The sequence below is a fragment of the Thermococcus sp. genome, from assembly GCF_015521605.1.
In the GTDB taxonomy this organism is placed as follows: domain Archaea; phylum Methanobacteriota_B; class Thermococci; order Thermococcales; family Thermococcaceae; genus Thermococcus.
Window position 1 is genome coordinate 1 of sequence record NZ_WANV01000041.1, and the last position, 115,343, is coordinate 115,343.

Genomic DNA, 115,343 nt, shown 5'->3' on the forward strand with positions numbered 1-115,343 from the left:
CTCCTGGGACTCTACCTGTTCCCCGAAGGTATCCCGCCCCTAAGACAACAGACGGGTGTGTGGATTCTGTACATTCTCCTCGGAGTACTCCTATATCTAGACATCAGTTCCCCACACGCAGAGTACTCGGATCGGCTTCCGATGGTTCCCTTGAGAGTATTCGCCCTTCTCGGGTTTGTGGTGGCGGTCGTTGCCCCGTTTATTCCCAGGTCAGTGCCTCTGGTTGTCACAACGTGGATACCCGGAGTTGCCCTTGGAATCTTAATCTTCTGCGGTGCCGTTTTCAGGATAGTAAAGAATAAGAGGAAAAGGGAGTGAATTCACTCGATGTCCCACAGTGCCAGCCCGTTCTCCTGCGGTTTCCTCTCAAGGATTTCCCCGAGGAGTTCCTGTATAAAGACCTCGGCCACGAAGACCTCACCCTCGATGAGGTGACCGCCGTAGAGCATGCCGTCGGAGTCCCCAAGGGCAACATGGATATGCGCGAACGGCTCACCGTCCTTTATGCTTATGTTGCCCAAAAGAGAGACCAGCTCATAGGTCCCCCTGAGCGAGATGACCTTGTACTCTCCCGCCTCCTCATCGAAGTAGCCTATCTTTGGATTCCTCAGGGTGCCTATCGCACTAACCGCCCCAATGAGGATGTTGTTTTTCTTTGCAAATCGGTTGATAAATTCAAGGAACTCTTCCCCCTCTGGAATCCGAAAGAGGAAATTCCGTCCCCTTGAAAACCTCACGATGCTCACCTCAAAGCTAATAAGCGCACCTCGATTTAACCGTTTGGGTGAGAGGAATGGACATCAGGGAAGCGATCATGAGCGTGTTCCCGGAGATACCCGAGCTGGAGAACGTTGACTTCTCCCAGTACTCCACGCCCTACGGGACAGTATTGGTTGCCTTTGGAGAGAGCGGGAGGGGCGGCCTCAGGGAGTTCGAGGAGTTCGTCGAGGCCAGCGGTGGAACGAAGGCAGACGTTGGAAAGTTCCTCATCTCGGTCTTCCAGTACCTGCTCATCAGGTACCGCCGCTTCAACGACGAGAGCGTTGAGGTTCCAACCTTCAAGCTGTTCCTGACGCTGAAAGGATGGCTCAACGAGAACGGCTTTGGAAACGACTACCTCAGGATTCTCCACTCCTTCGTCGGCTACCTTGTGAGCATAGCGGAGAGAATAGCCGAGAAGAGCGACTGCGAGATGGGAGCAGCCTACATGAAAACTGCATACTTCTTGGCCCTCGAGGCTGAGGAGACGTTCGAGGAGGAGTATTTCAAGGAACTCAAGAAAAAGACGGAGGAAATGCTGAAATCGCTCTACGAAAGGTGCGGCGTTGAGGGAGAGATACCTGAAAAGAGGGATAGAGGCTGCTAAGCCTTCCCCTTCTCGATCTGCTTCTTGAAGTACGCGTACATCGCATCGTACAGTAGAACTCACGCGGTCAACGTGGACGTGCTCACGGGTATCCACTTTATAACATCGCCTCAAGAGAAGTTGAGGATCATACTATTTTACGGGTTTTGACAGAAAGATTTAAGGAAAATTAGGAAGGCCTCTATCAAGGGTTACCTCTGGAGCGTTACCTCGGCGTAGCTCCTCGGGTCTTCCCATATCCTGACCCGGATTTTCTTCACATTGTTCCCTGCCTTTTCCGCTATCCTCTCTGCGAACCACTCCGCTATGTACTCAGCCGTAACGTTGGGCTTATCCAAGACTACGGCCTCACCAGCAGGCAGTTCCAGATGTTTTCCGTTCTTTTCAATAACAATAAGGCCTTCCCTCCTCTCCACAACCCACTTCTCACTCACGAGGATCCTGTGGTCGAGGAGCTTTATGAGCCTGCTGAGATGGTTGAAGTCGAATATCATGCCGTTCTCATTAACGTCGCCCCATATCTCGACGTCAACGTTGTACGTGTGGCCATGTATGCGGAGGCACTTGCTCTCGTAGGGGAGTGCAAGAAAGTGTGAGCTGTCAAAGTCCTTGTGCCAGCCTATCTTCCTCTCGGTCACATGAAAGCCCATGTCTCTCACCACTCAGGAGTCGGCGGGATGAGTTATAATCCTTACTGGACAGAAAGCCTATAAACCCCAAACATCAATGGATTTTGATAACCATGCCAATGGGTGCTCGTGGTCGGGGCCGCGGAAGGGGAAGACGAAGGAAGATGAGGATGATCGGGTTCGTTCCTGAGGTTAGGCATTTCTATCCCGCGTTGCCCCCGATAGGTCAGCCAAAACCACCGATTTTCATGACCTACGAGGAATTTGAGGCCCTTAGGCTGGTGGATCATGAGGGCCTGACCCAGGAGGAGGCTGGAAAGAGAATGGGGGTCTCTCGGGGCACCGTGTGGAGGGCGCTAAGCTCGGCCAGAAAAAAGGTTGCCCAGATGCTGGTCGAGGGGAGGGAGCTTATCATCCTGCCCCAGGGCAACGAGGTTCCCAAAGGGATGACAGAAGAAGAGGGATAATTGAGCCCTAATAGCTGGACCATACTCTGGCCGTGCTTCTTCACGTGATTAAAGCTGTTACAACACTCCGCTATTTTTAGGTCCCCCTAATTTTTGTGCAGGTTTCTGTCTCTCAAATTTTTGGGTGAATTGTGACTATTGACGGGCGATATTAGAATAATAAAAGTAAGAGTTAAAATAGCAACTTTAATAAAAAGTTAAAACTTGAATATTTTAGTTGTTATGTAAATATAACATTTAAATTCAAAACAAAAATACTGTCTAAAAAGGTAAAAAATTCAAAAAATTTACTATCGCAGAAAATTAATCATGCCAAAAAGCACCCAAAAGGCACACGGCTGGTGCTTGGAGTATGACATTATCACGAAAACTTTCATTAAGGCAGAATAATAATCATAGATCTCGACCGAACAGACAAAAGATGGGTTACAATCGAAAGTGGTCATCTGCCGTGAGGGTATAGGCATGCATGCTTACGCTAAAGACATCAGAAAGGCCCAAGAACCGGGGAACACGATTACTGAACCTCTGGACGACAGGGGGTATTTATACCGGTGCCATTCTGTTACACCGTTTGCAAGTCACAGTGGGGACAGGCAACCCACATGCGGCGTTCTAGGGCACTGCTATCCACAAGAAGGCGTGCCGAAATCACAGTTGGGAGAGACGGCCGTTTGAGGAAAGCCACCGTGATCTCTCCCCCAAGGGCAGGCAGCCACAGGGGATGATTACGCATCTTCATATTCGGGAATCCATTCTACCTGCGCGTGCCGTGGACGGCCCTTTAAATGTCCAGCTTGGTGCACCAAAATTAGATATAATGTGCATTATATCTAATTTACGTAGACATAAAAGTGCATTGAAAGGGCGGGCGGTGGGCTGGTGCTTTTGAGTAGATCGCAGAACCTGAGTCCACAACCAGCAGTCTGCAGGCACTATTCACAAGGAGCGGAGGTGGTATGGACCATTCACTGCCGCCGTTATTTAAGACGTACCGTGAATCTAACTGAAATTCAACCCCCGGCACTAGTCCCAGAAGACCTATCTGGGGCCCACTTGTGAGTGTGATATCAGCATACACACATAGCTTTGCCGGGGTAGAACCGTTGGAATTCCCACCGGCACGCGCCAACCCATTATAACCACCTTTAATCGTAATCCAATTTTGTGACATAGATGCCCGCTCTCACAACTCAAAATACCACATTCTGGAAAAGACCCAGTGGAGGCCAGGTGATCTAGGTCACTGCAGCCACAATCCCCCAACAATGTGTGCATTGTGCCATAATTACTGTACAGAATAGTTAAAAATCCAAAAATATTAACATTTTTAACAGTAATTTTAATGTCATCAATTTGCCAACTAATAAAAACGTCTTTAAATTGTGTTATATAAATTTGATAAAATATTTAAAAATTCCATTTTAAAAAATATTTTTGCAAGAACTTTTAAAAGTAAAAAATAACCGAAAAATTTGAGAGTGAATCTGCACATTGGGACAAGATATAAAAACAGGAGGAGACAACCGAGAAAAAGAATCTAAACCCTCAGACGCCTTCTCTCTGCTCTTTCTCCTCTATCCATGCGATTACGTTATCGACTATCCGCGGTGCCATGCCTACGTACTTCTCCGGCTTCAGGCTCTCAAAATCGCCATCACTCAGGAACTTTTTCACGTCTCCGTTTTCTCTGGCAAGGGTCATCAGGTCTCTGTTCTCTCTGAACGCCCGCATAGCAAGCCTCCTGACGAGTTCATGCGCCTCCTGTCTCCCCATTCCCCTTTCCGTCAGCTTCAGCATCAGCGGCTCGGCCATGATGAGGTTGTTGGTCATGTAGAGGTTCCTCTTAATGTTCTCCGGGAAGAACTCCAAACCGGCGAGAACCTTCTTAATGCTCTTGAGCATCTCGTCAAGGAGGACGAAACTCTCCGGAAGGATGACCCTCTCAACGGAGGAGTTTGTGAGGTCTCTCTCGTGCCAGAGGGGGTTGTTCAGCAGCGCGGGGATCACGTTCGAGTAGAGAACCCTCGCCAGACCGCTCACCTTTTCACTCCTGATGGGATTCCTCTTGTGCGGCATGGTCGAAGAGCCGACCTGTCTCCTCCCGAACGGCTCACTAATCTCAAGTATCTCCGTTCTCTGGAGGTTCCTTATCTCGAGAGCGATCTTGTCGAGGGTCGAGGCTATGAGCGCCAAAACCATCATAAGTTCCGCGTAGACGTCGCGCTGGATTATCTGGTTGCTTATCCTGGCAGGTTTCAGCCCGAGATCCTCCATAACGAGGCGCTGTATCTCGATGCCCTTATCGCCAAAGCTCGCCATCGTCCCAACTGCGCCGCTCATCTGACCAACCAGAATCCTTTCCTTCAGCTCCTCTATCCTGTCCAGGTGCCGCTGTATCTCATCGAGCCATATCGCAAACTTCATGCCGTAGGTCGTCGGGACCGCGTGCTGGCCGTGGGTCCTTCCTATACAGACGGTGTACTTGTGCTCTCTGGCGAGGTTCTTGAGGATTGAGCGTATCTCCTTGAGGTCGTCCTCGACTATGGCCAGGCTCTCCTTTATTAGAAGGGCGTTGGTGGTGTCTATTATATCGTTTGAAGTTGCTCCCAGATGGACGTACTTGCCGTGCTCGCCGCATACCTCGCTCAGGGCCTTGACGACCGCCATTATATCGTGGTGTATCTCGGCCTCTATCTCCTTGACGCGCTCCACTTTGACCCACTTAGTGTTGGCCCTCTCAGAGATTACCCTGGCGCTTTCTTCAGGGATGTTGCCGAGCTTTGCGTGTGCCCGGGCCAGGGCCGCCTCAACATCGAGAAGCTTTTGGAGTTTATTCTCCTCGTCCCAGATGCGCCTCATTTCCTCGCTTCCGTAGCGGTAATCAATGGGATGAACGGCCATATTATCACCAGGTCTATGGCAATTTTTAATCCTTAAAACCTTTCGCTTAACACGAATTTGCAGGAGCATGGATGAACATTCGATTAATCCATTAAAGCCACAGGATTGTCCAATAAACAGGGAAAATACCGAAAAGTATTTAACCAAAATCCCACGACAGGTTAACGACAAAATTCCGGAGGTGCCAAAGATGGCAGAGGAGCATGTCGTCTACATCGGAAAGAAGCCGGTTATGAACTACGTCCTCGCCGTGATAACCCAGTTCAACGAGGGCGCTAAGGAGGTCAGCGTTAAGGCTCGCGGTAGGGCTATCAGCAGGGCCGTTGACGTCGCCGAGATCGTCAGGAACAGGTTCCTCCCAGAGGTCAGGGTCAAGGAGATCAAGATCGGCACCGAGGAGCTCCCGACTGCCGACGGCAGGACCGCCAACACCTCGACCATCGAGATCATCCTGGAGAAGCCGTGAATTTAAGCTCCCTTTCCTTTTACTCTCACGCCCCTTCTGATGACTTCAAGCAAGCTTGAAGCTGTGAAAAGCTTTAATACGTCCCCGCCCTATTCTCCCCAGGTGGCACCGCTTGGACTACGAGACCATAGATATCCATGACGAAAGGGCGAAAGAACTTGCCCAGATCCTAATGAACGAAAAAGCGATAGCCATCCTTCACCTTCTGGAAGACCAGGCCCTTTCGATAAGCGAGATATCGCGCGAGCTGAATCTTCCGATTTCCACGGTATCGTATCACATCGACAAGATGCTCAAAGTCGGCCTCATCGAGGTAGCGGGGAAGAAGTACGGGAAGAGACTGCAGGAGGTCAAGCTTTACAGGGCATCCAACCGACCTATTCTCCTGATTCCAAGAAAAAGTGTCGCCAAGGTTAAGAAGAAGGCGGTTCTGGGTTTTGAGAGACTCCATGTCATCAGCCTCTCGATAGCGGGTCTAATCTCCGCCGGGGTGTACGCCGTATCGCGTAGCCTGCTGAGTCCAATGGGCAATACTGGGCCGGGTGTCCCCTACGAGGCAAACAACGTCACTATAATGTCGACGCCAGAGAAGGCCCTTGTGCCGATGGCGACCAACACGAGTACCGAGGCGGCGCTTCAGACGACAACATCTGTAACGTCGTCCACCGCTCCGGCCGCGGGTAGTTCAAGCCTTCCGGTAATCCTCGCCGTTGTGGCATTCGTCTTAACGTTTCTCCTCGCTTCGTACCTTCTGAGGCGCCGTGTTTGAAGAAAGCTTTTTAAGTTTCTCCCCCAACCCCCGTTGGCGAGGTGATAAAATGGCACCTAGGATAGCCGTGGGACAAGTGGTTAAGAGGAAGGCAGTTATCGTCAAGCCGGGCGACACCGTCCACAGAGTCGCCAGAATCCTCTCAAAGAACAAAGTGGGTAGTGCCGTTGTGGTTAAGGGTGACGAGATCGTTGGAATAATAACCGACCGCGATATACTCGACAAGGTCGTCGCGAAGGGGCGCGATCCGAAGACCGTTAAGGTCGAGGAGGTCATGACCAAGAACCCGATAACAATCGAGGACGACTACGAGGTCCAGGATGCCATCGACAAGATGATGGATAAGGGCATCAGAAGGCTCCTCGTTACCAGGCTCGGAAGGCCAATAGGCTTTGTCACCGCGGCGGATCTTCTCGCTGCGCTCAACACGTACAGCAGTGAAGCCGAGGAGGTAAGTGAGGAGACCGAGGTTTACGGCATCTGTGAGCTCTGCGGTCAGTACGGCCCACTCTACAAGGTCTACATCGAGGGCGGCGAGAAGTGGATATGTGAGAGCTGTAAGGACAGCCTCAACCTCTGACTCCCTTCAACTCTTTCATAACTTCATCGAGCACCTCAGCGAAGGTTCTGTTTCTGTTCTCGACGCTCAGCGTATAGAGCTTCCCAAGGGGGCGGAACTTATCGGCCATCCTCCTGTGGACAACTGCCAGAAGGGGCTTTTCTGATTTCAGGACTTTCCCGACTGCCCTTACGAACTCATCGCTCTTGTATTCCATCGGGCCGATTTCGTCTATAACCACAAGGTCTGCTTCAACCAGGGCGCGCTTTATCGCCGGAACGGCAACCCTCTCAATCTCATCGACGTGGACGACGTACTTCCCGAAGGGAACACCCGGCAGATGCGACGTTCCCCTGATGCTCGCCAGAGTGCCCTCCTCCCCTGTGTCGAGGGCGGTGATCCTGAACCCCACGCGCCTTCCGCCCCTGCGCACTTCTCTCGTGATCATTCCGCCAACCAGATAGCCCCAGCGGTCGGCCTCTTTAGCAACGCGCTCCACGAGCGTTGTCTTCCCAACTCCCGCAGGGCCGGTAACGAATATCCTCAGCGTCATTTCAACCACCGAAGGAGATTTAAGTTCCTTCCTTAAACCCTTTGGGGTGGTGGCTGTGGAGATAAGGTACAGACCTGAAGAACTCACGAGGCTCCCGAGGAGCGTGACCTATGAAACCGGAAAGGTCATCATGATCGATCAGACGCTCCTTCCGAGGGAGTTCAAAACCATAGAGCTGACGACCGTCGATGAGGTGGCCGAGGCAATAGTCACGATGAAGGTCCGCGGTGCGCCGGCTATCGGTGCCGCCGCCGCCTTCGGTCTCGCGCTCTACGCGGACACGACGAAGGCAAAAACCAAGGACGAGTTCATGGATGGATTTTACAGTGCCTATGACAGGCTGAAGAACACGAGGCCAACCGCTGTGAACCTATTCTGGGCTCTCAACAGGATCAAGAGGCTCGTTGAGGAGAACCTTGAGAGCCCTATGGGTGAGATAAAAAGGCTCATCGTCGCCGAGGCACAGAAGATAGCGGACGAGGACGTCGAAGCCAACCTAAGGATGGGGCACTATGGAGCTGAAGCCCTGCCCGAGGGGAACGTTCTCACTCACTGCAACGCGGGGAGCCTAGCGACCGTCCAGCTCGGAACGGTTGGGGCCGTCCTGAGGGTTATGAACAAGGACGGGACGCTCAAGCTCCTCTGGGTGGACGAGACGAGGCCGGTTCTTCAGGGCGCCAGGCTTTCCGCCTGGGAGTACCACTACGACGGCATTCCGCTCAGGCTCATATCCGACAACATGGCCGGCTTCGTGATGCAGCAGGGAATGGTGGATGCAATAATAGTCGGGGCGGACAGAATAGTGGCCAACGGCGACTTCGCCAACAAGATAGGCACCTATACTCTGGCGGTCCTTGCTAAAGAACACGGGATACCGTTCTTCACGGTGGCACCGCTCTCGACGATAGACATGAGCCTCAAGAGCGGGAAGGAGATACCCATCGAGGAAAGGAAGCCGGAGGAAGTTTTGACCTGCGGTGGTTGCAGGATTGCCCCCGATGTGGACGTTTACAACCCGGCCTTCGACGTTACACCGCACAGGTACCTGACAGGCATAATAACAGATAGGGGCGTCGTTTACCCGCCCTTCGAGAGGAATTTGAAGAGACTGTTCAAAATGGAGTGAGTCTTTCTTCTCTTTTCCTCGATGACCTCCTCGACGAAGACCCCTTTTATCTCCCCGATTTCTTCCTCTATGGCCGGCAGGAGGAGGCCGAGAAGCTCAAGGGGTTCCAGGCAGGAGCAGTCCGTCGAGTACTCAAAGGGCTCACCCGGGAGTTCGACCCTGAGGGAAATACCGTCCCCAGTCTTTAGAATCTCAAAGGGTGCGGTAAAGTTCTCGCCGACGACCTTGCCCCTTACCAGCATCGAATATTGGCTAAAAGGGCGAGAATTAAAGAGTTTCTCTACCGAAAGGTTTCGAACTTGAGGTTAACCCAGCCGAGAACGTTAAAAGCCCTCCCGCCCAACCTTCACCGGTGGTGGGGATGTTCTGGCTGAAGACGAGACTCATCGAGGGCGAGGGCTCCCTCGGAAGGCTCTCCAGGGAAGTAAGGGGGCACGAACGCGTTCTTATCTTAGCTTCCCGCTCGATGAAGAGGCACGGCTTCCTGAGCGAGGCCGAGGACTACGTGAAGGAGGCCGGCGCTGAGGTCTTCTCGATAGCGGGCCTTCCAGCGGAGCCGAGCGTTGAGGTCATAGAGGAGTTTCTGCCCAAGGTGAGGGAGTTCGAGCCCGACCTCCTGGTGGCCATGGGAGGGGGCAGTGTCATCGACACTACCAAGGCGTTGAAGGTCTTCTACGATGCCCCCTGGCTGAACTTTGAGGAGATAGCCTTCATAGACAGGTTTTCGAAGCCGAAGCCAGTTCCAAAGCTGAGGACAAGGCTAATAGCGATACCCTCGACGAGCGGTGCGGGGAGCGAGGTTTCGGGGGCGAGCGTGCTGAAGAAGGGCGGTGTCAAATACAACATAGTCACGCCGGAGATAGCGCCCGACGTGGCCATCCTCGATCCCCGGCTGCCAAGGACGATGCCCGCGGAAGTCGCGAGGAACTCGGGCCTTGACGTCCTGGTTCATGGAATAGAGGCCTACACAACCAAGGTCGCCAGCCCATTCAGCGACGCCATGGCGATTAAGGCGATAAAGACCGTTTACAGGTGGCTCCCGCTCTCGGTCAGGGGCGACGAGGAAGCAAGGGCGAGGGTTCACTACGCGGCGACGATGGCGGGGATAGCGTTCCTCAACGCGCGTCTCGGCCTCTGCCACGCGATGAGCCACAAGGCGGCGTGGATAGGGCCGCATGGACTTCTCAACGCGATATTCCTTCCCCACGTGATGGAGTTCAACGCCGAGAGGAGCGACTACGCGAGGAAGCGCTACGCGGAGATAGCCAGGGAGCTGGGCTTCCAGACGGCGAAGGACCTAATTGAAGTCGTTAAGGAACTCAACGAGATGCTCGGCGTTCCGAGGCTGAGCGAACTGGTCGATGAGGAAACCTTCGTCGAGAGGGTCGAGGAAATGGCCGAGAAGGCCTACCGCGACGGGCTGGTGTTCTTCAACCCCGTCGAACCGAAGCCCGAGGAAATAAGGGGGCTGTACCTGAGGGCATACCGGGGAGAATGAAGATATACAAAAGAGAAGGGTGGAGAATCAACCCACGGTTATTTCCCTTTCTCCCCCGTTCTCGACCTCGTGTATCTTTCCGCCCTTCATGACCTCCACGATGGCCAGGCTTAGCAGGGCGAGGAAGAGGTACACGAGGGCCGAAGTGCCGAAGAGCACCTCGTAGGCCTTCTCCGTCGGTATCTTGATGGGCACCGGAATCTGGGGGATGTGCACGAGTATGTAGTAGGTGCTCATGACGGTTCCCGCTATGGCCGGCCCCCAGGTCGAGCCGAAGTTCCTGAACAGGCTGTTGGCACCGGTCGCCACTCCCATGACCCTCGGCGGAACCGAGAACACCAGCACGTTGATGAAGGAGACGTTCATTAGTGTTATCCCGGCTCCGACGACCGTTATGAGGGCCACGAACTGGGGAAGGGAGAGCTGGGTGGCGTACTGGGAGAGCAGAGCCAGGCCTGCACTTGCTGTCAGTGCACCGGTTATGGCGAGGGGCTTCGCACCTACCCTGGGCATCAGCTTGCCGGCGAGGGGGGCTATGACCAGCATGACACCGGCCATCGGGGTCATGAGCAGGCCGCTTTCAAGTATAGTCTTGCCAAAGCCGTAGGGGGGCTTCATCTGGAAGATGTAGGTGTTTGCCTGGCTCATCATGGATATTCCGAAGGCCGCGAACATTATTCCTAGGTTCACTATGGCCGGGTTTCTGGATGATATTATGCCGAGCGGGATCAGCGGGTTGTCGGCCCTCTTCTCCCAGAGGTAGAGGGCAATGAGTCCAACGACGGAAACGCCAAAGAGAACGAGCGTCTGCTCCGCCCCCCAGCCGACGTTGGGTGCCCTTGTCACGGCGACGAGGGCTGGCACGACCGCCCAGACCAGGAAGAGCGCCCCCGGCCAGTCGAGCTTTCCGGGGTTCACGTAGCGGCTCTCGCGGAGAACCCTCCAGGCAAGGATGAACATGAGAACCGCGAAGGGTGCCGCCGAGTGGTACGTCCATCTCCACCCGTAGTTCTGGGTCACATAAGCCCCAAGGGGAAGCGCGATGACCATACCAACGCCAAACATGGCGCTTATCATTCCCTGAACCTGCGGCACCATCTCGGGCGGGAACTCCTCACGGACGAGGCTGAATGCCAGCGGGAATATCGCCATTCCGAGCCCCTGGATTCCGCGGGAAACGAGAAGCCAGTGAAAGCTCGGGGCAAAGCCGTTGAGGATGACGCCGAGCGTGTAGAAGCCGAGAGCGACCAGAAACATCCTCTTCTTGCCGTACATGTCCCCAAGCTTGCCGAATATGGCGGCGCTTACCGTCCCGACGAGGAGGTAAATCGTGAGAACCCAGCTGACGTCGTTGGGGTCTATTCCAAACTCCTTCTGTATCGTCGGCAGTGCCGGGGTGAGCATCGCCTCCGTGTACATCACGAGGAGCGGTAGGATGACCACTACCAGCATTGCCCTCTTGGCGTAGGCCATGTCGTAGGTTCCATTATCCCTGGCACCGTTCATATTCTATCACCGATGTATCGGACGATATATCGTTTATAAAATTAACGGAGGTTGTGCTTATAAACCACCCCGCTCATTTTTCATCATGCACCCTCTACTGAGAAAGGCCATCAGGGAGCGCTTCGGGAGGCTCAACGAGGTCCAGACGGGCGCGTTCCGCGAGGTTAGTTCGGGAAAGAGCGTCCTCATAATCGCCCCAACCGGCTCTGGAAAGACGGAAGCGGCCGTTCTGCCAGTCTTCAACGAAATCCTTGAGAACGATCTTAAACCCATTTCCGCCCTCTATATCGCCCCGCTCAAGGCCCTTAACAGGGATCTGCTTGAGAGACTGGAGTGGTGGGGTAAAAAACTTGGAATAAGCGTCGAGGTCAGGCACGGAGACACCTCGGCATACAGGAAGGCTAAACAGACGAAGAACCCACCCCAGATGCTCATAATAACCCCGGAAACCCTCGGCGTGATTTTGACGGTTAAATCACTCAGAAGGCACCTCGAAAACGTGAGGTTTGTCATCGTCGATGAGATAGCCGAGCTGGTGGACAACAAGCGCGGGGCGCAGCTTCTCCTTGGCCTTGAACGTTTGGCCGAGATCGCGGACTTCAGGAGGATAGGCATGACCGCTACCGTCGGCAACGAGGATGAAGTGCGGGAGTGGCTGAAGGCCGACGTCACAGTGAAGCCCAGCTGGAGGAAGAGCTACCGCTTCCACGTCCTCTACCCAGCGCCCGGCGAGAAGGACATGGAGCTGGCCAGAGAGCTGAGCCTCTCCCCCGAGATAGCGGCTCGCTTAAGGCTCCTCTGGGAGATAGTTGAAAAGCATGGAAGAGCCCTCATATTCACGAACACGAGACAGTTTGCCGAGATTCTGGCGCACAGGCTGAAGGCCTGGGGCAAGCCGGTCGGGGTCCACCACGGCTCGCTTTCAAGGGAGGCGCGCGTTAGAGCGGAGAGGGCCCTCAAGGAGGGCAAAATCAGGGCTCTAATCTGCACGTCCTCGATGGAGCTGGGCATAGACATAGGCGACGTCGACGTTGTGATTCAGTATATGAGCCCGAGGCAGGTGAACAGGCTCGTCCAGCGCGTTGGTCGGGCCAAGCACCGGATAGGAGAGGTGAGCGAGGGCTACGTCATAACTTCCAACGTCGAGGACTACCTCCAGAGCCTCGTGATAGCGAGACACGCCCTTGAGGGACGTTTCGAGGCGGTTGAACCCATCGGCGGCCTCGATGTTCTTGCGCACTTCATAGTCGGCCTGCTCATTGAGTACAAGAGACTGCCGCGCGAGAGGCCCTACGAGATAGCGAGGAGGGCCTACGTTTACAGAGAGCTGAGCTGGGAGGACTACCTCGACGTTCTTCGTGTCCTTGAAGAGGCCAGGTTAATCGGCTACGACGATGAGAAAAACCTCCTCTACCTGCGGAGGGGGGCGTTCCAGTACTACTACGAGAACCTCTCGACGATTCCGGACGAGGTTTCTTGGAGGGTCTTCGATGCCGGAGGCGGGCACATCATCGGGAGGCTTGACGAGAGGTTCGTGATGGATCTTGAGGAGGGCATGGACTTCGTGATGAACGGGCGGAGCTGGATAGTGCTTGAAATTGATGACGAGGCGAGACTCTTGAAGGTGCGTGAGAGCAGGAGCCTTGAGAGTGCCATTCCAAGCTGGGAGGGCGAGATGATTCCTGTCCCCTTCGGTGTTGCCATCGACGTCGGCAGGCTGAAGAGGGAGCTGGCCTTTGACTTCGAGAAGGCCAAGGGGCTTTTGGAGGGGGTCGTGTTCAGGGAGGATGAGCTGAGAAGAGCCTTCGAGGAGATAAAGAACGAGCCGTTCTCGACCGACAGGGACATTGTCGTCGAGAGCACGCCCAAGGCGCTCGTTATACACGCCGACTTTGGCAACAGGGCCAACGAAGCCATTGGAAGGCTTGTGCATTCGTTTTTAATCCTCCGTTACGGCAGGGTGTTCTCGGTCAGGGCGCAGGCGCATGCCGTTGTGTTTAAAACACCGTTCCAGCTGAACCCGGAGGAGGTAAAGGGCTACATCTACCAGGAGCCTGATAGCCTTGGGTTCATAGTCTCCCGCGCTCTGAGGGATTCACACGCCTACCGCTGGCGCATGCTGAACGTGGCGAAGCGCTTCGGGGCTTTGAGGAGGGACGCGAAGATAAGGCGCGTTGAGAGGCTCTTTGAAGGGACTGTCATTGAAAGGGAAACCCTCAACGAGCTCTACCACGACAAGGTGGACGTTCGCAAGGGGGAGCTGGTGCTGGAGATGCTCAGGAGGGGCACGATGAGGGTGAAGACTGCCCTTAGGAGTGAACCATCGTCGCTGGCAAGGCTCAACATGACGGTAACAGGCGAATTTCTGCTCTCCGGCGTCCTGGAGAGGGACGAGATACTGGAGCTGTTCAGGAACAGGCTTCTGGAGCACGAGGTCGTTTTAGTTTGTACAAACTGCGGCTGGCACTCGAAGACAAGGGTTTCCCGCCTGAGGCGCATCGAGGATAGAGAGTGCCCGCGCTGCGGCTCAAAGATGCTGGCAGTAGCTCATCCAATTGATGCGGAAGAGTTCCTGCCGGTGCTTGAGAAGGTTCGCCACGGAAAGCCGCTGGAGAGAAAGGAGGAGAGAACCTACAGGAAGCTGCTCAAGGCCGCCGATCTGGTTGATTCCTACGGCTTCGAGGCTGTTTTGGCGCTGGCGAGCTACGGAACGGGGCCGGACACGGCCGCGAGGATTCTAAGCCAGTATAAGGGGGAAGCACTCCTGGTGGCGCTCATGGAGCGCGAGAGGCAGTTCATAAGGACGAGAAGGTTTTGGGTGGAGAGGAAGAAGGGCGAGGAAGAAAACTCCGCGGGTAAAAGCACATCATGACTCATGACCATCCCAGAGCAACAATGCTTAAATATGTCGGTACCCCCCATACAGTATGGGGTGTCCTATGCTGTTTGGTAGGATCAAGAAATCAAAGCAGGAAATCTTCGATAGGGACTATGAGTTCAACCAGCTAATTAGAGCCCTAAATGACGGAGTCCCCCTGATCGTCCTCACCGGGATCAGAAGGGTTGGCAAAACCACGTTGGTAAAGGTTCTTCTCAACGAGGTCGATCTCCCCGGAGCCTACATCGATGTGAGAAAGCTGTGGGGTGTCCACAGGACCATATCCCCTGAAGTGCTCAAGAAGGAGATAGTTAGGGGGTTAGCCTCACGGAAAAGCTATGCGCCCGTGATGAAGCTCCTGAAGTCCTTAAAGGGCCTCAGGATAGCTGGGGTAGGGGTGGAGTTCAGGGAGATGGAATACGACCTGATAGACCTCTTGGATGACATAGAAAGCTCTGAGGAAAGGACGATCCTCGTCTTCGATGAGGCCCAGTACCTGAGGTATTCAAACTACGATTACACGGCTCTCCTTGCATCTCTAAATGACGGCTACGAGAACATAACCGTAATTTTAACGGGATCGGAAGTTCAGATACTCGAAGAATTCTTGGGGTTCAACGACAGGCACTCTCCCCTCTACAAAAGGGAGCACGAGATCATACACCTCGAGCGCTTCAGCAGGGGCGAAAGCCTTCTCTACCTGAGGAGAGGTTTTGAAGAGCTCGGGATGGAGGTTCCAGAGCGGGAGCTGGAAAGTGCAGTTGAGACACTTGACGGCATCGTTGGATGGCTTAGAGAATACGGGTGGATGAGGTACAGAGGGAAGGACCACACGACTGCAATTGGAGAGGTCTTCCAGAGGGCAAAAAGGGACATAATAGACGAGCTTTCGCGCTACTCACCAAGGTATCTCCGCATCGTGGCGGCCGTTGCTGAGGGCTACCGCTCATGGAGGGCAATAAAGGAATACATTGAGAGGATAGAGGGCAGGGAGATCAACAAGGGGACTCTCTACACTGAGGTAAAGAATCTCGTCCGCTATGGCTACTTGGAAAAGAGGGGAAACGAGTACCGGATAACAGACCCCGTCATAGAGAAGGCCCTCCGGTCCTGAGGGGCAAACCCCTCACCAGTTACTGGTGGGAGTCCCTCCCGATAAGGCTTCCATCACTCACCCTTCCCATAAATCTCGTTGAGGGCCTTTAGAAACTCGCTCGCGGTAACAACGTCCCTGACATCGATGTGTTCGTTTTTCGTGTGCGAGATGTCGAGGTTGCCGGGTCCGAAGACTATGGTTCTGGTGCCGTTGTACATGAAGTTTATGGCATCAGTCCAGCTCCTCATCCCGCCGAACTCGTCTATATCCGTGACCTCCATCGCCTTTTTGGCAAGCTGGACAATCTCCTCGTCGGGTTCAAGCTCGTAGCCGTCCCATATTTCCGTGTATTCATACCTGATGGTGTACTCCTCAAATATCGGCTCCATGAGGTCAAGTATGTCCTCAACCTCCTGGTCAGGCAGGAGCCTGGCCTCCACACGCCCCTTGCAGAGTGCCGGGATTAGGTAGTATGGGTTTTCACAGACCAGCTCCTGAAGGCCGATGTGGGCGTCGAAGTACTTGCCTTTAGCGTTGAAGGGTTCGAGCTTTTTGAACTCATCCAGCATCTTGAACGTCTGGTCTATCGCGTTTATTCCGCTCTCGGGACAGGCACCGTGGGCCTCTTTGCCGTCAACCTCGAAATAGGCCTCGATGTTGCCGGCGTGGGCGATGTGGACTTCCAAATCTGTTGGCTCCAGAACAACGGCCATCTTGGGCTTGTAGCGCTCCATGAAGAGGGCGCTGCCGTGTCCGCCGTGCTCCTCGTCGCTGACAAAGACTATACCGACGTTGAGGTCTTTTCCCTCCCTGCGCAGGTTCTCAAGCATAAGGAGTATGGCGGCAGCCCCTCCCTTAATGTCGCTCGCACCCGTTCCGTAGACTATGTTCCCCCTCACGAAGGGCTCGGCCCTCACTCCTATAGTGTCGACGTGAACCTCATAGAAAAGATCCGCATCCGGATTGACGACCAGGTCTATTATCTGGCCGTCGCTCTCGATGTGGACATCGTAGTCCAGCTTGTGGAGAAACTCCATGATGTGAAGCATTATCCGGTCTTCCTGGCCGGAAGGGGAGGGTATCTTCAAGAGCTGAAGGAGTATCTCCTTCGCGCGTTCGGTCTTCATTTGGGTCACCTAACTCTACTAAGTAGTGGAGCTTATAAATCCACCCTCTGGGTTTGACTGTTTCAATCAAACCTACCCGGTAAGTATGGGAAGGGCAAAGACCTTTTGGGTGTGGCACAATGGGGTTAGCCCTTATTCCCCCGGGTGCAAACCATTCAACCCGTGAAAGGAGGACACTCAGGGAAATCCGGCGCGAGCTGGTGGAATACATAAACGAGAGAACAGGAATAGACAGGAAGGTCATACTGGAGGTTCTCCTCGCTGAGGAATCCTTCTTTGTGATACAGATCGAGAAGGCCCTCCAGGAAGAAAAGGTCGGGAGGGATAGGAGTTGAGGAGGACACTCTCCATTCTCGTTCTGGCGGTTTTGCTGACCTCCCTAGTGCCCCCCCGGGCGGTGGGAGTTGGCAGAGTCAGTGCCCAGGACGGAGAACCGCCGGATCTCTGGATACATGGAGAAGGGTACGCCGTCTCGGGAGATGAGGTCATTATCAACGCCACACTGGAAAACTTTGGAGGGGCCAGCGGGCCATTCAACGTCACATTCAAGGTTTTCACCCCGATGAGTCCTTCCCCAGTAGTTGAGGTGCCGTTTCAGTGGATAAACACCACCGGGTACCTCGATGATGCGGTGATTGCAGGTTATGGAGACTACATCGAGAACGGGAGCGCGGTTTTAAGCGAGGACGACGGCTATTTCATCTACAGACTTCCATTCACGCTGAACTTCTTTGGGAGGGACATCACGAACATCTCGGTCAGCACAAACGGCTACATCGAGCTGCTCGGCAGGTGGGAAGAGCCAGACCTCGGGAGCACGTACGGCGTCCATATGGACGAGGATTACTCGATGAGCGACATCATATTTGCCCTCGATGATGACCTCGAAACCGAGGACGGCTATCTCCTCGTCGTCGGCTTTCCTGACAAGGTGGTGGTTGAGTGGTTCGGCTCGACCTACGAGGACTGGGACTCCTACTCAAACCCCCTGAACTTTCAGGTGGTCATCTTCGCCAACGGGACGATAAGGTGGAGCTACCGCCTGCTTGAGTATTCCTCATACAGCTACGACCTCTTCACGGGCTACTACTCCAAAGTTGCCGGGAAAACGGTCGGCTTTGAGAAAGCTGGAGGAAAGAGCTTTGAGGTCCAGATCCCCTCGGGTTCTCCGGCGGTGGAGCGCGTTGAGGTCTCGGGCATTCCCGAAGGAGGAAGTACCAACGTCTCGATTACCCTACCCTTGGGCGAATACTACGTGAAGATCATAGCGGACGATGAAGAAAACCTCAACGACCCGTACAGGGGCGACAACGTAGCCGAGCTCGGGGTATGGCCCGGGGATTACTGGATAGAGAGCGCGAGTATAGGAGGGGTTACGCCGGGCGAGAGAGTTGAGATTAACTTCACCGTCGGGAGCACATCGAAGAATCCAAGTGCCGTGGTTGAGCTCCTGAGGAACGGAAAGGTCGAGGGACGGAGGTATCTGTACAGGCGAGACTTCACGAACGGCACGGCATCAGGTAGCTTAAGCTGGCTCGCCCAGGGAGGGAGCTACAACCTTACACTCGTTGTGAAGGCAGATGGGGACATCAACGAAACGAACAACGCCTATCCCCTCGGTGAGTACAACCTCCCGCTGCCCAACTTCAGGATAGTCAACTACACCGTCAGGCTCCCCAGCTGCCTCGGTGAGAGGGCGCTCATTCTGGTCAACGTCACCAACGACGGAGACATCAACTGGAGCGATGTCTGGGTCAGGGGGGTGCTGGTTTACAACGGGAGCACCACAAGCTATTCCAGTTCTGTGGACATAGAGTCCGGAGAGACCGTCGAGGTTGCCTTGAGTCCCTTTGTGATCGCGGGAACCCTCACCGGGGTCAGGATAGAGGTCGATCCCTACGAAAGGGTCGCGGAGTCCAACGAGAGTGACAACTCCCTCACGGTTCCGCTCTCAAGGACGTACGAAAGCCCCGACTTCACGGTCGGCTCGATGGAGGTCCCCGCGAGTGTCTCAACCGGCAACACCTACTACATCAACGCCACCATCGAAAACCTCGGCGGCTGCTATGCCAGAAGCGTGAGGGTAAACCTCTACGAGAACGGCTACTACGAGAGCTACGCGTACACCACCATTAACGGCTCCACCAAGGTTTCTCTTAGGTGGACGCCTTCTGATGTCGGCGAGGTTAACCTAACGGTTGTCGTTGATCCAAGCAACTACATTCCCGAACTGAACGAGAGCAACAACAGGCTGAGCAAGACTGTGTTTGTGACCGGTCCGGACATCGTGATAACGAACGTCACGCTCCTGAGCTTTGATGGGATTACAGGAAGCGAAGCAACCTTCAACGTCACCCTCAAAAACCTCGGCGAGGCCTTCACGAGGAGCTTCACGATAAAGCTTGAGGGCGCTCTAGGCTACTCCTCAGCCTATGTGAGCGGGGGTATGGGCCCAGGGGAGGATAAATGGGTCACAATCTCGGCCCCGTTGAACGGTGGAAACTCGACGTTACGTTTCATAGCGGATTACTACGATTCCATAGTCGAGACTAACGAGAGCAACAACGTCTTCACCTACAGGGTGAGCGTTCCGCTACCCAACTTCATAGTGGACTCGATCGAGATGCCTGACAACACCGTTGGCCACGTTCCGGTTAACATCACGATAAAGAACATCGGGGCCCCGTACAACGGCACGGGCTACCCAATCAGGGGTAGGGTGTACGTTGAGAACTTCAACTCCTCACCAAGCTACGGACACTTCGTAATCGATGCGTTCCTTCCCTCAAACGGCACCTACACCTACCACCTCGATTACCTCCTTATCCAGGCCCCCGGCGGGCTTATCAACGTGACCGTTAACTACCCTGCCGAGGTCAACGAGAGCAGCCTGGAGGACAACTCGCTGGTAACGAACTACGCGACGGGCTATCCTGACCTCACGGTTCACCTTGCCCTGCCTTCCGAGATCAAGGCCGGTCAGGACGTCCAGGTAAACCTCACGGTTCTGAACACCGGGAACGCAACGCTGAGGGTCGAGAACCTCTACTGGTGGAGTAATGAGCTCGGGCTGAAGGTGAACCTGACGGACGAGAACGGAAAGTCGATAATCAGAACCTATGAGCTCGCCCCCGTAACCCTCCCTCCGGGCGGGAGCGTCACGGAAACCGCCGATATACCCTTCAACGGCGGGCTGAGCACCCTCAGGGCCATAGCCGACTACGAAGGGGACTGGATCGAGTCAAATGAAAGCAACAACGTCGCAGAGGTTACCGTCAGTGTCGAGGAGCCCGATCCCTTCATAGCCAGCTACTCCGTCCCGGAGGAAGTTCTCAACGGTTCTGCCAGCCTCTACCAGGAGTATCCGATAAGGGTTAACGTGAGCAACGCCGGGGGAGACCTTGAGGGAGGCTTCTACGTTACGCTCCTTGACAACGGGAGCTATGCTTACTCCTACTGGATAAGCTCACTCGCCTCGGGTGAGGTGAGGGAGGTTACACTCTACTACACGCCCAAGCCTGGAGAGCACAACGTCACGATAGCGGTGGACTACTACGACTACTGGATCGAGGCGAACGAGAGCAACAACAACGCAACCTTCAGGGTGAGCTTCGGAAGGCCTGACTTCGCGGTGGTGAACTTCTCGGTTCCGGAGGAACTGTTGAACGGGAGCGCCTACTTGTACAAGGGCTACCCGGTGAGGGTGAACGTTACCAACCTCGGGGCCAACTTTGGGAGCTCCCTTTACGTCCGCCTCTACGATAACGGAAGTGGAAGGGGTAGCGCCTACCTCGACGGCCTGAAAGCTGGCGAGGTGAAGGAAGTTACACTCTACTACTATCCAGAACCGGGTGAGCACAACCTCACCGTACGGCTCGACCCCTACGACAGTTATCCCGAGGAGAACGAGAACAACAACGAGGTATTCCTTGGAAATGTCAGCTTCGGGAAGCCCGAGCTGGTCCCGGTCGGCATCACATGGGAGCCCTACAACTTCACCTCTGGTCAGATCGTGACCTTCAAGGTCTACGTTACGAACCTCGGGCAGGCCTTCTACGAGGGCTTCTACACGAGGGTCGAGATATGGAACGGGAGTTCGAGGCTGAGCTATGGCACAGTGTATTCACCCGACCCGAATTTCGGAACCAATGAGACGAAGGAGATAACGTGGCGCTGGTACAACGCGAAACCGGGCAACCTGACTGTTAAAGTCATCGTGGACTACTACGACTACATTCCCGAACTGAACGAGAGCAACAACGAGTACACCGCCTATCTGGGCGAGGTTGGAACGCCGGACTTTGTCCTTGAGAACCTGAGCGTTGGAGAGCTCGCCTACGGAAAATGGGTCGACGTAAACGTCACCCTGAGGAACCTTGGCGAAGCAATCTACAGGCCCTTCAGCGTCCTCTTCAACATCAGCGGGGAGCTCTACTACAGGACTGTCTACGGTATTGGCTCAAACGAGTCGGTAAGGCTGAACTTCAGGTGGTACGCCGATAAAGTTGGAGACATAGCGATTACCATAAAGGCCGATCCGGGCGACCAGATAATCGAGTCTGACGAGAGCAACAACGAGGTCTCGGGGAGTTACTACATCGAAGCCCCCGACCTTACGATAAGCTCCTACGAGTGGGTTGGCGAAGACATTGCGAGGGGATACCTCACCTATCGCGTGAACGTCACGAACCTCGGCGGGGACACATACAGGGGCTTCTACATTGCCATGTACGTTGATGGCTCACTCAAGGCCCAGGCCTGGGTTGGCTCCCTCATGGGCGGTGAGACCGTTGAAAAGACCATCTCCTGGCGCTTCAACGTCGGCGGAACCCACGAGGTGAAGCTCGTCGTTGACCCCGGCGATCAAATTCCAGAGGTTAACGAGAGCAACAACGAGGTGAAGACAAGCGTTACTATAGACCTGCCCGACATAGTGGTTACCTCACTCAGCGCCCCGGAGATGCACGCGAATGCTTTCTTCCCGGTGAACGTGACTGTCAGAAACGCCGGAAGCCAGGACATCGAGAGGAGCTTCCCGGTTGTCATCTACCAGGACGGCAAATACCTTGGAGGGGCCTGGGTAAGTTCACTCCCTGCCGGAGGCGAGGCCAACGTTACCGTCTGGATAAGGCCATATCCGGGCGATTCAACGATAAAGGCCGTCGCAGACTCGGGGAACTACGTTACCGAGGTCAACGGGACCAACAACGAACGCTCGATTTCAGTCCACGTTAAAGCACCCGACATAAAGGTCGTCTCGCTCTCGCCGGGGAGCTTCACCTACTCGGGCGAGACCGCCAACGCGACCGTCACCGTCAGGAACATTGGCGACTACGAGACCGGGGCTTTCCTCATCGTCGTCCGCAACGGAGCAAAGACCCTCGGAAGGGCCTACGCGCCCAGTTTAGCCCCCGGTGAGGAGATGAACGTCACGGTGGCATGGACAACCGACCCCGGAAGCTACAATCTCACAGCGGTGGCCGATCCCGGAAACGCAATCCGCGAGTGGGACGAGGATAACAACGAGGTTGCTGTTCAGGTCAATGTTCCCGCTCCTGACCTTGTGGTCACTTCATTCGCCTACTCCGGAAGAGAGGTCGTCGGGGCTTACTTCAACTTCACCGTCACCGTTGAGAACGCAGGAAACACCACAATGCTGCCCTTCCACGTCGGGATATACGCGAACAGCACCCTCGTCGCTGTAAAGTTTATTCGCGGTCTGGGAGGAGGGGAAAGGGTAACCCTCAGCTTCACCAACGCCTGGAGGGCTCGCTATGGCGCCTATACCCTAAGGGCAGTTGCCGACCCCTTCAACGAGCTCGGCGAACTGGACGAGAGCAACAACGAGGAGAACCTCTCCGTCTTAATAGCTGACGAGAAAGCTCCATATCCGGCCCAGCTTTACCCCGCCAACGGGAGCTTCACAAACGAGCCTATCGTTGGGGTTCTCCTTAGAGATGAAGGCTCCGGAGTTGACCTGCTCAAGAGCGAGCTTAGGCTCTATCTCAACGGGAACCCGGTTGACGGCTCTTCAATCTTTACCTACGGCTGGCTGCTCTTCCAGAACTCGACGCCTCTCCCGGACGGCAACTACACTGCAATGGCTGTAGCCTACGATAAAGCCGGGAACTCCAGAACTTACACCTGGAGCTTCGTCCTCGACAGGGAGCCACCGGAGATAAGGACGAACGTCACCGACGGGGCTCTCTACAACGGTAGCGTCCTTCCGGCGGTGGAGGTTAGGGACGAGAACCTCCGGGACTACACGGTAACCGTCAACGGCAGGCCGTTCAGCGGGAGGGCGATAAGGACCGACGGAACCTACACGCTGGAGGTTGAAGCGGTGGATAAAGCCGGCAACAGGGCGGAGCTGAAGGTTACCTTCAGCGTCAACGGCATTCCTCACCCGCCGAGCGGTTTGACGGTCAACCTCAACGGCTCCTACGTCGAGCTGAACTGGCTACCCAGCGGGGATTCCGACATAGCGGGCTATTACGTCTACCGCGATGGAATCAGGTTAAACGACGAGCCGGTTGAAGTTACCCACTTCCGCGACATCTATGCTGGAAGCCTCAACTACAGCGTTACCGCCGTTGACTTCGCCGGCTTTGAGAGCGACCCGGCCCACCTCTTCCCCGCGAGGCTTCATATAAGCCCTGAAAGGCTTGCAACCGGCTATCCGGCACTTATCAACGTTACGATTGAGAACTTCGATGGCGTTGCCAATGGAACGCTAACCCTTGAGCTGATAGACGTTTTCGGAGACGTAATCGGGAGGCTTGAAAGGGAGGTTGAACTCTCACCTGGTAACATCACCGAGACCTTCGTCGCGACCGTTCCAGAGGGCCTCGGCTCGCTGAGGGCTTCGCTCACCGTCCACGGCTCTTCGACCGAGGTGCTCCTGCCAGTGAAACCGACCGAGGCCGGGGCCCCAGAGATCACCGTATACAGCCCGAGAACCGGCCTCCCGACACTGGTCGAGGTAAAGCTGACCAACCACGGCTCTGCACCGCTCGATACCTCAACTGCCCTCTTGAAGCTCGGGAATGCTACCGGGGAGCCTCTCTCACCGTTGCTGGTTCTAATGCCCGGCGGGAGCGCAACCCTGAGCTACCGCGTCGTCCCGGAGGAGAGGGGAACCTACAACCTGACCTTCAGGCTCGTCGGAATAGTGGCCATTAAAGAGGTCGAGGTCAGAGACCCGGTGACGAACCCCGTGCTCGTCTCAACCGAGGGCTTTGTCAGGGGAGGAAGGGCGAGAATTTACGTAACCTTCAGGAACACGGGAAGTGCCCCGCTCATGGTCAGGGGCGTCAGCGTTCTCGGAATGCAGAGGAGCCTATCCGTTACAGTCCCGCCGAACCTCTCCTTTACGACCTCCTTCAACTATATCGTCCCGGCCGATGCGCCGGACGAGATGACCATCAACGCAACGGTGAGGACTGACGTCGGGGACTTCACGAGAGTAATCACAGTCCCGACGGAAGAACCTCCCTACAACGCCAACGTTACCGTGGGGAGTGTCTTCGAGGTCGGGGAAGATGTCACCATTGAGGGATTCGCCTACAACGCCAGCGGACTGCTCCCGAACGTTACCGTTAGGGTTGCCATAGCAAGGGGCGACTTCGTGAGGGAGTACGCGGTGATGACCGACGAAACCGGCCACTTCACCCTGACCTTCAGGCTGTATCCAAGGGAGGCAGGCCACTTTATTGTGAGCGCAACCCACCCGAGCGTCCTAACCCTTGAGAGAGATGGGGAGTTCGACATCGTGGGAATAACCGTAAGGCCCGACGTCTACGCCCTCAAGGTCACGAAGGAGTTCAGCGGGAAGATCGAGGTAACGCTGGTAAACCACTGGGAAGAGTCCAACGTCTCGGTCTCGGTGAATGCCCCGGCATGGCTCAACGTCACGGTCCCATCGAGAATAACACTGAGGCCTGGCGTTAACAGGGTTGAGATTGCCCTCTCAAGCGATAACGCAGTGAACGGAACGGCGACGATAACCTTCAGAACGACCCAGCTCGGCCTTGAGATAGAGAAGAACCTCACAATAAACCTTACAGTCCTTCCGCCGGAACCGATAATCGTCGCTGAGCCGAGAGCCCTTGAGGTTGGAGTACTTACCAACGAGACCGCGAGCAGGAGCATAACCATAAAGAACGTCGGCTTTGAGATGCTGAGGAACGTTACCGTCACGAGCTCCCTCGACTGGGTTAAGGTGACCAGCAACTTCACCCAGCTGGCCCCGAAGGAAGCCGAGAGCATAGCCCTCTACATAGCGCCGCCCTCTAACCTAACGGGAACCTTCGAGGGTAGCATAAGGGTGAGCTCCTCCAACCACCGCGACGTCATAATTCCGGTCAGGATTACCGTAACGCCGAACGCCACAGGAGTTATTACCGTCATAGCGATGGACCCGAACGCCACGAGGCTCAGCGGTGCAGAGGTTGTCCTCTACAACGGCTACGCCCACTTCGAGGGGAAAACGGACGAAAACGGCACGATAACCTTCACCGGCGTCCCTGTCGGCGATTACACCCTCTTCGTCTCCGAGGAGAGCCACTACACGGTGAGCAAGACGGTAACTGTCGAGGCCGGGGTGGAAAAGAACGTAACAGCAGTGCTGATGCCCTCAATCCTTCAGGTCGAGTGGGAAGTCGTTCCCGTAACGATACAGGACGTATATATAATCAAGCACGAGATAGGCTACACCACCTACGTCCCGGCGCCGGAGATAAGGAGCTACGGCGGCGACCTTGAGGTCTACGTGGACTATGAGAAGCTCGCAGAAGCAGGCTTTGTAGAGCTCCACGGCCAGCTGATAGTCACCAACACCCATCCCTACGTCTCGGTCTTCAACATTACCTTTGACAGCGGCGGGAGCCACTACATCGACGTGGAGTTCGCAGTGGATAAGATAGACGAGCTCAAGCCCGGGGAGAGCGTAGTCGTCCCCTACGTCGTGAGGATTTACTACCAGCGCTCGCCGCCGATAAACCCCTGCCTCCACGAGACCAAGACCTTCTACCTCAAGGCTGGCGTTGTATGCGTTGAAGAGGCCGGAAAGATAACCCTGAAGGCCCAGAAGGTTCACCAGATAGTCGTTAAGCCCACCTGTGACGGTTGCTGGAAGTCCCTTGCACTGCTGGCGGGAAAAACCGCATTCCTCTTCCTAGGAAAGAAGGTGGGGGACGCCCTCGGCAAGATAGACGACACCAACATCGCCAACACCGTTGCGGGAGAGGCTTTGGGCAACCTTGAGAGCATATACGACGCCTATGCCCAGATGGTCATGAACCCGACGTCCGAGAACATAGAGCACTTCGTCAAGGTCTTCAACGCCGGGAAGGACAACCTTGCGGATATACTATCGGCACCCTTTGCGTCAAACCCGGCCCTCTACTGGGAGATGCGGCATGAGTTAGCCTCATACCAGCTCACGGTCGTTAAGGACTCCAATGGCAGGGTAACGGGCTTTGCAGTCTCGACCACCAACGCCCCGACGTATGTTTACGCCATGGGCGTTGTCTCAACAACCAACGGGCAGGTGAAGGTTGACTGGAAGAAAGCAGCTTCGATAGCTAACAACCTGGCCTCACCAATAGTTTCAAAGCTCGGTGTCGTTGGGGCCGGCCTGACAAATGGCCTCAGTCTGATAACACTCCTGGACAAAATAGCAGAGGAGCTGCCACCTTATTTGATACAGGCCGGAGCGAACTGTCTAGTGTGCGCCCTCCACAACAACTGCACACCACCTCAGACTGAAGAACCCAGCACCTTCCAGCTCATTCGCTACGGCTCTCTCGGCGGCTATGGCGGGGGAATTGCAGGGTTGCCGGCAGTTGGGGATGGCGATGGAGAGACTAGCGTCGGGAGATTTACCTGTGAAGGTCTTCCCAAGCCAGAAGAAAACTCCGCAGAAAGTTCTGATAACAGTTTAGACACTCAGAGCTGTCCCTCCTGTTCCGTCCAGGCCTTCGAGAAGGCCGGAAGCGTGGCCGGGGGGAGGGTATGCAGAACTATCCCTCTGAGCGGAAAAGTCTTAGGTGACAACGGTGGAACTGTGCAGCCCCTACAGGAGGGCGGAGACGACTACCCGGACAATACCCTCCACATGTGCATCGACCTCGTCATAACCATCGAGCAGAGGGTCACCTTCGAGAGACAGGCGTTTAGAGCATCGCTGAAGTTTACAAACACCAACGCTAACTACAGTCTCAGCGATGTCAACGTCAGCGTGCTCTTCTTCGACAGCGAGGGCAATCCGGCGAACGACAAGTTCTTCCTCAGACTCGACGAGAAGAGCGGTTTAACCGGCGACACACTGCCACCGCAGGGACAGGCAAAACTGAGGTGGCTCATAATCCCGAAAGTGGGCGCGGCAGAGAAGTTCAGGACGCGCTACTACGTCATGGCCAACATCACAGCCAGGGTTGGCAACACGACGCTCGTCTATGAGACCTGGCCGGCCCTGATAGAGGTCGAGCCGGTTCCGCAGCTGGAGCTCGACTACGTGATACCTCCTAGGGTCTACGGCGATGACCCCTACACGCCGGAGAAAGAACCGCCGGTTCCCTTCGTCTTCGGCGTTAGGGTGAAGAACGTCGGCTACGGGATCGCTAAGAACCTGCGCATAGCCTCAGCCCAGCCGAAGATTGAGAAGGCCAACTACCCCGGTGTTTACATCGACTTTAGAATCCTCGGAACCATGGTTAACGGCAGAAAGGTTCCCAACAGCCTGACGATTGACTTCGGCGACTTAAATCCGGGTGAGAGCTCCACAGCAGCATGGATAATGATCGCGGAAGTTACTGGAGACTTCGTCTACTACAACGCCACCTTCCGGCACAGCGATGAACTCGGCGGCAACGAGACCTCGCTGATTAAGGAGGTCAGAACTCACTTCCTCCTGAGGGCATTCAACAACACGGCCAGCGACGATGGCATGCTCGACTTCCTAGTCGATGACGACCGTGACGGGATTCCCGAGATGATACTCGACTCCAGTGGAGAGAATTATGCCGTCTTACCGGTTAACTTCACTAACGAGACTGGAAGGGGCTTCGTCAAGGTAATCCCGCTCGTCAGGAGCCCGGACTGGATTTACATGACCGTCCCGGTAACGGGCTATATGAGAGCCGTTAGGAGTGACGGGAAAGAGCCGATAGCCCAGTGGATCGAGAACGGGAAGCTCCACATCCTCGACCTCGGAACGGCCGAATTCTACGTCCTGAAGAGCAACAGGAGGCCCGTGCCGGTGATAAGCTACAACGGGCCTGCCGTGGTAAACAAGACAGTTGCCTTTGACGCCTCGCTGAGCTACGACCCGGACGGGAGGATTGCTAGATATCTCTGGCGCATCGGCAATGAGAGCTTCGAGGGTGCAAGGCTCAACTACACCTTCACTAAGCCGGGTGTCTACAACGTCACCCTAACCGTTTGGGACGACGAAGGTGCCAACGCCTCGATAACGGAAGCCGTTGAGGTCTTCCTTGGACCAAGGTTCTCTGAGAACCTCACCGTTGAGCCGGAGTGGGGAGTGGTTCCCTTCAACGTCTCAGTCTACCTCAACGTCACGAACACCGGCGACGCACCGGGAACCTACAACGCCACCCTCTACCTCGACGGGAGCACCATAGCATGGAACGCCTTAATGATTGAGCCCGGCGAGTGGAGGGTCTTCGCCTTCACGGTGGAGATAAACGAGACCGGGGAGCACCTCATAGAGGTCAACAACCTGAGCGCGGTCGTTACGGGCTACCTTAACGTCAGCCTTGAGAGGAACGAGAGCTACGCCTTCAGCAGAGACTTCAGCCACTACACCGGGTTCTACTGGGAGGGCTTTAGGAAGGACTTCGAGAACTGGACTGCTGAAGTGCTCTCAGAGATAAACGTCTCAACAGAAGGATTTGACGAGGTCTTCAGCGTAACTGCGGGCAACTGGAGCCTTATGAACTGGAACGAGAGCCTTGATTACAGGAACTCCACGGGCTGGATAGACGCGACCTACGAGAGGAACACGACGGTTATCGGAATAGCGGGCTTCAACTACACGACGCTACGCATCAGGCAAGTGGTCAGTCTCTTCGCCAACGCGAGCAAGGAGGTCGATACAGCCCCACCCGTCCTTGAAGTGTCTCCTGGAAGCGGGGTTTACGAGGAGGTGCCGACCTTCAACGTTACCGCCTGCGACGAGACCAACGTCACCGTGTGGGGAAGCGTTGGAAACGAGAGCAGGGACTTCACCAAGCTTTGGGAAGACGGCACATGCTCCCTCTGGAGCGGGAGCTTGCCTTTAAAGGCAGGCAACAACACCGTCGTTATTCACGCCGTTGATGACTTCGGGAACACGGCAAACCTGAGCCTCTGGATCTACCTCAACCCGAGCGCGCCGGTTATCTACATTGAAAGCCCAGAGGAGAAGGTCTACAACTCAAGGAAAGTCTGGCTCAACTACACCGTCATAAACCACGACCTCCTCGGCGTCAGGGCATATCTAGATGGCTCGCTCCTCTCAAGCGAGGCAAACCACTCCCAGCTGGTCACCCTCGACTACGGGTGGCACAACCTCACCGTTTACGCCTGGGACGTGAGCCACAACGTCAGCAAGACCGTTCTCTTCAGGGTGAACGAGCCCCCGGAGGTGGACTTCACCTGGAGCGCCGACTACCTGACGGTTAACTTCACAGCAATCGCAAGCGACCCCGACGGAATCTCAAGATATCTCTGGGACTTCGGCGACGGTTGGACCAGCGAGGAGGCGAACCCGGTTCACGTCTATGCTCAAGGTGGAATTTACAACGTTACATTAACAGTATGGGACGCCTACAACCTGAGCGCGAGCTTTACAAAGAGGGTTGAGGTCATCGCCAACGTGAGCCTTGAGAGGAACGAGAGCTACACCTTCACCCGAGACTTCGGCTTCTACAACACTACCTCCTGGGAAGGCTTTAGGAGGGACTTCGAGAACTGGACTGTCAAAGTGCTCTCGGAGATAAACATCTCCACGGAAGGCTTTGACGAGGTCTTCAGCGTGAGCGCTGGGAGCTGGAGTCTAATAAGCTGGAACGAGAACTTAACGACAGGTTCAGGAAGTGGCTGGATAAACGCGACCTACCTGAGGACGGCAGTGATAAGGGGCCTTATTGACCACAACGAGACGACTTTACTGCTCCTCCAGAGGGTCGGCCTCCTCGGGAACGCCAGCAACGTGAAGGACACTGTTCCTCCCGAGGTGGTGGTGCTCTTCCCAGAGAACGTGACTTATGACTACAACCTGAGCGAGATACGGGCGAATGTGCACGATGAATCGGGGGTAAGCTCTGTAACAGTTGCGCTCGACGGGGTTGAGATTCCGATGGTTCCCTCCAACGGGACGTGGGTGGCCAGCGTGAGCGTCGGAGACGGAAGGCACCGGCTCATTGTTAGGGCATCGGACATCTGGGGCAACGTTGGAACGGCAGAGCTCAACTTCACCGTTAACACCAGTGTCAGGGTGGAGCACATCAACGGGACGGAAATTATCACGATTCCGGGCGAACTTGAGAGCAAGGCATCGGTTTCCAACGACACAATCAGGGTAATGGTATGGGACAGCGACTGGAAGAGAGTCTTCGAGTTCCCGAAGGAAAGGCGGCTCGTTATCGACGAGAGGATCTTCAAAGAGCCGTGGCTCTTGATCAGGAGCTCAGCCTCGCTGAGAGAGACACTCACCGTTATGAAGGAGTTCAGGACGGAAAGGGAGCGCCACCAGAGACTGTGGGTCAGGGCTGTGATAGAAGCCGAGAGGAACGGCTACGCGGTGCTAATGGTACCTCTGGAGAACATGAAGGTCGTGAACGTTACAGTCGAGAAGAACGGGACAACTTACAGGCTTGGGACCGAGCCGCTCGAAGGGGTCGGCTACTACGGCACCGCCGCGGGCTATCTCTACGTGGTCGTCTCCGGTGACCCCGTGGTAGAGCTTGTACTGGAGGAGTACCTTGAGGCAACCGCACCGGGAATGAACTGGATACTCGTCGGGTTCTACTGGCAGATGGGCTACCAGAGGCTCGCCAGGGACTTTGAGGAGTTGCTCCAGAACGTCACCAACCAGAGCGTCATCGACGAGGCAATGGGGCTGCACATAAAGGCGATGGCATATTATGCCATGGGCTGGGAACACTATCCAAACGCCCCACTGTGGTATGTAATCTATATGAGAAAGGCCTATCTGTTGGAGAAGGAGGCCCTTGAGGTTCTCAGAAGGGAGCTCGTCCTAATCTAGCTCCTGTTTCCATTTTCCGCAAGGGATTTATACTTTTTTACCATCTTCTATTATTCGGGGGAACATATGGAGATACGATCCCTGCTCAAGGCCCTTTCCAGCGAGGCTAACCTCCAGATACTTTCCGTACTCAGATCTGGATCTTTCCATCCTAGGGAGCTCGCCCGGCTTCTCCAGAGGGACGAGAGTGACATTTCCAGGCGCCTCAAGAACCTTGAGAGGCTCGGTCTTGTTGAAGGGAGATGGGTTCGAGTAGATGGAAAAAACGTCAGGATATACTCTCTAAAGGTCGGCGAGCTGAGCATAACCTTTGAACCGGGGGAGGTGAGGGTCAAGACGGGTGGAGAAACTTCCTACAAGTTCCCGATAAGGTGGGAGAAGAGGCCCAATGTTGACCTCTTCGTAGGCAGGGAGGAAGAGCTAAAAGTTCTCAGGAACTCCAAGGGAGTTGTCGTTGTTTACGGCATCGCTGGAATTGGAAAGACAACGCTTGTTGCCAGGGCATTTCCTGAGGCCTACTGGTACTCGATGACGGGCATGGAGGACTTCGACTACCTGGCCTGGCAGTTTGGGCTTTTCCTGAACTCCTTCGGCTGGACAAACTTAATAGACTACTTGAGGAGCGGTGGGAGGGAGGAGGGCGAGATTTTAGAGCTCGTTTTGGAGGGACTTGAGAACACCAGAAGCACGGTCGTTATAGATGACCTCCACAAGTGTGAGGACGAGAGGGTTTTTAGGATGCTCTCCTACCTTGCCCCCAAGCTCGAAGAGGGAAGGGTTGTCGTTACAACGAGGGTGAGGCCAAACCTTGGAATAGAGGGTGTTGTCTACATCCACCTCAAGGGCCTTGAGCCGGAGGAAGCCTACCAGCTGGTCCGGCTCAAAGGAAAGGAAATTCCTCCCGAGGAGTTCGCCGGCATTTACGAGCTGACCCTTGGACACCCACTCGCAATAAACCTGGTCATAGAAAGTTCGGGCCTTCAGGAAAAGGGTAGGGAAAATCTCTTTGACTTTCTCTTCAACGAGGTCTATCAGAGGCTCGGAGATGATGAGAGGAGAATGCTCTCGCTCCTCTCCCTTTTCGAAGAGCCCCTCGAATACGAGGCCGTGAGGTTCCTCTACGGGAGCAAGAACTCCTTCCCTGTGCTCTATTCCCTCATAAGGAGGGGGCTCGTTGAAAGGAGAGGCGACTACTACTTCCTCCACGAGATGATAAAGGGCTTCGCCAGGCAGGTCGGGGAGATCGATGAGAGGAGTGCCTACCTCAGATACATAAGATACCTCCTCGAAAGGCCTGCGCCGAGGAGCTTTCTTCTGGCCTTCAAGTACGCGGTGAAGGCAGGTGCGAGGGACATGGTCAGGGATCTCGTCCTCCTCCGCATCAGGAAGTTCCGCCGAATCGTTACGGACTTCTCAAGGGCATACCTCAGGCTACTCTCCGAGGTTGCCGACGACCCACACGCAAAGCTCGAAATGGGCATGGTGCACTTCCAGAACGGGCTGTTCGAGAAGGCCAAGAAACTGTGGCTGGAGGCCGAGCCGGAACTTGAGGGTGTATTTAAAGCCGAGGTGGAGGCCCTGATGGCCGACCTGTCAATAGAACTCACCGACTTCGAGAGTGCCAGGGAATACCTAGAAAAAACGAGAAAGCTGGCAGAAGAGCTGAACGATACATACGTCTGGCTCTCTTACTATATAGAGAGAACCAAGTACGAGTTCTACCAGGGAAACCTTGAAGGGGCTTTGGAGAGCGCCTTCAAGGAGCTCGAACTGGTGAGGAAGCTGAAGGACATCGAGGAAGAGCCATTGGTTCTGCTCCACGTCGGAGACATATACGCAGAGATGGGACACTACCTGAAGGCGATACGCTACTACGAGGAAGCCATGAGACTCTCAAGGGCCTACGGGATACGTTCTCTGGAGCACACCTCTTATATGGAGCTCACAAAAGGGTATTACGGGCTTGGGGAGTATGAAAAGGCCGTGGAATACGCCACAAAGGCCGCCGAGTACTTCCTGAAAGTCAGAAACTACAGAAGGGCCGTCGACACGATGGCCTACCGGTGTGTGTCATACATCGCCCTCGGAGAGCTGGATAAGGCCGAGGCCGATGCGAGGGAAATTATAAGAATAGCCCAGAGCACGGGTTACCCCCTCGGCTGGGCGGGCTATCTCTTCCTCGGTGCCGTGGAGAAGCTCAGGGGAGGGGACGGGAACGAGTACTTTGAGATGGGGAAGGAAAAGCTCCGTGAGTATGAGTGGCTTTACAGGGCCGTCCTTGAGGGGTTGGGGAAGGTATTTGACGTTTCGTGGCTGAAGAAGGGAGACTAAAATTAATAAGGCCCGGGAAGTAAGTCCAACCGGGCGATGAAGAGATTCATCCCTCCTGACGGGGACTCGCTCCCCCGGGATGAAGACGCGGTCCCCCCTTGAGCCCTTCTTGGAGGTGGAATAGTGAGAATAAGCCGAATTGAGGAGTTTCCAAGGGAGCTGGTACCGGTTGAGATTCCTCCCCACACCGTGATGCTCAGGGGTATCGGATGGGATTCCAACGTGTACCTCGTGAGAAGTGGGGAGGATGCCCTCATAATAGACACAGGTACGGGGGTTAACTGGCACGCCTATGCCCAGATCTGGGAGAGGGAGGGCTACCTCACGGGAATAAGGAGGGCGGTGATCTTTAACACCCACGAGCACTTCGACCACGTTGGGGGCAACGGGGCGGTGAAGAGATGGCTTGAGGGGAAAGGGGCCGAGGTTCTCTTCGCGGCCCACGAAACTACCGCGGGGGTTCTTGAGAGGGGAGACGACTACGTTATCCTCGCATACGCCTACGGGAGGAAGTTTGAGCCGCAGGCGGTGGACATCCATCTGAGAGAGGGTGACACGCTCAGGGTGGGCTCGCTGGAGCTAGAGCTGGTTCACACGCCCGGCCACACCGCCGGGAGCTCCTGCCTCTACCTCGACGACGGAGAAACGAGGATCATGTTCACGGGAGACACCCTTTTCAACGGCACGGTTGGCAGGACTGATCTGCCGACCGGAAACGGCTGGAAGCTCCAGGAGAGCCTTGAAAAGCTGGCGGAGTACGATGTTGACTTCGGCCTCCCCGGGCACGGTTGGGCCATCAAAGAGTGGAAGGAGAACATCAGGGACATCCTGGGGTGGCTCTGATGAGGAAGGGTTCGGTCAAGGAAGTGCTGGCCAAGATAAAGTACGACCCCCGGGAGGAGGAGAGCGATTATTACATCGTCATCGAGCACCGCGGGGCATACGGCGACATCAAGAAAATCCCTGTGGAGTTGATAGAGCTAGGGCGCGGATACTTCTTCGTGGGAGAGGCACAGATACCATACCACCGCATCCTGAGGGTCGTCAAAAAGGACGGAACCGTGGTGTGGGAAACACGGAAGCTTTGATCAGGATATCCTTCTGAGTTCCGACGTCAGAAGCGCCCACTCGCGCGGACTGAACGCATCCTTAACCGCCGTTGCCAGCACATACCCGTCGTGAAGTAGGGCACAGTCCTTCAGATAGAGAACCACATCCATCATGTCCTTGAAGCCCAGCTCAAGCGCCAAGTAGCCGAGATTTTGGAGAAACACCGCCCCGGTCTCGTCCCTCTCGGAGGTTTCCTTCAGAAACCTGCAGAATCTCTTCTTGAGGATGGGTATCTCCTCCGGTCGAATTGAGTTCTCCACTTCAGTTTTGGTTATCCAGACAACTTCGATATCTGCCCCACCAAACATCTCAAGGAATTTTTTGGGGTTTTCCCTGACGGCCACGGAGAGCCTCACCCCAACATTGATCAGGTCTATGAGGAAGTACTTTGCCTTGAGCTCGTCCGTGAAAAGGTATCCCCCGGGTTCGAGCTTTTCTGGGAGTATCTCTTCCTCCTCCAGGGAGAGCATGAGCTCGTACATCTTGCGGAGCGACTGGTAATGATCCTCCTCCATTGCGGCCAGGTTTAGGGCCAAATCCCGGCTGTCCTCATCGCTGGCAACCTTTGCCAGGAGTTCGTAGGTTTTCTTCGCGAACAGCTCGCTATCCATACAGTACTTCAGGGCGGATATGTAATCCTCAACGCTCTGGAATTCGGAATAAAACGGGGCAACCTCAACGGGCGGAGCATCGACCTTAACCGGTTCCTCACCGGGATACATCTTCTTAAAGAGCCTGTACAGCCAGTCGTGGTGGTTCTTGCTGTCCTCGCTCATCTTCAGGAACAGTGCCTTAACGCTCGCCCTACCAGCTTTGGCCGCGAGCTTGGAATAGTACTCCGCCTCCTCCAGCTCGTTGAATATTGCGTAGCTCAGAAGCTCCTTGGGAGACTTGTTTTTCAGAACCTCCACAATATCACGCATGCTGCCCGGGGCATTCTCCTTGTTTTTCATGTATGATGGCCTCCATTGAGTATTCGGGCAAACAACGGAAAAGCTTTTCTATGCGTTTATGAAGGGCCAACCATGATAGACGCCCACGCCCACATCGAGATGTTCAAGGGAAAAGCTGGAGAAGTCGTCGAGGAGAGCAGGAAGCGCCTGAAGGCGGTAGTTGATTCGATAACCGAGTACAGGAAGTTCCACGTCTGGAAGAGCTGGGAACTGCTACGACCCCACTTCGGCTTCGTCTTTCCAACCCTGGGCTATGCTCCGAACGAAGCGAGAAGGGGCAACTGGAAGAAAGTTGGAAAGGTGGAGACCTTCATCCGCGAGCACGCCGGCGAGATAGTTGCCCTCGGCGAGATAGGACTGGACTTCTACTACGCCACCACCGAGGCCGAGAGAAAGAACCAGAGGGAGATTTTCCACCACTTCCTTGACCTGGCCGTTGAGCTTGACCTCCCGGTTGTCCTCCACGCCCGCGATGCCGAGCGGGAGGTCTTTGAGGAGGTTCAGAGGGCAGGGGTCAAGGCTTATTTCCACTCCTACAGCGGGCCGAAGGAGCTTGCCCTTGAGGTAGCGGAGAACGGCCACATAATCGGCATCAACACTGGGATAGACTTCATCCCGACAGTCAGGGAGGCGGCAGAGGCTCTTCCGCTTGAGAGCATTGTGGTGGAAACCGATTCACCGTACATGAGCCCGTACAAGGGCGAGAGGAACTACCCATGGAACGTGGAGTACGCGGTTAGAAAGATAGCGGAGCTTAAAGGCACGGAGTTCGAAGAGGTGGAGAGGACAACCGAAAAAAACGCCGTGGAGTTTTTTGGTTTGAGGCTCTGAGAAAGGGAGGTGATGGAATGGCCGTTGAGGTTCCTGAGGTTGTAGAGGTCAGGAAGCTTCTCGAAGAGCTCGACGAAAAAGCGCTCATAGCAAGGCTTGACTCATTCGTGAGGCTCAATGAGGGGTTGGAGACCAAGAAAGGCGAGGATTTCATAAAGGTTTCCATCCTGGGCTTCCTTGAGGGAACACTGGTGAGCCTGAGGAGGAAGTACCCGGAGAATGAAAAAGTTGAGGGGCTCCTGGAAAGGGTAAGCAAAAGAAGGGCCGAGCTCGATACCAAATTCAGGAAGCCCAAGCCCCCCATCTTCGAAAACATGGAGTGAAATCAGAGAATCCCCGCTTCCGCGAGGGCATTCCTTATATCCTCGACTGCATCTTTTTCCAGGGGCAGAGAAGGCAGCCTCGGCTTTCCGACTTTCAGGCCCCTCATCTCCATCGCGGCCTTTACCGCGCTTATCTGGTTGTACCTCTTCACGACAACCTCATTTATCAGGTTGACACGGAGCTGGAGTTCCCTGGCCTTCCGGTGGTTTCCTTCCCTGAAGGCCCTCCAGAGTCCTACACATAGCTCCGGGGCGACGTTGGCAACGGCAACTACGGCACCGTGAGCGCCCACGACCCATGAGGGATACATGACGTCGGCGGTTCCGGCGAGGATCGTGAACCTGTCTCCAAGGCGCCTCACAAGCTCGGTTATCCTCCCCATGCTCCCGCTTGAATCCTTTATGCCGATTATGTTGGAATGCTCATTAGCGAGACGCTCGATGACGTCGATGGGAATGTTTATTCCAGTGAACTTGGGGACGTTGTAGAGGAGTATCTCACCGTCGAGCCTCTCAGCTAGAGCCGAGTAGTGGGCGAAGAGCTCCTCTGAGGAGGGCTTGAAGTAGTACGGCGGGCCTACGAGCAGGGCATCGGCTCCGATGTCGAGGAGAACCTTTCCGAGCCTCAGTGTTTCTCTGGTGGAGTTCTCGGTGGCACCTGCAACAACGGGAACCCTGCCGTTCGCCTCGTCCAAGACGGTCTCAACGACCTTAAGCTTCTCCTCGAAGCTCAGGTAGGGGAACTCACCGTTGCTGCCGAGGGATACGAGGCCGTTGAGGCCGGCATTGATGAAGTGGTTCACGAGTTCTCTGAGAGCTGACTCGTCTATCTCCTCGTTCTCATCGAAGGGCGTGACGTGGGGGACGAAGACTCCTTCCAGCATAGGCATCGGAGGGGGTAGGCGGAAGAGGAGTTAAGGTTTACTGAATACTGAGCTCTGGATTCGATGAGCGAAACCCTTTTATAAATTTCGACCCACGATTATATTATGAGGATTCGAAAATTTGTTAACCGAAAGAAGGAGCTTGAGACCCTTGAAAGGCTCTACGGGAGGGACGGTTTTACCCTCGTCCTTGTCACGGGACGGAGAAGGATAGGAAAGAGCCGTCTCGTTCGTGAGTTTCTGAAGGGGAAGAAGGCCATAAGCGTCCAGTTTGAGAAGAGGCTCTGGGAGTACAATTTGAATAAGCTCAACAAGGCCATAGGAGAACACTTTGGAATTCCAGCTCCAAACTTCTCCACCTTCAGCGACGCCTTCCGCTTCATCGCTTCTCAATCGAGGCGTAGGCTCATCGTCTTCCTCGACGAGTTCTCCTACCTGCTCCGCTATTCTGAGGTGGAAGCCGAGTTCCAGAGCATAGTTGACGAAATACTCGCGGAGAGCAACGTTATGCTAATCCTCTCCGCCTCCTCCGTCGGCCTGCTCAAGAGGAGCTTCTTCGACTACTCCAGCCCGCTTTACGGGAGGAGCGACGCGACGCTGAACCTCCCGCCCCTAAGCTTCAAGCACCTCTTCGAGTGGTTTGAGGACATCTCACCAGAGAATGCCGTGAAAGTTTATGCCGTAACATCCGGCGTTCCCCGCTACCTTGAGCTCTTCGAGGGGAGGGACGTTGAGGGTGAGATAAGGGCCAACTTCTTCGATCCTAACTCCTTCCTCTTCCACGAGGCCAAAGAGCTCCTTGAGGAGGAGTTCCGGGAGCCTGAAACGTACTACACTCTCCTTGAGGCTATCGCTAAGGGAAAGACGAGGGTGAACGAGATAGCCCAGCACGCCTTCCTTGAGCCCAAGAACACCGCGAGGTACCTGAGAATCCTCGAAGACCTTGGGATACTGAAGAGGGAGCTTCCAGCTGGCAGAAAGGCGAAGAGGGGCATCTACCGCTTTAAAGACCTCTACTTCGCCTTCTGGTTCCGGTTTGTAGCTCCGTACTTCGAGGAGATAGAGAGCGGCTTCCCCGAGGGCGCGCTGGAGGAGTTCGAAAGGGAGTTCAACCACTACCTCGGCTCTGCCTTTGAAGAGGTGGCGAAGCAGTTTCTAATCGAGCTGAACAGAAAAGAAAAGCTTCCCTTCAGGTTCACTAAAATAGGAAGGTGGTGGCATAGGGATAAGGAGATTGATCTGGTGGCTTTGAACGAGAGGGAGAAAAAGGCTTTGTTCGTTGAGGTTAAGTGGAAAAACCTGAGCAAGAGAGAAGCTAGGGGAATTTTGAGGGAGTTGGAGAGGAAGGCCGAGCTTGTGGGATTGGATGGGTGGGAGAAGAGATACGGGCTTGTCGCGAAGAAGGTCGAGGGAAAGGACGAGCTTAGGGAAGTGGACTGGCTGGTCTGGGATTTGAGGGACTTCGAAAGGCTTATCTCCAATTAGTGAGTACCTTAAACAAAGAGATAATGTACCTGCGAGGGATCTACCATGGTCGGGTATCACTCAACGGAGGTTCGTGAGGTCGAACTGCCCGTCAAGGGGAAGTACTTCGGGAAGCGCAAGATCCGTGCAAAGGTCCACGAGATCAGACTCTTTCCTGAAACTGGAACGATTACTGAAAATGGAGGAAACTTGCTGAGGGAGTTCCTCAGGAAGATGGGTATAGAATTAACGAGAGATGAAATAGAAAAGATTAGAGAAATAAAAAAATAACAACTGTCGACCCAAGAGAGACAGACATCTCCCACCCCCTCGTCAAGGATGCTACATACCTATACATCCACGGCGGACCAACGGAAAACGCCCTAAAAACGCTTACGTTTCTCCAGCTCGCCACGCTCCCGATCGCTGCAAAGGTAAGGCACAGAGACAAATATCAAGTAAAAAAACCATAGAAAGGGCAATACTCCCGAGGATAGTAGAGAGAGAGTAATGAGTTTGTGGATCCGGTAGAAAGTAGAGTAAACAGAATCGGCGACGATCACGTCCAGAACACGTGGCTCGCGGCGTACCACACGATGCCGTATGACCGCCTAATTAAAGAAAAACTAGATGAAATAGCGCAGGCACTGTGGGAGTTTGGTGGGCTGTCAAAGGCAGGTGTGGACTTCGGAGATTACATACAATACCTCAAAACGGCAGCAAGGGCTGCGGAGAAGATTGGCGAGATGCAGGCAAAGACGCTCCACTACAAAGGTGGCAAATACGTACTTGAGCCATTAAACGGGAAGATAGAACAGATCGAGGAAATGCACCAGCTCGCAGAGTATTTGAAGAAGCTACTACCAGAAAAAATCGTCGAAGCAGAAAAGATACAACCAACCAAGTTCAAACAAGACCAAAAACAAGAGGAGAAGCCAAGAACGAGAGGTTTACCTGAAGATGCCAAGGTCGAAGTCCTCTCCATCCTCCAGGCTTTGGAGTTCGCCGACTACTCCGAAAAAGCCAAGAAAAAAGCCCTCCAAAAGTTCTCCGAGAGGATAAGCGAGCTTTCAGAGAAAGAGCCAACGCGGGAAAACCTTCTAAAGCTCGGCCTCTACACTTACGCCCTCGAACTCGTGAAGGCCAGCCGCTGGGAGAAGGTCGAGAAGCTGAGGGAGCTTTAAAATAAAAACTCCTGAAAGTGGAACCCTTAAGGTACCAAAAACCTAAAAAAGTGGTACCCTTAATTTCCTACATGATGGACGAAACACTGGTCAAAAGGTACATCGTTGAGTTCCACGAGAGGGACTTTTCGGGAGTACTGCCCAGGGAGCTCAGAGTAACAAACGTCAGGGGGAAGGCTACGGCCATCATCGGGCCGAGGAGGGCCGGGAAAACCCACTACCTCTTTTCCATCCTAAACGACGAGCCCCAGAAATACCTCTACGTTGACTTCGAGAATCCAGTTTTCCATCCGATGACGGCGAGGGAGTTCCTCGCTGTTCTCGACGCCTACAGAGAGTTATACCCAGAGATCCAGAAGCCCGTGGTGATGCTCGACGAAGTTCAAGCCGTCCCGGATTGGGAAAGGCTTGTACGGTATCTCCTCGACACCGGACACGAGGTTTACTTAACTGGCTCCTCCTCAAAGCTCCTATCGGCGGAAGTTGCCACTCACCTCCGCGGAAGGGCGCTCACCTACATCCTCTTCCCGCTCTCGTTCAGGGAGTTCCTTCTTTTCCGGGGCGTTGAATACAGGGGGAGGGCTTTTTACCACAACTACGTACGGATAAAGCACCTTCTCGGGGAGTACCTTGAGTACGGTGCCTATCCGGAGGTGGCACTGGCGCCCAAAGAAGCCAGGGAGCTGATACTGAAGGAATATCTTAACGTCATGATAAAGCGAGACGTCCTTGAGAGACACCGCATCAGGAACGTTTACCTCCTCAACGAGCTCCTTTATCTCTCCCTCCGGAGCTACTCGAAATACGTCTCTGTCGATTCGCTCTACCGCCTTCTCAAGGGGAGGCTCAAAGTGACGAAGAGGACGATAGCCAACTACCTGACTTACCTGGAGGAGGCTTTTTTCCTGTTCCTCCTCAGGAAGTACGAACGCTCGCCCAAAGCGAGGGTAGTTGCACCAAGAAAGCTCTACCTCATAGACACGGGGCTCTCGCTCTTTGGCTCAAAGGACGTTGGGAGGGATGTCGAAAACACCGTCTTCCTCGAGCTCATGAGGATGAAAAGCTCCAACCCGAGGCTTGAATTTTACTACTGGAAGAGTCCCTCGGGCCACGAAGTGGACTTCGTCGTACTCGAGGGCGAAAGAGTGCGGGAGCTCATCCAGGTCAGCATTGACTTAAGCGACGAAAAAACGAGAAAAAGGGAGTTTCTGGCACTCCTCAACGCTTCAAAGGAGCTCAAGTGCAGGAACCTCACGGTGATTACCCTCGATGAAGAAGGTACCGAGAGAGTCGAGCTCTACGGGATGAAGGGCGAAATCAGGCTCGTGCCGCTGGCCAGGTGGTTGCTGGGGGAGGGGGGAGCACTCAGAAATGAACCCGAGACTCAATCGCCTGTGTAGAACTCCGGAAAAAGCTCGACCTCCTGGACGTAGCTCCTCCTCAACTTCAACGCAGTCTTAGCCCTCTCAAGCTCCCGGCCGAGGTAGAAAGCATGTCTTGGGCTTATATCGAAGTGCTCCAGGATGGTGTCGATTATCGCGTTCGGCTCATCCCCGGTTATCGTAAGGACTGCCTCAGTCCCGCGGTGGGCGTTCACCCAGATTTTCCCGTCTTCAACCCAGATGCGGAAGTAAACCGGTTCAAGCTCGACCTGCTTTTCCTCGGCCTCGACGACTTTCTCAGCCGGCTCGAACCGCCACTCGCTTGCCCTCTTCTCCTTGAGGATCAGGAGGTCAAAGCCAAGGTCTTTGGGCATCTCGAAGAGGTTCATATCTACTGCCCGCCTCAGTTCCCTCACCGAGCCCCTCGCCTTAATGCTCACTTCGGTGGTTAGGAGAAGGTTTATCGAGAGCTCCTTCGCGATTCCAGCCAGGAGGGCGTTCATTCCAGCGCTGTCGGCATCGTAGAGCTCAACGACGTTCCCAACGCCCGCCAGAAGGACGTCATCGGGGTTCCTCTCGCGGTAGAGCTGGAAAGCAGTTATGGAACGCGCCAGGTGAGGCACGTGCTCAAGGATTAAATCGGGGATAATCGTTTTGTAGCCCAAATCAAAGGCTTTCTCCTTCAGCCTATCCAGGAAATTTACACGTTCACCTGGTTTCGTAGGAAATAAGCCCTTCTTCTGGTTCGTTGGGATTAGAACAACGGGCTTTTCCGTCACGAGTTCCTCAAGGTTGCCTTCGTCAACGCTCAGGAAGAGGTCCGCGTAATCCAAAGCTTTCTCGATTTCGGCCGTGTTCAGTGAGTCAAAGCTTACCGGGACGTCGAAGCCGTTCTCCTTCAGCCTCTCCCTGATTTCCGGGATTTCCTCGATGAAGTCGGGGTTAGTCTCCCCGGCGACCATGCCAACGTCGATTATATCCGCCCCCTCGCGGAGGTAGTAGAGGGCCTTCTCGACTGTCCTTTCAACGCCGAGCTTGGGGGCATCGACTACTTCCCCCAGAATCCTCGCCGGGAAGTCCCTGCCGGCTGGGAGGTTACCAATGAGCACGTTCCACGGCTTTTTGAGCGCCTTCTCGATGTAGGTTCTGTTCCGCGTTTTGTTCCTTATGTCCTCAACCTTCTTGAGCGCATCGATCGAGAAGAGGTCGTCGGCAGGAAGTTCCTTGCTCAGCTTGAAGCCCTCACGAAGAGCCTTAAGGGTCTGGGGCAGGTCCATCGCGTTCCTCGGTCCCTTGAATGCCGGAATTCCAAGCTCGTCCTCTATGATTTGAGCGGAACCGCGGACGAGGCCCGGGATTAGAATGAGATCATGGTCCTCGCTCCGGATTCCCGCCTTTTTGAGGTAGCGGGCGATAAGCTCGGGCGTGAGGAAAGCCGCGACGCTCACGGGGGCGACGAAGACGTCGCAACCTTTACCATATTTTCTCACGAGCGGTTCGGCGAGCCTGCCGGTGACGAGGAGGATTCTCTCGGGGTGCATGTGTGAGAGTAGCCGCAAAGGTATTTAGGCTTTTGCCGTAACAGCCAACGGTGGGACTATGATACGGGTGGGGACGTGCGGCTTCTGCGAGAGCCACTCCAAGTACTACCGCGACTTCGACGCGATAGAGATACAGGGGACGTTCTACCGGGTTCTCCAGGAAAAGACCCTCGAAAGGTGGAGGGAAGAAGCCCCTGAAGGGTTCGTCTTTTCCATCAAAGCCTTCCAGGGGGTAACACACCCGCCGAACAGCCCTACCTGGCGGAGGAGCAACGTGAAACCGCCAAAGGATGCCGGTTTTCTGCGGCCTAACAGCGAGGTGCTCCACTTCTGGAGGCTCACGCTGAGGGAAGCCGAGATTCTGGGCGCGAGGTTCATACTCATTCAGCTTCCGAGAAGCTTTAAGGAGGGTGAGGAGAGCTTTGCCAACGCGGAGAAGTTCTTTGAGATGATCGAGAGGGGCGAGTTTGAGATAGCGGTCGAACTGAGGGGCTGGAGCGAGAAGGGAGTCAAGCGCTTTGTCAGAGAGTTCGACGTCATAGACGTCACCGACCCGCTCGTGAGGGTTCCGCTTCATGAGGGGGAGGCTAACTACTACCGCCTCCACGGGCGATACGAGAACGGGAGGATAGTCTACAGCCACGCCTACAGCGACGAGGAGCTGGAAAAGATAAGGGAGAGGGTCCTCGGCTGGAACATCTCTGAAAGCTTCGTCTTCTTCAACAACTCGGCCATGTGCAGGGACGCGAAGAGGTTCAGAGAGAGGATAAAGGGCACTTAGGCTTCTGGCTCAGCCACGGGTCCAGCTCATCACGGATCAGACGAGGGTGTCGTCATCATCGCCCCAGAGCCTCACTAAAAGCCCGGCTTTCTCACCTTCACCACTTCCCTGTTCACGAGCGTCGGCGGAACCTCGCCGTTCTTGAAGACTATGAGGTTTCTGGCTACAAGCTCCGCCATCCCTTCTCTGGCGCCGTGAGTGGCGCTTCCTATATGAGGAGCCAGAACAACGTTTTTCAGGCGGAAGAGCTCCTCGTGGTAGTAGGGCTCCTCCTCGAAGACGTCCAGACCCGCACCGGCGATCCATCCCTCCCTGAGTGCCTTAACGAGCGCCTCCGTGTCGACGACCTTTCCGCGCGCTATGTTGACGAGTATCGCGGTGGGCTTCATGAGCTTAAGGCGCTCCTCGTTTATCATGTGATAAGTCTCCTTCGTGAGCGGGACGGCGAGAACAACGAAGTCGCTCTCGCGCAGGAGTTCGTCCAGCGGCCTGAACTCGGCGCCGAGCTCTTTCTCGGCCTCTGGCTTTCTGCTCCTCGCGTTGTAGAGTATCCTCATGCCGAAACCCCTGGCCCTTCTCGCTATCGCCTGCCCTATCCTTCCGAAGCCAATCACCCCTATCGTCCTGCCGTAGACGTCGCGGCCGAGGAGCATGAGCGGGTGCCAGGCAACGCCTTTCCTCTTCCACTCGCCGGAGCGGACGAAGCTATCTGCCTCAACGAGCCTTCTGGCGGCCGCTAAGAGAAGTGTCCAGGCGAAGTCCGCGGTGGCGTTCGTGAGGACGTCGGGGGTGTTCGTGATGTAGATTCCCCTCCTGGTCGCCTCCTCAACGTCTACGTTGTCGTAGCCGACGGCGTAGTTGGCCACTATCCTGAGCCTCGGCGCCGCATCGAACAGCTCACCGTTGATCTTCTCGCTGAGCATCGAGACCAGGGCGTCCACGTCGCGGACCTTCTCAAGCAGAACTTCCCGGGGAATCTCGCCCTCGCCCTCCCAGACCTCGACCTCAAAGTGCTCCCTCAGCATCTCGATGCCGTTCTCCGGAATGGCACGCGTGATGAAAACCTTCGGCTTCATTCCTCACCACCCGAATACCCTTATATACCATTTCGACAGATATCTAAATGCTACCGTCCGTGTTGGGGTGAGGAATATGGAGCAAATAAAGTTTCTGGCCGGAAGGGCCAACTGGATCAGGGGGTCCGCACTGGCGGAGGTCATGAAAAAGGCCGCGGAGCTCAAGGCCCGGGGAAAAAGGCTCATAAGCCTTTCGGCGGGCGACCCCGACCCCAATCTCATACCCAGGGAGGTTCTCGGCGAGCTCGCCAGGGAAATCCTTGAGGAAGTTCCACAGTCTGTCATGTACACCCCCTCAAACGGCATCCCCGAACTTAGGGAAGAGCTCTCAAGGTTTCTCAAAAAATACGAGGGCTACACTGTGGATCCGTCAGAGATTATCATCACGGTAGGTGGAACCGGGGCGATAGACCTCCTGGGTAGGGTTCTCATAGACCCCGGCGACATAGTCATAACCGAGAACCCGAGCTACATCAACAGCCTCCTGGCCTTCGAGCAGCTTGGGGCCAGGGTTGTGGGAATCCCGATGGACGGGGAGGGCATGAGGGTAGATCTCCTCGAAGAGAAGCTGAGGGAGCTTGAAAGCAGAGGAGAGAAGGTCAAGTTCATCTATACCATCCCGACGGGACAGAACCCAATGGGAATCACCATGAGCATGGAGCGGAGGAAGGCCCTGCTGGAGGTAGCCGAGGAGCACGACCTCCTCATAGTGGAGGACTCGGCCTACAACTTCATGCGCTACGAGGGGGAGACCCGGCCAATCAGGGCCCTCGATGACGGACAAAGGGTCATCGTGGTGGGAACGTTCAGCAAGGTTATGGGGACGGGCTTCAGGGTCGGCTGGCTCATAGCCGGGGGTGCCATAGGGAAGAAGGTGCTCATGGGGAAGTCCCCGATAGACTTCTGCGCCCCGACGATTTCCCAGTACATAGCCCTGGAGTACATCAGGCGCGGCTACTTTGAGGAATACCACCTCAAAAAGGCACTGCCCGGGTACAGGAGAAAAAGGGACTCAATGCTCAAAGCCCTCGAAGAGGGCCTTCCGGAGGCGGAGTTCACGCGGCCGATAGCGGGAATGTTTGTGATGCTCTTCCTTCCAGAGGAGGCCGATGGAATGGCCTTTGCATCGGAGCTTATGGAGGAAACCGGGGTCGTGACGGTGCCAGGAAAACCATTCTACACCGATGAGAGCGGGAGAAACGCGCTACGCCTGAACTTCTCAAGGCCGAGCGAGGAAGATATACTGGAAGGTATCAGAAGGCTCGCCGAGTTTTATCACAGGAAATTCTGACGTCGGCACCCCTGGGAAGAACGTTCTTAAATAATAAAACCCAAATGTGCCCCCATGATACAGGGGAAGATCGAAGGGATAAGCGACGACGGTCTGGGCACACTGGAAAAGGACGGCAGGCTAATCTACGTGCCGTTCGCCTATCCCGGCGACATGGTCGTGGTCAAAGGAACCAAACGCCGCTTCGGAAGGAGAATAGCTACCGATTTTGAGCTGATCGGGGAGTCCCCTCTGAGGCAGGGGGCGAGATGTCCCCACTTTGGGACATGCGGCGGCTGCCTCTGGCAGGGGCTGAAGTACCGGGAAGGGCTGAGACTGAAGGCGGAGATTTTCGAGCGGACAACCGGGATAAGCGCCCCGGTTAAAGGCTCTCCCAAAGTCTGGGGGTTTAGAAACGTCAGCAACTTCATCGTGACCAGCGAGGGAATCGGCCTCAAGGAGTATGGCAACCCCCTTGGGGTGGTTGACCTCCGGGAATGCCCGGTCTTCTCGAAGAAAACGCCGGAATACCTGCGCGCCCTTCGGAACTTTCTAAAAGAAACCGGTCTGAGGCCATGGAACCTGAGGAGGAAAACCGGGGACGTTCACTACCTACAGGTGAGAGAGGGCAAGTTCACTGGCGAGGTCATGGTGAACCTCATAGCCCACGTGAAGCCTTCCGGAGAGATGCTTGAGGCGTTCAAGAACTATTTCTCCCTCGCGGATTCCCTCTACTGGAGCCTGAAGCGGGATGAGAGGGACGACCCGCGCGGCGAGGCGGGGCTTGCTGCGGGAGAACCCTACATACGTGAAAGGGTTGGAAACGTCACATACCTCATTCACCCCAACAGCTTCTTCCAGACCAACAGCCATGCCCTGACGCTCCTCCTGAGGGCAGTTGAAGACTTCACCGACGGCGAGAGGGTTCTCGACCTCTACTCCGGAGTCAGCACCTTCGGTGTCTGGCTCGCGAAGAGGGGCTTTAAGGTCGAGGGAGTTGAGCTGAACCCCTTCGCCGTTGAAATGGCAAACAAAAACGCCCTAATCAACGGCGTCAACGCGGTTTTTAAGATCGGGAGGGCCGAGGAGACGGCGATTGGAGACTACGACACCGTAATCGTTGACCCCCCGAGGAAGGGGCTTAGGGAAGTTGCAGAACTTCTCGTAAAAAGCGGGGTTGAGAGGGTCATTTACGTCTCCTGCAATCCCAGGGCCTTCAAGTTCGACTACGAGAGGCATCTAAAGAATGCCTACCGCGTTGAAAACGCTGTCCTCATCGATATGTTCCCCCACACGCCACACGTTGAGGCGGTGGTTGAGCTCGTGAGGAAAGAGTGAGGGTCCAGTTGGCATCGCCTCCGCAACTTTTAAATAGTTGAAACGCAAGTATTATACTCATGAGTAGACAAAGGTTCATAGACAGGAAACGTGAACTTGAGTTCCTTGAGAGGGCATACAAGAGCGGGAGGGCAGAGTTCCTCGTGATCTACGGCAGGAGGAGAATAGGCAAGACCGAACTGCTGCTGCACTTCGCCAGGGATAAGCCTCACGTCTACTTCCTAGCAACGGAGAGGCCCTACCGAGACAACCTGAGGGAGCTTCAAAGACTTTTGGCGGGATTCCTGGAGGATGAGCTCTTCGGTAAGGTGGCCTTTGAGGAGATAGATGAGCTCCTCATGGCGTTTGCCGAAAGAATTGAGGGCAAGAGGGTGGTCCTGATAATCGATGAGTTTCCCCTGTTGGTTGAACATCACCGTCCAGTCCTTTCACTCCTCCAGAAGGCGTGGGATTTGAAGCTGTCCCGGACGAAGATAATGCTTATCCTCTGCGGTTCAAGCGTCTCGGCAATGGAGAGCGAGGTTCTGGCCTACAAGAGTCCACTTTACGGAAGGAGAACAGGGCAATGGCAGTTGACCAAAATACCGTTCTTCCACATTGGGGAGTTCCTGCCGGATTACACAATCGAGAACCTCGTAAAGACCTGGGGGATCGTTGGCGGGATCCCGGCATATCTGCTCCAGTTCGACCCTAAAAAGGGCTTCGATGAGAACGTGGTTGAGAACGTACTCTCGAAGGGCGCCTTCCTCTACGAGGAGGCGGAGTTTCTGCTTAGGGAGGAGCTCCGCGAACCGGCCAACTACTTCGCCATACTGCAGGCGATAGCCAGCGGACGGAGCAAATTCGGGGAGATTGTGAGCTCCACAGGGCTGGATAAGAGCCTCGTGTCGAAGTACCTGTCAGTTCTCCAGAGGCTCAGAATAGTGGAGAGGGGAGTCCCAGTTACTGCAACCATCAAAGAAGCGAGAAAGAGGGGGCTGTACTCGATAAGTGATAACTACTTCGCCTTCTGGTTCCGATACGTGCTGCCGAACAAGGGATACCTTGAGGCAGGCCTCGCCGAGGAGGTCTGGGAACGCTCCAAGGACGACTTTAACACCTACATGGGTTCCGTCTTCGAGAAGCTCATCGGGAATCACGAGGTCTTCTTAAGGCTCACCGGCTTTCGCTTCACCAAGCTTGGCCGCTGGTGGCACAGAGGAGATGAAATTGATCTGGTGGCTTTGAACGAGCGGGAGAAGAAGGCTCTTTTCGTGGAAGTCAAGTGGAAAGAGCTAAGCGAGAGGGAAGCGCGGGGGATTTTGAAGGATTTGGAGAGAAAGAGTGAGCTTGTCGGACTTGAGGGCTGGGAGGAGGACCATGGGATGATTGCGAAGAAGATTGGAGGTAAGGATGAGCTTAGAGAAGAGGGCTGGCTGGTGTGGGATTTAGAGGACTTCGGAGAATTGAGAAGTTTGAGCTGAGAATGACCTCTTCCCCACCCTAAAGAGCGAGGCTTGGAGGAAAAGGTAAACAGAAACACGGATATCCCGCTCACGAGTGAACAAAAGTTCCAAAAAAGAAAATGGAACAAAAGGTTTAAGTAACATTATCGAGAGTATATTACCATGATCATGCAAAAGTTCGTGGACAGGAAGGAGGAGCTTTCGAGACTGAGAGCCGCCTTTAAGAAAAACGCGCTTGTGATAGTTTATGGAAGGAGAAGGGTTGGAAAGACCCGACTTCTCGTAGAGGCCGTTAAGGATGTTCCTCATCTATACCATCTTTGCAAGGAAGAAGAGGTGAATGAGACACTTAAAACCCTTTCCCTGAAGCTCTTCCGCCTGACTGGAAAGGAAGAGTTCGTTAGAAAGCCCGTGAACTCTTTCGAGGAATTCCTTGAGGCCCTCCCTCATCGGGTTGTTCTAATTTTCGATGAGTTCCAGGTGCTCGTCAGGAATCATCCAAGGGTTCTCGGTGTTCTCCAGGAGTATCTGGATTTCAGCCAGAGAAATCCGATAGTCCTGTGCGGTTCCAGTGTCTCGATGATGGAGGAACTGACAGGCTACGGCAGTCCAATCTACGGAAGGAGAACTCTCTCGCTCAAGGTTGAACCCCTCAAATTCTGGCACGTCGGTGAGTTCTTTCCGAATTACAGTGTTGAGGAGCTTGTAAAGACCTACGCGGTTCTAGACGGCATTCCGGAGTATCTACTGCGCTTTGACCCCGCCCTTAGCCCCGAAGAGAACATTAGGCAGGAGTTCTTTGGGAGGGGCTTCCTCTACAGCGAGGCAGAGTTTCTGCTCCGCTACGAACTGAGAGATTTGAGCACCTACAACACAATCCTTGAGGCTGTTGGTTACGGAAACCGCTCTTTTGGGGAGATACGTAACGCCACCGGTATCGAAGGCTCGAAGCTCCCCCGCTACATCTCAACCCTCATCGAGCTGGGCATCCTGAGGAAGGAAGTTCCAGTGACACTCAAAGGGAAAGAAAAGATTCGGAGGAGAAATGCCCGTTACTCCATAGCCGACAACTACTTTGCATTCTACTACACCTTCGTTCACCCCTTCAAGGAGGAGATAGAGCTTGGTCTTCTCGATGACCCCTTGGAAAACTTCGAGAGAAATTTCAATCGCTACCTTGGGTTTGTCTTCGAGAAAATAGCGAGGCAGTTTTTAATAGCGCTAAACAAAACCAACATGTTACCTTTCAGGTTCACTAAAATAGGAAGATGGTGGCACAAGAACGAGGAGATTGACTTGGTGGCTTTGAACGAGCGGGAGAAGAAGGCTCTTTTCGTGGAAGTCAAGTGGAAAGACCTTAGCAAGAGAGAAGCGCGGGGGATTTTGAAAGATTTGGAGAGGAAAGCTGAATTAGTTGGATTGGAGGAGTGGAGAAATGGATACGGGCTTGTGGCGAAGAGTGTTGAGGACAAAGAGGAGCTTAGGGGAGAAGGCTTTTTGGTTTGGGATTTGGCTGACTTCGAAAGGCTTATCTCTCTCAAAGGAGAAGTTTAGAGGGTGGTGGCGTTGGCCCTCTTGCCTCTTGCCGGGATGTTCATATTTGGAGGGAAGAAAACGGAAGAGAAAAGAAAGGAGTCAACAGTACCAAACGGTTTAAGGGAGAAAGTATCCGTCGTGGTTCAAGAACACGGAAAAGGTCTATACTATCTGCTCAACCGTGCAACACCTGATCAGGATCTTGCAAAAATAGCGAGGATCCTTGACCACGATCGGCGCACAGGTAAGCCGGGCGTAATACAAGAGGCGGAGTACAAAAAAATACGTGTACGAAGCATTACCAGAAGAAAAAATAATTGCCGTGCATTATCCTCTACTCCATGCGTTCCTCGCAATTGCTATGGCATATCACACTGGTGTCCACAACAAGATGTCTGCAAAGGCAGTGGAAGAATTATTAAATGCACTGTACACAAACAGACGTGATTATACGTACATAAAGCAAAATTATAAACGGCTTGCAGGTGCGCTTGCGTATCAAGCGGCGAAAAAAGGTCTGACTGTAGACCCCAAAAAAACCGAAAAAGTAATGGAGGTTGCTTTCGAAAAAACGTTCAAGATAATAGACAAATTGCTTCCAGAAGTAACAGAAGAAAACCTAGAAGTGCTTGGACGCGCTCTACACTACAATACAGACGATCCCTTCGTCGTTCTACGGAACGCAGGCATCGACATCGAGCCGGAGCTTGAGGAATTCAGGCAGTTCCTGGCGGAGATCGGTGGAAAGGAAATAAAGCAAAAATTAGAGAAGCGGGGAAGTTCGAGCGTAAATGTTGAAGCTCGCGAGCTCCTCGGAATTCTGAGGGGTTTAAAATACGCCCGCTATTCCAGAGAAGCTGTTGGTGAGGCAAAGAAAGAGCTTGAGGCAAGGATTGAAGCCCTCCTCCAGAATCCTGTGGAAAACCTCGAACTCCTCGGGCTGTACTTCACCGTCATCACCCTCATGGAAAGGGGAAAGTTCGAAGAGGCCGAGGAACTTTTAGAAAGGTTGAAGGGGGTGTAGGAGGGCTATAAACAGAAAAACTCAAACCGCCTTCCAGAACGGGTCTTTCTGCATTTTTACCTTTGCCGTCATCTTGAGGGCCTTTATGTCTGTTTCATCCAGCTCGTTCTTGAGCTGCTTGGCGAGGATTATCACGTCGTTCTTGCTGAGGTCAACGTAGAGCGTCTCGCCGGGATGGATGTGCCTACCGACGATTGCCCCTTCGATGGCCACCGCAACTGCATCGCCCTTCTTGGCCTCCTGGACGAAGTCGTTGCGGTTCTTGATGGACTTGATGACGCCGACCTTCTGGCCGTTCTGCTTTATGAGGGTCACGCCGGGCCTTATCCTGCCCTCAACGACCTCGATGCCGACTATGGCAGGATGACTGCGCCTGAAGACGTAGCGCTCGTCGGGATAGAGCCTGATGACGCCCGGGAAGGTTACCTTGCTGAGCAGCTCACGCTTCTTTTTCTCCTCCTCCGCCTTTATCCATGCCTCGTAGTCCTCGATGAGCTTGTAGATAATGTTGCCGGTGAATATCGGTACACCCTTGGCCTTGGCGACCTCCTCCGCGTCCTCGTTCACCTTGACGTTGAAGCCCAGGACAACGCCGTACTTCGGTTCCTCCTCCCTGACACTTAAGGCTTCCATCACGTCTGTTTTGCTGATGTTCCCGACGTCGGCCTTTCTTATGGGAACGTTCTTCTCCTGGAGTTCCTTGCTCAGGGCTTCGAGGCTTCCGAGGGTATCGGCCTTGACTATGACGCCGACCTTTCCGGTGCTTATAACGACGCTCTGTATCTGGTTCAGGATTTCCTGCTTTGCCTTTTCTATCTCCTCCTCGGAACGGGCGGCTATGACCGGTGAGCCTGCTAAAGCCTCCTCAAGGCCGGGGGCGGCTATCTTTATACCTGCCGCTGCCACGACCTCGTCTACCTGGTCGAAGCGGAAGCGCGGGTCCCTAATCTCGTCGAGGGGCTTGGGCTTGAGCAGGGCGCGGATTTTGGTAACTATGGCCTTGTCCTTTCCACCGACGACTATCGTATCATCCTTCCTCAGCGTTCCGTCGTAGACGATGACGTCTATGGTTGTCCCAAGCCCCAGCTCCTCGCGGACTTCAAGGATGGTGCCGCGTGCCGGACCCTCCACCTCTATCTTGAGCTTCTCCTCAAGGTATTTCTGGGAAAGACCCGCGATGAGGACGAGCAGCTCGGGGACGCCTATTCCGTACTTGGCCGAGATGGGGACTATTGCCAGCTCGCGCGTGAAGTCCTGGACGCGGTCAAAGCGGTTCGCCTGGAAGCCCATCTCGTAGAACTTGCCTATCAGCTCCCAGAGCTTGGTTTCTAGCCCCTGCTGTGCCCTCTGATCCTGCTTCTTGATGTTGATGAGGAACGGCTCGTCCTCCTCGACCTTCCAGCCCTTTATCCTGTCTATCTTGTTCGCTGCAACTATGAAGGGCGTCCTGTTCCTCCTGAGTATCTCGATGCTCTCTATCGTCTGCGGCTGGAAGCCCTCGTTGATGTCCACGATGAGAACGGCCAGATCGGCCAAACTGCCGCCGCGGGCGCGCAAACTCGTGAAGGCCTCGTGACCGGGAGTATCTATGAAGAGCAGTCCCGGAAGCTTTATTTCACCCTTCCAGAGCTTGATGAGCGGGCCCGCGAGCTGCTTAACAGTCTCTATCGGCACCTCCGTCGCGCCTATGTGCTGGGTTATTCCGCCAGCTTCCTTTCCGGCGACGTTTGTGCGCCTGATCCTGTCAAGCAGGGTCGTCTTTCCATGGTCAACATGACCGAGAACAGCTATGATCGGCTGCCTGATCTTCTTCATATCCCTCACCTCTGGGGTTAAATCCGGCGCGGCCTTTTAAAGGTTCGCCGGCGGAAGGATTAAAAGTCAAGGTGGTAATCCCGTAGAGGTGTGTGAAATGCTGGCCGAGTTTGCGGTCACGGTTATTTCAGCGGTCATTGGATTCGGGGTATCCCTGATGGTCTGGAGGAGTGACAGGTACAGGGCCTCGGTTTACGGCATGTTTACATCCCTTACGCTGACCATCGTCTGGATGTTCTACTTTGCCACCCTCAATCCCCTCCACGGAGAGATGATTGCAGGGGAGACCGCTTCCGGAAGAGAAATCGGCCTGGCTCTGCTGTTCGCCGTGTACCTCAACTACCTAATCGCCTACCTGCTCGTTAGGAACGCCGGCCTGACCCTTCACCGGGCCGCCTCATGGGAAAACAACGTAAGGAAGATGTCCCTCTTCGTTTCGCTCGTCTCTGTGGGTCTGTATCCCAGGCTCCTCGGTGTCTACGCCCTTCTTTACCTTGTAATAGGCGTCTGGCTCCTCAAAAACCGTGAGGGGTACATAAGGAACATGACAAACGCCGAAAGGCTCGATCTTGGCTGGATCAAGGGCTTCCTGAAGAAGTATGGCGTTGATGTGGAGGAGGTGTACGGCATAAAGGACTGCTTCACGGCCTTGCTGACGGGAAGACGGCTCTTCATCGGCGAGAGGCTCCTGGAGTTTGAACCTGATGAGACGAAGGTGATGGTGCTTGAGGCCGCCTACGTCGAGAGCAGAGGAATAGCCGTGAGGCAGCTAATCCTCGGCCTCCTCGTGTTCCTCATATCCGGGATGGTAGTCGCGGACATCGGTGATTGGACTCTCAAGCTGGCGGGTGCGGCCTTTCTGACGCTTCTCTCGTGGGGTGTTGACTTGGCGTACATAATTCAGGTACGTACGGCTACGGACAGGTTCGTGGCGGAGGAGCTCGGCAAGGAAACACTCCAGAGAACCCTGAAGAAGGTTACGGAACTTGCGAAGAGGCGCAAAGGGAAGGATGAATTTATGACGCTCGCAAACGTGGATAAGAGAATGAAAAAGGTCTAACGCTCAAGGCAGTTCATGCTGTCGAGGTACTCCTTCTTTCCCTCTGCGTGGGTGTGGTAGAACCAGTCGGCTGCCTTGCAGTACTCGAAGAGCTCCTCGGGCTTGAAGTAGAGGTTTATCTCCCTCTCGGCGCTCTCCGGGCTGTCTGAGGCGTGGATTATGTTGTATATCGAGTCCCCGATGTCGAGGCCGTAGTCGCCGCGTATGCTCCCAGGCTCGGCGTCCTTCGGGTCTGTCGCCCCCGCCATCTTCCTAACGACGCTTATGGCGTAGCGCCCTTCAACAACCATGACGACGCTCGGAGCCTTGGTGATGTAGTCTATAAGTGGCTCGAAGAATGGCTTTCCGCGGTGCTCCTCGTAGTGCTTCTCGGCCAGCTCGCGGGTGATCCATATCATCTTCATCCCGACGATTTTAAGCCCCCTCTTCTCAAAGCGGGAGATTATTTCGCCCATCAGTCCGCGGACAACGGCATCGGGCTTTAGTATGACGAGTGTCCTTTCTATCTTTCTCTCGGCCATTGGCAACACCGAAGTTAGTTGGCCGGGTGGTTAATAGGTTTTTTGGAACTGCATCAACATGCAAGAACGTCGAAGTCAGAAACGGAAGGAAAAGAAAGAAATCACTTCCTCCTCTTGGCCCTCTGGAGTCTGGCCTCCTGGAAGGCCTTGGTCCACTTGAGCTTCCTCGGGTTCCTGCCCATGAAGTAGTACTTCTCGCACTTGCCCGAGCAGAAGAACAGGACTCTGCCGTCGTTCCTGACGTACATCTTGCCCGTTCCCGGCTCGAACTCCTTTCCACAGTAGGAGCAGACGTTCCACCTGGCCATCGTGACTACCTCCTGGTCCTGATCTCCCTAGCCTCACGCTCGGTCTCCCTGAGGATGACTATGTCGCCGACGCGGACCGGGCCCTTGATGTTCCTTCTAATGACCCTGCCCTTGTCGCGGCCCTCAAGGACGCGAACCTTGACCTGAGTAACGCCACCGGTGACGCCGGTTCTGGCAACGATCTCAATAACCTCAGCCGGGTATCCTTCGTCGCTCATTTCTCACACCCCTTAACCTAAAAATCCCTCGCACGGATGAACTTAAACCTTTCCTTACGGTGAAGGAAGGAAAAGGAGCTCACTTCATGAGCTCCCTGACCTTCATGGCAATGTCCTCAACGAGCTCGCGGCCCTTGCCGGGCTCAATGATGGCAACGCTGGCAGAGGGGACCTCAATACCAGCAGCAGCGCCGAGCTCCTTCTTGCTCGGGACGTAGATGTACGGAATCTCCTTCTCCTCGCACAGCGGCGGGAGGTGGGCAACTATCTCCTCCGGATCAACATCCTCAGCGATGATAACGAGCTTGGCCTGGCCCCTCTCAACGGCCTTGGTCGTCTCGTTGGTGCCCTTCCTTATCCTTCCGGTGTCGCGAGCGAGCTCAACAGCCTCAAGGGCCTTCTCAGCAAGCTCGGCCGGAACCTCAAACTTGACGTAGCTTGGCTTCGCCATCCTTCATCCCTCCGAAACCTCATCGTTCATCGAGTTTTGCGTGCTGAGTTCCGGGGGAGGCTTTAAAAGGATTTCGATAGGAAAGGATTTAAGGCCAACCTTCGAACTATTGAACATGATAGAGGTCGCAAAGAAGTACGAGTTCCTAAAAGCCCTTCCTCCCGAGCTCCGAGAAAAAATAGAACTCGACATCATGAAAGCCGAACTGGAAAGACAGATTCAGGAGGTTTTACAGAACATCAAGCCGGGCTTCGGCGGAAAGGCCACCTCTGAGGAGCTAGACGAATACGCCGATGAGGTGTGCGAGTCTTGATCTACATAGATGCCAACGTTCTCTACAACTACATCTTCGAAACAGATCTAACTAAGCATGCTATCGAAGTGCTCAATATGCCAGTTCCCAAGATGACTTCTGACACTGCCATAAATGAAGCCATATTCACAACTCTGAGAAAGCTGGCAAAGGAAGAATACGGCATAACCTCAACGCGCGCGTTGAAAACTGCCCTGAAGTCTGGCAAAATTGATCCAGCAATTATTCCAAGGGCATACAGCTACGTGAAAGCCACGATGATTTCAAAAAACGTGATTACGGTTCCAGAGAACGTTGCATGGGACGAAGTCATAGTACTCGCCGAAAGATACCGTCTTCTTCCGAGCGATGCCCGTATTCTTGCCACGGCTATTGCAAATGGTGCTGGAGGACTGGCGACACTTGATAGGGACTTTGAAAGAGCCACAGAGTTAATCAAGCTTTACCCAAAGAGCTTCTGGGAATAACTCTCAGCAGCGGCCAAGCTCTTCATTCCCAGGAGGGTCAGAAGGGAAAAGAAAGGCTCATCACGACAGGGTCCTTCACCCGGATTCCCTGCCGTAGCCCCTGTATATCTCCAGGCTCCGCCTTGCCCTCGCGCGGGGGATGCTGTGTCCCATGAGGGCGACTATCCTGTCGGCCTTCGCCTTCCCGTGGTGGAGCATCTTGGTCTCGGTCTTTATCTTCTCGACCCTGAAGGTGTAGCCCCCAACCTCAAGAACCTCGCCGACGACGAACTCCTCGTTCCGCGGAACCTTAACCTTGAAGGCCTGGGTAACGCCCTTTGGCAGGTAGATGGAGACCTTGATGACCTTCGGGTAGGTCAGGCTCTCGCCCCAGAGGGTTCTAACCTTCCCTATTCCGGCCTTCTCCACGCGCCTGTTCTCGTCAAGTTCTATCCCGGTTATCCTGACCTCGTCGTCCTCGGTTTCCACGATGTCGCCCACCCTTATCTCCTCACCCTCCGGCAACTCAACGAAGGTTCTGAAGCTCCTCTCGTGTTTGCTGACGATTAGGGGGACCTTGATGAGCTTTGGAAGGGTTACGTGCCAGACGTTGCCGCACTCGTTGCACTTGAGCGTCAGCTCTCTCCCCCTCTCCTTGATGACCTCGACGTCATCGCTACCGCACTCCGGACAGATAAAATACTCCTCCATGTCTCTCACCAGAGGAGAGAAGAGGGGAGGCGTTTATAAATGTGGTGTATATCGAAAAGGTTGATCGTAAAGAGAAATAAAAAGTCACGTTGCACCCAGCAACTCTAAAATTCTAAGGGCAAAGTATGTCTCTTGGAGACCACCGTAGGAAACATCACGAGAATAAAGGCGGAATCCTCCATAGGGATACTTAAGTGAGTCTATAAATTCCAGCAGCCCTTCAATATTTTGTGGACAGTGTTTTAAGTACACAAGTGCTTGAACAGCAAGAAGTGTGTTATATAAATCTGGAGCGCCCCACCCACCATCATGTTGAAACTCTAAAATGTACTGCAATGTTTCGTCATCGTCGTACTCGTACTCAAGTTCATGAAGTAGGATAACTGCTTGGACAGTATTTTGGAATGTAGTAAAAGTTACGTTTGTGGTATTACCAAAACTCCCATCGGGATTCCTCATTTTCAAAATTTCTTTGATTAGTGACACCCTAGTTTGTTCCCCGATGACAACACCAACTTCTTTTCCAAGTCTTATAAGATAAATCCATCCAGGGTCAGAGAGTAATGAATTTTTACGGTTTTCAAGATATAGTCTGAACATCCTTTCAACTTCACTTTTAACATACTTCTTGTCTTTCTCGCTAGGTTGGATTTCCAACAAATCGTATGTCTTGTAAATTACATAGAGGGGAGATGGATCATCGGGGGAGTAAGGCGACCTATTATAGATTACATGTTCCAAAAAGTGTTTAATACGATTTTTGTCGGAGTCGATACCTAAGAAGTTCATGACATATACAGCCATGTACGTTGCGTATGGATCCCCCTGCGCATAGAACGGAAGAGCAAAACCTCCTAGTGGGCTTTCCCAAGAATGAATAAACTGAAGGGTATCATTGTCAGGGGTGTGTCCAGTCAAAACTATTATTCTAACTGCATGATACGTTCCCTGGGGTTCCCCGTAATTCATGTTCCAGATGTGGTAGCCGCCATCTGGCAACTTTTGAGCAAGAGCGTATTCATAAGCAATCGATGAAAGATCTCTGGTAAGCAACCCCTCTCTAGCTAAGAATTCAATGCCTTCTGAGACGTAAAAAATCGGTGGACTACGTGATATCTCCATTTTAATGGACTCATATGAACTCCTAACATAAGTTACTATCCGGCGATAACTGGTTAGATTCACATAAGGAATACCAAGCATTGAAAGAGCCTTTAAGCGAATATTAACCTCCAACAAATACTGTAAATTGTTATAATCGTCTTGTTGCAAAGATAGCCTGTCCAACTCATGAATATAATAATTGGCAGTGCTATGCAATAGAGTCATGTTATACCCAAGATAATAAAGGACTTTAACGGCTAAATACGTAACATCCTCTCCGCCATAAAAGAAAGTACCATTGTCAGATTTTATCGAGAGAACAAATGAGATTATCCTATCCGAGTCGCTTGGGGTTAGATTTACCATTTTCATACTCAGTACCCAATAATGAAGACGTGCAAAAGATGATGCAGTTCCTTCTTTTATAGTTCTGTTAAGTATCTCCTCCTCTATAGATACTAACCAAGCTTTTGTCTGATTTAAATTAGATGGGGATTCGTTAATAAGTGAAAGAGTACTCAGGAAGTAGTAAGTTGATATAATATTAGGAGTTATCGTATCAACAATCTCAGTAAAACCCCCATCTGATCTTCTTGCCAAATAAAGACGTTTTTCGGTATAATTTATCCACCTTTCCCCCAGAAATTGAGTTATATTCAACTCTCTAGGCAAACACTTCAAGGATTCGCTATGTGAGGACTTGTTATTTATCTCAGCTATTTCTACAGCATCATAGCTGTTAGTACTCGCCCACCATACAATTGAAAAGATTAAAAGAGTAGAAAGTACCAACGTCGCAATTGTAAATCCTCTTTTCACATATTTCACACTCCACCAGGTTTGAACACGTATGCGTTGGACTGTATCCCGTCTCCTGTTTGGGTATCATAGAATAGAAAGCTACTATGGGTGTGTCCCTCAACCCGGGTGATACCAAAAGTAGAAAGCCCTTGAACTCCTGAGTATCTGTAACCAAGGTAGTCTGTGTATGTGTCACTTACGGTTACTGATGTCGTGTCAGAATTTCCACCAATCGAAAATCCTGGAGGAACACTAATTGACACGTCTATTCCCACGAACTTAATGCTGATTGTGAGAGTTATAGACTTGGACTTGTAGCTAACTGACCACCAGTAGTCATATGGCTCCAGCCAACTGCTACCGGCAGAATATCCGCTGACATCAACGAATGATTGGGTAATCCATGATGCTGTTATTGATGTGTATGATGATATATAAACGTCGCCCGAGGGCAATGTAAATGACTTTCTGTACCTGTAATCATCATCAGAACCTGTAAAGCTTCCAGTGGGAGTTATTGAAACATCCTTAACCGAAAGCAAAGACTGCCCCTGGGAAGAGAAATACCTATTCACAGCTTCAAAAACTGCCTTTCTATCCATTCCGGGAGTATCTGGAATCGTGACAATACCATTCTTCACCGTTACAGAGACAGGCTTTCCATTCACAAGCACGCTGTAATTCTGGACACCGAGCTGGTCTTTGTAAACAGTTGTAGCACTTGCTCCCTGGAGAGTTGCTCCGAGAACCAAAAGGGCAACAAACCACACTAAATAGCTCCGCATTCGCCCCCCCCAAAGGATGGTCAAACTTAGTCTGTAGTCCAAATATTTAAATTTTTCGTTTTATAGTTGCTAATGTGCAAATTTTGGACATTGTCATATATAAACTAAAGTTAATAGTAAAAAATGGTTCCTCAAAAAGCCAGCGCCAGAGGGAAAAACAGACACAAACACATATTAACCTGATGAGATTGGGAGTTTCGCGCGTCATTCATTTGGAGGAAGATTCTGCAAGGTGTCCTTTCAAAAGCTGCCATTGAACAGTCATGAAACAGGACTCCAGCAGTAGGTAGGTCAAATCCTTCATCTGTGGAAGAGGTCACTCCCTCAGAAAAACCCTGTAGGTTCTGCCCTCTTTGGTTCTCGTGATGAGTCCCTTCTCCTCCATCTCGCGGAGGATTATGCTGACCTTTGCCTTGGAGACGCCCAGCTTCTCGGCCAGCTCGCTCTGGAGGACCGGACCCTCCTTAAGCATGGCGAGTATCTTCTCCTCGTCGCTTCTCAGGTGGGTGAGTTCCTCCTCGCGCTTCCGTTCACGGTAGAGGATGTAGCCGTAAACACTCCCCCCACCAATCAGGAGGCCCATAATGAAAACACCGACGTAGAGCCACGGAGACGGGGGCTTTGGAACGGCTATCTCCCCGGAAAAGCCGACTATGAAGTAGAACTCATCCCCCGGACGGACGTTACTGCGCTTCCATTCGAGGAGGAGTCTGTCAGTTGAGCTCTCAACCCTGTCGGGTGAGGGGATTATCGGCGAGAGTATGGCGTAGCCCTTCGGAACGAGCAGCTGCATGTGAAAGACTCCAACCGGCTGGCTGAACTTAACGTAATACGTGAACTGCTGCTTCTCTCCGCTCTCGCTTATCATGCCCCGGGTCGTGAAGGCCAGGTGTATCCGGGCGCTCTGGCCTGGCCCAAGGGTGGGGAACGTCATATAAACCGCATTGGTGCCCCCGAGGACTTCCCTGACAGTGACGTTGATTCTCTCCACAGCGTTTCCCAGATCCAGCACGGCGCTGGCGTTCTCCACGGGATAGTCGGTGTAGATAACGTACTGGGTAAGGTTGGTGTAGGACGTCACGTCTATCTCGATGGTCTCCCTGATGTTATCAGGGCTAATAACCTCAAAATATACCGCGTATGCGTTTATCTCGTAGTTGTACTCCTGAGCACCGACCAAAGGGAGGAAAATAAGGGACAGAATCAGGAATAACCCGATTACAGCTGACTTCCTTCCGAGGGGTTTTTGATCTTCAGGAGCGGGCATACCTCCATACACTCCCTGCAGTGGGTGCACAGGTCGTAATCGACCACGATTTTCCTGCTTCTTGGGTCGATGCTGAGCGCCCCCTCAGGACACTTGCCGACGCAAACGCCACAGCCAACGCATTCGTAGGCCCTCTTGACTAGGTAATAGGCCTGCACGGCTTCCCCGGAGTCGCTCGTATAGGCGCCGTCCTGTCTAAATGTAACACCGCCCGCCCTTATGTAGTTTTCGCCTTCCTCAACCTCTCCAAGGATTGGAGCAACTTCCTTAATCCGTTTCAGGTTCACAACGGTGTTGAAGCGGGCCACGAAGCCGCCATCGGTTTCCTCGATGGAATATTTCACGGGCTCCCAGGAGCGCTCCTCCGGAACTTCGACGCCAAGCTCCCTCGCTATCGCCCTCTCCCCTTTGCTCAGCTTCTTCCAGCGCCAGAAGCCGTAGGTTATCCACTCGTCGGGCATTCCAAAGCGCCTCTGCCAGCGTTTAAGTTCGTTCTCCCACTTGCTCCAGAGTTCGGGCTTCTCCTCCTTCAGCGTGTAGATTTCGGCGAGTGAAGCGCTGGGACAGAGGAAGCAGCCTATTCTATCCAGGCGGTCCTCGTAGAGCGGGTTGTATTTGAGTCCACGGGAGAATATGTAGAGCCAGACCTCAAGGGCGCGCCAGTGGAATATCGGCGAAGCACCGGTCTCGTTCGGCACCCAGGGGTTCTTCCATACCCTGGGCTGTTTGAAGCGCTTTATGCTCTCGTACTTCCTCTGGCCGACGAACATGAGGACTCCTCTGGGGTAGTTCTCCTTTATCGCCATCGTTATGGGGCCGAGCTTCGTGACCTTACAGCACCAGCGGTAGTCCCTTCCCGGCGGCGAGAAGACGTGGAGGGCGCGCCAGAACGCATCTCCTGCGTCGGCAACTATGAACTTAATCCCCTTTGGTTCGAGCTCCTTCCTCAGCTCCTCGACGTATTCGAGCGTCTCCGGGAACTCTATGCCGGTGTTGTTAAAGAAGACAGTGAAGCCCTCGTCGCCGAACTCCTCCAGAGCCAGGCCAAGAACTGCTAAGCTGTCCTTTCCGCCTGAAAAGGCGACCGCTATTGGAAGGTCGGAGTACTTAGCAGCGACCTTCCTCATGAAGCGCCTGGCTTCCACAACTTTGTGCTCAAGCTCGATGGAGTTCGCCCTGAGAACGTCCTCCATCGTGGCCTTCCTGCCCTCGCGGTGGTTCACGCTCTTCTGCCGCCTGACCTTGACGCCGGTTCCGCGCTCTTTGTTGGCTAAGGCTTCGTAGTCCTTCTTCGCTATGCCGGTCGCGATGACCTCTCCGTTCTCCGAGACAAGGATGACGTCATCCCCGCGTCTTATGCTCTTATCCGCCTCGATTATCCCGACCGGGAGGAGGTTTGAGCCGCCGAGTATGGGTTCTACAGCGCCCTCATCGACGATTATCCACTTCCTCATGGACTTTCCGAATCGCTCCCAGAGGGCAATGGCCCCCTCGACCTTTAATCCAGGCTTCCACTTCAGCTCCAGAGGATCGAAGCGTATCCACCCAAAGACGTAGCCGTCGAGGATTATCTCGTAGGCGTCGTCCTCTCCAGGGGTCTTGTTGAGGAGAACCACCTTTCCGTCGAAGAGCTCGCCAAGGTCAACGCCGTAGTGCTCCCTGAAGACCGAGCGTATGAAGTCGATGTCCTTCTCAAAGGCAAAGCGCAGGTCGCCGGGGGGCGTGATGTTGAGGCGGAAAACACTCTCCTCCCCGTGAACGGCACAGCTATCGCCGATGAGCGGGACGTTGCACTTCTCGCACCAGTTTATGTAAGCCTTACCGAGGAAGACCGGCCTTCCCATTTGTCTCACCCGAGGGTGAAATGGAGCGGGGGTTTATAAAGGCGATTGCCCGCACAGTATCTTCCCCAAGGTTTTTAAACAGTTTAACTCAATGTTCTACGAAGAATCACTGGAGGCGATAGTAATGACAGTATTCGCTGGTGCCGCACTGGTGATACTGGGTGTTTTTCTTTTGATAATGCTCCTGCTGAGCGTAAAGGTGATACGGCCGTACCAGAAGGGCCTCGTCGAGCGTCTTGGAAAGTTCAACAGGATCTTAGAGCCGGGAATACACTTCATAATCCCCTTCATGGAGCGCGTCAAGGTCGTGGACATGCGCGAGCACGTCGTCGACGTTCCGCCCCAGGAGGTCATCTGTAAGGACAACGTGGTCGTTACGGTCGATGCGGTGGTTTACTACCAGATCCTCGACCCGGTAAAGGTCATCTACAACGTCAGCAACTTCCTCATGGCCATAATCAAGCTCGCACAGACCAATCTCCGTGCCATCATAGGTGAGATGGAGCTCGACGAGACGCTCAGCGGGAGGGACATAATCAACGCCAAGCTCCGCGAGGAGCTCGACAAGATAACCGACCGCTGGGGCGTCAAGATAACGCGCGTCGAGATACAGCGCATAGACCCGCCGAAGGACATTCAGGATGCAATGGCCAAGCAGATGACCGCCGAGAGGGAGAAGAGGGCCATGATACTCCTCGCGGAGGGTAAGAAGGAGGCCGCCATCAAGGAAGCCGAGGGACAGAAGCAGGCGGCGATACTCAAGGCCGAGGGTGAGAAGCAGAGACAGATACTCGTTGCGGAAGGTCAGGCCGAGGCAATAAGGAAGGTTCTTGAGGCGCTCAGGCTCGCCGACGAGAAGTACCTCACGCTCCAGTACATCGAGAAGATGCCCGAACTCGCAAAGTACGGCAACCTCATAGTCCCGTACGACACAGAAGCGCTCATTGGCCTGCTGAGGATACTTCAAAAGGTCAAGGAAACGCCTCTCCCGACCCCTCCCAAAGATGACAACCGGGGAAAGGAGAGCGCACCGGCCAACCTCCCCGCGGACGAGCTGAAAAAGCTTAAGAACCTGATGGAGTGACTTACACCGGTGGTGGAGATGGACATACTCCCCCTTTCCCTTTTGATTCTTGGACTGCTCGTGATAGCCCTTGACATGATGGTGACCGCATTCATAACCCCCATCGGAGTTGCCATGGCCGTTATGGGCATCCTTCTTGGATTCGGGGTCAGTTTCAACGAGAGCTTCGTCGCGGCGCTCATCTCCGCGGTGGTGACTTACATGCTCGTCGGCAGGTACATAAAGAGGGACGTCCAGGATGCGGGAAAGGGCAAGTACACCTTCGAACTGAAGGGCAAGCGCGGAAAGGTCGTAGAAATCGGGAGGGATCACTACATAGTCGAGCTTGAGGGCGACAGGTGGATAGCGCTCAGCGAGAAGGATGAAAAGCTGAAGATAGGCGAGACCGTCGAAGTCGTCGACGTCGATGGTGTCAAGCTCATAGTAAGGAAAGCCTGACCTCCTCCCACAGCTCTTCCAGCGTTTTTCCCAGCTTAAGCAGTATCCCGTTTTTATAGACGGGCTCCCCGTTCACCATGACCAGCTCGACGTCGCTTCCCCTCGCGGAGTAGACGATGTGGGAGTACGGGTTCTCACCCGGCAGGAATTGGGGCTTTCTGGCGTTGAGCAGAATGACGTCCGCCAGGTAGCCCGGCTTTATGAGGCCGGCCTTCAGTCCGAGGGCCTTCGCGCCGCCGAGGGTCGCCCAGCGGAAGACCTCCCGCGCCGAGGCGACGTCGGTTCTCTTTTTCCAGACCTTGTTAAGAACCCCAGCAAAGCGCATCTCCGTGAACATGTCCATCAGTCCAACGGGGTTGGGCGAATCGTTGCCAAGGGCTATGTTGGTCCCGTTTTCGAAGAGTTCCACTATTGGGGCCATCCTCCCCTCAAGCTTTGCCATGCTGAGGGAGCAGTGAACCAATGTAGCACCGCTCTTCGAGTAGAGGAGAACCTCGGAACCGTCAAGGTAGATCCCGTGCACTCCGATGAGACCGTCCCCGAGAACACCCGCCTTCTGGAGATATTCGACGGGGGATAGGCCGTAGCGCCGTTTGACCTCCAGCACTTCCCCCTTGCTCTGAGAGAGGTGGACGTGAATGAGCGCGCCTCTCTCGCGGGCAAATTCCCCAATCTCACTCATCAGCTCAAGGGAAACAGTGTTTGTGGCATGGGGGGCAAGGGTGGGGGTCACGAGCTCACCCATCTTTTCCCAGCGCTTGTAAAAGCGGAAGCCCTCCTCTGGCTCGGCAATTGGAAACTCCACCGCGTCCATGATGGTCTGGCCGACGAAGGCTCTGATCCCAAGTTCCCCGGCGGCTTTGGCTATCTCTTCCGCGAAGAAGTAGTGGTCGTTTATGACCGTGGAGCCGTTTGAAAGTGCCTCGGCCATGCCCAGCAGCGCCCAGCGACGAATCTCCTCGCGCGTCCACTCAAGCTCCGCCGGCCAGATGACGTCGTTGAGCCACCGCTCGATAGGGACGTCCTCCCCGAGTCCCCTGAACTTCGCCATCGCGACGTGGGTGTGGGCGTTGACGAATCCCGGCAGGATCAGGTATCCCTTCCCCCCATAGACCTCATCAACACCGTACTCGCCCAGCCTCTCGACCGGGACAACGTCTCTGATTGCGGGCCCATCTATTACAACCGCAGAGTTCTTCCTGACCCCATCTCCATCCACGACGGTTCCGATAAGTGCCTTCATGCTCTCACCGGAGGGAGTTGGAAGCGGAGCAAGTTAAAGCTTTGGGTTCACCTCTCCTCCATTCTGGCCGCTATCCACGCGAGGAGCAGAATGAACACGATTCCTCCCACAAAGGAACCCCCGATGTAGATGAGCTTTTCTTTCAGCGGAACCCCCTCCGATGCGGTGGCGGTTGCGTTGCTCTCGTTGCTGGGTACGGGGACCTTTATTATCTCCGTGACCACCTTGGGCTCACAGTCCGAGCTGGTGTTTTTCGCCACGGAGGCGTTTTCGGGAGCCGGCGCTGGAGGGGTCGCCGTCACGCTTATCGTGGTGGAGTTGTAGAACACCTTCCCGTGACTCTCAACCCCGGCGCTGATTTCATACTGCCCGGGGGCCAGCGGGATTGCGGTGATGGAGTACATCCGGCTTTCGTTTGGAGCTAGGGTGTCAGTCTTTGTCAGCCATTTCCCGTAGGCTGTGAAGTTCTCCGCTATGGAGCCAAAACCGCTGGGAAGGGCTACGGTGAGTGTGAAAGAAAGCCCCGTGTTTCCTGTGTTCATCACGGTCACGTTCACAGGAATCCTTGAGCCGACGGTACCGTTCGATGCCGATACAACGATACGGTAGCCGATTTCGGCAGGGAAGACCACTATCTCCCGTTTCTCTGAGCTGAAGCTTACCCGCTCCACGCCGTAGCAGGATAGAGCGTAGGGGGCGTGACCGACAACCACCACACCGCCGAGGGTCAGGTTCCCTGCCTTCTCGGGGAGTATTCTGAGGGGAATTTCAACCGTCTTGCCCTTTGGAATCTCCTCCAGATACCTCGGATAATCGTTTAAGATGCGGAACCCCTCCGGGAGGTCGAGGTTCAGCTCAACGTATCTGAGGTCGCTCGGCCCCTCGTTCTTTATGATGACCTCGGCGTCGAAGGGGGTAAACTGTACGGCGTTGTCAGGGGCGATGAACGAAACGTTTAGGAGCGCCACGTCGCTTACTTTTGGCACCCTGGCCTCGTCTATGAACGCGACCACGTGGACTTCCGTAGCCCCCTCACGATTTCTGGAGGCGGTCGCCCCCAGGAGAAGGCCGCCGTAGTAGAGCCCCGACGAGAAGCTGCCCACGGAGATAAAGCCCGACCTGATGACCCTACCGCAGGGATTCATTATCGAGACGTAGGCACTGTCGTTGAACACTTTGTCTATCCTCAGGAGATAGGGTCCCAGTTTTTCCGTTTTTCCCTCCCTGAGCCAGCCATCAAAGGATGGCAGAACCTTAACACGGACGTAGGCTCCATTCAGCCTTATGGAAGCTTTGAGGTACTCAGAGCCCACCAGTTCACCAACGCTTATGACCAAACTCCCGGTGTCTATCGTATCACCCGGTTCGGCCAGGTACTGTCTGCCGTCGACGCGGACGTCAACTATCTCCGTCAGCTGGCCGTCCTGGGGCGAAACCGTGTAGTTGTAGAACACGACGCTCCACTCGCCCACCGATACGTTCTGGCCCCTCCTCAGATAGCCGTCGAAGAGAAGGGGCATCGGGGTCAGCAGTACCCTGAGGTTGCCATAGGAGACCTCCTTTCCGGAGGGACAGTTAATTTCCTTTGAGGTGTTCCCGCTGGTTATCTGCAAAACGCCTCCCTTCTCGCTCACGGACTTCAGGAGCAGCTCGTATTCACCCGCGATGAGCCTCTCACCCTCCAGGAGGTAGGGAAACTCGTAGGTTGTGTTCAGGTACGTGGCCTCGGATGTGTATATGACGTCGTAAAGGGAGAACGAGTAGTCGTCCCACAGAATGCTGCCGCCGATTGGAATAACCCTCATTCCCACGCCGCTGGGATACGCCAGCACCGAACCGTCCTGGAGCGATATGTCCTTAACGAAAACCTCACCACCTTCCGGCCCCACCTTGAGCGGAAAAGCCAGCCAGCCGCTTATTGACGAAGTGGCTGCAGCCTCGGGCAGCAGGATGAGGGCCAGGAGGAGAACAGGCAATTTCTTCATGGCATCACCTCCAGGGTGCCTATCAAAACCCCCGAGAGGGAGGAAAAGGTCATCATCTTGCCCATCACAGCAGTTCCTATGTACTCGCCAAGCGCCGCCAGCCATACAAGGACGACGAAGTAGTAAATCGTAATCCCGAGATGTCCCCCGTCCGCGAACTTTATCGAGAGCGCTGAGAGGATGCAGTGGACTATCAGTATCACCATCAGAATGTAGTTCGTTATCTCAAGACCGCTCTTGGAGGGGACGAAGATTATGTTCTGGAGGAAGTCCCCCTGGATGGTCAGGTTTGAAAAGAGCTGGTTCATGTAAACCGCGACCTGAAAGGCCGCCGCAACGGAGAAAGCAAAGGCACCGGTTATTCCGTATATAACCCCCCTGAAGCTGGCAACTGTCTGTGCACGCTTTCTCCTGAGCCTTATCAGGCGTTCAAAGTTCCTTGAGATTACCATTCCAACGTAATCCGGCTCGGCACCGAGCTTTATGCTCTTGTTGAATATCTCCGAGAAAATGCCTATCAGCCAGCTTCCGGTGTCTATGGTGAAGTAGCGCCAGGACTTGCTGTTGTCTATCCTCATGGATACCCTGCGGTAGAGGTTTCGTATGTCCCTTGTGAGGACTCCGAAGTCGTGGGAGCTGAGGTATTTGAGCACGAGGGGGAGCGCAGCGCCGCTCGCGGCCAGCGATGAGCTGAGGCTCCTCATGAATGCCGGGAAGTTCTCGTCCTTTACCAGAATGGCCTTTTCCTCCTTTTCCAAGACCTTGCCGAGGTACATGAAGGGGGAGAGTATTATGGCCACCTGGATGAGGGGGGGAACGTTGAGCCTCGGCCGTATAACGAGAAGGACAACGACGGCCGCGACGATACTTCCTGCGAAGGATATCAAGGCCGCCTTGATGAACCTGGCCTTCCTCTCGGAGGTCATGGCGTAGTCGGCCCATATCTTGTCCTCCGGCATCCTGTACTTTATGACGAGCATTATTCCAATCTCTGTGGCAAGGACGAGCACAAACATGAAGGCGCTCAGACTGACGATGTCCTGTCCGGTCAGTATCGGACCTATAATTATGAACGTCACCATGAAGACGACCGAGATTATCAGGGAGGAGTACACCTCCTTAAAGACGTCCAGATCGTAAAGGGTTCCCTCGTAGAAGGTCTCGTAGTCGTCCATAACGGTCTTCTGCTCCTGGAGGAGGTAGTCCCTGAGCTCAACACCGCTGTCGAGGGAATATGCGAGCCTGTCCAGAAAGTCCGCGAAGACCTTGCTGGGCGTTCTCCTGGCCAGGAACCTCAGGGCTTCTGGCATTCCCCTGTGGAGCTTGGCTATGAGGTAGTACACCTTCTTCATGTCGCTGGCTATGGGTTCGAGTATCTTTTCCGTGGCGAGGTTCCAGACCAGCTCGCTCCTGCTGACGTCGCTCGTCGAGAGAACCGCGAAGTATGTGGCAAAGTAGGGGATCTTGGAGTTTATCTGCACCCTCTTGTTGCTGATCTTGGCATACGGGTATCCGACGGCGTAGATGAGGGGCAGGAGCGGAATCGCGTAGAGGGCAAAGGTTATTGCACTTGAGATGGTGACAAACCTCTTGAGAACTGAAACCGCGGCGAAGAGCGCCATGGCACCAACTAGGCTGGGCAGGAGCACCTTCCTGAAGTATTCGTGCATCGTGATGCCGGACTGTGCCAGCACTCCGGCCTTCTCTCCAGCCATTTCACCACCTCACAGCCTGAAGCTCAATCCCTCGATTCCCTTTTCGTAGAACGCCTTGATTTCGCGGTGCACGGCGTGGTAGTCGGTTATCCCAAGCTCCGCCATCCTCTTGATTATCCGCGCCCTAAGGAAGAGCTCGTTGTATATCTCCTTGGGGTCTTCGTAGCCGGCGACCTCGGCTATCTTCCTCTCCAGGATGTACGAGTTGTTCATCCCACGGAAGATGTGCCTGTCAGTCACCGAGTCCCACTCAAAAACGTTCCTCGTCGCGACGCCGCCGAGCTCCTCGTAGTAGCCCTCTATCTCGACAACGCTGAGAACCCTTCTCAGGAACCTGCCGCGGACGTAAACGGCCTGCTGGAAGAGTGCTATGTTGAGGTTGTCGATAAAAGTGACTGGGATGTTTATTGGAGAACCCGTGAAGCGCTGTATCATCTTCCTTATATCGCCGGCGTGAAACGTTGCCATGACCGGGTGTCCCGTCTGCATCGCCTGGAAGGCTATGGCACCCTCCGCTCCACGGATCTCACCGACGACGATGTAGTTCGGCCTTGAACGCAGGGCCGCTTTGAGCAGGTCAAACAGCGTGACCCTGCTCTCCTCCGGGCCCCTCTCACGGGTCGTGAGCCTCTGCCAGTTCTTGTGGGGCACCACAACCTCCGGTGTGTCCTCTGCGGTGTATATCTTGGCGTCCGGTTTGATGAACGGAATAATCGAGTTAAGCGTCGTCGTTTTTCCACTCGCGGTCTCACCGCAGACGAAGATGCTCATGCCGTATTCGAGGGCCAGCCAGAGGTATGCAGCGACCTCGGCCGAGAAGGTGTTCCACTTGACGAGCTGGACGACGCTGAGCGGTGTCGCCGAAAACTTACGGATCGTAGCGCTCGGGCCCTGGATGCTGACGTCCGGAGAGTAGATTATGTTGATACGCGAACCGTCAGGCAGGGTTCCGTCAACAATAGGGTTCTTATCGCTGACGGGCCTTCCCATCCTTTCGCTGAGGTTCTTGAAGTAGTCGGCCAGGCGGAGGTTGTCACCGAAGGTTATGTTGGTCTCCATCGCATCGAAGATCTTGTGGATGAGCGAGACGTAGTTGGCGCCTATTATGTGGATATCCTCGATGTAAGGATCGCGCATGAGCGGTTCGAGGGGACCAATGCCAACGATGTCCCTCTTCAGGAGGTAGCGGAACTTTGCGACCTCCTCCGCTGTGAACGAGACCCTCCTACGGCTGAACAGTCCCCCGCCAATCTTACCGAGTGCCTCGTCCATGAGGTCATCCAGAAAGCGCTCGAACTCTTCGCTGTCCTCGGGGATTCTCTTCTCCGGCGCAAGCTCCAGTATCTTGTCCTTAAGGATGTCGTACTTCCTCTCCTCCTCCGGGCTGGTTATTCTTGGCTCAACGACGATGTATCTCTTTTCGGTATTTATGTCGCCGTAGATGTGGATGAATATAGGGTCTCCAACGGGGTAGATTATGTTTGGGTACTTTATGTCCTTCATGTCCCTGCTGAGCTGGGGATAGAACTCGGGGAACTTGCCGGTCTTTTTGACGAACCTGTCTATGTAAGCCCTCAGGTGGGGATTCCGCGCCATTGCAGCCTCGATGCTGTCACTGATGTTCTTCCCGACGGGCATGTCACACCACCGCGGCGATCTCAACTATGAACCCAACCCTAGGCTCAACCCTGAAGGGTATTATCTTCTGGAAGATCCCCATCGCGTTGTTGTACTTCACTATGGTGGCCGAGTTCTTCAGGTCTCCTCCAAAGACCTTCACGCTGAGCCTTATGAGAAGGCTCGACGCCTCCTCCAGGATTTTCAGGAACTCCGGGTCTATGTCGGCGGGGTTTACGGTCATTATTATGACCTTCCCAAGGGAGCTCAGCCTCTTGAGGTGGAGCGAGAACGCCCGTATCTCATCCGTGTCCAGCTCCTGCGGGAGGAGTGCCGAGAGTGAGTCGATTATCATGACATCGCTCTTCCACAGCCTTGGCTCGCCCACGAACCTTGAGAGAAACTTTCTCCTGTCGGAGACGCCAACAAGAAGGGGGTAGAGGGAGACGAAGGTGAGACGTCTTTTTATCAGGTCCTGGATTATGCTGTAACCGAGGGACTCCATCTGGTTTATGAATTCCGGGGTGGTGTACTGGCTGGAGACGTAGGTCGCAGTGTGGTCGTTCTTCAAAAGGCCGTAGAGGAGCCTCTGGGAGAATATGGACTTACCCGTCCCCCTGTCCCCCTCTATCAGTACTATACTCCCCGCGGGGATTCCCCCGCCAAGGCGCCTGTGGAGCTCATCGTTGGGTATCTGGATTTTAAGGAGGCTCCCCATGGTCATCACCCCACCTCGAACACCAGGGATTTTCTTTTTCCGGTCTCTATGACGACGGTGATCTTGTGATAACCGGGTGATGAGATGAACGCGGTCGGGACGTAGATTTTACCGACATCGTAGGGTGCGAGCACCCCGGTTGGATCAAAAGTCAGGTTAGCTGGAGGAATTATCGCACCATCGATCATCACGATGACGGAGTTAGGGTCAAAAGGGAAGGAGTCCTTACCGACGTTGCGGACGTAGAAGATGTACGAGGAACCAGAAACGGGTATGTTCTCGGGGTCGTTAATTATTTCAAAATTAGTTCGCAGGCTGGTCGCCACGTCCTGACCCTTCACGAGAATCCCGCTCGAAATATCCTGAGTAACCACGTACAGACCCCCGGCTACCATGCCCGCTACAAGCAGTGACACGATGAACAGCACAAGCTCCGAGACCACTGAACTCGCCATCATTACCCCTCCACAGGGCAGTACCAGGCACTGCTAACCACCTGCGGGGATCCGTTGGTCGTATTTCCGACCCACTTCCATTTTATCTTCAGGCCGCATCCCACCTCCGTGCTCACCACGAGGGAATACGTTATCGTGGGGTCGACCTGAAGGTTCTGAACCGTTACGGTCGTCCACTCCCCGGGAAGGAGATATTCCCTGCTGGGAGCCACAACGGAGGTCGTTGTTACGACGCCATCGAAGATGTACGTCCACCTTGCCGGCGACAGGGTGCTCCCCTGGTTTGTGATGTTGAAGGTGATGTCGTAGAACCCCACTCCAACCGTGTAGTTGTACCCCGTGAGTTCGAGCTCGGAGGTCTTTGTCCTGAGCACCATCTGGTTGTAGTCCTCGGTCGCCTCATGAACCATCGAGTATGCGTTCTCGCTGGAGACGTAGAGCATTCCAAAGGAAACCAGCATCGCTATGAGCAGTACTGCAAAGGCCGCTGGTACACTGACCCCCATGGAGATCCCCTAAACGCCGTACACGTCTTCCAGCACCCTTCCGATTACCCTCATCTCCCTCTCTATTGCATCCAGCACCTCCCGGGTTATCCTGACACCCCTGAGCCTCTCGATGAAGAGCAGCGAAACCAGGTGATCCTGTATCGTGAGCTTCTCGTCCGGCCTCCAGTCCGGCTCCCTGTGATGGGGCCTTATGCCCTCCGCGTATCTGAGCAGAGTGTTCAGCACGTCCTCCGAGATCCAGCCGATCTGGTAGTAGAACTCAAGCACCTCTTCGAGATTCTGCATCCCAACCCTGTCGATGAGGAAGCCCAGCCACTTCAGTGCCATCATTGTTGAGACCATGTCGTTGGGGATGTGTTCTAGCCTCGCCTTGGTGCGCGGTGGACCGACGAGGACGTCCTTAAGCTCGGACGGTATTTCAAATCCCTTGGTAAGCTCAAACTCCTTCTCCATAGGCTCTACCTCCGTCGGGTTTTGGGAAGGAGGCTCGGGGGATTGTGTCTCTTCAACCGAAGATGATTCACTGGCGAGGGACCCCTCACTGAAACCGCCGGCACTCCCGGCCCCCATGATTTCACCGAACTCCACAGCCTGGGCCCCTCCCACTGGTCGGTTCTGTGCCTCACCCCACATGGACTGGTTAGCCTGAGCGGCCTGGGAAAGGTTCATCAGGTGATTGCGTATCTCCTCAAGGTACCTGCCTATCTCATCCACACGGCTGTCGAGCTTGGAGAGCTTCTCGATCTGGCCCGCATAGGTGCGGAGTACCCTGTCAACTATCCTGTCAACCTGCTCTGGGGTCAGTATGTCCCTCTTCTTCATGAGCCGGTCTTTGAGGTCGTCGATCAGAAAGTTCGGAACCTTTCCCCTGAGGCGTTTAAGCCTCTCATCAATCTCGGTTTCGGTAATCATGCCCCTCCCTCCGACATGGCCTCGTATATCAGGTCATCGAGATCCATCCCATCGATTACAAGGAGTCTCAGGTCGGACTTTATTTGAGCAATCTCAGCCTTCAACCTCTCAATCTCCTCACTCAGCTCCTGAATCTCGCTGAGTAACGGATTAGAGGAATCAACATCCTTAAACGGGTTGATCTGCTGCGAGACTATCTCGTAGAGGACCATAACATCCTTTATCACCTTATCCAGACGGTCTATCTCCTCGCGGAGCTCGTTAATCTGGGTCTTGAGGGTGTCAATGCTCACCTTTATCCGCGGGATGTCGTTCTCGATCTCGTTTACCCTGGTCATCACCTGGGTCAGAAGCTCCTCCTCTTCCTTCGTCCTCTGGGGGGTCTCCTCTGCGGCCTCCTGCTCCAGCTCATCGAGCTTGATTATCTCCCTGTTGTCCTCAGGCTTGGCCTCCCCCTCCTTTTTCTTCTTGAACTTGTTTTTCAGGTACGAAAACGACATTCCAACCACCCGCGAGGAGATTAGTGGAAAAAGGAAAGGTGGCAGGGGCTTCACTTGAGGTCGACAATCTTGTCGGTGGTGCTGAGACCGTAGGCGGTCGGGGTGATGACTTTGGTGTAGCCCGGAGCACCGAACTCCGGAACGACCCTGATGGTTATCGGGGTCCTCGGCTCAACACCGCCAAAGACAGCGGTGAGATTGACGGTCAGAAGGGCAATGTCCCCGGTGGTGAGGGTCGGGATGTTTCCGCTGAGGGAGCTGTCGGCATCCTGGACGATGAGGATTCCGAAGTGGGTTCCATCAACCAGGGTGCTGTTCCAAGCGGCAGAGGTTGTGTCAAACATGTCCCCGCTTATGGTGGCCTTGGCGTTTCCGTAGGAGAGAACGACCTGCTTCTGGCCGTTGTCGAGGTAGATCTTGGTCTGGTTGAGGTCAATCGGAGTGCTTCCGGCGTTAAGGGAGACCTGTATTGTCATCAGGGTCATGTTGTTTGCGCTCGGAGCGTAGCCGGTTACCGCGTCAATCTTTATGCCCGTTGAAACCTCCTGGGTGGTCTGCCTGCCCGTGGCCTCCGCCCTCTGCTGGAGGTAGCCGCTGGTGTTGATGAGAACCGCGGCAGCCACTGCGGCCACTAGAACCATGGCTATGAACACTATCAGGGTACCGATGCCGACGGCACCCCTCTTCTTCTTCAGCAACCTCATCTCCTGGCACCTCCGTTAGGGATTTTGCAATATATCTTAGTGTCCTTTGGATATAAATCGATTTTTTGTTGGTAATTATGTAGAAACTGGTGTACCTACATATGTAGGTTGATACTACTCCAAGAAATAACTGCAGATTGGGATATTCTACAACATACTCTTGGAGGGTGTGAAGACAGAACGTTACATCAGGCGCGTAACCAGCAGGACAGATTTTCCCAGGGGGTCAACCTTCACGTCGTAGGGGCTCTCCTCAACAGCGTGAATAACCTCGGTTGAGCTCGGGAAGCGAACAAATTCTCTCGTGAGGCTCTCAAAGAACTCCATGGCCGCTATCAATGGGTAGTTGTCCCGGAACGGTTCAACTATAGCGAGCTTCCCTCCAGGGCTTAAGGTACCAATGGCCCTTTTAACCGCCGCACCCGGGTTTTCCAGGTACTCAAGGACGAAGCTCATCACAACGGCGTCGTAGGTATTCTTGACCACGAATTTTCTTATGTCCATCTCCCTCAGGAGCACCCAGTCCATACGGGCGTTTCTGACACGGGTCTGTGCAATGCTCAGAAGCCCGGGGGAAAAATCCACTCCAACGTACTTCCCGTTGGGCCCCACTGCCTCTCCCAGCTCCACTGGGGAAACAGAGCCACAGCCGAGGTCAAGAACCCTCGCCCCGTCTTCAAGACCAAGAACCTCCACTAGGAGCTGCCGGTACGTCCTGTTGAGATCCATCAGCAGGCGCATGTCCCAGAAGTCGGCACCCTTGTCAAAGTCCATGAGTATCTTCGGGTGCTCCGCAGATATGAAGGCGTAGTCCGCCATCTTGTATATCTCCTCGAGTATCTGGATCCAGTCAGAGAGCAGCCTTCCGGCGTCGTCGGCGCTTAGGTTGAACTCGTACGAAAAGCCAGGGACTCTCAGAATGCCCTCGGACTCATCGACAATGCCAAGGGCGATGTACGTGTCGATTAGCTTGCCGAGGTACTCCTTGTTGGAAACCGAAATCGCGGCCAACAGCTCTTCGCGAGTCGCTCCGTTCGCGAGCCTGCGGAAGATATCGTGCTTCAGCCCGAGCTTGAAAAGGTGTGCAAGGGAGATGTCCATCATGGCTTCAAGGTTCTTGTCGATGACTTCGATCAGTGCGTTCATCCCAGTCACCTCATGTGTACCTTGAATAGTAGGAGTGGTAGGACTTCAGGAGCTTGACGACCTGTTTCCCGTATTCTGTGAGCCGGTAGTACTTGAAGCCCTTTTCAGTAACGACCTCGACAAGGCCGAGACTCACGAGGGAGCTGTGGCCGTTGTACCGGTTACCAAGGCCTATAAGAGCACCCTTCACATTTGAGGGGTCTGATTTAACCACCCTCGCAATTTCAGAGAGGTAGGTGGGGGTGGGATATATTTCATCGAGATAGAAGAGTATCCTCTTCCTTAACTCGCTGCGATTGATGGAACGTATTACAAAGGGATCAATAAACATTTGAACATCCCCCCACCACAACCCCACAATAATTAAAGATTCTACAGTCCTCGCCAAAATAAATTGGGCGCAATACTATATAAGTGTTACTATTTGTGAACTAATAGCCCTTTTCAACTTATCAAAATGTAATTATTATGCCGATAAATATTCCATAATCGAAGATTTCTCCAGTTTGGATAAAATCCATGCCAAGAATTGGACCACCCCCAACACCTTCGATGTTGCCCAACACGGTATGTTGTCATATTTTGACCAAAACCTCCCAACGTATGATGAGATGACAACCAATGTAACAAAGGATTTAAATTAGGGTTTTCAAACCTACACCCATGCCGTTGATGATAGTTGTCAAGCACAGAATTGGGGCGTTTCCGCTCTGGATAAATTGACGCTTTTCTGACTAGTCTCCAATCGCTACCGTTATAAACTCCCCCTTCAAAGCCTCTGGAGGTGGTAATGATGATTGATAAGGTTTATTGCGCCGACGTTCGGCCCGATATGGAAGGTAAGCGCGTTAAACTCGCCGGATGGGTTTACAGGAAGAGAGAAGTCGGAAAAAAGGTGTTCATAGTCCTCCGTGACTCAAGCGGAATAGTCCAGGTAATATTCAAGAAGGAGCTGAGCGAGGAAGCCTACGCCGAGGCAAAGAAAGCCGGAATAGAGTCCAGCGTGATAGTCGAGGGTACTGTTAAGGCGGACCCCCGCGCCCCCACGGGGGTTGAGATACAGGCGGACAGGATTCAGATCGTCCAGAACGTTGACTTCTTCCCGATAACCAAGGACGCCAGCGACGAGTTCCTGCTTGACGTCAGGCACCTCCACCTCCACTCGCCGAAGGTTGCGGGCATAATGAAGGTCAAGGCAACCATGATGCAGGCCGCCCGTGAGTGGCTCCTCCAGGACGGCTGGTACGAGGTCTTCCCGCCGATACTCGTCACGGGAGCAGTTGAGGGCGGCGCGACGCTCTTCAAGCTCAAGTACTTCGACAAGACAGCATACCTCAGCCAGTCTGCACAGCTCTACCTTGAGGCGGCAATATTTGGCCTTGAAAAGGTCTGGTCGCTCACGCCGAGCTTCAGAGCCGAGAAGAGCCGGACGAGGAGGCACCTCACCGAGTTCTGGCACCTTGAGCTTGAGGCCGCCTGGATGGATCTCTGGGACATCATGAAGGTCGAGGAGGAGCTGGTGAGCTACATGGTGCAGAGGACCCTCGAACTCAGGAAGAGCGACATCGAGACCTTCAGAAAGGACTTCACAACCCTCAAGAACACCGTTCCGCCCTTCCCGAGGATAAGCTACGACGAGGCCATAGACATCCTCCAGAGCAAGGGCGTTCAGATAGAGTGGGGAGAGGACATGGGCGCCGACGAGGAGAGAATCCTCACCCAGGAGTTCGAGAGCCCGTTCTTCGTCTACGGCTATCCGAAGCACATCAAGGCATTCTACATGAAGGAGGACCCGGAGGATCCGAGGAAGGTTCTAGCGGCAGACATGCTGGCGCCAGAGGGATACGGAGAGGTGATAGGTGGCTCACAGCGTGAGGACGACTACGACAAGCTCGTGCAGAGGATTCTCGATGAGGGTATGGATCCCAAGGACTACGAGTGGTACCTTGACCTCAGGAAGTACGGTTCAGTCCCCCACAGCGGCTTCGGCCTCGGCTTAGAGAGGCTCGTCGCATGGGTGCTGAAGCTCGACCACGTCCGCTGGGCCACGCTCTTCCCGAGGACGCCGAGCAGGCTGTATCCGTGAGACTTTTGTCATGCAGAAGTTCTAGTTCCTCTTATTTTTCTTGTTACACGGTTCTGGGTGTAAGTGGAATCCATGGGAGGAATAGACTCTAATCCATCCAACTAATTGAAGGTCTGCTTTTGTTCAGCGCTCCGAAGGAGCGCAAAGAAGGTAAACTCTCTAATCGGATGTAAAAATGGGGATCTTCTTAGAGTTGGGAGTAGTGAGTGAAAATCACTGTAACAGGCATTTAGAGAGCGAACCACGACCCTTGATCAAACTTCGCGCAGGCAAAGTTACTGGGGGGTGGGGGCGTTAGCCCCCCCAGTAGTTTAGAGAAAAAGCGGGGTTTGTGGGGTGGAACCCCACTTCGGGGGTTTGAGAGTACAGAGAGATAAGGGGGCGGAGCCCCCTTGTCTTTCGTTGTGGCGGGCCCGGCGGGATTCGAACCCGCGACCTCCGGCTTAGAAGGCCGGCGCCCTATCCTGCTAGGCTACGGGCCCTCGCTCCTATGCTTTTGGGGCGCTCTTATAAAAGTTGCGGTGGGGAGAAGAGGAAGAAGCCTCACCGCCTCCTCCCGAGGAGGAGCGGTACCAGGGCAAGACCTACCAACAGGGCCGGCCCGCAGATTCCGTTGTTCTCCCCGGATGCCGTCGTGGTCGTCTTCCCGAGTATCTCGTCCGGGCTCTTGCCCTCTATCATGAGTGCCGTCCACTGCTTGAGCCAGAGGTCGTAGTTGTTCTCGATCTCCTTGGGGTCAACGGTCACGGGCTTGTCTATCTTCACCGCGTATTTGAAAACCTCAGGGGTCTGAACGTTTTTGTTGACGGGGTACATCCACTGGTTGAGCGGGAGCTTTTCCTGGGCCTCCTCGCTTATGAGGAACTCGATGAACTTCTTTGCCAGCTCCGGGTGCTTAGCGCCCTTGACTATCCCGGCGCCCTCTATCTGGAGGTAGTTGCCCTCCTTGAACGCCACCGCACCGACGTTGGTGTTGTTGTCGTAGTAAACGGTCGCGGCTGGTGAGGTGGCGTAGCTGAGGACGAGCGGGTATTCACCCTTGGTGAAGGCGTTCCAGGCAGCGCTCCAGCCCTCGACTATCTGGACGTCGTTCTCCTTGAGCTTCTCCCAGTAGTTCAGCCAGTCGTCACCGTAGACCGCTATCGTCCAGAGGAGGAAGGCCATTCCCGGCGAGCTGGTGCGCGGGTCTTCGATTATCAGCTTGCCTTTCCACTCCGGCTTGGTGAGGTCTTCGAGACTTGCCGGTGGGTTCTGAACCATGTCCTTGCGGTAGTTTATCGCTATGAAGCCGTAGTCGTAGGGGGTTAGGTGGAAGGTCGGGTCAAACTTCTCAATTATCCAGTCGGGAATAACGTCCGCATTGGCCGGCTTGTACGGCTCCAGTATTCCCGCGTCAATGGCCTTGGCCAGGTAGCTGTTGTCTATGCCCACCACAACGTCCGCCTGGGGGTTGTCCTTCTCAAGGATGAGCCTGTTGAGAACCTCCCCCGCGTCGCCGATGAGGACAAGGTTCACCTTGACGCCGTACTTCTGCTCAAAAATCGGGACGATCTCCTTCATCCACCACTCTATGCTGTCGTAGGAGTAGACCGTCAGCTGCTCCTGGGCTTTAACGGGCTTTGCCGCCCAGAGGGCACCGAGGAGCAGGAAGGTGAGCAGCAGGGTGGCAAGCTTTCTCATTTTTCCACCTCCATGAACGGGTTTTGGGTTTCCATAAGGGGGTAATAGACGGGATTAAAAAGCTTTGCGCCCCAGAACTGTGTCCTAAAAAGTAAGGAGAGACAGAGAATGGTCATCCCTGCGGCAGGTGGACGCCGCCGGTGAGGTAGGCGTAGAGGAAGTAGGAGTAGATCGCCAGCAGTATTCCACCGGTGAGCCTGTCTATCCTGCCGGTGAAACGAAGGACTGCCGTCAGTATGGCCATGACCAAAAGGGTCAGCGGCAGCGTGAAGGTGTAGATTGTGGAGTCGACGTATATCGGATTTATGAGAGCCGCTATTCCTATGACCATGAGGATGTCGAGGATGTTCGCACCTATTATGTTGCCGACGCTTATGTTTGGGAGCCGCTTAAGGGTGGCCGTGAGGGAGTTGGCCATCTCCGGCAGGGAGGTTCCAATCGAGACCATCGTGAGGCCTATGACGACCTCGGGGACTCCGAAGGCCCTCGCCATCGTGACGGCGCTGTCCACCACGAGCTTCGCACCGGTCACGACGAGGATTCCGCTTCCGAACATTATGAGGGCATCCCTCTTCGGGTTTCCACGCCCGCCCTCCGGAAGCTCCTCAAGCGTCATATGCTTCCGGTAGAGGTAGTACAGGAAGCCGAAGTATATCAGTATCAGGCTCGCCCCGTCAAGGCGGCTTATCTTGCCGTCGTACATCAGGAGACCCGCGTATGCCGTGACTGCTATCATGAAGAGGGAGTTCTTCCAGGCGGTCTTCTCCACCTTCAGGGGGCGGAGCAGGGAGGACACACCGAGGATCAGGGCTATATTCGCGAGTGCGCTTCCAATCGCGTTTCCCAGAGCTATGTCGGGCTTCCCCTGGTAGGACGATATCGCCGAGACGGTAACTTCCGGCAGGGTGGTGGCTATGCTGGCCAGGACGAGCGCTATGATGAACTCACTCACCCCGAAGCCCTTCGCTACGCGCGAGGCGGCTTCAACAAAATAGTCGCTCCCCTTGATGAGCAGGACGAGGCCGAGTGCGAAGAGTACGATTTCAACTATCACTTTCTCCCACCAGAATAGGGCTGGAAAGAGGGCTTAAAAGTTTATTTGAACTCATGGGCTTCACCCTTGCCCTCCATCTTGATGACGTAGTCGGCCGCGTTCTGGAGTGCAACCGAGAAGCCGGGCTCCACGCCGATGACTATGGTCTCCTTTCCCCTGCGCTTTGCCTCGTTGACTATCGGGAGGAAGTCGGCGTCCCTGGTGGCCAGGGCTATTACGTCCACGTCGGAGTTGTAGATGAGCTCCATGGCCTCGATGGCAATCCTCACGTCGGTGTCTCCGGCCACTATGATTGGCTCCAGCCCCTGGTTAACGACCGCCTCTATGAGTCCCTGGGGAGCGTACTGGTTGAGGACGACCTTAGCAACGCGGAGCTTCCCGATCCTCTCAAGGGCGTCGATTATGTCCTCCAGCTTTATTCCGAACTCCTTTCTGAGGATGTTCGGGCCATCTATTATGAGGCCTATGCTCCTCTTCTTCCTTGGCTTTTCCGGGGTGCTAACTTCTCTGACCTCTTTTTCCCCGCGCCTGAGAACCCTAAAAAAGCGCTCCTTCATCTCTCCTCACCGCCCTCAAGGATTATGGTGTAGTCCGCCGCATGCTTCAGCGCCGCCGAAAAACCCGGCTCAATGCCAATTACGATGGTTTCCTTGCCCTTTTCTTTGGCCTTGAGAATCACCGGCAGGAACTCGGCGTTCCGGGTTGCCAGGGCAATCACGTCGATGTTGGGATTGTATATCTCCCTCATCGCCTCGACTGCGAGCTTGACACCCGTCTCGCCCGAGACAACGATGGCCTCAAAGCCCTGGTTCGATACCGCCTCTATGAGCCCCTGGGGAGCGTACTGGTTCAGTATCACCTTGGAGACCCTGAGGTCACCCAGTCCCTCCAGAGCCTCAACTATATCCTCCAGCTTGACCCCGAACTCCTTTCTAAGGATGTTTGGACCGTCGATGAGCAGTGCTATCCTCTTACCCCTGCCTATCTTTCGCCTCATCGTTCCTATGCTCCTCATGCCATCCTTCGTTATCGAAATTATCTTCTCCCAGTTGCCGCCCGGCATAGGAGTCACCGTTGGAATGGATACACCAGCGATACATCGAGGAGACTACGTATCAATCCTATAAAAAGTTAGTTTAAGGTTAGGAAATGATCCTCTTGTAATAGTACCAGAGGCCCCTTATGATATCGCGCACCTCTATCATCGTAAAGGTTTCGGTTCTGTCGATTAGCCTTGCCGTTTCCTCCCAGCTGTGCCCCTGGAGAACCCTGTAGATCAGCAGCTTTATCTGCCTCTCGTCGAGGTAGGGCTTCATCCAGCCGTCGAGGAAGTAGAGCTTAACAATGGGCTTAACGGCGTCAACCACGGTATCGTAGGTGAGAACCTTGCCGGTGAAGGCATCAAGGCGCTTTTTCTGAACCTCCGTGAGGTGAATCGGATAATCAACGGCCTCCCCGAAGGGCGTCTCGAAGAGCCACCTGACGATCTCAGGCTCAACATCACGGTGGGTATCGGCAAGCCATTCCGTGAGCCGTATCCTGAACTCGTCGTTGGCCCTGCGGATGAGCTTCTTTGCCCTCTCGCTTATCGGCTTGAGGACTATGGCGGTAAACTCACCGCTTACCGGGTTCCTGGCGGGGCTCAGGTGGACGACGGCAAAGCCGTTCCTGACCCAGAAGCGGACGAGCTCCTCGCTCGCTCCAAAGCCAGAACCGATCCAGTCAAGGCCCCTCTCCCTGGCCTCCTTTTCGAGGAGTTCCAGTGCCTTGCTTCCAAGCCCCATGTCCATCGCGTCCGGGTGGGTGGCGATTCTGACTATCCGGTACCCCCTCAGCCTTGCGAACTCCTTCGCCATGTGGTGCTTGACCATCATGTCGGGAATGATGTTGCCGCGCGGCTTGTAACCCTTCGCCATCTTTTCGATAACTTTCTTTGGAATGTTGCCCTCCTCCGCTATCTGAAGGGCGGTCACTATCTTGCCGTTCTTCAGCCGTAGAACCCTCGCCCTGTGGTGCGGCGCGTCCGCGAGCAAAGCCACGTCGCTCGGCCTGTTGCGGTAGTGTGCAAGTATGTAGATGCCGACGAAGTTCCTCAGGTCTTCCCTGTCGTTCTTGAACCAGTCATCGAGGTCGGGCTCCTCAAAGTAGACCTCCCTGTTCTTTATCAGCTCGTAGTCCTCATCGGTGAGCTCAACCGGCTCGGCATCGAGCAGGAGGACGTCGAAGAGCCACTTCTCGATGGGGTCGTTTTCCGCGTAGCGGATCGGCTCCTCCATGTGGAGCTCCCTGAAGGAGCGCCTCTCCCTGGCCTTCTTAAGGAACTTGACGGAGAATCCCCTCCCAGCCCCCTCGTAGCCGTGGATCGTGGAGGAATAAACGACGCGCGGCTTGTTGAGGTACCTGTGGAGTATCGGCACGTGGATTCCTGCCGCCTCATCGAGGATGTAGAGGTCTGCGGTCTTTTTGTAACCCTCCGCCGGGGGGTAGTACCTCAGGCCAATCTTCCGGGCGTACAGTTCCCTGATCAGACCCCTCTCCTCGACGACGTGCGGCTTGAAGCCGAGCTTCTGGAGGGCACGCTTGGCGAAGCGGAAAAGGGCCTGAACGTTCTCCGGCTCTGGGGCCGTCACGACTATCCTGGTTCTCTTCTTGAGCGCCAGTGCGAGGCCTATCGCCGCTATTCCAACGGAAACGCTCTTCCCGCGCCCCCTGTCCGCGGTGAGGACGAGCATGCCCTCTTCCCCAACCAGCTCCTCAAAGGCCCTTAGGACTTCAACCTGCCCCTCGGTGAGGGCCATCTCGTAGAGCTCGCGCGGGAAGAGGGTCTCCTCCGGAATCGGCACGCCTCTTCTGGCCTTAATCTTTGCCTGGCTCTTGTTCCTCTTCGGCTTCTTCTTGACCTTTCCGTTCTCGGTTATTATGTAGATGCCGTCGTGCTCGGTGAACTTCCTTATGAGCCGCCTGTTGAAGCGCTTCTTGACGTCGTCTATCGTGTAAGGCGGTGTGACGAGGCTCTTGTGGAAGCCCGTCCACATGTCCTTCCACTTCTTAAAGGGGTGGGCGAGTATGAAGATAAGACCGCCGCCGCGGACGGTCTCGATAATCCTCCCGAGGTCGTTCGGCGAGTAGTCATAGCTCATGTCCAGAACGAGCAGGTCGTACGTCCTCCCGAGGATGTCGCGGGTGTGCTTGAAGGTTACAGCCTTCACCTCGGCGCTTCCACCTGCCAGAACGTCGAAGTGCTTTCTGAAGGCCTCGTAGCGCTTCCTCCCAAAGGTGTCCTCGCCGAGAGCATCTGTGGCGTAGAGAACCTCTATTTTGTCCTCGCTCTCATCTCTCAACCTTTTCTTCATCAGCTCGTCGAGAACCTCGCTCAGAACCCTCGCGGAAGCCCCGGCCAGGATTCCAGCCAATTCAGCCTTTTTCAGCGTGTCACCCTCGATGACTATCATTCTGCGGTGAAACTTCTCAAGCGCCTGAGCCAGGGCCGTCTCGGTGAGCCTGAGAACAGAGTCCTTAACCTTCTCGCCTTTGGCGTAGTCTCTCACTTCCTTATCAAAGCGAACCTTGACGGTCATAGCGACCCCTCCCGGATAAAAGGGAGACGGGGGATTTAAAAAGGTTAGGCGGTTTTGAAATCTTCTCGATAATCATCGAAACGCTAAGCTTTTATACGAAAAAGGCCGAGTTTATTCGGTGATTCTAAATGGCAAAGGGTCTGACCGAGAAAGACCTCGGAAAGTTTAAGCTCGTGGGAAACATCGACGCGCACAGGAGAAAGCTCGTTTTCCAGGTGACGGAGGTAAGCCTCGAAAAGGACGACTACTTCTCAAGGCTCTACCTCTACGACGGCAGGAAGGTCAAGCCCTTCACCGCCGGCAAGAAGGACGGGAACCCGAGGTTCTCCCCGGACGGGAAGCTCGTGGCCTTCACCTCCAAGCGCGATAAGGAGAGCAAGGAGGCAGAGCTCTACGTCATCCCGACCGACGGCGGCGAGGCGAGGCTCTTAACGAAGTTCAAGTATGGAATCAAAAACCTCCGCTTCACGGAGGACGGGAAGGGCATAGCGGTCGTTACGCCGATAGACATCGAGAAGAAGCCCAAAGATGATGTCCACGTCATCAGGGAGATCCCATTCTGGTTCAACGGCGCCGGCTGGGTCTACGGAAAGAGGAGCGTTGTCTATCTGGTGGACGTTGAAACGGGGAAGAAGAGGCGCATGACGCCGAAGAACCTCGACGTCTCGCAGATTAGGTTCTATGAAGGAAAGCTCTACTTCGTCGCCCAGGAAGACCGCGAGAGAAAGCCGATGGTGAGCGACCTCTACGTCCTTGAGGGCAGGAAGGCAAAGAGGCTAACCCACGGAGAGTGGAGCGTGAGTGACTTCATTCCGCTCGACGACGGAACCTTTATCCTCAAGGCCAACACCCGCGAGCGTGGGATTCCCACGAACACCCACATCTACCACTACGACCCGGAGAGTGGCGAGCTTAGAAAGCTCACGGCCGGCCTCGACCGCTCGGCATACAACTCACTCAACTGCGACGTGCGCGGAAGCCAGAGGGCGGAGCTGGTCTTTAAGGACGGCTGGGTCTACTACGTCGCAACCGACGGCCCGAGGGCGAACCTCTTCCGCGTGAACCTCAACGGCGAGATTGAGCGCGTTGTAGGCGGCGATAGGAGCGTCGAGAGCTTTGCAATCGGGGACTACATAGCCTTTACTGCCCAGGATGCGGTCACTCCAACGGAGCTTTACACGCTAAGGGACGGGAAGGAGAGAAAGCTTACCGACTTCAACGGCTGGATTGAGGAGTACACACTCTCCAAGCCAGAGCACTTCAAGGTTAGGGCCAGCGACGGTGTTGAGATAGACGCATGGGTCATGAAGCCCGTTGACTTCGAGCCCGGGAAGAAGTATCCGGCGGTTCTTGAGATACACGGCGGGCCTAAAACCGCCTACGGCTACTCCTTCATGCACGAGTTCCACGTTTTGACGGCCAAGGGCTTCGTCGTGATATTCTCCAACCCGCGCGGAAGCGACGGCTACGGGGAAAGCTTTGCTGACATAAGGGAGCACTACGGGGAGAGGGACTACCAAGACCTGATGGAGGTCATCGATGAAGCGGTGAAGCGCTTCGACTTTATCGATGGAGAAAGGATAGGCGTCACCGGCGGCTCCTACGGCGGCTTCATGACGAACTGGATAGTCGGGCACACGAAGAGGTTCAAAGCAGCGGTAACCCAGCGCTCCATCTCCAACTGGACGAGCTTCTTTGGAACGACCGACATAGGCTACTTCTTTGCCCCCGACCAGATAGGCGGCGACCCCTGGAGCAACGCCGAGGGCTACTGGGAGAAGAGCCCGCTGAAGTACGCGCCGAACGTTGAAACGCCGCTCCTCATAATCCACTCAATGGAGGACTACCGGTGCTGGCTTCCCGAGGCGCTCCAGTTCTACACTGCCCTCAAATACCTCGGCAAGACGGTCGAGCTGGCGCTCTTCCCGGGCGAGAACCACGACTTGAGCAGGGGCGGGAAGCCGAAGCACAGGGTTAAGCGCCTGGAGCTGATAGCGAGGTGGATGGAGAGGTGGCTGGAGGAACAGGAATTTTAAAATATCCGTTATTCTTTTTAACTCTTCGTCATAATATGTTATTCAGGGAGAAATATCAACTGGGGGAATTATTTTGAGGCCTCTCGAGATCGAAAAGTGGATTGAAAGCAGGGGACGACAATATGAAAACTCTCAAGGACTATTGATAGAGTCTATCATTGCATACAAAGCTGGTGCTTACCGAGCAGCATATATTATGGGATGGCTATTTTTTGTTTCAGCTATAAAGGAAAGATTCTTGAAAATCCCACATTGCCCACAAGGCATCTCTGAGGAAAGCTGGAAATTGGTAAAAGAGTGGTTTACTGATGAAGATTCATGGGACTCCAATGTAGTAAACGTTATCTTAAATGAAAATATCAAAAAAGAACATAAAAAGCATAAAAAAGAGATTGAGAAAATATTTCACGTCCCCAAGGATCTTCCTACACTAATTAAAGCCTATCGCAAATATAGAAATATCTGTGCTCATGGGAAGGATTATAATATTTCATATTCTCATGTGGAGGCTTTGTGGGGATTTATAATAGATGCTCTATCTAAGATAGCTATAGCCGGGGAAATTGAGGTGTTTGTAAATAGACTAGCGGACATATTTGAGAAATTTGGAAGTGATAATGACAAATTAATTGCTACCTCACTTTATCAAGCATTACAATTAATCTCAGTGGAATCCTTTTCAAAATTTTTAGACATGTTAAACAATGAACTTAAAAACAAAAATATGCCTGAAATGACGCGGTATGAGGTTACTGCTAAGCTGTACGAGATCTTGCAAAACTTTTCTAAGAGAAGTCCCGAATACAGAAAATATAGCGAAGAACTCATCAAATATATTCTCCAAAAGGACGACATTGATATACAAGTTTTTGCAGGACTGTATCCTGAGAGCTTGAGAGATATTCTAACACAGAGACCAATATATGCCGAAGAGATTATTGGGTTAATAGAGAACACACTTAGAGAAGAAGAAAAGGACATACCACCTTATCTCCTCCCACAATTTTTAGAGCTGTTGTTGATGGGTCCCTCATATTTGTCAAGTGATAGTCTTGATAAGTGCAGGAAGCTGGTAAAAAGAATACCTTATAAACTCACAGATTGGAGTATCCTAGAGGCCTATGAGTTGTTATCAAGAAAACCAGAACTTGTAAAGATCCTGGAGGAATACGGATTTTTCGAAACTTTCAAAAGAGTTCTACTTGATAAAGTAATAGTTCCCAAGGGACACAGCTTTACCATAGCAAATGAAAGGTCGCTACTCCCCGCAATTTATATTGAATATAAAGGTTTAGATGAGGATCTTGTAGAGAGAATAAGTATTGTCTTTTCAGATAAAGACGAACACTATCCGTATGATGTTAGAGATGCTCTTGAGGCATATTTTAATAAAAATCCGGAAAAATGGAATGAATTCAAAAATATTTTCCAGAAACTTAAAGAATCTGGTAAACTTAGGGTATCTCTGAATGAAATATATATTAACCCCGAGAAAGAGACTGAGTGACAGATGAAGAAGTGTCCCAAGATAACGAGGAGCGAAGTAGCGATGAAGGCTATAGCAAAGTGCCCAACAAAGATAGAGACCGAGGAGCTGGGCTCTTATGAACTCCTCTCCCTCCTCGGTGAAGAATTCAAGAAGGAGCTTGAGGAAACTCCCGTTGAGAAGTACGAGGAAGCGCTCAAAGAAACGAGGGATGCGGAATGGAAAAGGCTCTCTATGACACCAACGTCCTGATTGAGGCCGTCAAATCCGGGAAGAAGCTCAGGGGATACACGGCGGTCCTCAACATCGTTGAGTTCCCAAGGGGCCTTGAGCTGGGCTGACCGTGATAACCCCCGACTCTGGAGGACTATCTGCTGGCAATCAAGATTTCGCAGGCGATGGTGAAAAAGGGAACGCCGATTCCGGCGGTTGATGCCATCATTGCGGCCGTTGCAATAAACCGTGAGCTGACACTCTTCACGGAGGACAGGCACTTCGAGTGGGTAAGGGAGGAGTTCAAAGAGTTGAAAATCCACACCGTGTAGTCCAGCACCTTTATGAACCGGCGATTGACTTTTAAACCGACCGGCTAAGTTGTGGCCATGAAAGCCCTCATCCTCGCGTTCCCGGAGAAGCGGTGGGAGAACTACACGATACCCGTAAACGATGAACCTGTGGTGAAGCTCACCGAGAGGAGACTCCTGATGAGTAAGAGGATAGACGAGACCCTCACCGTCGTAAGAAAGGACAAACTCAAAACCTACTCCCTCCACGTCCTGAATCCCGTTCCGGTAAGCGCGAAGAATAAAATGGAGGCCCTCCTGAAAGCGATGCCGGACGGGCCCTTCTTCCTCGCCGAGGGCAACATGCCCCTGATAATGCCCTTTCTCGTGAACTACCTTATAGGTCTTTTCTACGAGAACGAGCCGGAGGCGCTGATACCGGTCTGGAAGGACGGGACGGCGGAGGTTACGCACGCAATATACGAGCCTGACGCCCTGGAGGGCGCTATAAACGCTTCCCTTGCAGAGGGATACCGGAGCTTAAGCCGGATCACCGAGTTCCTCGACTACGAACTGCTGCCAGTCGAGGAGCTGGCAAAGAGAAACCCCAAGGTGACGCTGAGCTTCTTCAGGGTGAGGAACTCCTTTGACGTTAGATTCGCGGCCGAGACACTCAGGAAGCTGTGAGGCAAATCTGATTGGAAATTCTTCAAATTTGTGTAAGAAGGCTTAAATAGTGTAAGGTTTACAATAGATTAAGGGTAGGAGTTCCAAGGTTCTTCTGCTCGGTTCGGACCAAAAGGAGAGATTTGTATGAAGAAAATTTTGAGTGCAGCGTTATCGCTGCTCGTACTGTTCAGTCTGATGGCGGTGTTAGGGCCCACCATCGTTTCTGCAAAGCCGCTAAGCGAATACAACGTGCTGATCCTTAAGAACGTGAACGCGTGGAACTCGCCGGCAGTCGAGGGCACCCTCACTGACATGGGGGTTCCTTACGATGTTATGAGTGGCATGGAACTTCAGAACAAAACGGCTCAGGATCTTATAGACACGTACGACATGATCATCATTGTAAGCGACCAGCCCCAGAGCTTTTACGACCAAATAGGCCCCCAGATGGGAAAACTGGAAGACTACGTGAAGGCGGGGAAGGTTCTTGAGATTCACGCCGCCAACTGGGGATGGAATGGGGGCCTCTGGACAACGCCCCTCCCAAGGAACGTAACCATAGTGCAGAGCTATTCGAGCTACGATTACGTGATAGCCAACAACACGACGCTCTACAGCAACTACGCCAGCCACGGCTACTTCGTCGGCCTGCCGGCCGATGCGGAGATAATAACCGTCCAGGCACCCACCGGAAGCCCAGACTACGGAAAGCCAAGTACCGCGATATACACCCTCGGAAACGGTAAGGTTTTCGTTACCGGCCTGACCATTGAGTACAGCGTTGCCAGGAAAGGGCCCGAATGGAAGGCGTTCTACACCGAAATGATCATGAACAACCTCGGCTATTCCCGGATGGCCCCGACCCCGGAGGCACCGGTTCAGCGCGGAATAAACGTGATGCTGTTCAACTTCTACTACTACATCCAATACCACAGAAACCTTGAGAGGTACAACACCCTGTACGAAGGGGCCGTTGCAGGGGGCATGGACAACGAGACTCTCAGACTGGCGACCATCCAGAACGACACAGCCGCGGAGTACTACGCCAACGCGAGCCAGTACGGCCCGGTTGTGGCGAACTTTCCGAGGATCTACATCTTCATAGACCTGAGAAAGGCAGCGCTTCACCAGAAGCAGGCAGTGGGGATACTTGAAGAGGCGATGGCGGACTGGTGACGCCATCACCCCAAATTTACCGCTTTTCTTACCCTGCCGGCTATCAAAACCGCCAGGGCAGCTTTTATAACATCCACGGGGATGAAGGGCAGCACTCCAAGGAGAAACGCCCTGTAAAAGTCTCCACCAAGGAACAGGCCGAGCCTCAGCCAGCCGAGGAGGTATATGACACCTATCCCAGCGAGAGAGCCAGCGACCATTCCGGTTTTTCCTCCGGATTTCTCGGTTAGATACCCAGCAAAAAACGCCGCGATGGGAAAGGCCGCTATGTATCCGCCTGTTGGCCCGTAGAGAACCGCAAACCCTCCCTGGAGGTTGGCGAACACCGGCATGCCCACGGCACCCATGATAACGTAAACCAGCTGGCTCAAAAAGCCGAGTCTTGCCCCAAGAACGAGCCCGCTCAGGAGGACGAGGAAGACCTGAAGTGTTATGGGGACAGGCCCTATTGGAATGCTGATCTGCGCTCCCACCGCAGTTAGGGCCGCGAAGAGACCGGCAAATGCCACATCACGTGCTCTCATTTGATCACCACTCGGAGGCACTTCCGTTAATCTTTAAAACGTTTTAGTTAACGAAACTTGATCGTCATGAGAGGGTTGATAAAGGACAGTCCCGTAAAGAGGGGAATACTGTCCATGCTGAGGGAAGGAGACACCGTGTCAGGGGACAGGATGGCCAGGGAACTGGGCGTTTCAAGGGTCTCCGTGTGGAAGCACATTAAAGAGCTCCAGACCCTTGGATACGGCATAGAAGCCACCGGAAGAGGGTACCGGCTCGTTTCCACCCCAGGAAAGCCCTACCCCTGGGAGCTCGACGTCAGGAGCTACTACCTTCTGAAGACGCCGTCAACTATGGAGGTCGCGGGGAAGCTTGCGGAGAGGGGGGAACCCGAGTGGACGTTTGTCATAGCGGAAGAGCAGACCGCTGGGAGGGCCCGGCGGGGAGGGCGGTGGCTTTCAAAGAGGGGTGGCCTGTACTTCTCGGTGATTCTGAGACCAAGGATGAGGCTTACAGAGGTAGGGAATCTCATGAAGCCCTCCCTCAAAGCGGTGGCGAGAACCCTCGGGGACTACAAGATACCCGTGGAGGTTCTTGATGAGGGGATTTATGTGGGGGAGAAAAAGATAGCGGGCGTCCTTCTGGAGGCGGCGGGAGAGCTGGACATGGTCAGGTACGCGGTTATTGGGGTGGGACTGAACGTTTCCAACCCAGTGCCGGGTGATGCAACGTCCATGGCACGTGTGCTCGGAAGGGCGCCCCCGCTCCTTGAGGTCTCAAGGAGGCTGTTCGGGGAGCTCAGGTTCTCACTGGGAACTTTTTTAAATCAGCCGGCGGAAGTGGAAAGCGATGCTGAGGGCTGAGAACGTCTGGCATATCTACGAGAACGGGAGAGAAGCGCTGAAGGGCGTAGACTTCGAGATGGGCGAGGAGATAGTGGCCCTCGTAGGCCAGAACGGGAGCGGAAAGACTACGCTGGTGAAGCACTTCAACGGGCTCCTGAAGCCCACAAAGGGCAGGGTTACCGTCGACGGAATGGACACCAGGGAGCACACCGTCGCCGAGCTGAGCAAAATAGTCGGTTACGTCTTCCAGAACCCCGAGCACATGTTCTTTGAGGAGAACGTCTTCAGGGAGGTTGCATTCGGGCCAAGGAACCTCGGCCTAAGCGAGGACGAGGTCGAGAGGAGGGTGAGGTGGGCACTGAAGACAGTCAACCTTGAGGGCTACGAAGACAGGGCACCATACTCCCTCAGCGGCGGTGAGAAGCAGAGACTGGCGATAGCCTGCGTCCTGGCGATGAAGCCAAGGTACCTCATTCTGGACGAACCCACGACCGGCCTGGACGCCAGAAACGCCGCAGGGGTCATCAAGACCATACGCGAACTGAGAGAAGGCGGCCATGGAATACTCCTCATCACCCACGATATGGACCTGGTTCTGGAGCTGGCAGAGAGGGTAGTCCTGCTGCATGAGGGGAGGAAGGTCTTTGACGGCCCGGTGGATAAGTTCTTCTCCCTTGAACTCCACGACTACGGGCTTGAAAAACCAGAACTCCTCAGAATAAGTGAAAAACTCGGGATAGGATTCGTCAGGAGTGCCTCAGAGGTTATAAACGCCCTGGCGGGTGGTTCACGATGATATACCCCTTCTACTTCGAGAGTGACTCCCTGCTCCACAGCCTCGATCCAAGGGTCAAGATAATCGGGACCCTCGCCGGAATCGCCGCGATAATGCTCTACAATGACCCCATTTTCCTGATTCCGCTGTTCTTTCTCACGCTCATAGCGGCGAGGGCACTTGGAAAGATTGAGATCCGGGAGGTGCTCCACCTTTTGAAGCCTCTCCTTCCGATAGTCATAATAACCATCGTGATATGGCCCTTGATATACAGGCCGAGGCTTGAGGGGCTTCTCTTCGGCATCTCCTTCTCGATGCGCCTCCTGACGTTTGCCCTGCTGACGTTCATACTCCTGATGACGACGAGCCAGCGCGACCTGATCCTCGGCTTTGTGAAACTGGGCATGCCCTACGAGTTTGGCCTGACGATCTCGATAGCCCTCCGCTACATCCCCACCCTCTACATCCTGACGGGCAACATCATGGACGCCCAGAAGAGCAGGGGATGGGAAATAGAGAAGGGCAACTTCCTCGTGCGGATCAGGAGGATGAGCGCCGTCCTGATACCCCTGCTTGTGGCGTCCCTCAAGACTGCCCACGAGCTGAGCATAGCCCTTGAGAGCCGCGCCCTCGGCGCCACCAAGAAGAGGACGTTTCTCCACGACATCGAGATGACGGGCAGGGACTACGCCGCCACGGCCGTTGTCCTGCTGCTCTTTGCCCTGGCTCTCTACGTTCGCTACGGCCTCGGGCTCGGACATATAAGCATGTACGGCTAGAGGAGAGGCTTTATCAGGGAGTCCACCGGTATCGAGTGGTCACCCACAGCGGAAACGTAGTCGGGAGGTGCCTTGAGAACGGTCATGTTGAGGCGGTAATGGCCGCGGTAGGAGCTGGTTCTCAGAACGGCCAGCGCCTCGAATATCTCCGGAAGATCATAAAAGCGCCTAAACTCGCCGGGAAGGTCAAGCTCGTTGAGCTCCATGGTCGTGTGTCCCAGAACCAGGATGAGCCCCTTTCGGTCAACCAGCTTCCGAACCTCCACTATTCCCTCCGCGGAACGGTTGAGGAGTGTCGGAAAGAGCGAAACCACAACGAGGGAGCCATCCTCAACGACGTTGAGCGCCTGTAGGAGTTCCTCAACTGAGTAGACGTTGCCTGCGTACAGGTTGGATACGTCTTCTGTGATGCGCTTTAGAACCCTAACGGAAAACGATGCCCCAGGGCCGATATGATAGACGGGGCCGTTCTCAAGGGCGTTTGCAACGAGGTGGTACAGAAAAGCCGTTTTGGCCAGCTCGTCAGTCGAGATTATTCCAGCTAGGCTCCCCTCACTGAGGCCGAAGGGAAACCCTTCAAAGGGCTTCACCTCTCTGGATTGGAGCTCAGCCGGTTTGAAAAACATAGGCATCACACAGGTTAGCGCGTTGGAGATATTTATACCTTACCCAAAAAGGAAAAGCTCAGAGCGCCGCGAGTGCACCGAGTGTAAATATTCCCAGGAGCGCGAGAATTCCCATCACAAGGCCCGCTATCACCGCAGCCAGTACCCACGCGAGAAACGCCCTGAGCCAGCCGGTGTCAAAAACAGCCTTGATGACCCATATGTTTGTAATGAACGCCGCTATCGGGCCAAGGGGCCCCAGAACCGCCCCAACCACTGCACCAACGATGGCGGCAAGTATTCCTCCACCGAGTATTGCAATCATTGCCCTCCCTATCGAAGCGTTCTGTATTCCAATCAGCTTTGCTGCCATCCACAGGAACAGCGCCGCTATGAAGAGCGCCAGCAGAAAGCCCAGTATCATCGCAGTGCCCATTGCGGCAACGACACCCGGACCGTACATGGTATCACCCCCTTACAATTACGAAATTATCCCCTTAATAAGTTTCTCCATGTGAATCCAAAAGAACTTTAAACGGTCGTTCAAACCTTGGCCTGGTGGGAAAAGATGCTGGAATCGGTGTGGAACTACCTCTGGGAATTCTTCTACACGTACTTCTGGGAACCCATGTTCACGAGGAGCGGATACAACCCGATCAACACCTTTGTCTACGCCTTCCTGCTGGGGCTGGGAGTGATATATTCATATAAGTATATAATCAAGCCCCTCGGGATAAAGGTGGACGAGAGGCTCTTTCTGGCGGTTACACCAATGGTCGTGTTCGGGTCAACGGTGAGGGCCCTCGTCGACGGGGGAGTCCTTCCAAAGAACCCCCTCATACTTACTCCAGGCATATTCTTTACGGCGTTCGTTCTGATACTCCCCGCACTCGCGGTGGACGCGAAGATTGGCACCTACCCGAAGGTAACCATATCATGGGGAACACTGCTGGCCATCTGGGCAAACTACCTCCTCGTAACAAACGCCAAGAGCTGGGAGCCCTACGGACTGACGCTACTTCACACAGCTGTCAGCTTTGCCGCAGTCCTCGCGTTCTACAGGTGGCGCCCCTTTGAAAGGCTCTACCTCTACCCGGTTCTCGCCCACTACTTTGACATAGCCTCGACGGTGGTGGCCATCCACTTCTACGGCTACCGCGAGGTGCACTGGCTGGAGAACATACTCGTGAACTACCTGGGGGCGTACTCATACTACCCGTGGATAACGCTGATACTCGTGGCGGTCTACTACGGGCTCAGATACCTGGTGCCCGACGAAGAGGAGCGCTATTTCTGGTACCTCGCAATATACATCCTCGGCCTGGGGCCGGCCATAAGAGACCCCGCCCAGCTGGTGCTTCAGATAGTGGGATGAGCCCTAACGGCCCCTTCTTCCTCTTCCATCCAACCTTTTCCAGGCACGGTGTCCTTTCCCCGGTTTCCCGTGGTCTCTGTTTCTCTCCTCCCCCAGACCCCTGCGTAGTGTCCTGCCCTCCTCGATTTCCCTCTTCAGGATCCTCGCCTCCTCCTCGGCGTCCCTCACGCGGAAGACCCTCGCGATCCGCTCTATCGCCTCAAGCTTCCTCACGATGCCGTCGAGCCAGGTAAAGACGTCACCAGGATAGACTATGAGGCCGTAGACCTTTCTGAAGTGCTCCGCTATTTGAGTGGGGTGCTTTCCGTTCCGCCTCAGCTCGATTATCAGGTTGCTAACGCGCTCCATCGCGTGCTCGGTGCACTCCTCCTCAGGGCACATGAAGAACTCCTGGTAGAGCGTGAAGAGCCTCTCGGCGGCGTTGGGGCTGAGCTCCGGAATAACCTTATCGAGCTCCTCAAGGATGGAGGCGAAGCTCGGCGAGAAGACGTTGGCGCTCAGCCTTCCCCTAACCGTCCCCTCAAGCTCCCTCTGGAGCGTTCCGCTCAGGTAGAGGTTCTCGAAGGGGAGGAGTTTTACGGCTATCCACTGGGCCGGCTTCCTTCCGAGGTTATCCCTTATAAACGCTGCCTCCTTGGGGAGCAGGAAGCTCATGCTCACGGCCCTTCCGTAGGGCGTGACCTCAACGAGTGGCTTTTTGAGCCGGACGAAGCCGAACTCCCCAAGCTTTTCGAGAACCTTTTCCGCGCTCTGGTTGGCACCGAGGCACTTTTCCTGGACCTCCTCGATGACGTCGAGCCGGTTGAAGACGCAGGAGTGTGCCAGAACGTTGTCCGCCTCAAGCTCGTCGCTCCATTCCACCATCACGGGCTCAATTGGAGCGGTCAAAAGCTTGAAGGCAACCTCGTCCTCGCTGCCTTCCATCTGGGCGGAATACTTCCTACCGGGCTCGACGATGAGATAGACCCTGCCCTTCTCGTGGTAGAGCGGCCTTCCAGCTCTTCCGAGCATCTGGTGGAACTCCCTGACGGTGAGCCACTTGTTGCCCATCGCCAGGCTCTCGAAGATGACCTGAGAGGCCGGAAAGTCAACGCCCGCTCCCAAAGCCGCCGTGGTGACCACGACGTCGAGTCTCTGGGCCAAGAACTCCATCTCGGTGAGCTTCCTCTGCTTGTAGGGCAAACCGGAGTGGTAGGGCTTGGCTTTCAGGCCTTTGCTTGTGAGGTAAGCGGCCAGCTCGTGCGTCCTCTTGCGCGAGAAGGTGAAGACTATCGTCTGTCCCCTGTAGCCCTGGCGGGATTTCCTCATCGCCTCCGCCCGGCAGAGGTTAGCGATGTGCCTCCACTTCTCACCCTCGTTTCTCGCTATGATTATGTGCCTCTCCAGATCGACCGGCCTCTCGTCGTAGAGCACCAGCTTTAGCCCAAGCTCCCTCGCCAGTTCGTCGGGATTTCCGACGGTGGCGCTCAGGCCTATGAACTGGGCCTTTGGATAGAGCTTTCTCAACCTGGCGATCAGCCCGTCCAGCCTCGGCCCGCGCTCCTCGTCGTCGAGGGTGTGTATCTCGTCTATCACGATGGTTCCGACGTTTCCTATCTTCCTTCCCGCCCGGAGGAGGTAGTCTATTCCTTCGTAGGTTCCCACTATGATGTCGGCATCTATGCCCGTATCAACCACAACAAGCTCGTCCCGGGTCTTTATGCGGCTCATTCCAACGCGGATGGCCACCCGGAGACCGAGTTTAGAATAGCGCCGCTTAAAGTCCTCGTACTTCTGGTTTGCCAGGGCAACGAGGGGGACAAGGAAGAGCATTTTCCGACCCTTCATGGCCTTGGGGACGCCGGCCAGCTCGCCGATGAGGGTTTTTCCGCTCGCCGTGGCGGAAACGACGAGAAGGTTCTCGCCCTCAAGGAGACCGTGCTTCACCGCCAGGCTCTGAACCGGGAGGAGCTCGTTAACGCCCTCCGCCTTGAGAACGGATTTAAACCTTTCAGGGAGCGGGAGCTCGTCGAGGTGAACTTTCTCAACGCGCACGTGCTTCGCCTTCAGCTCGTCCCACTTGGTTACCTCCGGGTGCCTCGTCGGGTCGAAGCGGGGGTCGAAGGCGTAGAGAACCTTGTCGAGGTCCCTGAACCTGTCGAGGAGCTTCCTTGCCTGGTCGAACATGGCGACGCTCCTGAACCTGAAGCGGAGCTCCCTCTTCAGCTCGTCCTCGGCACAGCGCTCGCATATGTACTCGCCGTGGTATTTAATGCGGTTGCCCTCGGTGAGGACGGTTACCCTGCCGTCGAGGAGGCAGAGACGGCAGAGTTCGGCCCTTTCAACCATCTTGTTCTGGAGCCTCCCCCGGAAGTAGTCCTCCCACTCGCCGGCGTTTACGAGGACTATCCTCGCCTGTCTCAAGAGCTTCTCCATCTCCTTCGGGTTCCTGTACTGGCTCCCCTCAAGGACCTTGAAGAGCCTCCCCTCCCGCATTATGAAGCGGTATATCCTGTCAGCCTTCAGGTTCTTCATTGAGGTGAGCTTTTCAGGCTCGTTCTCGATGAAGAATGCCTCAAGCTCGTTTTTCTTTCTCCCGGGTCTCACGACGAAGAGCATTCCCACTCCCTCGCCAAGCAATCAGCGCCTCCCGCCCTCCCCCGACACCCAGTTCTCCTTGAAGGTGTCTATTATGATTGTGACCTCAACCCGCTCCAGGTTTTTACCGAAGAACCGTTTGAGCCTTCCGGCAAAGGCCTTGACCTCATCCGTGTTGTGGAAGCTCGCCCTAATGAGTATCTGCCTCTCGCCGCTGCGCCGGTAGAGGCTCTGAACCTCCTCCAGCCTGGCAACCCGTCTCAGAATCGGGTCGATGGTGTGGTCGTCTATGGCAAGCTTGAGCTCAAAGAACGCCTGGACGTATTCGTCGAGAAAGGCCGGGTCAACGATGGCGGAGTAGCCCTTGATCGCCCCGAGCTTCTCCAGCTTTTCGACCCTGTTCTTCACGCTGGCCGGGGACAGGCCAACCCTCTTCCCAAGCTCGGTCAGGGTTATTCTACCCTCTTTTCTAAGGATTCTGAGTATCTCCCTGTCCTTTTCGTCTATTCCCGGCATCGGCTCCACCAGCTAAAAGAGGAGAAAAATCAGCGGGTGATCTTTATCTCCCGCATAAGCTCAAGGGGCTCTGGATTCCTCTCGAAGTAGTCCCTGACGGGCTTGAGGAGTTCAATGAGGTATTCCGCCACCGCGTTCTTGAGGTCGAGCGGGTGGAGCTTGCCTTCAGCGAAGTCCCTCTTGAGCTCCTCGATGGTCGTGTAGGTCACGTCTCCGCCGAACTTGGCGGGCCGGTGGATGGTGAACTCGGTCGGCTCCTCGCGGAAGATTATGTACTCGGCCCAGTCGAGGACCGGGTTGTAATTAACCTCCCTCGCCGGGCAGAATGCCTTTCTGAGCTTCCCCTTTATCTCCTCAGGGGTGTCGTGGATGAAGACCGCCGAGTAGGGCTTGCTCTTGCTCATCTTCATCTGGGTCTTGAGTTCCTTGAACTGCTCCTCGCTCTCTATCGGCCAGACCGGCGGCTCCTGAAGGCCGAGGAGGAGGTGATGGTGTAAAGCAACGGGCTTGAGCTTCTTGCCCTTCCATTCGAGGGCGTGGTACTTGAGCTTCTGTGCGACCTCAATCGCTATAACGTGGGCCTTCCTCTGATCCATTCCGGCGTGGGCTATGGTAACGCCCTGGTAGAAGATGTCAGCCACCTGCATGGCCGGGTAGATGAGCTTGGCGAAGTCTATCCCCTCACCCATCTGCCTTCCCATGATCGTTATGGAGCGCATCATCCTCGCGAGGGTGACGTTCTTGGAGATGTCTATGACGGTCTGCCAGTAGTCGCCCTTCTCAAGTATCTCGCTCGCGAGCACGAACTCGACCTTATCAGGGTCGCCGCCCATGACCTTTATGCTCTGCTTCATGCCCTCCTTGAAGTAGCTCAGCGCGACCTTCTGGATGACCTCGAGGTCACCGCCGAGCTTGTCGTTTATCCAGCTGTGCCAGTCGGCGAGGAAAATTCTCGTCTTGATTCCGGCCTTCTGGAGGTCTGCTATCTTTGCCCCGGCCATAAGCCCGGTTCCGAGGTGAATGTAACCGCTTATCTCGAACCCTATGTAGTGCTGCATTGGAACACCGACTTCGAGCAGGTGCCTTAGGTTCTCCTCTGTCAGGAGTTCCTCTGTGGGCTTCTTCTTGATGAGCTCTATCCTTCTTTCAATGTCCATACTCACCACCTGAAGCCTGAACGGTACAAGCCTTTAAGGACTTTACGGAAGTTTTTCCGGGCTGTTAAAGTTCGGATTCATAAGATTTATAACTCCCTAAGCCTTAGATAACCCGGTGATACCATGAGGAAGGCTGCAATAATACTTGCCGTGTTTGTCTTCTTTGGTGTTTTTGGATTTGCCATGGCCAGCGCTACGACCATCGGTGTTGACCTTGCCCACGGAGAGAGCGACAAGGGCCTGGCAGTTCTGACCGACAGGGACGGCAACGTCCTCGCAGAGGGAATGATAAAGACCCTCAGCGACTTCAACTGGGTCTACATCGGCGATCCGGCCGTCGCAGACACCCTTGGAATACAGAACGTTGGGGACAAGATAACCTACGACGCGATTAAGGACGTTGACTTCCTTATCCTCGGCCAGCCGAGCCAGGCATTCAGCCCGGATGAAATACAGGCCCTCGTCCAGTGGTGGAACGACGGTAACAGGATCCTCTGGGTTGCCGCCGATTCGGACTACGGCGACGGTCCGAACAGGATTGACTTTGCCGACACTATTCTCGATGCCATCGGTGCCAACCTCCGCGTTGACCAGGCTTCAGTTGAGGACGCCACCAGCAACGCTGGAGCTGGCTACCGTGTCATAGGCCTTGTCAACCCCGACTCAGACACCCCTGAGAAGGACATGATAACCAAGGACCTCACCAACGGCGGAAAGGTCCTTTTCCACGGCCCGGGTGTCGTAGCCTACTATGATGAGAACGGTAACTGGAAGCCCCTGAAACCGAACGCAGGTATTGAGAACATCTACGTCATAGTTACAAGCAGCAATGACGGTCAAATCGTCGAGAACACTGACCCGGCGGCCAACGCTTACACCGCTGGTGACACCGGCCAGTTCCCGCTTATGGCAGTTCAGCTCTTCCCTGACAAGAAGAACGTCCTCATCGTCAGCGGTGAGACCCCCTACGGAGGCTACGAGCCAATGTGGGCGCCAGAGTACCACGGCGTCAAGCTCGACGGTCCGCAGTTCGTCACCAACTTCATCAAGTGGGCCGTCTACGTCCAGGGCGAGCTTGGCAAGGAGACCACAACCGAGAGCACCGAGACCGGCAGCGAAACCGGTGGAGAGACCGGCGGAAGCACCTGCGGTCCAGCAGCCCTCGTCGGCCTTGCCCTGATACCGCTTGTCCTCTATAGGAGGAAGAAGTGAATCTTTCTTCTTTTTTTGTCTATTGAACCATTAATTTTTTATTGAGTTTGAGGAACTTCCACTGATTAAACATAACTGGGTGATAAACCATGAAGAAATGGGCCTCTATCGGACTTATCCTGCTTCTTGCCCTCAGTGTCGTGGCCAGTGGATGTATCGGCGGTAGCAGTGGAGAAAGCAGCGGTATAACCCTTGTTGTCGTCACCAGACACGATGCAACAATACAGTACATGGCCAAGCAGGCCTTCCTCAAGAGCGACATAGCGAAGCAGTACAACATCCAGGACATCAAGTTCATCAAGGTTCCGGAAAGCCTCTGGCCGAGCTACATCGAGAAAGGTGCCGATGTCGGCTGGGGTGGGGGACCGACGCTCTTCGATGACTTGTACAAAGCTGGCTACCTTGCCCCCATAACCGACAAGAAGGTTCTTGACCTCCTCGGCAACCCTATACCGACAGAACTCGCAGGAATGCCCATGGTCAGAAAGGAGGGGGATAAGGTCTACTGGATTGCTGCCGCCCTCTCGTCGTTCGGATTTACAGTCAACAAAGCCCAGCTCAAAAAGTGGAACCTTCCGGTTCCCGAGAAGTGGGAGGACGTTGCCAGCGAGGAGTGGGCCCTCAACCCGCCGCAGTACGGTATAGCCGACCCGACCAGGAGCACATCCAACACCAGGATATACCAGATCATCCTTCAGGCCTTTGGATGGGACCAGGGCTGGCGCATAATGACGCTCATTGCGGCCAACTCGAAGATATACATGCAGAGTGATGCCGTCAGAGACGCCGTCATAAACGGTGAGATCGCGGCAGGAAACACTATAGACTTCTACGGATACACCGCCATGCAGCAGAACCCGGACTGCCAGTACATAGTCCCGAAGGGGGAGAGCATCATCAACGGTGACCCGATAGCCCTCCTCAAGAACGCCCAGCACCCCGAGGCCGCCCAGGCCTTCATCTACTGGGTCCTCACCGAAGGCCAAGCCATATGGATGAGCCCGGACGTCAACAGGCTCCCGATCAACCCGGACATCTTCGACATGAAGATCACCAAGACCTACGCCGATGTCATATTCAAGGGCCAGCACGAGGGACAGACCTACGGCGAAGTCAGGCCCGCTCTCAAGAAGGCCTACCAGGACGCCATCAACGCCAAGGGAATACCGTTCGACGATAAGCGCGCCCTTGAAACCGTCAGCGCACTTCAGTACTACTTCAAGGCTACCCTCGTTGACCCGAACCAGAAGCTCCACGACGCCTGGGTTGCCATAGTCCAGGCCTACAAGGAGGGCAAGATCACCAAGGAGCAGTTTGAACAGCTCAAGGACGAGCTCACTGCACCGATACAGTTCAAGGACCCAGAGACCGGCCAGATGGTAACATTCACCGAGGAGTACGCCAAGAAGATAAACGACAAGATCGTCAGCGACAGGAACTTCCAGGACCAGCTCGTCCAGGAGTGGCGCCAGGCAGCCAGCGACAAGTACGACAAGGTTCTCCAGGACCTCCAGAGCATGACCGGCTGAATTTGACATCTTACATATTTTTTGATATTTTTCTGAAGATTTTTCTCCCTTTTGCCCCCGTTTTAGATGCTAATAAATCAACAAATTTTTGGAAATATTTAAATAGACCCCACTTCGACCCAATCAGAGTGATTGGGAGTTCAAAACAACGGAGGTTGATGCTCGATGAAGGTTAGCAAGTGGAGCGAGAATCTCTTTGGAACCCCCATCTTCGACCCGGTCGTGACGACGTCGTTCCTGTTCCCACTCCTCTACTTGGTGGCGTTCCTGATAATCCCCGTGGTGACGATGCTGGCAGTGGCCTTCGAGTACAACGGCCACTTCTCCTTCCACTGGTTCACCAGCATCCTAACGTCCGATTACTATATCAGCTTCAGACCAACCGGAGAGTTCTACAGACTCATCACGATGCCCAACGGAGAGCAGATATACTACGTCCAGGGCGTTGACTTCGGAGTTATCCTGAACTCCATCCTCGTTTCAATCAGTGTCATGATACTGACAACGATTCTCGGAACGATATTCGCCTTCGTTATGGCCCGCTATGACTTTCCGGGCAAGAACATTATCAGGATACTGCTCTTTGTCCCGCTCTTGGTCACGCCCTTCGTCAACGTTTTCATAGTTAAGAAGATGTTCCTGCCCAATGGCCTCATCAACTGGCTGTTCTATGACATCCTCCATGTATTCCCCCACAGAATCGTTATCGACGGCCTCGTCGGTGTGATCATCGCCCAGACCATGACGTACTATCCAATTGTTTACCTCAATGCCTACGCGAGCTTCATCAACATCGACCCGACCCTTGAGGAGCAGGCCGAGAACCTCGGAAGCAAGGGCTTCCACCTCTTCAGAACCGTCACCTTCCCGCTCGCCCTTCCGGGAATAGCGGCCGGTGCAACACTCGTTGGAATATTCAGCCTTGAAGACCTGGCTGCACCGATAGTCTTCCAGGGCAACCCACTCGCCAGGAAGCTCATGTCCTTCCAGATTTACAGCGCATTCACCAGCGGTTTCAACGTTGGAAGCCCGCAACTCGCGGCTTTAGCCCTCATAATGCTCGCCATTGCCGTCCTGATGTTCCTTGGAATCAGGAAGTACGTCAGCCTGCGCCAGTACGCAATGCTCAGCAAGGGCGGAAGGTGGAAGCCCCGTGTGGCCAAACCCAAGGGATGGCAGGCCGCCCTTATATACCTCGTGGTCATTCCAATGCTCCTCATCTCGATATTCCCCCAGGTGGGTGTCGTCCTCCTCGCCTTCAGCGAAAGCTGGGCCGGAACCTGGCCCCAGGGCTTCACCACCGCACACATACAGAGCATAATCACGCAGCCGGACATTGAGAGGGTCATCATAAACAGTGTCATGTATTCAACGGCAGCTATAGTCGTCATACTCCTGCTCTCGCTCACGGCATCCTACGCCTCCAGCAGGTTCAAGAAGAGCAAGCTTGGCCCAGTACTCGACAGCCTCGCCACGATACCTATAGCGGTTCCGGGAATAGTCATTGCCATGAGCTATTTCTTCTTCTTCGCCAAGGTGTTCCCGAATACTCCACTTGATCCCACCAACCTGCTGGGCTTCAACCCGGCAATGGTTCTGGTGCTGGCGTACTCCATCAGGCGTCTGCCCTTCGCGGCGCGCTCGATCTCGGCGGGAATTCAGCAGGTTCACGTTTCCCTTGAAGAGGCCGCCCTCAACCTCGGCGCAGGAAGGTGGAAGGCACTCACTGGAATCCTCATGCCACTGATACTCCTGAACCTCCTGGGCGGGGCAATGCTGAGCTTCGTCTACTGTATGAGCGAGACCAGTGTGGGCATCACCCTCGGTTCCATCAACCCGGACTACTACCCGATAACCGCCAGGATGGTCGAGCTTATGACGAGCGCCGTTGGAAGCGCCAACCTCGCCGCTGCTCTGGGTGTGTTCCTCATGACGGTGCAGATTATAGCCATAGTCCTCGCCAACGTGATAACCAAGCAGAGGTACTCGTTCATAGGTCTCACATGAGGTGGTTGGGATGGTTGACGTCAAACTTGAAAACATCGTTAAAACTTTCGGAGAAACCGTCGCCCTTAAGGGAATAGACCTTCACATCAAGGCAGGGGAACTCTTTACCCTGCTCGGACCGAGTGGCTGTGGAAAGTCAACGACGCTGAGAATAATCGCCGGCCTCGACTTCCCCGACAGCGGAACCCTGTACTTCGGAGACGAGGAGGTCACCTACCTCCCATCCAGCAAGCGCGGGGCGGTGCTCGTCTTCCAGAACTACGCCCTCTGGCCGCACATGACCGTCTTTGACAACGTCGCCTACGGCCTCAAGCTCAAGAAGCTCCCCAAGGAGGAAATAAGGAAGAAGGTCGAATGGGCGCTTGACCTCGTCAAGCTCCGCGGTTTCGAGGACCGCTATCCAACACAGCTTTCCGGTGGCCAGCAGCAGCGTGTGGCAATAGCCAGGGCCCTCGTGGTCGAGCCAAAGGTCCTCCTCCTTGACGAGCCGCTGAGCAACCTCGACGCCAAACTCAGGCTTGAGATGCGTTCGGAAATCAGGAGAATCCAGCGCGAGCTTGGAATCACCGTCATCTACGTCACACACGACCAGGAGGAAGCAATGGCGATAAGCGACAGGATAGCAGTCATGAACGTGGGGACTGTCGAACAGGTCGGGACGCCCAAGGAGATATACGAGAGCCCCAGGACTGAATTCGTCGCCAGCTTCATGGGCAAGACCAACGTCATCCCGGCCAAGGTCGTGGAGAGGAACGGTGACCGCGTTACCGTCGAGTTCGAGGGCATCAGGCTGGATAACCTGTACTACACAGAAAAGAGCGACGACGTCGTCATAGTCATCAGGCCCGAGAGGATAAAGCTCAAGCCTGCCGAAAACGCGGTGTCCTTTACGGGGACGGTTGACCTTATCGAGTACTACGGCTTCTTCATCGAAGTCGTCGGCCTCTTTGGGGACACAAGGATAATCGCAAGAACCATCAGCGACAAGGAAGTGTCGGACCTCAGACCCCTGCAGGAGGTAACGTTCTACGTCGAGAGGGACGACATCATCGTCCTTCCAAAGCAGCAGCTTTAAATCCTCCTTTTCCATTCTCCTTTGGTGGTTACATGGAGCCTTTGAAGTTTTTTAATGAAGGCCAGGTCTATGAGGTTCTCCTTGTTACCCGTTCAAACGTCGCTCCCGTCGGCGTTGTGAGAAAGGGCCGGAGGTTCTCTTTCAAGCTCTTCGGAGGAAAGAGTGCCGGGGAACTGAGGGAGCACCCATACGCCGCGATACAGATAACCAACGATGTCGAGCTGATGTCCAGGCTTGCCCTGAACTTCGAGGTTACCCTGGAGTTTGAAGAACGTGAAAAGCACCGCTGGATCAAGGGGCTCCCGGGACTGTACGGCGAGGTTGAGATCCGCGAGGAGGAGCACGAGGACGAACTCGGAAAAACCCAGATACTTAGATGTTCCCTAGAGCCCGAGGGCTTTATTGAGGGGAGCCTGCCTCCGAGGCCCCTCAGCAGGGCTGACTTTCACCTCATCGAGATGGCGGTTCACCTCACAAGACTCCTTGAGGCAGTCAAAAACAGAAAACCTGAGATTGCAAAGAATCTCTACAACCTCGTGATGTTAAACTACAGTATGTACAAAAGGTTCGGGGGAAGCTCTGAGATTGCCGAGATAATGGCGGAACTGGCAGGGAACAGTTATGTTCAGGATTCCACAGACTAGGCTTTAAAGGAAAACTTATAACTCATTTTTCCCAGGGTATCTTTGGTGATGCTATGCTCGGCAGAAAAGTAATCTCCCTGTTGATAGCCCTTTTTGCCCTGGCAGCGATTCCAGCAGGCACAGTCTGGGCAGCGGCTCCAACTACCCCCGGAGACATCCTGATTCAGCCCCTGCCTGGAACACCTGCGATAGGAATGCCCGGTGATGTTATAGAGATATATCCTGCAGAGGGTGTCACAATCCAGGGGCTGCAGATAGTTTCAATACTCCACGGGCCATATAATCTGGAAATCGTTGGCACAGATAACGGAATAGTCAAAGCTAAAATCCCTGAGGACGCGGCACCCGATGTCTACTTCCTTGTCGTGAAGAGCGACAAAGGAGAGGTAACCATCCCGAACGGCGTGTGGGTCATGAAGAAAGCGCCGACGGTTCTCAAGATTGCCCAGGGTAGCGACCTTCACGTGACGAGCGGCTCAAAGATGGGCTTCGTCTGCGGGGACTACTTCCAGAAGAGCATCACAGGTATCCTCGAGTACTGCAAGAGCCCGGTAGCACTTCACAGCTACACCGCCACCGACAGCTTCATGACCTACTATGGCATGGTGGGTGCCGATGGGGAGAACGTGATAAATATAATACTTGTAACGGGTGACGACGTTGACACCAACGGCGACAGGGAGGGCTATGTACTTCTTGACCGTGCCATCCTCCATGCGACTGCCGCAGGAACCCCACTCATAACGGTCAAGGGCAACCACGACCATCCCCCAACATATTACAGCAAGTACGTCGGCCCGAGGTACTTCTACAGGGTCATCGGTGATTTCCTCATAATAGGCCTCGACAGCAGGGGCGAGGAGAGGCACCCAGAGATGGAACAGCTCCAGTGGATGGAGAAGGTTCTTCAGGATCACCCAGACAAGATTCCGATAGTCCTCGTCCACCACCCGTTCTGGTACATCAGCAGGCAAAATGGAGGAGTCGTGGAGAACCTCACCGCCTTTGACGACAACGACTGGCAGCAGATAAAGAAGCTCGCCAGCTGGGACTGGGTCGGGAGGAACGGCGAGTACGAGGACATAGCCAGGTACTTCCTCCAGCTCGTCGAGAAGTACAACGTCAGGCTCGTCCTCAGCGGCCACATCCATAGGGATAAACCCGTCCTCTACATTGACAAGAATGGCAACGAGCACTGGTTCTATGCCCTCACGACCACCGGAGCACCAGACAAGACCAGCAATCCGCCGAGCGAGACCGACAAGCAGAGGGGTTATACCAAACCCAGCTGGTACGGCTCCCAGATAATCTACGTTTACGACAACGGCACAGTCAAGTTCCCGTTTGTCAGCAACCTCTTTGATAAGGAGAAGCCCGTCTCGCTTCCGGTTCCGCAGAAGTTCATCGTCTTCCGCCAGGACGGGGATGACGGAACGGCGGTCAAGTTCATCAACGAGCTCGGCAAGAGCATAAGCGGTCCTATAGTCCTCCAGATACCCTCAGGGGCCAAAGTTGACCCGCAGGCAACCAACATAACCTACACCGTCCTCGGCGAGAGGGAAATCGGCGGAACCTACTACATGCTCCTCAACGTTACCGTTCCGGAGGGAATCAGTCAGATAACCGTGGTCAAGGGCGCAGACAACCAGGCACCCTCCGTCAAGGTTGGATACCTATCACCAAGCAAGCCCAAGCCGGGCAAGGCCTTCAAGGTCTACATCAGCGCCAGCGACAACGTTGGAATCAGGGACATGAAGGTGCAGATAATAAGCGACGGGAAGGTCATAGCCGAGTACCCGGCGTTCTCAATGAAGCCCGCGGAGGTTTCTGCTACATACTTCACCGAGGTTCCCGGCGTTGATGCGAGCGAATTTACCATAAAAGTCATAGCTACCGACTTCTACGGCAACACTGCGGAAACCACTTACACCGTCGGTGGAAGTGCAACCACCCCAACCACCACAAGCCCCGCTGAGAGCACCACCGAAAGCGCCACACAGGGCACCACCGGAAGCACCTGCGGTCCAGCAGCCCTCGTCGGCCTTGCACTCGTCCCGCTCCTCCTCAGGAGGAGGAAGTGACCTTTTCCCTCTTTTTATGTTACTTTGCGTCGTTTCTGACCATCCGCGAAAGGGGAAGAGTTTTTAAACCATCCCCATAAGCCCTCCATGGTGATGAAGGTGAAGTTCAAAGGCAAGGCCTTCGGCAACATCGTGAGGATGGAATTTGATATCCTCACCCTCGGCGAGCTTAAAATAGACGACCTGCGAGACTTCGATATCGACTCCATCAAGATAGAGCTCAAACCAACCTCTTCTGGCATAAAGGTCATTGGCATATGGGAGGGCACGATTGAGGACGCCGGCGAGGGGATAAAGAAAGCCCTCCAGGAGAGCTACAAGCTCCGTGAGAGGATCCTCAACAGGATAAAAAGCAAGACCGAGGCCATCAGGAGCACCATGCACCAGCTTGGCTTCAAGGAGGAAGTCGAGGGATACGGAAGCGTTCTCCGGTTCACCAAGAAGGTCGGTTCGTACGAGATAATAGTGATAGCCTCGACCACAGAGGACGTGGTGCGCGTTGAGGTCTACGGCAACGACAAAAAGATAATCAGCCCCGAGATAGAGAGCATCTTCGAGGACGTTGAGGTCGAGGAACTTGAGGTCTACGACTTCGAGGACAGCAAGGAAGAGAGGCTCGTCATCAACCTTGAAATTCCAAAGAACGAGGAGAAACCGGAGAGGAAGATAGTGGAAGCCATAAAGATGATAGAGAACATGCTGATGGCCTGATCATTTGTATCTGCTCTCAAGCTGCAGCTGCTTTAGCTTTGCCGTTATTCCTTTTATCGGTGCGGTGTCTTCGCTCAGTATCCTGCCGGTTTTTGTGTCTATCCTTGCGTAGTAGAACCTCTCCCCGCCGGAGACCTTGATGTTTATGTACCCCCTGTCCTTGTAGTGGGTGAGCCTCTCGGTTGTTAGGGTTTCCTCGCCAAAGGCCTTCCTTAGGTGTTCATGATACATTGTCTCAATGGCCATCTCCGTGAAGCGCACGTTTTCCTTGAGAACCTCCCCCGTGGCCCTGTGGAGAATAAGTGTCCCCACCTTGGTCTTCCCCGCGAACTCCACACTCCAGTTTTCATCAAGGGAAACCGAGTCTATTCTGGCCTCCTCATCAATCCCTCTGGCACGTTCCAGGGCTATTTTTTCCGCCAGCTCCCGCCTAAGAACGCGGTCGACCTCCTCGACAAGCTTCCCATCCTTGCTCAGCCTTATGGTGACCACGTGCCTGTCGTTCTCAGCCTTCAGCATGTACTCCGCCTCGTTCCCCTTCACCGAGACTATCTCAAAATTGGGGTATCTCTCTGCGACAAGTTCCTTTGCCCTCTCTGGGGTTATCTCCACGAGGTAGTCGAGAACGTCCCCCGTGGCGCCGTCCACCTTCACGGTCGCCCTTCCGTCGGGGCTCTCAAGAACCAGTTCGAGGTACTTGTGCTCAAGCACCCTGTGGGACTTCATCTCAAGGTTCCTGAGCGGGAAGTTTGCCTCTATGACCCCTCGGGCATTTTTGAAGGCCTCCTCCGGAGAAGGAAGCTTCCTGACCTCCCTGTACTTTCCGTTCGTCAGGTCAACCTCAAGAACCGCTATGCCGTCACCAAGGAGAACGTCCGCAACGGCCACCTTCTTGCCCTTCTCAAGGTTGATGACATCGCCATCAGGGTACGCCTTTCTCAACAGCCCGTCCAAGGCCTCGTCACTCAAAAGGGCTTCGAGGCTTAGGGGCTTCCCGGTGTATGCATTGAAAGAAATCTCAAACGAGAAGCTCCTGGTTCTGCCCGAGATTTTGACCCTGTCCCTGTCCCTCTTGAGCTCCCTCTCAAGGACTTCCTCACCGGTCTGCTTGAGAACCATCTCCCCCGTTTTTCCCACGAAGTACTCATCCGGCAGGGGTTGTATCTCGAACTGCACCTCTCCGGTTTCCAAATTGACGGTCGCTTTTGCCGTGTTTTCTCCCACTTTTAGGTCGAGCCTTGCAAGTTTCGGAACATAGACCTTCTTGCGCTCATGGATTGTTATTTTTCCCTCCGCAACCCCTAGTTCTTTGGCGGCCTTCTCCTTCAGTATGAGAACGGCCTCGCTCGGGCTTATCGGAACATCTATGAACCTCTCTGTGGCCCGGATTATTGAGCCGTCGTTGAGCAGCGCCTTGGTCACGGGGACGCTGAGATTCTTATCTTCCGTCGCACGGAGGACTATCCTATCACCTGAGAACACGACCGCCTTGTCCTTCTGGTTACTCTCCTCAAGGAACCAGGAGAATATGTACGCACTGGACAGGGTCACGGAAAGGGCGCGGAGGCTCATCTCAGAGGGCTTAATCGGATATTTGGAAGAGGCAAAGGATGCCACCTTCTTAAACACGTTCTCGGCGGAGAAGTCATATAGAAGCGGGGCATCGAGCTCAAACTCGCTGAGAGGACTTTTTTTGGCGGGCTCTTTCCTGGCGTTCTCGGCCATCTTTACAAGTTCCTCGGGAGGCTCAACTGAGTAGTTATGGAACAGAGAAGCCAGCTTCTCCCCGTCCCAGGGGATTATCCTGCCCCTGTACTCCCGGGATATGAGAACCTTGGCGTCCTTGGTAAACCCGACAGTCGATATCAATATGCCCTTGTCGGCCTTGTACTTGTCCACAAGCCCGGCAAAAACGTTGATATCCCTTGAAGATGCCAGCCCCTTCCTGTGAACGGCTATCACCAGCTTCTCCATGCCGGCTATGGGGTCGTCCCTTATGGCCACGATGTCTATTCCCCAGTCCTTCTTGCTGGAAACCCTCTCGTAGTCCCTGAACCCCATTCTTTTCAGCAGTTCGATCACGTTTTCAATGAGAACGTCCTCTGGCGCGAGCATTATTATATCCTGCGTCCACGACATCACTCTCACCCATGAAAGCGAAATCCTGCACTGGAATATTCTCTGTCTTATTTTATAAATCTCTTTCCCCCGGAAATTCATTATCACCAAAAGTGTTCAAAATAAGTTTTTAACGGGTGAAATTTAACACCGCGATGGTGATGGAATGTTCAGGCTCACGGACTTCAGCTACCACGGCAAGACGGTGTTTCTGAGGGCAGACTTAAACTCCCCCGTCAGGGACGGGAGGATAATAAGCGACGCGCGCTTCAGGGCAGTTCTCCCGACGATAATATACCTTCTGGAGCACGGGGCGAGGGTCGTCATAGGAACGCACCAGAGCAAGCCGTACAAGGGGGACTACATCACCACGGAGGAACATGCCGAAATCTTGAGCGGTCTTCTCGGCCAGGAAGTTGAATACGTTGAGGACATATTTGGAAAGTACGCCCGCGAGAGGATAAAGGCACTGAAACCCGGCGAGGCCCTCATGTTAGAAAACCTCCGCTTCGCCGCGGAGGAGGTTAAATATAAGCCCATAGAGGAGTGTGAGAAGACCTTTTTCGTGAGAAAGCTGGCGCCGCTCATCGACTACGTCGTGAACGACGCCTTTGCGGCCGCCCACCGAAGCCAGCCGTCCCTGGTGGGTTTTGCGAGGCTGAAGCCCATGGTAATGGGCTTTCTTATGGAGAGGGAGGTTAAGGCCCTCACCAGGGCCTACGATACCCAGGAAAAGCCCCGCGTCTACGTCCTCGGTGGGGCAAAGGTGGACGATTCACTCCGCGTTGCTGAAAACGTACTGAGGAACGGCAGGGCGGAGCTTATACTGACCGGCGGTCTCGTCGGCCACGTCTTCACCCTCGCCAAGGGATTCCACCTGGGCGATGCGAACCTTGAGTTCATGGAGAGGAGAGGCCTGCTGGAGCTGGTTGACTGGGCGGAGGAGATCCTCAACGAGTTCTATCCCCATGTGAGAACCCCCGTGGATTTTGCCGTGGACTACAGGGGCGAGCGCGTCGAAGTTGATCTGCTGAGCGAGGAGAAGTGGCTCTTCGACGAGCACCCGATACTCGACATAGGCTCAAGAACCGTTGAAAAGTACCGCGAAGTGCTGATGGGGGCGAAGATAATAGTCGCCAACGGACCTATGGGCGTCTTCGAGAGGGAGGAATTCGCCGTTGGAACAGTGGGGGTTTTCAAGGCGATAGGTGAGAGCCCTGCCTTCAGCATAGTCGGGGGAGGACATTCCATAGCAAGCATATACCAGCACAACATAACGGGCATAAGCCACGTTTCAACGGGCGGGGGCGCGATGCTGAGCTTCTTTGCGGGGGAAAAGCTCCCTGTCCTGGAGGCGTTCAGAATAAGTTACGAGAAGTTCAGAGGAGGGGCATAGGTTCAATCTTTTTTCGTTTTCTCGTAGAGCCTCCTGTAGGACCCTCTGAACTGGAAAACCATTATGACCGCATAGACGACTGCGAAGGACTTCAGGGGAAAGTGGCCGCCGAGATAATAATTCAACAGAGCTATAGTCCCGAGAACGGCAAGATATGTTGTGAGGACGTTCAGAAAAGCGGCCCTCGTTGAACCTATCCTGTAGGCGAGCCACACCCAGAGGTAGGAGTCAAGCCGGAAGAACCACGCCAGTTTCAGCTGTTCCTCCGGACTGACTTCAACCGAATATGCATCCTCCTCAAGCTTTTTCCGGGAGAGGTAGGACAAAACCCCGGTTAGTATCAAGGCCAGCAGGGACAGGAGGACAAGGGCAAAGGAATCGAAGACCGCCCCAAGGGCCATAGAAATGATGGCCAGGGTGAAGGTCAGGTAAACGGTGAGAGAGCTCCCCGAGAGTCGGCCCTTTTTGAAGAGGTAGGCGGGGTAAAGGCTAAAGTACGGAACCACAGCCAGGAGGATGAGGGCAAACAGTGCCGCACGCTCCATTCCGCATCGGGGTCCTTAGGACTCGAAAAAATAAAAAGATTTCGACCCAAAATAGGAATATTGGAGATACTGTTCTCAGTCTATCGTCGCCCTCCTGAAGCCCAGCGCCGCGATCCCGGCGAACAGAGCCGCCAGACCGATGAGCACGACCCAGTCCGTGACGATTCCAAAGGTCGGCTCGACTCCAGCCAGATAATACCTGGAACCGTCGACCGCGTAGGTCAGGGGGTTTACCTTGGCCAGCCACTGCATCCACTCGGGCATCGTGCTTATCGGGTAGAAGGCACCGCTGAGGAAGGTCATGGGGAGCATTATCATGGTCACTATCATCTGGAAGCCTTCCATGCTGGTCATCTTGAGCGCTATCGCGACACCCATGCCGGCTATCGCTATTCCGACGAGGAAGCTCATGCCGAGCGCAGGGAGGACTCCAGAGACGTTGAGGTCAGCCAGGAAAAAGCTGAGCGCGAGGATTATGACCCCCTGTATCATGGCCATGAGTGCTCCCCCTGTGATTCTCCCGAGTATTGCCTCTGTTCTGCTGGCGGGGGCGACGAGAATCTCCTTCAGAAAGCCGAACTGCTTGTCCCAGATGAGCGTTATGCCCTGCATGAAGCTCATGTTGAAGACCGTCATGGCGATTATTCCGGGCACAAGGTATGTCATGTAGTCAACGCCGCCGAATATCTGCGACGCAAATGGGTTGTCAAAGACACCTGCCCAGCCCTTTCCGAAGAAGATGAGCCAGATGAGCGGGTTGATTATGCTCCCGATGACCCTCGCACGGGAGCGGGAAAAGCGCTTCAGCTCGCGGTATATCATGGTGAAAAAGACCTGCATGCCATCACCTCCTCATCCTGGCCCTCATTATCATTTTCGCCATGTCTCCCTCGCCGCCTTCCTCCCTGATTTCCCTGCCCGTCAGGTGCAGGAAGACGTCGTTGAGCGTCGGTCTGTGGTAGGTGACCTCGAGAATCCGGACGCCGGTTTCCTTCGCCAGTTCAAAGAGCTTTGGCAGAGCCTCAGCGGCGTTGTCCACATCGAGCCGTATCCGTCCATCCGGGAGCATCTTGCAGCCCTTGATGAAATCCGCCTTGAGGCACCTGAGTTCATCCCTTGCCCGGAGCTTCAGGTAGATTATGTCGCTGCCCACGAGTTTCTTGAGCTCCTCGGCGGTGCCCTCCGCGATTATCTTTCCGTGGTCCATTATGGCTATCCTGTCGGCCAGCTGCTCGGCCTCGTCCATGTAGTGGGTGGTGAGGAAAATCGTCATGTTGTGCTCCTCCTTCATTGCTCTGATGTAGTCCCAGATGTGGGCCCTCGTCTGGGGGTCGAGGCCTATCGTCGGCTCGTCGAGAAACAGTATTTCAGGCTCGTGGAGAAGAGAGCGCGCTATCTCAAGCCTTCTCTGCATGCCGCCGGAGAAGAACTTGACGGGTCTGTTCCGGAACTCCCACAGCTCAACGAACTTGAGGAGGCGTTCTATCTTCTCCTTCAGCTCGTCCCCGCTCAGACCGTATATCCTGCCGTGGATGAGCATGTTCTCGTAGGCGGTAAGTTCCCTGTCAACGCTCGGATCCTGAAAGACTATCCCTATCTTCCTCCTCACGGCTATCGGTTCCTTAAGGACGTCATGGCCGGCAACGGTGGCCCTTCCGGCGGTGGGCTTGAGGAGGGTCGTTAGAACGTGAACGGTGGTGGTCTTCCCGGCACCGTTCGGCCCCAGAAAGGCGAATATCTCACCCTGCTTCACGCTGAAGGATATCCCCCTAACGGCCTCAAAGTCACCGTACTTCTTCACAAGGTTCTCAACTTCTATTGCGTTCATCTCACTCGCCCCCAAGAAGAATCAGGCGCAGCTCTCTGGCGCAGCCGGTGAGGAGTTCCCTGATCTTCGCCCTCTGCTCATCGGTCAGCTCATCCACCGACCCGAACAGCTCCCTGAAGGCAGCCCTCAGCTCATCTCCCCCAAGTTCAAGGAAGACCTTGTAGGCGCGCATCCTGCGCTTGGCCTCTTCAAGCTCCCCCGCGTGCTCTTTCAGGTACTTCCTGCCCTTCTCCGTGATGACGTAGGTCTTTCTCTCTCTCGCCCCTGTTCCTGCCACTTCGATGAGGCCACTCCTCCTCAGGGAGGAGAGTATTGGATACACTGTTCCGGCGCTCAGTCTTATCCCGTACAGCCTCTCCAGCTCTGACATTATACCGTATCCGTGTTTTGGCTCGTGGAGTAGGTCGAGCACGAGTATTTTCATGTACCCTTTAAAACTCGGA

At 54.4% G+C, this 115,343-nt stretch carries 102 protein-coding genes and 1 tRNA gene (1 of these 103 running past the window's edge); 53 read left to right on the forward strand and 50 right to left on the reverse strand.

Annotation, left to right across the window (positions count from 1 at the left end):
- Window positions 1-318 (forward strand): hypothetical protein (locus F7C11_RS10710; protein ID WP_297093276.1); only part of this gene is annotated, 318 nt, incomplete at its 5' end.
- A gap of 2 nt (window positions 319-320) precedes the next feature.
- On the opposite strand, the gene F7C11_RS10715 is transcribed toward F7C11_RS10710, so the two are convergent.
- Window positions 321-737, reverse strand: coding sequence for a PPC domain-containing DNA-binding protein (locus F7C11_RS10715; protein ID WP_297093278.1), 417 nt, complete (start codon window positions 735-737; stop codon window positions 321-323).
- 56 nt (window positions 738-793) lie between these two features.
- Between F7C11_RS10715 and F7C11_RS10720 the strand changes: the two genes are divergently transcribed.
- The gene (locus tag F7C11_RS10720; RefSeq protein WP_297093510.1) at window positions 794-1,366 is read left to right on the forward strand and encodes a hypothetical protein; all 573 of its coding nucleotides are present in this window, start codon (window positions 794-796) and stop codon (window positions 1,364-1,366) included.
- Between the two features lie 191 nt (window positions 1,367-1,557).
- Here the strand turns inward: F7C11_RS10720 and F7C11_RS10725 are convergent, their stop codons facing one another.
- Window positions 1,558-2,016, reverse strand: coding sequence for a 6-carboxytetrahydropterin synthase (locus F7C11_RS10725; protein ID WP_297093512.1), 459 nt, complete (start codon window positions 2,014-2,016; stop codon window positions 1,558-1,560).
- Window positions 2,017-2,108: 92 nt separating this feature from the next.
- Here F7C11_RS10725 and F7C11_RS10730 point away from each other — a divergent pair, with 92 nt between their 5' ends.
- Entirely contained in the window at window positions 2,109-2,462 is a 354-nt protein-coding gene (locus F7C11_RS10730; protein ID WP_297093281.1) for a DUF134 domain-containing protein, read from the forward strand.
- 1,548 nt (window positions 2,463-4,010) lie between these two features.
- Here the strand turns inward: F7C11_RS10730 and purB are convergent.
- Entirely contained in the window at window positions 4,011-5,366 is a 1,356-nt protein-coding gene (gene purB / locus F7C11_RS10735; RefSeq protein ID WP_297093282.1) for an adenylosuccinate lyase, read from the reverse strand.
- Between the two features lie 190 nt (window positions 5,367-5,556).
- On the opposite strand from purB, the gene albA reads away from it, so the two are divergent.
- The 3 genes from albA to F7C11_RS10750 all read left to right on the forward strand — a co-directional run bounded on the left by albA (window position 5,557) and on the right by F7C11_RS10750 (window position 7,181).
- Window positions 5,557-5,832, forward strand: coding sequence for a DNA-binding protein Alba (gene albA / locus F7C11_RS10740; RefSeq protein ID WP_012571890.1), 276 nt, complete (start codon window positions 5,557-5,559; stop codon window positions 5,830-5,832).
- 112 nt (window positions 5,833-5,944) lie between these two features.
- Entirely contained in the window at window positions 5,945-6,601 is a 657-nt protein-coding gene (locus F7C11_RS10745; RefSeq protein ID WP_297093286.1) for a transcriptional regulator, read from the forward strand.
- Between the two features lie 49 nt (window positions 6,602-6,650).
- The gene (locus F7C11_RS10750; RefSeq protein ID WP_297093288.1) at window positions 6,651-7,181 is read left to right on the forward strand and encodes a cyclic nucleotide-binding/CBS domain-containing protein; all 531 of its coding nucleotides are present in this window, start codon (window positions 6,651-6,653) and stop codon (window positions 7,179-7,181) included.
- Here F7C11_RS10750 and F7C11_RS10755 read toward each other — a convergent pair.
- The gene (locus F7C11_RS10755; protein ID WP_297093514.1) at window positions 7,171-7,713 is read right to left on the reverse strand and encodes an NTPase; all 543 of its coding nucleotides are present in this window, start codon (window positions 7,711-7,713) and stop codon (window positions 7,171-7,173) included. The genes F7C11_RS10750 and F7C11_RS10755 overlap by 11 nt on opposite strands.
- A 55-nt stretch (window positions 7,714-7,768) precedes the next feature.
- Here F7C11_RS10755 and mtnA point away from each other — a divergent pair, with 55 nt between their 5' ends.
- Complete coding sequence (mtnA, locus tag F7C11_RS10760) at window positions 7,769-8,839, forward strand: S-methyl-5-thioribose-1-phosphate isomerase (RefSeq protein WP_297093516.1); 1,071 nt, start codon at window positions 7,769-7,771, stop codon at window positions 8,837-8,839.
- Here the strand turns inward: mtnA and F7C11_RS10765 are convergent.
- Complete coding sequence (locus F7C11_RS10765) at window positions 8,791-9,081, reverse strand: hypothetical protein (RefSeq protein ID WP_297093290.1); 291 nt, start codon at window positions 9,079-9,081, stop codon at window positions 8,791-8,793. The two genes, mtnA and F7C11_RS10765, sit on opposite strands and share 49 nt — an antisense overlap.
- A gap of 119 nt (window positions 9,082-9,200) precedes the next feature.
- Here F7C11_RS10765 and F7C11_RS10770 point away from each other — a divergent pair, with 119 nt between their 5' ends.
- Entirely contained in the window at window positions 9,201-10,337 is a 1,137-nt protein-coding gene (locus F7C11_RS10770; RefSeq protein ID WP_297093518.1) for an iron-containing alcohol dehydrogenase, read from the forward strand.
- A gap of 27 nt (window positions 10,338-10,364) precedes the next feature.
- Here the strand turns inward: F7C11_RS10770 and F7C11_RS10775 are convergent, their stop codons facing one another.
- A complete protein-coding gene (locus F7C11_RS10775; protein ID WP_297093292.1) occupies window positions 10,365-11,843 on the reverse strand; it encodes an MFS transporter in 1,479 nt (492 codons plus the stop codon).
- Between the two features lie 85 nt (window positions 11,844-11,928).
- Here F7C11_RS10775 and F7C11_RS10780 point away from each other — a divergent pair, with 85 nt between their 5' ends.
- Both F7C11_RS10780 and F7C11_RS10785 read left to right on the forward strand, forming a co-directional pair.
- Window positions 11,929-14,715 (forward strand): DEAD/DEAH box helicase, encoded by a 2,787-nt coding sequence (locus F7C11_RS10780; protein WP_297093293.1) that lies wholly within the window; start codon window positions 11,929-11,931, stop codon window positions 14,713-14,715.
- A 67-nt stretch (window positions 14,716-14,782) separates the two neighbouring features.
- Window positions 14,783-15,835: an ATP-binding protein gene (locus F7C11_RS10785; RefSeq protein WP_297093295.1), complete on the forward strand. Its 1,053-nt coding sequence runs from the start codon at window positions 14,783-14,785 to the stop codon at window positions 15,833-15,835.
- Window positions 15,836-15,888: 53 nt separating this feature from the next.
- Here the strand turns inward: F7C11_RS10785 and F7C11_RS10790 are convergent, their stop codons facing one another.
- Window positions 15,889-16,944 carry a M20/M25/M40 family metallo-hydrolase gene (locus F7C11_RS10790; protein WP_297093297.1) on the reverse strand — a complete coding sequence of 352 codons (1,056 nt, stop codon included), beginning with the start codon at window positions 16,942-16,944 and terminating at the stop codon, window positions 15,889-15,891.
- Window positions 16,945-17,063: 119 nt separating this feature from the next.
- Between F7C11_RS10790 and F7C11_RS10795 the strand changes: the two genes are divergently transcribed.
- The 5 genes from F7C11_RS10795 to F7C11_RS10815 all read left to right on the forward strand — a co-directional run bounded on the left by F7C11_RS10795 (window position 17,064) and on the right by F7C11_RS10815 (window position 34,632).
- Window positions 17,064-17,279 (forward strand): hypothetical protein, encoded by a 216-nt coding sequence (locus F7C11_RS10795; RefSeq protein WP_297093299.1) that lies wholly within the window; start codon window positions 17,064-17,066, stop codon window positions 17,277-17,279.
- Window positions 17,276-31,213 carry a CARDB domain-containing protein gene (locus F7C11_RS10800; protein WP_297093301.1) on the forward strand — a complete coding sequence of 4,646 codons (13,938 nt, stop codon included), beginning with the start codon at window positions 17,276-17,278 and terminating at the stop codon, window positions 31,211-31,213. Before F7C11_RS10795 ends, F7C11_RS10800 begins: the two co-directional genes overlap by 4 nt.
- Before the next feature lie 66 nt (window positions 31,214-31,279).
- On the forward strand, window positions 31,280-33,544 hold the full coding sequence (locus F7C11_RS10805) for a tetratricopeptide repeat protein (RefSeq protein ID WP_297093303.1): 2,265 nt from the start codon (window positions 31,280-31,282) through the stop codon (window positions 33,542-33,544).
- A gap of 123 nt (window positions 33,545-33,667) precedes the next feature.
- Entirely contained in the window at window positions 33,668-34,387 is a 720-nt protein-coding gene (locus tag F7C11_RS10810; protein WP_297093305.1) for an MBL fold metallo-hydrolase, read from the forward strand.
- Window positions 34,387-34,632, forward strand: coding sequence for a DUF504 domain-containing protein (locus tag F7C11_RS10815; protein WP_297093307.1), 246 nt, complete (start codon window positions 34,387-34,389; stop codon window positions 34,630-34,632). The genes F7C11_RS10810 and F7C11_RS10815 overlap by 1 nt, the downstream gene beginning before the upstream one ends.
- On the opposite strand, the gene F7C11_RS10820 is transcribed toward F7C11_RS10815, so the two are convergent.
- Entirely contained in the window at window positions 34,633-35,607 is a 975-nt protein-coding gene (locus tag F7C11_RS10820; RefSeq protein ID WP_297093308.1) for a DUF835 domain-containing protein, read from the reverse strand. It abuts the gene before it with no gap.
- 72 nt (window positions 35,608-35,679) lie between these two features.
- Between F7C11_RS10820 and F7C11_RS10825 the strand changes: the two genes are divergently transcribed.
- Together F7C11_RS10825 and F7C11_RS10830 are read left to right on the forward strand one after the other, a co-directional pair.
- Window positions 35,680-36,438, forward strand: a complete 759-nt coding sequence (locus F7C11_RS10825; RefSeq protein WP_297093310.1) for a YchF/TatD family DNA exonuclease — start codon at window positions 35,680-35,682, stop codon at window positions 36,436-36,438.
- 17 nt (window positions 36,439-36,455) lie between these two features.
- Window positions 36,456-36,761, forward strand: a complete 306-nt coding sequence (locus F7C11_RS10830) for a DUF3216 domain-containing protein (protein WP_297093312.1) — start codon at window positions 36,456-36,458, stop codon at window positions 36,759-36,761.
- A 2-nt stretch (window positions 36,762-36,763) separates the two neighbouring features.
- Here F7C11_RS10830 and dapA read toward each other — a convergent pair whose 3' ends face one another.
- Window positions 36,764-37,651 carry a 4-hydroxy-tetrahydrodipicolinate synthase gene (gene dapA, locus F7C11_RS10835; protein WP_297093314.1) on the reverse strand — a complete coding sequence of 296 codons (888 nt, stop codon included), beginning with the start codon at window positions 37,649-37,651 and terminating at the stop codon, window positions 36,764-36,766.
- A gap of 99 nt (window positions 37,652-37,750) precedes the next feature.
- On the opposite strand from dapA, the gene F7C11_RS10840 reads away from it, so the two are divergent.
- From F7C11_RS10840 to F7C11_RS10855, 4 genes are all read left to right on the forward strand, one after another.
- Entirely contained in the window at window positions 37,751-39,130 is a 1,380-nt protein-coding gene (locus tag F7C11_RS10840; RefSeq protein WP_297093316.1) for an ATP-binding protein, read from the forward strand.
- 45 nt (window positions 39,131-39,175) lie between these two features.
- On the forward strand, window positions 39,176-39,400 hold the full coding sequence (locus tag F7C11_RS10845) for a hypothetical protein (RefSeq protein ID WP_297093319.1): 225 nt from the start codon (window positions 39,176-39,178) through the stop codon (window positions 39,398-39,400).
- A 227-nt stretch (window positions 39,401-39,627) separates the two neighbouring features.
- The gene (locus F7C11_RS10850; protein WP_297093320.1) at window positions 39,628-40,293 is read left to right on the forward strand and encodes a hypothetical protein; all 666 of its coding nucleotides are present in this window, start codon (window positions 39,628-39,630) and stop codon (window positions 40,291-40,293) included.
- Window positions 40,294-40,364: 71 nt separating this feature from the next.
- Window positions 40,365-41,693 (forward strand): ATP-binding protein, encoded by a 1,329-nt coding sequence (locus F7C11_RS10855; RefSeq protein WP_297093322.1) that lies wholly within the window; start codon window positions 40,365-40,367, stop codon window positions 41,691-41,693.
- Here the strand turns inward: F7C11_RS10855 and F7C11_RS10860 are convergent.
- The gene (locus tag F7C11_RS10860) at window positions 41,678-43,216 is read right to left on the reverse strand and encodes a dihydropteroate synthase-like protein (protein ID WP_297093324.1); all 1,539 of its coding nucleotides are present in this window, start codon (window positions 43,214-43,216) and stop codon (window positions 41,678-41,680) included. The genes F7C11_RS10855 and F7C11_RS10860 overlap by 16 nt on opposite strands.
- A 58-nt stretch (window positions 43,217-43,274) precedes the next feature.
- On the opposite strand from F7C11_RS10860, the gene F7C11_RS10865 reads away from it, so the two are divergent.
- Entirely contained in the window at window positions 43,275-43,997 is a 723-nt protein-coding gene (locus F7C11_RS10865) for a DUF72 domain-containing protein (RefSeq protein ID WP_297093326.1), read from the forward strand.
- A 74-nt stretch (window positions 43,998-44,071) separates the two neighbouring features.
- Here F7C11_RS10865 and gyaR read toward each other — a convergent pair whose 3' ends face one another.
- The gene (gene gyaR, locus F7C11_RS10870; protein WP_297093328.1) at window positions 44,072-45,073 is read right to left on the reverse strand and encodes a glyoxylate reductase; all 1,002 of its coding nucleotides are present in this window, start codon (window positions 45,071-45,073) and stop codon (window positions 44,072-44,074) included.
- A 76-nt stretch (window positions 45,074-45,149) separates the two neighbouring features.
- On the opposite strand from gyaR, the gene F7C11_RS10875 reads away from it, so the two are divergent.
- From F7C11_RS10875 to F7C11_RS10900, 6 genes are all read left to right on the forward strand, one after another.
- Complete coding sequence (locus tag F7C11_RS10875; RefSeq protein WP_297093330.1) at window positions 45,150-46,364, forward strand: PLP-dependent aminotransferase family protein; 1,215 nt, start codon at window positions 45,150-45,152, stop codon at window positions 46,362-46,364.
- 54 nt (window positions 46,365-46,418) lie between these two features.
- Entirely contained in the window at window positions 46,419-47,681 is a 1,263-nt protein-coding gene (rlmD, locus tag F7C11_RS10880; RefSeq protein ID WP_297093332.1) for a 23S rRNA (uracil(1939)-C(5))-methyltransferase RlmD, read from the forward strand.
- Window positions 47,682-47,740: 59 nt separating this feature from the next.
- The gene (locus tag F7C11_RS10885; protein WP_297093334.1) at window positions 47,741-49,144 is read left to right on the forward strand and encodes an ATP-binding protein; all 1,404 of its coding nucleotides are present in this window, start codon (window positions 47,741-47,743) and stop codon (window positions 49,142-49,144) included.
- A gap of 144 nt (window positions 49,145-49,288) precedes the next feature.
- Window positions 49,289-50,680: an ATP-binding protein gene (locus F7C11_RS10890; RefSeq protein ID WP_297093336.1), complete on the forward strand. Its 1,392-nt coding sequence runs from the start codon at window positions 49,289-49,291 to the stop codon at window positions 50,678-50,680.
- Window positions 50,681-50,683: 3 nt separating this feature from the next.
- On the forward strand, window positions 50,684-51,109 hold the full coding sequence (locus F7C11_RS10895) for a hypothetical protein (protein WP_297093338.1): 426 nt from the start codon (window positions 50,684-50,686) through the stop codon (window positions 51,107-51,109).
- Window positions 51,054-51,686 carry a hypothetical protein gene (locus tag F7C11_RS10900; protein WP_297093340.1) on the forward strand — a complete coding sequence of 211 codons (633 nt, stop codon included), beginning with the start codon at window positions 51,054-51,056 and terminating at the stop codon, window positions 51,684-51,686. Before F7C11_RS10895 ends, F7C11_RS10900 begins: the two co-directional genes overlap by 56 nt.
- Window positions 51,687-51,707: 21 nt before the next feature.
- Here F7C11_RS10900 and infB read toward each other — a convergent pair whose 3' ends face one another.
- Entirely contained in the window at window positions 51,708-53,501 is a 1,794-nt protein-coding gene (infB, locus tag F7C11_RS10905) for a translation initiation factor IF-2 (protein ID WP_297093342.1), read from the reverse strand.
- 88 nt (window positions 53,502-53,589) lie between these two features.
- Here infB and F7C11_RS10910 point away from each other — a divergent pair, with 88 nt between their 5' ends.
- Complete coding sequence (locus F7C11_RS10910; RefSeq protein WP_297093344.1) at window positions 53,590-54,561, forward strand: hypothetical protein; 972 nt, start codon at window positions 53,590-53,592, stop codon at window positions 54,559-54,561.
- Here the strand turns inward: F7C11_RS10910 and ndk are convergent.
- The 4 genes from ndk to rpl7ae all read right to left on the reverse strand — a co-directional run bounded on the left by ndk (window position 54,558) and on the right by rpl7ae (window position 56,059).
- Complete coding sequence (gene ndk / locus F7C11_RS10915) at window positions 54,558-55,082, reverse strand: nucleoside-diphosphate kinase (RefSeq protein WP_297093520.1); 525 nt, start codon at window positions 55,080-55,082, stop codon at window positions 54,558-54,560. The two genes, F7C11_RS10910 and ndk, sit on opposite strands and share 4 nt — an antisense overlap.
- Before the next feature lie 101 nt (window positions 55,083-55,183).
- Complete coding sequence (locus F7C11_RS10920; protein ID WP_297093346.1) at window positions 55,184-55,390, reverse strand: 50S ribosomal protein L24e; 207 nt, start codon at window positions 55,388-55,390, stop codon at window positions 55,184-55,186.
- A gap of 5 nt (window positions 55,391-55,395) precedes the next feature.
- Entirely contained in the window at window positions 55,396-55,608 is a 213-nt protein-coding gene (locus F7C11_RS10925; protein ID WP_088180639.1) for a 30S ribosomal protein S28e, read from the reverse strand.
- A 79-nt stretch (window positions 55,609-55,687) separates the two neighbouring features.
- Window positions 55,688-56,059, reverse strand: a complete 372-nt coding sequence (rpl7ae, locus tag F7C11_RS10930) for a 50S ribosomal protein L7Ae (RefSeq protein WP_297093349.1) — start codon at window positions 56,057-56,059, stop codon at window positions 55,688-55,690.
- A gap of 115 nt (window positions 56,060-56,174) precedes the next feature.
- Between rpl7ae and F7C11_RS10935 the strand changes: the two genes are divergently transcribed.
- Window positions 56,175-56,372, forward strand: a complete 198-nt coding sequence (locus F7C11_RS10935; RefSeq protein ID WP_297093351.1) for a hypothetical protein — start codon at window positions 56,175-56,177, stop codon at window positions 56,370-56,372.
- A complete protein-coding gene (locus F7C11_RS10940; RefSeq protein ID WP_297093353.1) occupies window positions 56,369-56,839 on the forward strand; it encodes a PIN domain-containing protein in 471 nt (156 codons plus the stop codon). Before F7C11_RS10935 ends, F7C11_RS10940 begins: the two co-directional genes overlap by 4 nt.
- A gap of 75 nt (window positions 56,840-56,914) precedes the next feature.
- Here F7C11_RS10940 and F7C11_RS10945 read toward each other — a convergent pair whose 3' ends face one another.
- The 5 genes from F7C11_RS10945 to F7C11_RS10965 all read right to left on the reverse strand — a co-directional run bounded on the left by F7C11_RS10945 (window position 56,915) and on the right by F7C11_RS10965 (window position 63,330).
- Complete coding sequence (locus tag F7C11_RS10945) at window positions 56,915-57,529, reverse strand: HVO_0476 family zinc finger protein (RefSeq protein ID WP_297093522.1); 615 nt, start codon at window positions 57,527-57,529, stop codon at window positions 56,915-56,917.
- An 84-nt stretch (window positions 57,530-57,613) separates the two neighbouring features.
- Window positions 57,614-59,461 (reverse strand): hypothetical protein, encoded by a 1,848-nt coding sequence (locus F7C11_RS10950; protein ID WP_297093356.1) that lies wholly within the window; start codon window positions 59,459-59,461, stop codon window positions 57,614-57,616.
- A complete protein-coding gene (locus F7C11_RS10955) occupies window positions 59,458-60,219 on the reverse strand; it encodes a hypothetical protein (protein WP_297093359.1) in 762 nt (253 codons plus the stop codon). The genes F7C11_RS10950 and F7C11_RS10955 overlap by 4 nt, the downstream gene beginning before the upstream one ends.
- Before the next feature lie 316 nt (window positions 60,220-60,535).
- Window positions 60,536-61,486 (reverse strand): MarR family transcriptional regulator, encoded by a 951-nt coding sequence (locus F7C11_RS10960; protein ID WP_297093361.1) that lies wholly within the window; start codon window positions 61,484-61,486, stop codon window positions 60,536-60,538.
- Window positions 61,438-63,330 (reverse strand): phosphoadenosine phosphosulfate reductase family protein, encoded by a 1,893-nt coding sequence (locus F7C11_RS10965; RefSeq protein ID WP_297093524.1) that lies wholly within the window; start codon window positions 63,328-63,330, stop codon window positions 61,438-61,440. The genes F7C11_RS10960 and F7C11_RS10965 overlap by 49 nt, the downstream gene beginning before the upstream one ends.
- 124 nt (window positions 63,331-63,454) lie before the next feature.
- On the opposite strand from F7C11_RS10965, the gene F7C11_RS10970 reads away from it, so the two are divergent.
- Together F7C11_RS10970 and F7C11_RS10975 are read left to right on the forward strand one after the other, a co-directional pair.
- Window positions 63,455-64,414, forward strand: coding sequence for an SPFH domain-containing protein (locus tag F7C11_RS10970; RefSeq protein ID WP_297093526.1), 960 nt, complete (start codon window positions 63,455-63,457; stop codon window positions 64,412-64,414).
- 18 nt (window positions 64,415-64,432) lie between these two features.
- Window positions 64,433-64,852 (forward strand): NfeD family protein, encoded by a 420-nt coding sequence (locus F7C11_RS10975; RefSeq protein ID WP_297093528.1) that lies wholly within the window; start codon window positions 64,433-64,435, stop codon window positions 64,850-64,852.
- Here F7C11_RS10975 and F7C11_RS10980 read toward each other — a convergent pair.
- From F7C11_RS10980 to F7C11_RS11035, 12 genes are all read right to left on the reverse strand, one after another.
- A complete protein-coding gene (locus F7C11_RS10980) occupies window positions 64,833-66,095 on the reverse strand; it encodes an amidohydrolase (protein WP_297093363.1) in 1,263 nt (420 codons plus the stop codon). The two genes, F7C11_RS10975 and F7C11_RS10980, sit on opposite strands and share 20 nt — an antisense overlap.
- Before the next feature lie 47 nt (window positions 66,096-66,142).
- Window positions 66,143-68,080, reverse strand: a complete 1,938-nt coding sequence (locus tag F7C11_RS10985; protein ID WP_297093365.1) for a hypothetical protein — start codon at window positions 68,078-68,080, stop codon at window positions 66,143-66,145.
- The gene (flaJ, locus tag F7C11_RS10990; protein WP_297093367.1) at window positions 68,077-69,795 is read right to left on the reverse strand and encodes an archaellar assembly protein FlaJ; all 1,719 of its coding nucleotides are present in this window, start codon (window positions 69,793-69,795) and stop codon (window positions 68,077-68,079) included. The genes F7C11_RS10985 and flaJ overlap by 4 nt, the downstream gene beginning before the upstream one ends.
- A 9-nt stretch (window positions 69,796-69,804) precedes the next feature.
- Complete coding sequence (locus F7C11_RS10995) at window positions 69,805-71,433, reverse strand: type II/IV secretion system ATPase subunit (RefSeq protein ID WP_297093369.1); 1,629 nt, start codon at window positions 71,431-71,433, stop codon at window positions 69,805-69,807.
- Between the two features lies 1 nt (window position 71,434).
- Window positions 71,435-72,130: an ATPase domain-containing protein gene (locus tag F7C11_RS11000; protein WP_297093530.1), complete on the reverse strand. Its 696-nt coding sequence runs from the start codon at window positions 72,128-72,130 to the stop codon at window positions 71,435-71,437.
- Window positions 72,131-72,135: 5 nt separating this feature from the next.
- Window positions 72,136-72,585 (reverse strand): flagellar protein G, encoded by a 450-nt coding sequence (locus F7C11_RS11005; protein WP_297093371.1) that lies wholly within the window; start codon window positions 72,583-72,585, stop codon window positions 72,136-72,138.
- A 2-nt stretch (window positions 72,586-72,587) separates the two neighbouring features.
- Window positions 72,588-73,091, reverse strand: coding sequence for a hypothetical protein (locus F7C11_RS11010; protein ID WP_297093373.1), 504 nt, complete (start codon window positions 73,089-73,091; stop codon window positions 72,588-72,590).
- 9 nt (window positions 73,092-73,100) lie between these two features.
- A complete protein-coding gene (locus tag F7C11_RS11015) occupies window positions 73,101-74,006 on the reverse strand; it encodes a FlaD/FlaE family flagellar protein (RefSeq protein WP_297093375.1) in 906 nt (301 codons plus the stop codon).
- Entirely contained in the window at window positions 74,003-74,506 is a 504-nt protein-coding gene (locus F7C11_RS11020) for a flagella accessory protein C (protein ID WP_297093377.1), read from the reverse strand. The genes F7C11_RS11015 and F7C11_RS11020 overlap by 4 nt, the downstream gene beginning before the upstream one ends.
- A 50-nt stretch (window positions 74,507-74,556) precedes the next feature.
- Window positions 74,557-75,210 (reverse strand): flagellin, encoded by a 654-nt coding sequence (locus tag F7C11_RS11025; protein ID WP_297093379.1) that lies wholly within the window; start codon window positions 75,208-75,210, stop codon window positions 74,557-74,559.
- Window positions 75,211-75,393: 183 nt separating this feature from the next.
- Window positions 75,394-76,356 carry a class I SAM-dependent methyltransferase gene (locus tag F7C11_RS11030; protein WP_297093381.1) on the reverse strand — a complete coding sequence of 321 codons (963 nt, stop codon included), beginning with the start codon at window positions 76,354-76,356 and terminating at the stop codon, window positions 75,394-75,396.
- A gap of 10 nt (window positions 76,357-76,366) precedes the next feature.
- Window positions 76,367-76,687: a helix-turn-helix domain-containing protein gene (locus F7C11_RS11035; protein ID WP_088180656.1), complete on the reverse strand. Its 321-nt coding sequence runs from the start codon at window positions 76,685-76,687 to the stop codon at window positions 76,367-76,369.
- A 462-nt stretch (window positions 76,688-77,149) separates the two neighbouring features.
- On the opposite strand from F7C11_RS11035, the gene asnS reads away from it, so the two are divergent.
- Window positions 77,150-78,442, forward strand: coding sequence for an asparagine--tRNA ligase (gene asnS, locus F7C11_RS11040; RefSeq protein ID WP_297093532.1), 1,293 nt, complete (start codon window positions 77,150-77,152; stop codon window positions 78,440-78,442).
- Between the two features lie 405 nt (window positions 78,443-78,847).
- On the opposite strand, the gene F7C11_RS11045 is transcribed toward asnS, so the two are convergent.
- The 6 genes from F7C11_RS11045 to F7C11_RS11070 all read right to left on the reverse strand — a co-directional run bounded on the left by F7C11_RS11045 (window position 78,848) and on the right by F7C11_RS11070 (window position 84,754).
- Window positions 78,848-78,924: transfer RNA gene (locus F7C11_RS11045), tRNA-Arg, on the reverse strand.
- A 61-nt stretch (window positions 78,925-78,985) separates the two neighbouring features.
- On the reverse strand, window positions 78,986-80,122 hold the full coding sequence (locus F7C11_RS11050; RefSeq protein WP_297093387.1) for a thiamine ABC transporter substrate-binding protein: 1,137 nt from the start codon (window positions 80,120-80,122) through the stop codon (window positions 78,986-78,988).
- Between the two features lie 112 nt (window positions 80,123-80,234).
- Entirely contained in the window at window positions 80,235-81,176 is a 942-nt protein-coding gene (locus F7C11_RS11055) for a calcium/sodium antiporter (RefSeq protein WP_297093389.1), read from the reverse strand.
- A gap of 41 nt (window positions 81,177-81,217) precedes the next feature.
- Window positions 81,218-81,733 carry a TIGR00288 family NYN domain-containing protein gene (locus F7C11_RS11060; protein WP_297093391.1) on the reverse strand — a complete coding sequence of 172 codons (516 nt, stop codon included), beginning with the start codon at window positions 81,731-81,733 and terminating at the stop codon, window positions 81,218-81,220.
- On the reverse strand, window positions 81,730-82,239 hold the full coding sequence (locus F7C11_RS11065) for a TIGR00288 family NYN domain-containing protein (RefSeq protein ID WP_297093534.1): 510 nt from the start codon (window positions 82,237-82,239) through the stop codon (window positions 81,730-81,732). Before F7C11_RS11065 ends, F7C11_RS11060 begins: the two co-directional genes overlap by 4 nt.
- Window positions 82,240-82,318: 79 nt before the next feature.
- Window positions 82,319-84,754, reverse strand: a complete 2,436-nt coding sequence (locus tag F7C11_RS11070) for a tRNA(Met) cytidine acetyltransferase TmcA (RefSeq protein WP_297093393.1) — start codon at window positions 84,752-84,754, stop codon at window positions 82,319-82,321.
- Between the two features lie 128 nt (window positions 84,755-84,882).
- On the opposite strand from F7C11_RS11070, the gene F7C11_RS11075 reads away from it, so the two are divergent.
- From F7C11_RS11075 to F7C11_RS11105, 7 genes are all read left to right on the forward strand, one after another.
- On the forward strand, window positions 84,883-86,790 hold the full coding sequence (locus F7C11_RS11075) for a S9 family peptidase (RefSeq protein ID WP_297093395.1): 1,908 nt from the start codon (window positions 84,883-84,885) through the stop codon (window positions 86,788-86,790).
- A gap of 73 nt (window positions 86,791-86,863) precedes the next feature.
- A complete protein-coding gene (locus tag F7C11_RS11080) occupies window positions 86,864-88,297 on the forward strand; it encodes a hypothetical protein (RefSeq protein ID WP_297093397.1) in 1,434 nt (477 codons plus the stop codon).
- A gap of 3 nt (window positions 88,298-88,300) precedes the next feature.
- Window positions 88,301-88,528 (forward strand): hypothetical protein, encoded by a 228-nt coding sequence (locus F7C11_RS11085; RefSeq protein ID WP_297093398.1) that lies wholly within the window; start codon window positions 88,301-88,303, stop codon window positions 88,526-88,528.
- Window positions 88,495-88,617, forward strand: coding sequence for a hypothetical protein (locus tag F7C11_RS11090; RefSeq protein ID WP_297093400.1), 123 nt, complete (start codon window positions 88,495-88,497; stop codon window positions 88,615-88,617). Before F7C11_RS11085 ends, F7C11_RS11090 begins: the two co-directional genes overlap by 34 nt.
- Window positions 88,618-88,662: 45 nt before the next feature.
- Window positions 88,663-88,821: a PIN domain-containing protein gene (locus tag F7C11_RS11095; protein ID WP_363316513.1), complete on the forward strand. Its 159-nt coding sequence runs from the start codon at window positions 88,663-88,665 to the stop codon at window positions 88,819-88,821.
- Between the two features lie 57 nt (window positions 88,822-88,878).
- A complete protein-coding gene (locus tag F7C11_RS11100) occupies window positions 88,879-89,466 on the forward strand; it encodes a molybdenum cofactor guanylyltransferase (RefSeq protein ID WP_297093402.1) in 588 nt (195 codons plus the stop codon).
- 126 nt (window positions 89,467-89,592) lie between these two features.
- Entirely contained in the window at window positions 89,593-90,624 is a 1,032-nt protein-coding gene (locus F7C11_RS11105) for a pyrolysin (protein ID WP_297093404.1), read from the forward strand.
- A 5-nt stretch (window positions 90,625-90,629) separates the two neighbouring features.
- Here F7C11_RS11105 and F7C11_RS11110 read toward each other — a convergent pair whose 3' ends face one another.
- Complete coding sequence (locus F7C11_RS11110) at window positions 90,630-91,148, reverse strand: biotin transporter BioY (RefSeq protein ID WP_297093407.1); 519 nt, start codon at window positions 91,146-91,148, stop codon at window positions 90,630-90,632.
- A 66-nt stretch (window positions 91,149-91,214) separates the two neighbouring features.
- Here F7C11_RS11110 and F7C11_RS11115 point away from each other — a divergent pair, with 66 nt between their 5' ends.
- Genes F7C11_RS11115 through F7C11_RS11125 form a run of 3 tightly spaced genes read left to right on the forward strand, consistent with a single transcriptional unit; the run spans window position 91,215 to window position 93,524 of the window.
- Complete coding sequence (locus F7C11_RS11115) at window positions 91,215-91,988, forward strand: biotin--[acetyl-CoA-carboxylase] ligase (protein ID WP_297093408.1); 774 nt, start codon at window positions 91,215-91,217, stop codon at window positions 91,986-91,988.
- Window positions 91,975-92,766 carry an energy-coupling factor ABC transporter ATP-binding protein gene (locus F7C11_RS11120; protein WP_297093410.1) on the forward strand — a complete coding sequence of 264 codons (792 nt, stop codon included), beginning with the start codon at window positions 91,975-91,977 and terminating at the stop codon, window positions 92,764-92,766. Before F7C11_RS11115 ends, F7C11_RS11120 begins: the two co-directional genes overlap by 14 nt.
- Window positions 92,763-93,524 carry an energy-coupling factor transporter transmembrane protein EcfT gene (locus F7C11_RS11125; protein WP_297093412.1) on the forward strand — a complete coding sequence of 254 codons (762 nt, stop codon included), beginning with the start codon at window positions 92,763-92,765 and terminating at the stop codon, window positions 93,522-93,524. Before F7C11_RS11120 ends, F7C11_RS11125 begins: the two co-directional genes overlap by 4 nt.
- Here the strand turns inward: F7C11_RS11125 and F7C11_RS11130 are convergent.
- Window positions 93,521-94,156, reverse strand: coding sequence for a hypothetical protein (locus tag F7C11_RS11130; RefSeq protein ID WP_297093414.1), 636 nt, complete (start codon window positions 94,154-94,156; stop codon window positions 93,521-93,523). The genes F7C11_RS11125 and F7C11_RS11130 overlap by 4 nt on opposite strands.
- 52 nt (window positions 94,157-94,208) lie before the next feature.
- Complete coding sequence (locus tag F7C11_RS11135) at window positions 94,209-94,592, reverse strand: hypothetical protein (protein WP_297093418.1); 384 nt, start codon at window positions 94,590-94,592, stop codon at window positions 94,209-94,211.
- A 105-nt stretch (window positions 94,593-94,697) separates the two neighbouring features.
- Between F7C11_RS11135 and F7C11_RS11140 the strand changes: the two genes are divergently transcribed.
- Window positions 94,698-95,504 carry a DUF63 family protein gene (locus tag F7C11_RS11140; RefSeq protein WP_297093420.1) on the forward strand — a complete coding sequence of 269 codons (807 nt, stop codon included), beginning with the start codon at window positions 94,698-94,700 and terminating at the stop codon, window positions 95,502-95,504.
- A gap of 3 nt (window positions 95,505-95,507) precedes the next feature.
- On the opposite strand, the gene F7C11_RS11145 is transcribed toward F7C11_RS11140, so the two are convergent.
- The 3 genes from F7C11_RS11145 to F7C11_RS11155 are packed head-to-tail and all read right to left on the reverse strand — an operon-like array spanning window position 95,508 to window position 99,754.
- Entirely contained in the window at window positions 95,508-98,102 is a 2,595-nt protein-coding gene (locus F7C11_RS11145) for a DEAD/DEAH box helicase (RefSeq protein ID WP_297093538.1), read from the reverse strand.
- A 21-nt stretch (window positions 98,103-98,123) separates the two neighbouring features.
- Entirely contained in the window at window positions 98,124-98,597 is a 474-nt protein-coding gene (locus tag F7C11_RS11150) for an Lrp/AsnC family transcriptional regulator (protein WP_297093422.1), read from the reverse strand.
- A gap of 29 nt (window positions 98,598-98,626) precedes the next feature.
- Window positions 98,627-99,754: a tyrosine--tRNA ligase gene (locus F7C11_RS11155; RefSeq protein ID WP_297093424.1), complete on the reverse strand. Its 1,128-nt coding sequence runs from the start codon at window positions 99,752-99,754 to the stop codon at window positions 98,627-98,629.
- 123 nt (window positions 99,755-99,877) lie between these two features.
- On the opposite strand from F7C11_RS11155, the gene F7C11_RS11160 reads away from it, so the two are divergent.
- From F7C11_RS11160 to F7C11_RS11190, 7 genes are all read left to right on the forward strand, one after another.
- The gene (locus tag F7C11_RS11160; protein ID WP_297093426.1) at window positions 99,878-100,966 is read left to right on the forward strand and encodes a CGP-CTERM sorting domain-containing protein; all 1,089 of its coding nucleotides are present in this window, start codon (window positions 99,878-99,880) and stop codon (window positions 100,964-100,966) included.
- An 89-nt stretch (window positions 100,967-101,055) separates the two neighbouring features.
- Complete coding sequence (locus F7C11_RS11165; protein WP_297093429.1) at window positions 101,056-102,495, forward strand: ABC transporter substrate-binding protein; 1,440 nt, start codon at window positions 101,056-101,058, stop codon at window positions 102,493-102,495.
- A 165-nt stretch (window positions 102,496-102,660) separates the two neighbouring features.
- On the forward strand, window positions 102,661-104,502 hold the full coding sequence (locus tag F7C11_RS11170; RefSeq protein ID WP_297093431.1) for an iron ABC transporter permease: 1,842 nt from the start codon (window positions 102,661-102,663) through the stop codon (window positions 104,500-104,502).
- 10 nt (window positions 104,503-104,512) lie between these two features.
- Complete coding sequence (locus tag F7C11_RS11175; protein ID WP_297093432.1) at window positions 104,513-105,577, forward strand: ABC transporter ATP-binding protein; 1,065 nt, start codon at window positions 104,513-104,515, stop codon at window positions 105,575-105,577.
- A gap of 32 nt (window positions 105,578-105,609) precedes the next feature.
- Window positions 105,610-106,221, forward strand: coding sequence for a DUF447 domain-containing protein (locus F7C11_RS11180; protein WP_297093434.1), 612 nt, complete (start codon window positions 105,610-105,612; stop codon window positions 106,219-106,221).
- 53 nt (window positions 106,222-106,274) lie between these two features.
- The gene (locus tag F7C11_RS11185; RefSeq protein WP_297093436.1) at window positions 106,275-108,302 is read left to right on the forward strand and encodes a metallophosphoesterase; all 2,028 of its coding nucleotides are present in this window, start codon (window positions 106,275-106,277) and stop codon (window positions 108,300-108,302) included.
- A gap of 87 nt (window positions 108,303-108,389) precedes the next feature.
- Complete coding sequence (locus F7C11_RS11190; RefSeq protein ID WP_297093438.1) at window positions 108,390-109,013, forward strand: hypothetical protein; 624 nt, start codon at window positions 108,390-108,392, stop codon at window positions 109,011-109,013.
- Here the strand turns inward: F7C11_RS11190 and F7C11_RS11195 are convergent, their stop codons facing one another.
- The gene (locus F7C11_RS11195; RefSeq protein WP_297093441.1) at window positions 109,014-111,152 is read right to left on the reverse strand and encodes a restriction endonuclease; all 2,139 of its coding nucleotides are present in this window, start codon (window positions 111,150-111,152) and stop codon (window positions 109,014-109,016) included.
- Between the two features lie 145 nt (window positions 111,153-111,297).
- On the opposite strand from F7C11_RS11195, the gene F7C11_RS11200 reads away from it, so the two are divergent.
- Entirely contained in the window at window positions 111,298-112,527 is a 1,230-nt protein-coding gene (locus F7C11_RS11200) for a phosphoglycerate kinase (RefSeq protein WP_297093443.1), read from the forward strand.
- Window positions 112,528-112,529: 2 nt separating this feature from the next.
- Here F7C11_RS11200 and F7C11_RS11205 read toward each other — a convergent pair whose 3' ends face one another.
- The 4 genes from F7C11_RS11205 to F7C11_RS11220 form a co-directional block, all read right to left on the reverse strand.
- The gene (locus F7C11_RS11205; RefSeq protein ID WP_297093445.1) at window positions 112,530-113,072 is read right to left on the reverse strand and encodes a hypothetical protein; all 543 of its coding nucleotides are present in this window, start codon (window positions 113,070-113,072) and stop codon (window positions 112,530-112,532) included.
- A 75-nt stretch (window positions 113,073-113,147) separates the two neighbouring features.
- On the reverse strand, window positions 113,148-113,912 hold the full coding sequence (locus tag F7C11_RS11210) for an ABC transporter permease (protein WP_297093447.1): 765 nt from the start codon (window positions 113,910-113,912) through the stop codon (window positions 113,148-113,150).
- A gap of 4 nt (window positions 113,913-113,916) precedes the next feature.
- Window positions 113,917-114,900 carry an ATP-binding cassette domain-containing protein gene (locus F7C11_RS11215; RefSeq protein ID WP_297093449.1) on the reverse strand — a complete coding sequence of 328 codons (984 nt, stop codon included), beginning with the start codon at window positions 114,898-114,900 and terminating at the stop codon, window positions 113,917-113,919.
- Window position 114,901: 1 nt separating this feature from the next.
- Window positions 114,902-115,343: the 3' portion of a PadR family transcriptional regulator gene (locus tag F7C11_RS11220; RefSeq protein ID WP_297093451.1), read on the reverse strand. Its footprint extends 8 nt past the window's final position; the window shows 442 of its 450 coding nt (coding positions 9-450); its start codon lies beyond the right edge, outside the window; the stop codon is at window positions 114,902-114,904.

What these genes read in the sequence shown, in the direction of transcription:
- F7C11_RS10720 (WP_297093510.1), top strand. Translation starts at nt 794, where the DNA reads ATGGACATCAGGGAAGCGATCATGAGCGTGTTCCCGGAGATACCCGAG.
- F7C11_RS10725 (WP_297093512.1), bottom strand. Translation starts at nt 2,016, where the DNA reads ATGGGCTTTCATGTGACCGAGAGGAAGATAGGCTGGCACAAGGACTTT.
- F7C11_RS10730 (WP_297093281.1), top strand. Translation starts at nt 2,109, where the DNA reads ATGCCAATGGGTGCTCGTGGTCGGGGCCGCGGAAGGGGAAGACGAAGG.
- purB (WP_297093282.1), bottom strand. Translation starts at nt 5,366, where the DNA reads ATGGCCGTTCATCCCATTGATTACCGCTACGGAAGCGAGGAAATGAGG.
- albA (WP_012571890.1), top strand. Translation starts at nt 5,557, where the DNA reads ATGGCAGAGGAGCATGTCGTCTACATCGGAAAGAAGCCGGTTATGAAC.
- F7C11_RS10750 (WP_297093288.1), top strand. Translation starts at nt 6,651, where the DNA reads ATGGCACCTAGGATAGCCGTGGGACAAGTGGTTAAGAGGAAGGCAGTT.
- F7C11_RS10755 (WP_297093514.1), bottom strand. Translation starts at nt 7,713, where the DNA reads ATGACGCTGAGGATATTCGTTACCGGCCCTGCGGGAGTTGGGAAGACA.
- F7C11_RS10765 (WP_297093290.1), bottom strand. Translation starts at nt 9,081, where the DNA reads ATGCTGGTAAGGGGCAAGGTCGTCGGCGAGAACTTTACCGCACCCTTT.
- F7C11_RS10770 (WP_297093518.1), top strand. Translation starts at nt 9,201, where the DNA reads ATGTTCTGGCTGAAGACGAGACTCATCGAGGGCGAGGGCTCCCTCGGA.
- F7C11_RS10775 (WP_297093292.1), bottom strand. Translation starts at nt 11,843, where the DNA reads ATGAACGGTGCCAGGGATAATGGAACCTACGACATGGCCTACGCCAAG.
- F7C11_RS10780 (WP_297093293.1), top strand. Translation starts at nt 11,929, where the DNA reads ATGCACCCTCTACTGAGAAAGGCCATCAGGGAGCGCTTCGGGAGGCTC.
- F7C11_RS10785 (WP_297093295.1), top strand. Translation starts at nt 14,783, where the DNA reads ATGCTGTTTGGTAGGATCAAGAAATCAAAGCAGGAAATCTTCGATAGG.
- F7C11_RS10790 (WP_297093297.1), bottom strand. Translation starts at nt 16,944, where the DNA reads ATGAAGACCGAACGCGCGAAGGAGATACTCCTTCAGCTCTTGAAGATA.
- F7C11_RS10795 (WP_297093299.1), top strand. Translation starts at nt 17,064, where the DNA reads ATGGGGTTAGCCCTTATTCCCCCGGGTGCAAACCATTCAACCCGTGAA.
- F7C11_RS10805 (WP_297093303.1), top strand. Translation starts at nt 31,280, where the DNA reads ATGGAGATACGATCCCTGCTCAAGGCCCTTTCCAGCGAGGCTAACCTC.
- F7C11_RS10815 (WP_297093307.1), top strand. Translation starts at nt 34,387, where the DNA reads ATGAGGAAGGGTTCGGTCAAGGAAGTGCTGGCCAAGATAAAGTACGAC.
- F7C11_RS10820 (WP_297093308.1), bottom strand. Translation starts at nt 35,607, where the DNA reads ATGAAAAACAAGGAGAATGCCCCGGGCAGCATGCGTGATATTGTGGAG.
- F7C11_RS10825 (WP_297093310.1), top strand. Translation starts at nt 35,680, where the DNA reads ATGATAGACGCCCACGCCCACATCGAGATGTTCAAGGGAAAAGCTGGA.
- F7C11_RS10830 (WP_297093312.1), top strand. Translation starts at nt 36,456, where the DNA reads ATGGCCGTTGAGGTTCCTGAGGTTGTAGAGGTCAGGAAGCTTCTCGAA.
- dapA (WP_297093314.1), bottom strand. Translation starts at nt 37,651, where the DNA reads ATGCCTATGCTGGAAGGAGTCTTCGTCCCCCACGTCACGCCCTTCGAT.
- F7C11_RS10840 (WP_297093316.1), top strand. Translation starts at nt 37,751, where the DNA reads ATGAGGATTCGAAAATTTGTTAACCGAAAGAAGGAGCTTGAGACCCTT.
- F7C11_RS10845 (WP_297093319.1), top strand. Translation starts at nt 39,176, where the DNA reads ATGGTCGGGTATCACTCAACGGAGGTTCGTGAGGTCGAACTGCCCGTC.
- F7C11_RS10855 (WP_297093322.1), top strand. Translation starts at nt 40,365, where the DNA reads ATGATGGACGAAACACTGGTCAAAAGGTACATCGTTGAGTTCCACGAG.
- F7C11_RS10860 (WP_297093324.1), bottom strand. Translation starts at nt 43,216, where the DNA reads ATGCACCCCGAGAGAATCCTCCTCGTCACCGGCAGGCTCGCCGAACCG.
- F7C11_RS10865 (WP_297093326.1), top strand. Translation starts at nt 43,275, where the DNA reads ATGATACGGGTGGGGACGTGCGGCTTCTGCGAGAGCCACTCCAAGTAC.
- gyaR (WP_297093328.1), bottom strand. Translation starts at nt 45,073, where the DNA reads ATGAAGCCGAAGGTTTTCATCACGCGTGCCATTCCGGAGAACGGCATC.
- F7C11_RS10875 (WP_297093330.1), top strand. Translation starts at nt 45,150, where the DNA reads ATGGAGCAAATAAAGTTTCTGGCCGGAAGGGCCAACTGGATCAGGGGG.
- rlmD (WP_297093332.1), top strand. Translation starts at nt 46,419, where the DNA reads ATGATACAGGGGAAGATCGAAGGGATAAGCGACGACGGTCTGGGCACA.
- F7C11_RS10885 (WP_297093334.1), top strand. Translation starts at nt 47,741, where the DNA reads ATGAGTAGACAAAGGTTCATAGACAGGAAACGTGAACTTGAGTTCCTT.
- F7C11_RS10890 (WP_297093336.1), top strand. Translation starts at nt 49,289, where the DNA reads ATGATCATGCAAAAGTTCGTGGACAGGAAGGAGGAGCTTTCGAGACTG.
- F7C11_RS10900 (WP_297093340.1), top strand. Translation starts at nt 51,054, where the DNA reads ATGTCTGCAAAGGCAGTGGAAGAATTATTAAATGCACTGTACACAAAC.
- infB (WP_297093342.1), bottom strand. Translation starts at nt 53,501, where the DNA reads ATGAAGAAGATCAGGCAGCCGATCATAGCTGTTCTCGGTCATGTTGAC.
- ndk (WP_297093520.1), bottom strand. Translation starts at nt 55,082, where the DNA reads ATGGCCGAGAGAAAGATAGAAAGGACACTCGTCATACTAAAGCCCGAT.
- F7C11_RS10920 (WP_297093346.1), bottom strand. Translation starts at nt 55,390, where the DNA reads ATGGCCAGGTGGAACGTCTGCTCCTACTGTGGAAAGGAGTTCGAGCCG.
- F7C11_RS10925 (WP_088180639.1), bottom strand. Translation starts at nt 55,608, where the DNA reads ATGAGCGACGAAGGATACCCGGCTGAGGTTATTGAGATCGTTGCCAGA.
- rpl7ae (WP_297093349.1), bottom strand. Translation starts at nt 56,059, where the DNA reads ATGGCGAAGCCAAGCTACGTCAAGTTTGAGGTTCCGGCCGAGCTTGCT.
- F7C11_RS10935 (WP_297093351.1), top strand. Translation starts at nt 56,175, where the DNA reads ATGATAGAGGTCGCAAAGAAGTACGAGTTCCTAAAAGCCCTTCCTCCC.
- F7C11_RS10945 (WP_297093522.1), bottom strand. Translation starts at nt 57,529, where the DNA reads ATGGAGGAGTATTTTATCTGTCCGGAGTGCGGTAGCGATGACGTCGAG.
- F7C11_RS10955 (WP_297093359.1), bottom strand. Translation starts at nt 60,219, where the DNA reads ATGCGGAGCTATTTAGTGTGGTTTGTTGCCCTTTTGGTTCTCGGAGCA.
- F7C11_RS10960 (WP_297093361.1), bottom strand. Translation starts at nt 61,486, where the DNA reads ATGCCCGCTCCTGAAGATCAAAAACCCCTCGGAAGGAAGTCAGCTGTA.
- F7C11_RS10965 (WP_297093524.1), bottom strand. Translation starts at nt 63,330, where the DNA reads ATGGGAAGGCCGGTCTTCCTCGGTAAGGCTTACATAAACTGGTGCGAG.
- F7C11_RS10970 (WP_297093526.1), top strand. Translation starts at nt 63,455, where the DNA reads ATGACAGTATTCGCTGGTGCCGCACTGGTGATACTGGGTGTTTTTCTT.
- F7C11_RS10975 (WP_297093528.1), top strand. Translation starts at nt 64,433, where the DNA reads ATGGACATACTCCCCCTTTCCCTTTTGATTCTTGGACTGCTCGTGATA.
- F7C11_RS10980 (WP_297093363.1), bottom strand. Translation starts at nt 66,095, where the DNA reads ATGAAGGCACTTATCGGAACCGTCGTGGATGGAGATGGGGTCAGGAAG.
- F7C11_RS10985 (WP_297093365.1), bottom strand. Translation starts at nt 68,080, where the DNA reads ATGAAGAAATTGCCTGTTCTCCTCCTGGCCCTCATCCTGCTGCCCGAG.
- flaJ (WP_297093367.1), bottom strand. Translation starts at nt 69,795, where the DNA reads ATGGCTGGAGAGAAGGCCGGAGTGCTGGCACAGTCCGGCATCACGATG.
- F7C11_RS10995 (WP_297093369.1), bottom strand. Translation starts at nt 71,433, where the DNA reads ATGCCCGTCGGGAAGAACATCAGTGACAGCATCGAGGCTGCAATGGCG.
- F7C11_RS11000 (WP_297093530.1), bottom strand. Translation starts at nt 72,130, where the DNA reads ATGGGGAGCCTCCTTAAAATCCAGATACCCAACGATGAGCTCCACAGG.
- F7C11_RS11005 (WP_297093371.1), bottom strand. Translation starts at nt 72,585, where the DNA reads ATGGCGAGTTCAGTGGTCTCGGAGCTTGTGCTGTTCATCGTGTCACTG.
- F7C11_RS11010 (WP_297093373.1), bottom strand. Translation starts at nt 73,091, where the DNA reads ATGGGGGTCAGTGTACCAGCGGCCTTTGCAGTACTGCTCATAGCGATG.
- F7C11_RS11015 (WP_297093375.1), bottom strand. Translation starts at nt 74,006, where the DNA reads ATGATTACCGAAACCGAGATTGATGAGAGGCTTAAACGCCTCAGGGGA.
- F7C11_RS11020 (WP_297093377.1), bottom strand. Translation starts at nt 74,506, where the DNA reads ATGTCGTTTTCGTACCTGAAAAACAAGTTCAAGAAGAAAAAGGAGGGG.
- F7C11_RS11025 (WP_297093379.1), bottom strand. Translation starts at nt 75,210, where the DNA reads ATGAGGTTGCTGAAGAAGAAGAGGGGTGCCGTCGGCATCGGTACCCTG.
- F7C11_RS11030 (WP_297093381.1), bottom strand. Translation starts at nt 76,356, where the DNA reads ATGAACGCACTGATCGAAGTCATCGACAAGAACCTTGAAGCCATGATG.
- F7C11_RS11035 (WP_088180656.1), bottom strand. Translation starts at nt 76,687, where the DNA reads ATGTTTATTGATCCCTTTGTAATACGTTCCATCAATCGCAGCGAGTTA.
- asnS (WP_297093532.1), top strand. Translation starts at nt 77,150, where the DNA reads ATGATTGATAAGGTTTATTGCGCCGACGTTCGGCCCGATATGGAAGGT.
- F7C11_RS11050 (WP_297093387.1), bottom strand. Translation starts at nt 80,122, where the DNA reads ATGAGAAAGCTTGCCACCCTGCTGCTCACCTTCCTGCTCCTCGGTGCC.
- F7C11_RS11060 (WP_297093391.1), bottom strand. Translation starts at nt 81,733, where the DNA reads ATGAAGGAGCGCTTTTTTAGGGTTCTCAGGCGCGGGGAAAAAGAGGTC.
- F7C11_RS11065 (WP_297093534.1), bottom strand. Translation starts at nt 82,239, where the DNA reads ATGCCGGGCGGCAACTGGGAGAAGATAATTTCGATAACGAAGGATGGC.
- F7C11_RS11070 (WP_297093393.1), bottom strand. Translation starts at nt 84,754, where the DNA reads ATGACCGTCAAGGTTCGCTTTGATAAGGAAGTGAGAGACTACGCCAAA.
- F7C11_RS11075 (WP_297093395.1), top strand. Translation starts at nt 84,883, where the DNA reads ATGGCAAAGGGTCTGACCGAGAAAGACCTCGGAAAGTTTAAGCTCGTG.
- F7C11_RS11085 (WP_297093398.1), top strand. Translation starts at nt 88,301, where the DNA reads ATGAAGAAGTGTCCCAAGATAACGAGGAGCGAAGTAGCGATGAAGGCT.
- F7C11_RS11090 (WP_297093400.1), top strand. Translation starts at nt 88,495, where the DNA reads ATGGAAAAGGCTCTCTATGACACCAACGTCCTGATTGAGGCCGTCAAA.
- F7C11_RS11100 (WP_297093402.1), top strand. Translation starts at nt 88,879, where the DNA reads ATGAAAGCCCTCATCCTCGCGTTCCCGGAGAAGCGGTGGGAGAACTAC.
- F7C11_RS11105 (WP_297093404.1), top strand. Translation starts at nt 89,593, where the DNA reads ATGAAGAAAATTTTGAGTGCAGCGTTATCGCTGCTCGTACTGTTCAGT.
- F7C11_RS11110 (WP_297093407.1), bottom strand. Translation starts at nt 91,148, where the DNA reads ATGAGAGCACGTGATGTGGCATTTGCCGGTCTCTTCGCGGCCCTAACT.
- F7C11_RS11115 (WP_297093408.1), top strand. Translation starts at nt 91,215, where the DNA reads ATGAGAGGGTTGATAAAGGACAGTCCCGTAAAGAGGGGAATACTGTCC.
- F7C11_RS11120 (WP_297093410.1), top strand. Translation starts at nt 91,975, where the DNA reads ATGCTGAGGGCTGAGAACGTCTGGCATATCTACGAGAACGGGAGAGAA.
- F7C11_RS11125 (WP_297093412.1), top strand. Translation starts at nt 92,763, where the DNA reads ATGATATACCCCTTCTACTTCGAGAGTGACTCCCTGCTCCACAGCCTC.
- F7C11_RS11130 (WP_297093414.1), bottom strand. Translation starts at nt 94,156, where the DNA reads ATGCCTATGTTTTTCAAACCGGCTGAGCTCCAATCCAGAGAGGTGAAG.
- F7C11_RS11135 (WP_297093418.1), bottom strand. Translation starts at nt 94,592, where the DNA reads ATGTACGGTCCGGGTGTCGTTGCCGCAATGGGCACTGCGATGATACTG.
- F7C11_RS11140 (WP_297093420.1), top strand. Translation starts at nt 94,698, where the DNA reads ATGCTGGAATCGGTGTGGAACTACCTCTGGGAATTCTTCTACACGTAC.
- F7C11_RS11145 (WP_297093538.1), bottom strand. Translation starts at nt 98,102, where the DNA reads ATGCTCTTCGTCGTGAGACCCGGGAGAAAGAAAAACGAGCTTGAGGCA.
- F7C11_RS11150 (WP_297093422.1), bottom strand. Translation starts at nt 98,597, where the DNA reads ATGCCGGGAATAGACGAAAAGGACAGGGAGATACTCAGAATCCTTAGA.
- F7C11_RS11155 (WP_297093424.1), bottom strand. Translation starts at nt 99,754, where the DNA reads ATGGACATTGAAAGAAGGATAGAGCTCATCAAGAAGAAGCCCACAGAG.
- F7C11_RS11160 (WP_297093426.1), top strand. Translation starts at nt 99,878, where the DNA reads ATGAGGAAGGCTGCAATAATACTTGCCGTGTTTGTCTTCTTTGGTGTT.
- F7C11_RS11165 (WP_297093429.1), top strand. Translation starts at nt 101,056, where the DNA reads ATGAAGAAATGGGCCTCTATCGGACTTATCCTGCTTCTTGCCCTCAGT.
- F7C11_RS11170 (WP_297093431.1), top strand. Translation starts at nt 102,661, where the DNA reads ATGAAGGTTAGCAAGTGGAGCGAGAATCTCTTTGGAACCCCCATCTTC.
- F7C11_RS11175 (WP_297093432.1), top strand. Translation starts at nt 104,513, where the DNA reads ATGGTTGACGTCAAACTTGAAAACATCGTTAAAACTTTCGGAGAAACC.
- F7C11_RS11180 (WP_297093434.1), top strand. Translation starts at nt 105,610, where the DNA reads ATGGAGCCTTTGAAGTTTTTTAATGAAGGCCAGGTCTATGAGGTTCTC.
- F7C11_RS11185 (WP_297093436.1), top strand. Translation starts at nt 106,275, where the DNA reads ATGCTCGGCAGAAAAGTAATCTCCCTGTTGATAGCCCTTTTTGCCCTG.
- F7C11_RS11190 (WP_297093438.1), top strand. Translation starts at nt 108,390, where the DNA reads ATGGTGATGAAGGTGAAGTTCAAAGGCAAGGCCTTCGGCAACATCGTG.
- F7C11_RS11195 (WP_297093441.1), bottom strand. Translation starts at nt 111,152, where the DNA reads ATGTCGTGGACGCAGGATATAATAATGCTCGCGCCAGAGGACGTTCTC.
- F7C11_RS11200 (WP_297093443.1), top strand. Translation starts at nt 111,298, where the DNA reads ATGTTCAGGCTCACGGACTTCAGCTACCACGGCAAGACGGTGTTTCTG.
- F7C11_RS11205 (WP_297093445.1), bottom strand. Translation starts at nt 113,072, where the DNA reads ATGGAGCGTGCGGCACTGTTTGCCCTCATCCTCCTGGCTGTGGTTCCG.
- F7C11_RS11210 (WP_297093447.1), bottom strand. Translation starts at nt 113,912, where the DNA reads ATGCAGGTCTTTTTCACCATGATATACCGCGAGCTGAAGCGCTTTTCC.
- F7C11_RS11215 (WP_297093449.1), bottom strand. Translation starts at nt 114,900, where the DNA reads ATGAACGCAATAGAAGTTGAGAACCTTGTGAAGAAGTACGGTGACTTT.